The organism is Pseudomonas sp. Larv2_ips (assembly GCF_963879675.1).
Classification (GTDB): domain Bacteria; phylum Pseudomonadota; class Gammaproteobacteria; order Pseudomonadales; family Pseudomonadaceae; genus Aquipseudomonas.
In genome coordinates, this window is record NZ_CAWOAW010000006.1 from 1 (window position 1) to 111,778 (window position 111,778).

At 61.5% G+C, this 111,778-nt stretch carries 101 protein-coding genes and 3 pseudogenes; 51 read left to right on the forward strand and 53 right to left on the reverse strand.

Translation table 11 applies throughout. The annotated features are described in order from the left end of the window. The 11 genes from AACV02_RS01340 to tssA all read right to left on the reverse strand — a co-directional run. A partial coding sequence (locus AACV02_RS01340; protein ID WP_119737716.1) for a DUF6531 domain-containing protein occupies positions 1–3,740 on the reverse strand: 3,740 nt, incomplete at its 3' end. Positions 3,741–3,752: 12 nt separating this feature from the next. Beyond that, on the reverse strand, positions 3,753–4,187 hold the full coding sequence (locus AACV02_RS01345) for a DcrB-related protein (RefSeq protein WP_106575889.1): 435 nt from the start codon (positions 4,185–4,187) through the stop codon (positions 3,753–3,755). Between the two features lie 15 nt (positions 4,188–4,202). Next, positions 4,203–6,143 (reverse strand): type VI secretion system Vgr family protein, encoded by a 1,941-nt coding sequence (locus AACV02_RS01350; RefSeq protein ID WP_119737181.1) that lies wholly within the window; start codon positions 6,141–6,143, stop codon positions 4,203–4,205. 157 nt (positions 6,144–6,300) lie between these two features. After that, positions 6,301–8,964, reverse strand: a complete 2,664-nt coding sequence (tssH, locus tag AACV02_RS01355; RefSeq protein ID WP_119737183.1) for a type VI secretion system ATPase TssH — start codon at positions 8,962–8,964, stop codon at positions 6,301–6,303. Beyond that, positions 8,957–10,000: a type VI secretion system baseplate subunit TssG gene (tssG, locus tag AACV02_RS01360; RefSeq protein ID WP_119737185.1), complete on the reverse strand. Its 1,044-nt coding sequence runs from the start codon at positions 9,998–10,000 to the stop codon at positions 8,957–8,959. Before tssG ends, tssH begins: the two co-directional genes overlap by 8 nt. Beyond that, a complete protein-coding gene (gene tssF, locus AACV02_RS01365; protein WP_119737187.1) occupies positions 9,964–11,823 on the reverse strand; it encodes a type VI secretion system baseplate subunit TssF in 1,860 nt (619 codons plus the stop codon). The genes tssG and tssF overlap by 37 nt, the downstream gene beginning before the upstream one ends. Continuing rightward, entirely contained in the window at positions 11,820–12,335 is a 516-nt protein-coding gene (gene tssE / locus AACV02_RS01370) for a type VI secretion system baseplate subunit TssE (RefSeq protein ID WP_005792513.1), read from the reverse strand. Before tssE ends, tssF begins: the two co-directional genes overlap by 4 nt. Positions 12,336–12,428: 93 nt before the next feature. Continuing rightward, positions 12,429–12,917, reverse strand: a complete 489-nt coding sequence (locus AACV02_RS01375) for an Hcp family type VI secretion system effector (protein ID WP_005792512.1) — start codon at positions 12,915–12,917, stop codon at positions 12,429–12,431. Between the two features lie 169 nt (positions 12,918–13,086). After that, positions 13,087–14,583, reverse strand: a complete 1,497-nt coding sequence (tssC, locus tag AACV02_RS01380) for a type VI secretion system contractile sheath large subunit (RefSeq protein ID WP_119737190.1) — start codon at positions 14,581–14,583, stop codon at positions 13,087–13,089. A 2-nt stretch (positions 14,584–14,585) separates the two neighbouring features. Next, positions 14,586–15,092 (reverse strand): type VI secretion system contractile sheath small subunit, encoded by a 507-nt coding sequence (gene tssB, locus AACV02_RS01385; RefSeq protein ID WP_017135823.1) that lies wholly within the window; start codon positions 15,090–15,092, stop codon positions 14,586–14,588. Positions 15,093–15,146: 54 nt separating this feature from the next. After that, positions 15,147–16,166 carry a type VI secretion system protein TssA gene (gene tssA / locus AACV02_RS01390; protein ID WP_106575883.1) on the reverse strand — a complete coding sequence of 340 codons (1,020 nt, stop codon included), beginning with the start codon at positions 16,164–16,166 and terminating at the stop codon, positions 15,147–15,149. Positions 16,167–16,570: 404 nt separating this feature from the next. On the opposite strand from tssA, the gene tagH reads away from it, so the two are divergent. From tagH to AACV02_RS01455, 13 genes are all read left to right on the forward strand, one after another. Beyond that, complete coding sequence (gene tagH / locus AACV02_RS01395; protein WP_119737192.1) at positions 16,571–17,935, forward strand: type VI secretion system-associated FHA domain protein TagH; 1,365 nt, start codon at positions 16,571–16,573, stop codon at positions 17,933–17,935. Positions 17,936–17,991: 56 nt separating this feature from the next. Further along, positions 17,992–18,501, forward strand: a complete 510-nt coding sequence (tssJ, locus tag AACV02_RS01400) for a type VI secretion system lipoprotein TssJ (RefSeq protein WP_106575881.1) — start codon at positions 17,992–17,994, stop codon at positions 18,499–18,501. Positions 18,502–18,519: 18 nt separating this feature from the next. After that, positions 18,520–19,854, forward strand: a complete 1,335-nt coding sequence (tssK, locus tag AACV02_RS01405; protein ID WP_106575880.1) for a type VI secretion system baseplate subunit TssK — start codon at positions 18,520–18,522, stop codon at positions 19,852–19,854. A gap of 6 nt (positions 19,855–19,860) precedes the next feature. Beyond that, the gene (locus AACV02_RS01410; RefSeq protein ID WP_119737194.1) at positions 19,861–21,150 is read left to right on the forward strand and encodes a DotU family type VI secretion system protein; all 1,290 of its coding nucleotides are present in this window, start codon (positions 19,861–19,863) and stop codon (positions 21,148–21,150) included. Next, positions 21,147–24,647, forward strand: a complete 3,501-nt coding sequence (gene tssM / locus AACV02_RS01415; RefSeq protein ID WP_119737196.1) for a type VI secretion system membrane subunit TssM — start codon at positions 21,147–21,149, stop codon at positions 24,645–24,647. Before AACV02_RS01410 ends, tssM begins: the two co-directional genes overlap by 4 nt. After that, positions 24,644–25,297 carry a type VI secretion system-associated protein TagF gene (gene tagF / locus AACV02_RS01420; RefSeq protein WP_106575877.1) on the forward strand — a complete coding sequence of 218 codons (654 nt, stop codon included), beginning with the start codon at positions 24,644–24,646 and terminating at the stop codon, positions 25,295–25,297. The genes tssM and tagF overlap by 4 nt, the downstream gene beginning before the upstream one ends. Beyond that, positions 25,298–26,017, forward strand: coding sequence for a PP2C family protein-serine/threonine phosphatase (locus tag AACV02_RS01425; RefSeq protein ID WP_106575876.1), 720 nt, complete (start codon positions 25,298–25,300; stop codon positions 26,015–26,017). Continuing rightward, entirely contained in the window at positions 26,014–29,001 is a 2,988-nt protein-coding gene (locus tag AACV02_RS01430; protein WP_119737198.1) for a serine/threonine-protein kinase, read from the forward strand. Before AACV02_RS01425 ends, AACV02_RS01430 begins: the two co-directional genes overlap by 4 nt. Continuing rightward, the gene (locus AACV02_RS01435; RefSeq protein WP_119737200.1) at positions 29,001–29,705 is read left to right on the forward strand and encodes an ABC transporter ATP-binding protein; all 705 of its coding nucleotides are present in this window, start codon (positions 29,001–29,003) and stop codon (positions 29,703–29,705) included. The genes AACV02_RS01430 and AACV02_RS01435 overlap by 1 nt, the downstream gene beginning before the upstream one ends. After that, a complete protein-coding gene (locus tag AACV02_RS01440) occupies positions 29,705–30,889 on the forward strand; it encodes an ABC transporter permease (protein WP_119737202.1) in 1,185 nt (394 codons plus the stop codon). Before AACV02_RS01435 ends, AACV02_RS01440 begins: the two co-directional genes overlap by 1 nt. After that, on the forward strand, positions 30,882–32,594 hold the full coding sequence (locus AACV02_RS01445; RefSeq protein WP_119737204.1) for a formylglycine-generating enzyme family protein: 1,713 nt from the start codon (positions 30,882–30,884) through the stop codon (positions 32,592–32,594). Before AACV02_RS01440 ends, AACV02_RS01445 begins: the two co-directional genes overlap by 8 nt. An 84-nt stretch (positions 32,595–32,678) precedes the next feature. Then, complete coding sequence (gene tagQ, locus AACV02_RS01450; RefSeq protein ID WP_106575871.1) at positions 32,679–33,602, forward strand: type VI secretion system-associated lipoprotein TagQ; 924 nt, start codon at positions 32,679–32,681, stop codon at positions 33,600–33,602. A 124-nt stretch (positions 33,603–33,726) separates the two neighbouring features. Then, positions 33,727–34,107, forward strand: coding sequence for a helicase (locus tag AACV02_RS01455; RefSeq protein ID WP_119737206.1), 381 nt, complete (start codon positions 33,727–33,729; stop codon positions 34,105–34,107). Between the two features lie 135 nt (positions 34,108–34,242). On the opposite strand, the gene AACV02_RS01460 is transcribed toward AACV02_RS01455, so the two are convergent. From AACV02_RS01460 to exbB, 6 genes are all read right to left on the reverse strand, one after another. Further along, positions 34,243–35,643, reverse strand: a complete 1,401-nt coding sequence (locus AACV02_RS01460; RefSeq protein ID WP_119737208.1) for an aminoacyl-tRNA deacylase and HDOD domain-containing protein — start codon at positions 35,641–35,643, stop codon at positions 34,243–34,245. Between the two features lie 77 nt (positions 35,644–35,720). Further along, on the reverse strand, positions 35,721–37,796 hold the full coding sequence (gene recG, locus AACV02_RS01465) for an ATP-dependent DNA helicase RecG (protein ID WP_119737210.1): 2,076 nt from the start codon (positions 37,794–37,796) through the stop codon (positions 35,721–35,723). Between the two features lie 8 nt (positions 37,797–37,804). Further along, on the reverse strand, positions 37,805–38,725 hold the full coding sequence (locus AACV02_RS01470) for a hydrogen peroxide-inducible genes activator (protein WP_015886540.1): 921 nt from the start codon (positions 38,723–38,725) through the stop codon (positions 37,805–37,807). 246 nt (positions 38,726–38,971) lie between these two features. Then, positions 38,972–39,721, reverse strand: coding sequence for an energy transducer TonB family protein (locus AACV02_RS01475; protein WP_119737212.1), 750 nt, complete (start codon positions 39,719–39,721; stop codon positions 38,972–38,974). Then, on the reverse strand, positions 39,718–40,143 hold the full coding sequence (exbD, locus tag AACV02_RS01480) for a TonB system transport protein ExbD (RefSeq protein WP_003195519.1): 426 nt from the start codon (positions 40,141–40,143) through the stop codon (positions 39,718–39,720). The genes AACV02_RS01475 and exbD overlap by 4 nt, the downstream gene beginning before the upstream one ends. A gap of 6 nt (positions 40,144–40,149) precedes the next feature. Continuing rightward, positions 40,150–41,130, reverse strand: a complete 981-nt coding sequence (gene exbB / locus AACV02_RS01485; RefSeq protein WP_119737214.1) for a tonB-system energizer ExbB — start codon at positions 41,128–41,130, stop codon at positions 40,150–40,152. A 189-nt stretch (positions 41,131–41,319) separates the two neighbouring features. Here exbB and AACV02_RS01490 point away from each other — a divergent pair, with 189 nt between their 5' ends. Further along, positions 41,320–42,177: an SDR family oxidoreductase gene (locus tag AACV02_RS01490; protein ID WP_119737216.1), complete on the forward strand. Its 858-nt coding sequence runs from the start codon at positions 41,320–41,322 to the stop codon at positions 42,175–42,177. A 33-nt stretch (positions 42,178–42,210) separates the two neighbouring features. Here AACV02_RS01490 and AACV02_RS01495 read toward each other — a convergent pair whose 3' ends face one another. The 7 genes from AACV02_RS01495 to AACV02_RS01525 all read right to left on the reverse strand — a co-directional run bounded on the left by AACV02_RS01495 (position 42,211) and on the right by AACV02_RS01525 (position 48,322). After that, complete coding sequence (locus AACV02_RS01495; RefSeq protein WP_119737218.1) at positions 42,211–42,948, reverse strand: hypothetical protein; 738 nt, start codon at positions 42,946–42,948, stop codon at positions 42,211–42,213. Between the two features lie 77 nt (positions 42,949–43,025). After that, a complete protein-coding gene (locus AACV02_RS01500; protein WP_119737220.1) occupies positions 43,026–43,769 on the reverse strand; it encodes a hypothetical protein in 744 nt (247 codons plus the stop codon). Positions 43,770–43,825: 56 nt separating this feature from the next. Beyond that, entirely contained in the window at positions 43,826–44,206 is a 381-nt protein-coding gene (locus AACV02_RS01505; protein WP_003176922.1) for a RidA family protein, read from the reverse strand. A gap of 24 nt (positions 44,207–44,230) precedes the next feature. Continuing rightward, entirely contained in the window at positions 44,231–46,336 is a 2,106-nt protein-coding gene (gene spoT / locus AACV02_RS01510; protein ID WP_083356111.1) for a bifunctional GTP diphosphokinase/guanosine-3',5'-bis pyrophosphate 3'-pyrophosphohydrolase, read from the reverse strand. 60 nt (positions 46,337–46,396) lie between these two features. Then, on the reverse strand, positions 46,397–46,660 hold the full coding sequence (rpoZ, locus tag AACV02_RS01515) for a DNA-directed RNA polymerase subunit omega (RefSeq protein WP_003176920.1): 264 nt from the start codon (positions 46,658–46,660) through the stop codon (positions 46,397–46,399). Positions 46,661–46,827: 167 nt separating this feature from the next. After that, the gene (gene gmk / locus AACV02_RS01520) at positions 46,828–47,448 is read right to left on the reverse strand and encodes a guanylate kinase (protein ID WP_106575862.1); all 621 of its coding nucleotides are present in this window, start codon (positions 47,446–47,448) and stop codon (positions 46,828–46,830) included. A 10-nt stretch (positions 47,449–47,458) separates the two neighbouring features. Then, positions 47,459–48,322 carry a YicC/YloC family endoribonuclease gene (locus AACV02_RS01525; protein ID WP_119737222.1) on the reverse strand — a complete coding sequence of 288 codons (864 nt, stop codon included), beginning with the start codon at positions 48,320–48,322 and terminating at the stop codon, positions 47,459–47,461. A gap of 217 nt (positions 48,323–48,539) precedes the next feature. Between AACV02_RS01525 and rph the strand changes: the two genes are divergently transcribed. Both rph and AACV02_RS01535 read left to right on the forward strand, forming a co-directional pair. Beyond that, the gene (gene rph, locus AACV02_RS01530; protein WP_106575860.1) at positions 48,540–49,262 is read left to right on the forward strand and encodes a ribonuclease PH; all 723 of its coding nucleotides are present in this window, start codon (positions 48,540–48,542) and stop codon (positions 49,260–49,262) included. A gap of 22 nt (positions 49,263–49,284) precedes the next feature. Further along, positions 49,285–49,653: a DUF4870 domain-containing protein gene (locus AACV02_RS01535; RefSeq protein WP_119737224.1), complete on the forward strand. Its 369-nt coding sequence runs from the start codon at positions 49,285–49,287 to the stop codon at positions 49,651–49,653. 58 nt (positions 49,654–49,711) lie between these two features. Here the strand turns inward: AACV02_RS01535 and AACV02_RS01540 are convergent, their stop codons facing one another. Further along, a complete protein-coding gene (locus tag AACV02_RS01540; RefSeq protein ID WP_003195493.1) occupies positions 49,712–50,491 on the reverse strand; it encodes an exodeoxyribonuclease III in 780 nt (259 codons plus the stop codon). A gap of 82 nt (positions 50,492–50,573) precedes the next feature. Here AACV02_RS01540 and pyrE point away from each other — a divergent pair, with 82 nt between their 5' ends. Continuing rightward, on the forward strand, positions 50,574–51,218 hold the full coding sequence (pyrE, locus tag AACV02_RS01545; RefSeq protein ID WP_106575858.1) for an orotate phosphoribosyltransferase: 645 nt from the start codon (positions 50,574–50,576) through the stop codon (positions 51,216–51,218). Between the two features lie 198 nt (positions 51,219–51,416). Here pyrE and argB read toward each other — a convergent pair whose 3' ends face one another. The 5 genes and pseudogenes from argB to coaBC form a co-directional block, all read right to left on the reverse strand. Beyond that, a complete protein-coding gene (argB, locus tag AACV02_RS01550; protein WP_015886532.1) occupies positions 51,417–52,322 on the reverse strand; it encodes an acetylglutamate kinase in 906 nt (301 codons plus the stop codon). A gap of 19 nt (positions 52,323–52,341) precedes the next feature. Then, positions 52,342–53,763: pseudogene (locus AACV02_RS01555) on the reverse strand (phosphomannomutase/phosphoglucomutase); the annotation flags it as partial. Then, the gene (locus tag AACV02_RS01560) at positions 53,736–53,936 is read right to left on the reverse strand and encodes a hypothetical protein (protein WP_119737228.1); all 201 of its coding nucleotides are present in this window, start codon (positions 53,934–53,936) and stop codon (positions 53,736–53,738) included. The gene AACV02_RS01560 and the pseudogene AACV02_RS01555, both read right to left, overlap by 28 nt. A gap of 67 nt (positions 53,937–54,003) precedes the next feature. Continuing rightward, complete coding sequence (gene dut, locus AACV02_RS01565) at positions 54,004–54,459, reverse strand: dUTP diphosphatase (protein WP_106575855.1); 456 nt, start codon at positions 54,457–54,459, stop codon at positions 54,004–54,006. A gap of 5 nt (positions 54,460–54,464) precedes the next feature. Further along, a complete protein-coding gene (gene coaBC, locus AACV02_RS01570; RefSeq protein ID WP_010207499.1) occupies positions 54,465–55,673 on the reverse strand; it encodes a bifunctional phosphopantothenoylcysteine decarboxylase/phosphopantothenate--cysteine ligase CoaBC in 1,209 nt (402 codons plus the stop codon). A gap of 143 nt (positions 55,674–55,816) precedes the next feature. Between coaBC and radC the strand changes: the two genes are divergently transcribed. Further along, entirely contained in the window at positions 55,817–56,491 is a 675-nt protein-coding gene (gene radC / locus AACV02_RS01575) for a RadC family protein (RefSeq protein ID WP_119737230.1), read from the forward strand. Positions 56,492–56,518: 27 nt separating this feature from the next. Here the strand turns inward: radC and AACV02_RS01580 are convergent, their stop codons facing one another. Then, positions 56,519–58,111, reverse strand: coding sequence for an ABC transporter substrate-binding protein (locus tag AACV02_RS01580; protein WP_119737232.1), 1,593 nt, complete (start codon positions 58,109–58,111; stop codon positions 56,519–56,521). A gap of 458 nt (positions 58,112–58,569) precedes the next feature. On the opposite strand from AACV02_RS01580, the gene rpmB reads away from it, so the two are divergent. Continuing rightward, a complete protein-coding gene (gene rpmB / locus AACV02_RS01585) occupies positions 58,570–58,803 on the forward strand; it encodes a 50S ribosomal protein L28 (protein WP_003176907.1) in 234 nt (77 codons plus the stop codon). Positions 58,804–58,814: 11 nt separating this feature from the next. Next, positions 58,815–58,970, forward strand: coding sequence for a 50S ribosomal protein L33 (gene rpmG, locus AACV02_RS01590; RefSeq protein ID WP_003176906.1), 156 nt, complete (start codon positions 58,815–58,817; stop codon positions 58,968–58,970). 71 nt (positions 58,971–59,041) lie between these two features. Here the strand turns inward: rpmG and AACV02_RS01595 are convergent, their stop codons facing one another. Next, positions 59,042–59,404 carry a cupin domain-containing protein gene (locus tag AACV02_RS01595; protein ID WP_119737234.1) on the reverse strand — a complete coding sequence of 121 codons (363 nt, stop codon included), beginning with the start codon at positions 59,402–59,404 and terminating at the stop codon, positions 59,042–59,044. 230 nt (positions 59,405–59,634) lie between these two features. Here AACV02_RS01595 and AACV02_RS01600 point away from each other — a divergent pair, with 230 nt between their 5' ends. Then, on the forward strand, positions 59,635–61,128 hold the full coding sequence (locus AACV02_RS01600; RefSeq protein ID WP_106575851.1) for an aldehyde dehydrogenase: 1,494 nt from the start codon (positions 59,635–59,637) through the stop codon (positions 61,126–61,128). Between the two features lie 188 nt (positions 61,129–61,316). Beyond that, positions 61,317–62,459, forward strand: coding sequence for an MFS transporter (locus AACV02_RS01605; RefSeq protein WP_106575850.1), 1,143 nt, complete (start codon positions 61,317–61,319; stop codon positions 62,457–62,459). Positions 62,460–62,571: 112 nt separating this feature from the next. Here the strand turns inward: AACV02_RS01605 and AACV02_RS01610 are convergent, their stop codons facing one another. Together AACV02_RS01610 and AACV02_RS01615 are read right to left on the reverse strand one after the other, a co-directional pair. Beyond that, entirely contained in the window at positions 62,572–64,140 is a 1,569-nt protein-coding gene (locus tag AACV02_RS01610; RefSeq protein ID WP_119737236.1) for a phospholipase D family protein, read from the reverse strand. 62 nt (positions 64,141–64,202) lie between these two features. After that, on the reverse strand, positions 64,203–65,627 hold the full coding sequence (locus AACV02_RS01615) for an aminotransferase-like domain-containing protein (RefSeq protein ID WP_119737238.1): 1,425 nt from the start codon (positions 65,625–65,627) through the stop codon (positions 64,203–64,205). A gap of 165 nt (positions 65,628–65,792) precedes the next feature. Between AACV02_RS01615 and AACV02_RS01620 the strand changes: the two genes are divergently transcribed. Next, positions 65,793–66,017 carry a DUF1127 domain-containing protein gene (locus tag AACV02_RS01620; protein ID WP_106575848.1) on the forward strand — a complete coding sequence of 75 codons (225 nt, stop codon included), beginning with the start codon at positions 65,793–65,795 and terminating at the stop codon, positions 66,015–66,017. On the opposite strand, the gene AACV02_RS01625 is transcribed toward AACV02_RS01620, so the two are convergent. Continuing rightward, positions 66,018–67,310: an NAD(P)/FAD-dependent oxidoreductase gene (locus AACV02_RS01625; protein WP_106575847.1), complete on the reverse strand. Its 1,293-nt coding sequence runs from the start codon at positions 67,308–67,310 to the stop codon at positions 66,018–66,020. 115 nt (positions 67,311–67,425) lie between these two features. Here AACV02_RS01625 and AACV02_RS01630 point away from each other — a divergent pair, with 115 nt between their 5' ends. Next, positions 67,426–67,779, forward strand: coding sequence for a YkgJ family cysteine cluster protein (locus AACV02_RS01630; protein ID WP_003176897.1), 354 nt, complete (start codon positions 67,426–67,428; stop codon positions 67,777–67,779). Between the two features lie 126 nt (positions 67,780–67,905). Here AACV02_RS01630 and AACV02_RS01635 read toward each other — a convergent pair whose 3' ends face one another. Beyond that, on the reverse strand, positions 67,906–68,394 hold the full coding sequence (locus tag AACV02_RS01635) for an Lrp/AsnC ligand binding domain-containing protein (protein WP_003176896.1): 489 nt from the start codon (positions 68,392–68,394) through the stop codon (positions 67,906–67,908). A gap of 156 nt (positions 68,395–68,550) precedes the next feature. Between AACV02_RS01635 and dadA the strand changes: the two genes are divergently transcribed. The 6 genes from dadA (at position 68,551) to AACV02_RS01665 (ending at position 74,651) form a co-directional block, all read left to right on the forward strand. Further along, entirely contained in the window at positions 68,551–69,852 is a 1,302-nt protein-coding gene (gene dadA, locus AACV02_RS01640) for a D-amino acid dehydrogenase (RefSeq protein ID WP_106575845.1), read from the forward strand. Further along, the gene (locus AACV02_RS01645) at positions 69,824–70,177 is read left to right on the forward strand and encodes a RidA family protein (protein WP_016970573.1); all 354 of its coding nucleotides are present in this window, start codon (positions 69,824–69,826) and stop codon (positions 70,175–70,177) included. The genes dadA and AACV02_RS01645 overlap by 29 nt, the downstream gene beginning before the upstream one ends. 80 nt (positions 70,178–70,257) lie before the next feature. Further along, positions 70,258–71,331 carry an alanine racemase gene (gene alr, locus AACV02_RS01650; RefSeq protein WP_119737240.1) on the forward strand — a complete coding sequence of 358 codons (1,074 nt, stop codon included), beginning with the start codon at positions 70,258–70,260 and terminating at the stop codon, positions 71,329–71,331. A gap of 116 nt (positions 71,332–71,447) precedes the next feature. Further along, complete coding sequence (locus AACV02_RS01655) at positions 71,448–71,996, forward strand: cupin domain-containing protein (protein ID WP_106575843.1); 549 nt, start codon at positions 71,448–71,450, stop codon at positions 71,994–71,996. Positions 71,997–72,178: 182 nt separating this feature from the next. Then, positions 72,179–72,595: a c-type cytochrome gene (locus AACV02_RS01660; protein WP_099488297.1), complete on the forward strand. Its 417-nt coding sequence runs from the start codon at positions 72,179–72,181 to the stop codon at positions 72,593–72,595. 133 nt (positions 72,596–72,728) lie between these two features. Then, complete coding sequence (locus tag AACV02_RS01665) at positions 72,729–74,651, forward strand: acetyl-CoA hydrolase/transferase C-terminal domain-containing protein (RefSeq protein WP_119737242.1); 1,923 nt, start codon at positions 72,729–72,731, stop codon at positions 74,649–74,651. 150 nt (positions 74,652–74,801) lie between these two features. Here the strand turns inward: AACV02_RS01665 and AACV02_RS01670 are convergent, their stop codons facing one another. Both AACV02_RS01670 and rep read right to left on the reverse strand, forming a co-directional pair. After that, positions 74,802–75,374 carry a xanthine phosphoribosyltransferase gene (locus tag AACV02_RS01670; RefSeq protein WP_094948722.1) on the reverse strand — a complete coding sequence of 191 codons (573 nt, stop codon included), beginning with the start codon at positions 75,372–75,374 and terminating at the stop codon, positions 74,802–74,804. A 58-nt stretch (positions 75,375–75,432) separates the two neighbouring features. Next, positions 75,433–77,442: a DNA helicase Rep gene (rep, locus tag AACV02_RS01675; protein ID WP_053258644.1), complete on the reverse strand. Its 2,010-nt coding sequence runs from the start codon at positions 77,440–77,442 to the stop codon at positions 75,433–75,435. 269 nt (positions 77,443–77,711) lie between these two features. On the opposite strand from rep, the gene AACV02_RS01680 reads away from it, so the two are divergent. Further along, positions 77,712–79,376, forward strand: coding sequence for a putative bifunctional diguanylate cyclase/phosphodiesterase (locus tag AACV02_RS01680; protein WP_106575841.1), 1,665 nt, complete (start codon positions 77,712–77,714; stop codon positions 79,374–79,376). A 138-nt stretch (positions 79,377–79,514) separates the two neighbouring features. Here the strand turns inward: AACV02_RS01680 and AACV02_RS01685 are convergent, their stop codons facing one another. Next, complete coding sequence (locus AACV02_RS01685) at positions 79,515–80,918, reverse strand: NorM family multidrug efflux MATE transporter (protein ID WP_119737244.1); 1,404 nt, start codon at positions 80,916–80,918, stop codon at positions 79,515–79,517. Between the two features lie 136 nt (positions 80,919–81,054). Here AACV02_RS01685 and AACV02_RS01690 point away from each other — a divergent pair, with 136 nt between their 5' ends. Both AACV02_RS01690 and AACV02_RS01695 read left to right on the forward strand, forming a co-directional pair. Continuing rightward, positions 81,055–81,975 (forward strand): LysR substrate-binding domain-containing protein, encoded by a 921-nt coding sequence (locus AACV02_RS01690; protein ID WP_119737247.1) that lies wholly within the window; start codon positions 81,055–81,057, stop codon positions 81,973–81,975. 177 nt (positions 81,976–82,152) lie between these two features. Beyond that, positions 82,153–84,129, forward strand: coding sequence for a methyl-accepting chemotaxis protein (locus AACV02_RS01695; RefSeq protein ID WP_119737249.1), 1,977 nt, complete (start codon positions 82,153–82,155; stop codon positions 84,127–84,129). Between the two features lie 3 nt (positions 84,130–84,132). Here AACV02_RS01695 and AACV02_RS01700 read toward each other — a convergent pair whose 3' ends face one another. After that, positions 84,133–85,047 (reverse strand): ABC transporter six-transmembrane domain-containing protein, encoded by a 915-nt coding sequence (locus AACV02_RS01700; protein ID WP_177410054.1) that lies wholly within the window; start codon positions 85,045–85,047, stop codon positions 84,133–84,135. A 113-nt stretch (positions 85,048–85,160) separates the two neighbouring features. Between AACV02_RS01700 and AACV02_RS01705 the strand changes: the two genes are divergently transcribed. Further along, positions 85,161–85,739: a TetR/AcrR family transcriptional regulator gene (locus AACV02_RS01705; RefSeq protein ID WP_119737251.1), complete on the forward strand. Its 579-nt coding sequence runs from the start codon at positions 85,161–85,163 to the stop codon at positions 85,737–85,739. A 208-nt stretch (positions 85,740–85,947) separates the two neighbouring features. Here the strand turns inward: AACV02_RS01705 and AACV02_RS01710 are convergent, their stop codons facing one another. After that, positions 85,948–87,444, reverse strand: coding sequence for a YifB family Mg chelatase-like AAA ATPase (locus tag AACV02_RS01710; protein ID WP_106575835.1), 1,497 nt, complete (start codon positions 87,442–87,444; stop codon positions 85,948–85,950). Between the two features lie 213 nt (positions 87,445–87,657). Further along, a complete protein-coding gene (locus AACV02_RS01715) occupies positions 87,658–87,921 on the reverse strand; it encodes an accessory factor UbiK family protein (RefSeq protein WP_058421153.1) in 264 nt (87 codons plus the stop codon). 423 nt (positions 87,922–88,344) lie between these two features. On the opposite strand from AACV02_RS01715, the gene glnK reads away from it, so the two are divergent. From glnK to sutA, 4 genes are all read left to right on the forward strand, one after another. Beyond that, positions 88,345–88,683: a P-II family nitrogen regulator gene (gene glnK, locus AACV02_RS01720; RefSeq protein ID WP_002555808.1), complete on the forward strand. Its 339-nt coding sequence runs from the start codon at positions 88,345–88,347 to the stop codon at positions 88,681–88,683. Positions 88,684–88,718: 35 nt separating this feature from the next. Next, on the forward strand, positions 88,719–90,059 hold the full coding sequence (locus AACV02_RS01725; protein WP_017135897.1) for an ammonium transporter: 1,341 nt from the start codon (positions 88,719–88,721) through the stop codon (positions 90,057–90,059). A 208-nt stretch (positions 90,060–90,267) separates the two neighbouring features. Next, entirely contained in the window at positions 90,268–90,693 is a 426-nt protein-coding gene (locus tag AACV02_RS01730) for a secondary thiamine-phosphate synthase enzyme YjbQ (RefSeq protein ID WP_071485166.1), read from the forward strand. Between the two features lie 102 nt (positions 90,694–90,795). Continuing rightward, positions 90,796–91,122, forward strand: coding sequence for a transcriptional regulator SutA (gene sutA / locus AACV02_RS01735; protein WP_106575834.1), 327 nt, complete (start codon positions 90,796–90,798; stop codon positions 91,120–91,122). Between the two features lie 207 nt (positions 91,123–91,329). On the opposite strand, the gene AACV02_RS01740 is transcribed toward sutA, so the two are convergent. Genes AACV02_RS01740 through lptM form a run of 6 tightly spaced genes read right to left on the reverse strand, consistent with a single transcriptional unit; the run spans position 91,330 to position 95,915 of the window. Continuing rightward, on the reverse strand, positions 91,330–92,025 hold the full coding sequence (locus AACV02_RS01740) for an HAD family hydrolase (protein WP_119737255.1): 696 nt from the start codon (positions 92,023–92,025) through the stop codon (positions 91,330–91,332). Next, entirely contained in the window at positions 92,022–92,921 is a 900-nt protein-coding gene (gene xerC / locus AACV02_RS01745; RefSeq protein WP_119737257.1) for a tyrosine recombinase XerC, read from the reverse strand. Before xerC ends, AACV02_RS01740 begins: the two co-directional genes overlap by 4 nt. A 2-nt stretch (positions 92,922–92,923) precedes the next feature. Further along, the gene (locus tag AACV02_RS01750; RefSeq protein ID WP_106575831.1) at positions 92,924–93,640 is read right to left on the reverse strand and encodes a DUF484 family protein; all 717 of its coding nucleotides are present in this window, start codon (positions 93,638–93,640) and stop codon (positions 92,924–92,926) included. Between the two features lie 13 nt (positions 93,641–93,653). Then, on the reverse strand, positions 93,654–94,484 hold the full coding sequence (gene dapF / locus AACV02_RS01755) for a diaminopimelate epimerase (protein ID WP_119737259.1): 831 nt from the start codon (positions 94,482–94,484) through the stop codon (positions 93,654–93,656). Between the two features lie 3 nt (positions 94,485–94,487). Next, positions 94,488–95,735, reverse strand: coding sequence for a diaminopimelate decarboxylase (gene lysA / locus AACV02_RS01760; RefSeq protein ID WP_119737261.1), 1,248 nt, complete (start codon positions 95,733–95,735; stop codon positions 94,488–94,490). Between the two features lie 9 nt (positions 95,736–95,744). Continuing rightward, positions 95,745–95,915, reverse strand: a complete 171-nt coding sequence (gene lptM / locus AACV02_RS01765; RefSeq protein ID WP_106575828.1) for an LPS translocon maturation chaperone LptM — start codon at positions 95,913–95,915, stop codon at positions 95,745–95,747. Positions 95,916–96,153: 238 nt separating this feature from the next. Here lptM and cyaY point away from each other — a divergent pair, with 238 nt between their 5' ends. From cyaY to rnk, 3 genes are all read left to right on the forward strand, one after another. Next, positions 96,154–96,486, forward strand: a complete 333-nt coding sequence (cyaY, locus tag AACV02_RS01770) for an iron donor protein CyaY (RefSeq protein ID WP_094948747.1) — start codon at positions 96,154–96,156, stop codon at positions 96,484–96,486. Between the two features lie 2 nt (positions 96,487–96,488). Beyond that, on the forward strand, positions 96,489–96,707 hold the full coding sequence (locus AACV02_RS01775) for a DUF1289 domain-containing protein (protein WP_106575827.1): 219 nt from the start codon (positions 96,489–96,491) through the stop codon (positions 96,705–96,707). A gap of 131 nt (positions 96,708–96,838) precedes the next feature. Further along, entirely contained in the window at positions 96,839–97,249 is a 411-nt protein-coding gene (rnk, locus tag AACV02_RS01780; RefSeq protein ID WP_106575826.1) for a nucleoside diphosphate kinase regulator, read from the forward strand. An 11-nt stretch (positions 97,250–97,260) separates the two neighbouring features. Here the strand turns inward: rnk and AACV02_RS01785 are convergent, their stop codons facing one another. The 3 genes from AACV02_RS01785 to AACV02_RS01795 form a co-directional block, all read right to left on the reverse strand. Then, complete coding sequence (locus AACV02_RS01785; RefSeq protein ID WP_119737263.1) at positions 97,261–100,101, reverse strand: class I adenylate cyclase; 2,841 nt, start codon at positions 100,099–100,101, stop codon at positions 97,261–97,263. A 168-nt stretch (positions 100,102–100,269) separates the two neighbouring features. Further along, positions 100,270–100,524, reverse strand: a complete 255-nt coding sequence (locus AACV02_RS01790; RefSeq protein WP_106575824.1) for a TIGR02647 family protein — start codon at positions 100,522–100,524, stop codon at positions 100,270–100,272. Between the two features lie 151 nt (positions 100,525–100,675). Further along, positions 100,676–100,960, reverse strand: coding sequence for a hypothetical protein (locus AACV02_RS01795; RefSeq protein WP_106575823.1), 285 nt, complete (start codon positions 100,958–100,960; stop codon positions 100,676–100,678). Positions 100,961–101,087: 127 nt separating this feature from the next. Here AACV02_RS01795 and AACV02_RS01800 point away from each other — a divergent pair, with 127 nt between their 5' ends. Then, positions 101,088–101,747: a glutathione S-transferase family protein gene (locus tag AACV02_RS01800; protein ID WP_119737265.1), complete on the forward strand. Its 660-nt coding sequence runs from the start codon at positions 101,088–101,090 to the stop codon at positions 101,745–101,747. Between the two features lie 160 nt (positions 101,748–101,907). On the opposite strand, the gene argH is transcribed toward AACV02_RS01800, so the two are convergent. Continuing rightward, positions 101,908–103,302, reverse strand: a complete 1,395-nt coding sequence (gene argH / locus AACV02_RS01805) for an argininosuccinate lyase (protein WP_119737267.1) — start codon at positions 103,300–103,302, stop codon at positions 101,908–101,910. 388 nt (positions 103,303–103,690) lie between these two features. Here argH and AACV02_RS30820 point away from each other — a divergent pair. From AACV02_RS30820 to rsd, 8 genes and pseudogenes are all read left to right on the forward strand, one after another. Next, positions 103,691–103,807, forward strand: a pseudogene (locus tag AACV02_RS30820) (sensor histidine kinase); the annotation flags it as partial. Then, positions 103,804–104,550, forward strand: a complete 747-nt coding sequence (locus tag AACV02_RS01810) for a LytR/AlgR family response regulator transcription factor (RefSeq protein WP_119737269.1) — start codon at positions 103,804–103,806, stop codon at positions 104,548–104,550. The pseudogene AACV02_RS30820 and the gene AACV02_RS01810, both read left to right, overlap by 4 nt. A gap of 137 nt (positions 104,551–104,687) precedes the next feature. Then, the gene (gene hemC, locus AACV02_RS01815) at positions 104,688–105,629 is read left to right on the forward strand and encodes a hydroxymethylbilane synthase (protein WP_119737271.1); all 942 of its coding nucleotides are present in this window, start codon (positions 104,688–104,690) and stop codon (positions 105,627–105,629) included. Continuing rightward, positions 105,626–106,375, forward strand: a complete 750-nt coding sequence (locus AACV02_RS01820; RefSeq protein WP_119737273.1) for a uroporphyrinogen-III synthase — start codon at positions 105,626–105,628, stop codon at positions 106,373–106,375. Before hemC ends, AACV02_RS01820 begins: the two co-directional genes overlap by 4 nt. Before the next feature lie 41 nt (positions 106,376–106,416). Continuing rightward, complete coding sequence (locus AACV02_RS01825; protein ID WP_106575817.1) at positions 106,417–107,532, forward strand: uroporphyrinogen-III C-methyltransferase; 1,116 nt, start codon at positions 106,417–106,419, stop codon at positions 107,530–107,532. 5 nt (positions 107,533–107,537) lie between these two features. Beyond that, on the forward strand, positions 107,538–108,779 hold the full coding sequence (locus AACV02_RS01830) for a heme biosynthesis protein HemY (RefSeq protein WP_106575816.1): 1,242 nt from the start codon (positions 107,538–107,540) through the stop codon (positions 108,777–108,779). 236 nt (positions 108,780–109,015) lie between these two features. Then, positions 109,016–109,537, forward strand: a complete 522-nt coding sequence (locus AACV02_RS01835) for a disulfide bond formation protein B (RefSeq protein WP_106575815.1) — start codon at positions 109,016–109,018, stop codon at positions 109,535–109,537. Between the two features lie 209 nt (positions 109,538–109,746). After that, positions 109,747–110,205 carry a sigma D regulator gene (gene rsd / locus AACV02_RS01840; RefSeq protein ID WP_106575814.1) on the forward strand — a complete coding sequence of 153 codons (459 nt, stop codon included), beginning with the start codon at positions 109,747–109,749 and terminating at the stop codon, positions 110,203–110,205. 53 nt (positions 110,206–110,258) lie between these two features. Here the strand turns inward: rsd and AACV02_RS01845 are convergent, their stop codons facing one another. Continuing rightward, positions 110,259–110,936, reverse strand: coding sequence for an FKBP-type peptidyl-prolyl cis-trans isomerase (locus AACV02_RS01845; RefSeq protein ID WP_119737275.1), 678 nt, complete (start codon positions 110,934–110,936; stop codon positions 110,259–110,261). Between the two features lie 192 nt (positions 110,937–111,128). Between AACV02_RS01845 and AACV02_RS01850 the strand changes: the two are divergent. Continuing rightward, a pseudogene (locus tag AACV02_RS01850) lies at positions 111,129–111,778 on the forward strand (AlgP family protein); the annotation flags it as partial.

A 111,778-nucleotide genomic window follows, 5' to 3' on the forward strand; every position in this document is an offset into this window, starting at 1 on the left:
TCGGTCAGTTGCTCCGGCAACCCGTTCAGGTCGTTGTGGTAGTAACGAATCTTCTGCAACGGCCCGGCACCGTCGACGCGAGCCAAAGGTTGGTAGCCTTCGTCTTCATAGACATAAAGGCTCGTCTGACTGTGTTTGTGCTCCTGCAACAACCGCAGCCCATCCCACATGAACCGGGTTTCCCCCAACGGATACCCATCGCTGCCATGCTCGGTTTTTTCAACCCGCCGCCCCAGCGGGTCGTAGACCATTCTGACCACGCTGCCGCTTTCATTATGCACTTCAACCAACCGGCTTTCTGCGTCATACGCAAACCGCTGCACGCCGCGCTTGGCGCTGCGTTTTTCGATCATCCGTCCAAACGCATCGTAGCGATAACGCTTGTCCTGATAGGTCAGCAGCTTGTTATGCACCACTAACCCGGCGCCCGTCTGCGGGCCGTCGAGCAGGTTGGCGGCGGCGTCGTAGGCGAAGGTTTCGCGCTGGCCGTGCAGGCTGTCCTGGCTGGCGATGATGCGGCCGGTGGCGTCGTAGTGCAGCAGTTGGCGGTGTTGCGCGGCGGGTTGCTGGTCGAGTTTGCCGATCAGGTTGTCGGCGGGGTCGTATTCGAACTGCTTTTGCGTCGCCGCAGGCATCAGCGATGGCTGGCTGTTAAGGCGGCGTTGGCGTGAGCGCAGGCGGCCGCTGCGGTCGTATTCGCTGCGGGTGCTGAGCTGGCCTTGGGTGCGCAGCACTTCGCGGTGCAGGCGGTCGCGTTCGAAGTCGCTGATGACCTGGCCGTCGAGGTTTATCTGGTGCAGGTGGCCGCTGCCGTAGTACAGGCGATTGAGCCAGCGCCCGTCCGGCAGTTGGGTCTGGATCAGGTTGCCGAGTTCGTCGTAGTGATGTTGCAGCTTGCCGCCGGCACTTTGTTCGGCAAGCAACTGGCCGACAGCATCGTAGGCGAAACCCAACGCCTGGGCATTGCCTTGCAGATCAGTGAAGGTGACCGCCGTGAGCTGATCCACCGCATCGTAGCTGTACTCAGTGCGGCCATCGTCGGTGGTCTTGGCGACCAGTCGGCCGACCGCATCACGCTCCAGCCGATGAACGATGGGCGCTGGCGGCGTTTCGGGGACCACCGCCAAGCCATTGCCATATGGCGCCGGAACGGCAGTCACCGCTGTGATGTTGTCCAGCCGGTCGTAGTCGTAGCGCTTGGCGCTGCCGTCGAGGTCTTGCTGTTCAGCCAGCCGATCGCCGGCATCCCACGCAAACCGATAGCTTTCACCGTTCTCATTGACCAACGCTTGCAGCCGCCCGTAGCTGTCGTAGCCGAACTGCACCTGGCGACCATGGGCGTCGGTGCGCTGGCGCACCTGGCCACGCCGGTTATGTTGATAGAGCGTGGTGTGCCCGGCGGGATCGGTATAGCCCACCAACTGCCCGCTGGCATCGCGCTGGAAATGTTCGGTGCGGCCGTCCGGCAGTTGGCTGCTGAGCAATCGGCCCTGGGCGTCGTAGCTGAATTGGGTACGTTCACCGAGGGCATCGGTGATGAGCTGCAAATAACCGCGCTCGTCGTAGCTGAAGCGCGTTGGGTAGCCCGAGCAATCAATATGCTCGACCAGTTGCCCGAACGGGTTCCAGCGCAGTTGTTTGCTTTTGCCGGTGGCGTCGATGATTTCCACGACCTGGCCGTGGGCGTCATAACGATAGCGGGTGATGTAACCCAGCGGATCGGTCTCGGCGATGCAGTTGCCGCGCGGGTCATAGCGATACTGCCAACTGTTGTCGGCGGCGTCGGTCTCCACCAGCGGTAACGCCCAGTGCTCCAGCCATAAGGTGGAGTCGCTGCGCCCGAGCGGATCGGTTTCGCCGATCAGGTTGCCGCTCTCATCGTAGCTGTACTCATAGCGGCCGCCTTGCGGGTCGGTGGCGCCGAGCAACTGGCGTTCGTCGTTCCATTCGAACAGCCAGGTCTGGCCGAGATTGTCGCTGTATTGAATGATCTGGTACTGAGTGTTCCAGTGCCGAGTGCTGACGCGTTGCAAACCGTCGGTGATGCGGGTCAGGCCCGCCTGCAAGTCGTAGTCGAACTGGTAGGCGTCGCCCTCATCGGTCCAGTGCCGGACCACACGCCATTCCAGGCCTTCAATCAACGCCCACTCATAGAAGCAGCGCAACCCGGTGGGCAATTGATGCTCAACCATGCGCCGCCCGGCATCGTAGGCGAAGCGTCGCTGCACCTGGCCGGTTGCGTCGCGCACCTGCGCCAGATTGCCCTCGGCGTCATAGCCATAACTGACCAGCAATTCACGATGTTGATCCGGATAGAGGCGTTCGATGTGGGTCACATGGCCCTGATCACGGATCAGCTCAACCTGCACCAGATCGAACGTATCGCGCAGATGCACCAGGCGCCCGGCGTCGTCATAGTCGAGATAAATGCGGTTGTCGTTACGGTCACCCAACTGGCTCAGGCGCAGTCGCGACGGGTTTGCCGGTGTCGGCTCGAACAAGCGGTACACGCCGTCGTCACTTTCGATCAGCAACTGCCCATTCAGGTGTCGCCGTACCGCGAGCCCTTCACCGGCACTGAATACTGCGCCGCCCAACGGAATCGAGCCCATGTCGATGGGCCGGCCCTGCTCGTCGGTATACACGAGCGTTTCGCCGCCCTCGGGATGCGGCTGGATGTCGACGCACACCTCGAAGGCCACACTCCAACCGGCACCGAACAGGCTGCCTTGGCGTTCGTCGCGGCTGTTGTAAAAGCGCTGCCAGCCGATCGGCAAGATGCCAGGCAGCACGAAATCCAGTTCCTCGACATCGCCGAGTATCTTCGCGCCCGTCGCAGCATGCACCGGGTTCGACGAGCCCATCGCGGCGTTGGCCGCAGCCCCCATCGCACTGCTGATTGCCATCGAGGTCGCGCCGCTGACCAACATGCACGGCAACTTGCTGAAGAACTTGCCCTTGCTGCCCTTGAGCATCAACAACGCCGTGACCGCCAGGCCGACACCCGGGGTCTTGCCGCTGCGAATTTCACGCACCACCACCGAGCCGCCGCCGATGGCCACGTTGGATGAGATCAAGCCGGACGACACCACCGTCGCATCGCAGGTACTGCGATCACCGCTGCGCACGGCAGGTTGACCATTGACCGTAACCTTTTCCGAACCTTCGGCAAGAAACTGCGGCGGCATTGGCGGGTGCTTCATGCACACGACCAGGTCCAGCGACTTCGGCACGGCGCCCGGCGCGGGCGTCGCGACGGTGGGGCGCCACATCTGCGAGAAGAAACCTTCGGCCATGTCCAGGTAGCTGGGTTCTGGTTCAGGCTTGGACGCTTCCAGCTCGGTGCCGGCCGGTGTGACATGGGAGCTGATCGCCCCGGCCGCGCGGGCGGCAGGCATGTTATTGGTGAGGGTATCGGTGGAACCAGTGAGAATGTTCGCCTGCACCGAGGGAGGAAACAGGGCGTTGCTAAAGGCATCGCATATCTTGGTCAGGCCTTTGTCCGCGCCACTCTTGCTCATGGCGAGGCCGACAATCGTGCCCACTACCGCGCCCAGCAGGAAGCAGCCGAGGCCGCCGGTGGCCACAGTAATGCCGGTGGCTGCCACCACGGCAGCGGTCGCCACCGCAGTGATCGCGATATTGGCCGCCACTTCCAGCACACCGCCGAGGATGTCCGCCATCATCGAGGTGTGGGACAGCGCATCGCCCATTCGGGCCGCCCATAATGCGTCAGACATGCAGGCTGCTCATCAAGAAATAGCGTCGAACGACAGCGAATTTTTTATCAATGCCCAATGCGCCGCTTCCGCATCACCAAGCGTGTCAGCCTTCACATAACTCAAGGCGAGCATCTTGCGCGTACCCGGCAGCACCAGCGCCAACTGGTACTGGAACACCTTGTCATTGCCCTTGTTGAACTGGCTGCGCAGCTCAATACCTTCCACCTCTTGGGTGGCGCCCAAACGCACGGTCACGCTCGGTTGGCAGCGCAAGTCCTGCACCTGTTTTTCCAGGCGCTTGAGCTGGTCGTCGAAATTGCTGTGCAGGGTTTCGCCGTCGGTGAGGAAGCTGCGGCTGATGATCAAGGACGTGCCCAGCTCAGGGAACTTGAGGATGTTGATCGACGCGTCTTGCAGCTCGCCGGCAGGCAGTTGGAACTGAAATTCGTTGATTCGGTACGTCATGGCAAACGGGTCTCGTCAGGAGCTTTTAGGCGCGGGGAAGACGGCTTCAATATTGGCGTCGATGCTTTTTTTGATGCCCTGGCCATCGGGCGTGGCGCCGGGGCCGTGGTCGTTGTTCAGATGCAGTACGCCGCCGGTGTTGAACTCGGCATCGCCGCTGGCATAAAAGCTGATATTCACGCCGGTGAGGTTGATCTGCCCACTGGCGTTCAGCTCCAGGATGCTTTTGCCGCAGACCAGGCGCAGGTTTTCACCCACTTCGATGATGTAGCTCTGGCTGATGCTGTCGGTCTTCCTCTGACCGACCAAGAGGACGTCCTGCTGCTTGACGATGCGCGTACGGTTATTCCCGATGGTCACCGTCTCGTTATGCCCGATGCTCTTGTTGCGGTCATGCCCCACCGAGTGGCTTTCATCCACCTCCACCACGATGTCCTGATTGCGCTCGGCATGGATATACAACTGCTCCAGACCCTTCTTGTCCTCCATGCGGATTTCATTGAAGTTGGCCGGCGTGCCGCCCTTGCTCGAACGGCTTTTCATGCCGCTCTGTGTGGCGTTTTCCGGCAGGTCGTAAGGCACCGTCTGCTCGGCGTTGTACACCCGGCCGGTGATGATCGGCCGGTCCGGGTCTCCTTCCAGAAAGCTCACGATCACTTCCTGGCCGATCCGCGGGATCTGCATCGAGCCCCAGTTTTTACCGGCCCAGGATTGCGATACACGAATCCAGCACGAGCTGTTTTCGTTGGATTGGTCGTGGCGGTCCCAGTAGAAGTGCACCTTTACGCGGCCGTATTGGTCGGTCCAGATTTCTTCGCCTTTGGGGCCAACCACCAAGGCGGTTTGCGGGCCTTTGACGATGGGTCTGTGGGTGTTTGCCAGCGGGCGGAAGCTTTGCTGGGCGTCGATGCACGTCAGGCTGCTTTCGAATTGCGCCGAACCCGAGCCGCCGCCGCTTTCCAGGCTTTCCTGAACGATGTAATAGCGACAGCCGACGATCAGGTATTCGCGGTTCTGGTCCTGGCGGCTGAAGCCGGTCAGGCTGAACAGGTGGCCTGAGCCGAGGCCACGCGCGTTGCCGCTGAACTCGATCTGTTCATGCAGGGTTTGCAAGGCTTCGATGCGAGTGCGCGCATAGTGCTCGCCGTCTTCGCTTTGCACATAGGTGCCGGGGTAGTCGTACAGCGGATAGTCGCCGGCAGTGTGCGGGCGCGGCATCGCCGAGCGCACGTCGATGCTGGCGCTGGGGCGCTGGAAGTCATAGTCGTTAAGCTCCAGTGAGCCCGGTTGCACTTCGTGCGCCAGGTGCCAGTTGTGCATGTGGTCGCGTTCGCGCTGCTGCTCGTCCTTGGGGTAATACGGAATCGACGCGTAGCCCGGCACCGTGGTGTGGGCGCCATAGGCGTCGGCCAGCACCAGCACATGGCGGTCCGGTTCATGGCGGAAGAAGTAGTAGATGCCTTCCTGTTCCATCAAGCGGCTGACGAAATCGAAGCTGGTCTCGCGGTACTGCACGCAGTACTCCCACTCGCGGTACGGCCGGCTCAGGGCGTCTTCGAAGTCGGAAAAACCCAGGTCGCGAAACACCTGCTTGATGATCTGCGGGATGCTCTGGTTCTGGAAAATCCGGCAATCCGAGGTGCGGCTCAGCAGCCAGAACCACGGGCGCAGCGTCACCTGATAACTGGCGAACTGGCCTTGGTCGATGTTCTGACTGCACCGTGCGACGATGCCGTGGAAGTGCCGCTCGCCACCGTCTGCCAGTTGCAGGCCGACGCTCATCGGCTTGCCCAGCAACTGGTTGAGGTCGATATTGGCGTCCAGCGAGGTCAGTTGCAGCTCATAGTTGAACAGCCGCCCCAGCTCTTCGCCGCCGCCCATTTCATTGAGCAGCAGCACATCCGGCCCGAGAGGGCTGGTGACTTTGGCCAGGCGTGAGGCTTGGTTGAATAACATCGGTTAACCCGTAAATTGCCTAGTAACTGAAGAAATCAGCTCTAAATGTGGGAGGGGGCTTGCCCCCGATAGCAGTGTGTCAGTTGATGCATGCAGTGACTGATTCACCGCCATCGGGGGCAAGCCCCCTCCCACATTTGGACTGCCTCTCGTCAGATCAATCGGCGTCGCTGAAGTCGTAGTGCAATTCATTATCCCGGGTGCTGATACGCACACCCGCCAGTGCCTTGCCTTCGAGCATGCGCGTGAGGAATTCTCGGCTCATGTCCGGCAGCAGGCTGTTGGTCAGGAGGGTGTCGATCATGCGCCCGCCGCTTTCGGTTTCGGTGCAGCGCGAGACGATCAAATCGACCACCGCGTCGTCGTAGTCGAAGGCGACTTTGTGCGTCGTCTCCACACGCTTTTTGATGCGGTTGAGTTGCAGGCGGGTAATAGCCTTGAGCATCTCGTCGCTCAGCGGGTAGTAAGGAATCGTCACCAAACGGCCGAGCAGCGCCGGCGGGAAAATTTCCAGCAATGGCTGGCGCAACGCCTTGGCGATTTCTTCCGGCTCGGGAATATTCGCCGGGTCTTTGCACACCTGAGAAATCAACTCGGTGCCGGCGTTGGTCGTCAGCAGGATCAGGGTGTTCTTGAAGTCGATAACGCGGCCTTCGCCATCTTCCATCACGCCCTTGTCGAACACCTGGAAGAAGATCTCGTGCACGTCCGGGTGGGCTTTTTCCACCTCGTCCAGCAGCACCACGCTGTAGGGTTTTCGCCGCACCGCTTCGGTCAGCACACCGCCTTCGCCGTAGCCGATATAGCCCGGTGGCGCGCCCTTGAGGGTCGACACGGTGTGGGCTTCCTGGAACTCGCTCATGTTGATGGTGATGACGTTCTGCTCACCGCCGTACATGGCTTCAGCCAGCGCCAGCGCGGTCTCGGTCTTGCCCACACCCGAGGTGCCGGCGAGCATGAACACGCCAATCGGCTTGCTTGGGTTGTCGAGACCGGTGCGAGAGGTCTGGATGCGCTTGGCGATCATCTGCAGAGCGTGGTCCTGGCCAATGATGCGTTTTTTCAGGTGCTGGTCGAGGTTAAGCACCGTCTCCAGTTCGTTGCGCGCCATGCGGCCCACCGGGATGCCGGTCCAGTCGGCGACCACCGAGGCCACGGCCTGGTAATCCACGGTCGGCAGGATCAGCGGGGTTTCGCCTTGCAGGGCGGTGAGGCGTTGTTGCAGGTCCACCAGCTGTGCGCGCAACTCATCGTTGCCGCTGTCCACAACACCGGCTTTCTCACGCAAGGTTGCACGGGTGGCGAGCAGCTCATCGACCAGGGTTTTCTCTTCGGCCCAGCGGCTTTCCAACGTCGCGAGGCGTTCACGTTCAGCGCTCAGCAAGGCTTCGCTGTTGCTCTGGCGTGCGCCGATGGCGATGCCGATGGCATGCTCGCGGGCGATGATTTGCAGCTCGGTTTCCAGCGCTTCGATGCGACGGCGGCTGTCGTCGACTTCGGCCGGCACGGCATGCAGGCTGATGGCGACGCGAGCGCAGGCGGTGTCCAGCAGGCTCACGGATTTATCCGGCAGCTGGCGCGCCGGAATGTAGCGGTGCGACAGCTTCACCGAGGCTTCCAGGGCTTCATCGAGGATCTGCACCTGGTGGTGTTTTTCCATGGTCGAGGCCACGCCGCGCATCATCAGCAGCGCCTTGTCTTCCGACGGCTCAGCCACCTGTACCACTTGGAAACGGCGAGTCAGGGCCGGGTCTTTTTCGATGTGTTTTTTGTACTCGGCCCACGTCGTCGCGGCCACGGTACGCAAGGTGCCGCGGGCGAGGGCGGGCTTGAGCAGGTTGGCGGCGTCACCGGTCCCGGCAGCGCCACCGGCACCGACCAGCGTGTGGGCTTCGTCGATGAACAGGATGATCGGCTTGGGCGAGGCCTGGACGTCTTCGATGACCTGGCGCAGGCGCTGTTCGAACTCGCCTTTCATGCTGGCGCCGGCTTGCAGCAGGCCCACGTCGAGGCTGCGCAGCTCCACGTCTTTGAGCGCGGGCGGCACGTCACCGGCGACGATGCGCAGGGCGAAGCCTTCGACCACGGCGGTCTTGCCTACACCGGCCTCGCCAGTGAGGATCGGGTTGTTCTGGCGCCGACGCATGAGGATATCCACCAGTTGGCGGATCTCTTCATCACGCCCGACGATAGGGTCGAGCTTGCCGCTGCGGGCTTGTTCGGTCAGGTCCACGGTAAAGCGCTTGAGCGCCTCCTGCTTGCCCATCGCGCTCGGTGCCATGGCGCCGCTGGCTTCGCCCGGTACAGCGCCGGCATTGAAGCCGTCGCTGGCACTCAATGCATTTTCGGGCGAGTCGCCGACGTATTCGTCGAAGCGTTCGCTCAGTGCTTCAGCTTTGATTTTGTCGAACTCGGACGACAAGCCCAGCAGTGCATGGCGCAGGCTTGGGGTTTTCAAAATGCCGAGCACCAGGTAACCGGTGCGCACCTGGCTTTCGCCGAACATCAGGCTGCCGTAGACCCAACCGCGTTCCACCGCTTCTTCCACATGGGACGACAGGTCGGTGATCGACGTCGAGCCGCGTGGCAGGCGGTCCAGTGCTTCGGTCAGGTCACGGGCCAGGCGGGCGGGCTCGACGTTGAACTGGCGAATGATACGGTGCAGCTCCGAGTCCTGCAGTTGCAGCAACTGGTGAAACCAGTGGGCCAGTTCCACGTACGGGTTGCCCCGCAGTTTGCAGAACACAGTGGCGGCTTCGATGGCCTTGTAGGCCACGCTGTTGAGTTTGCCGAACAGTGCGGCGCGACTGATTTCACCCATGCTCTGGATTCCTTGAGGTGGTGGCGTGGTCGGCGTAATGCCGAGCCAGGATTAGGTCGTTGGCGTCATGCTCGGGTCGGCCGAGCCAGGTGTTGAAGCCCAGGCGGAACTGGCCATTGAGCTGCAGCGCCGGTACTTCGGGTTGTTGCAAAACCAGGTTCAGGTCCCAGTCCAGTTCATGGCCCAGGTACTCGGCCACCCACGCCACCAGCTCGTTGAACGGCTGGCTGCCGGGCAGCATGCCCATGTAGTCATCCAGCGTGAGCGGGCCGAGGCGGATGCGGAATTTATGCTGGCGGTCCCACACGTGGCTGCCCAGGCAAAAATCCACGCCCAACTGGTTGGCGCTGACGCTGACGCGGCTGCGCTCGGGCAATTCCAGCCATTGGCCGACGTATTCTTCAATCTCAACCGGCAAGCCGAAGTATTCGCTGAGGATCGCCTTCAAACCGTCCGGGTAGCGGGTTTGCGCTGACAGGTGGCCGCTGTAATGCAGCTTCGCCGTGTCGGGAATCAGCCCCTGATTCAGCAGGCTCGGCATTCCTCGGCCGCTCAGCGCCGCCAGGCGTGCCGACCAGTAATCGTCATCCGGGCGGTCGTGGCTGACCGTTGGCCGCGCTTCAGCCCAGGCCCGGTAAAACAGGCTGAGCAGGCGATGGTGGAACACGTCCAAAAACTGTTTGCTGGTGCTGTCGGCGTTGTTGCGCTGGCGCTCGCGCACGTACTCGGTGATGTGCAGCGGCAACGGGCCGTTGGGGCCGCCGAGGCCGAAGAAGAACTGCTCAAGCCGCGCTGGTTTGCCGTCGCCACCGGGATCGACCGAGGCCAAAGTGGCCGGGGCGAAGGTGCAATCGGCCTGTTGCCCTAGGCGCAACGGGTCATCCGCCAGGCGCAGGGAGTGGCCCAGGCGCGGCAGCTGCGGCGATTCGCACTCGATACGCCGCAGCGCCTGGAAGAAATCGTATTCCCAGGGCTCCTGATGCATCGCATCCAGTGTGTTCACAGGGTCGGACGCCGCCCGGGCTTGGCTTTCCATCGCATGATCTCGCCGCGTTCGGTGGTACGGATCACCGTCTCGGTAAAACTGTTGATCGACACGTAGCGTGCCAGGAAGCGCTCCAGCACCGCACCGAGCAGAAACACGCCGGTGCCGCGAAACGCGTTTTCATCGAATTCCAGGGTGATTTCCAACCCACGGCCAAACACGATCGGGCCAGGCATCGGCAGGCGCCGGGTCACGGCTTTGCTGCTGACTTCGCGCAGGCCTTCGATTTGCAATTGCAGCGCCGCGTCGTTGCTGTCGCCATACAGGCGCAGCAGTTCACGCAAAGCGCCGGCGCCCTGGCCCTGTTCGCTCAGCGACAGGTAGTTGAGCGACAACTGGCTGATCAGGCGCCAGGCCTTGGCGTCATGCGCGTGGCTGGCGCGTGGGCGGCTCGGGCCGGCGACGCAGCGCACCGACAACACGGGTGCGCTGTCGGCCAAAGTAAAGTCGGTCTTGCCGTTGCCCACGCTCATGAACAACGGCAGATCGCGGTTGGTGCACAGCGCGGTCACGCCGAGTTGGCGCAGGTCGTGGCGGTAGGGCGCTTGCTGGCTGTCGACCAGGCTGACAAAGGTTTCGCTGCCCACGTAGGTAGAGCGCGGGCCGTTGCGGCGCTGGTCGCTGGACAACACGCGCGGCTCGCGGCGCAGCGTGTAGTAAGCCTGATCGCGCCCATAGCGTGATGGGTCGCGCACCGCGTAGAACGGCAGGAACGGCTGCTCCGGCCCGGTGCCGTGGCCGGTGATGCCGCTCAGCGAGTGAATCTCGAAATCCATTGGCCGCGTGCGGTCGGCAATCACGTGGTGTTCGTTAACGCGGTCAGACAAATGAATACGGTCCACGCGTTTGGGGAACAGGTTGATCGCCGGCGTGCAGAACGGCATGAACTGCGCCGCGCCGACACTGCCTTCCAGGCTCGGCTCGTGGCGGTCGAACAGCACGATCAGTTCCAGCTCCTGGCCGTCGCAGCGTTTGACCGCGCGGCTCAGTTCAGCAAATTCGACGAACAGGAAGCGGTGGGGCAGGGCGAAGTATTCCTGCAACAGGCGATAGCCCTGGAATGCGCGGGCCACTACCGGCATGGCCGCATCAGCGTCGTCAAAGCCGCGCGAACGCAACGCGTCGTGCGGCAGGCGTTCGACCCAATCACCGCCGGGTTTGCGCGCAAACACCGCGCAGGCGTTGCCCAGCAATTGTTCGTAGAGGCGAAACGGCTGCTCGTCGGCGCCGCTGAGGTACAGCGGCAGGTTGTCGAGGCCGAGGCTGTTGAACGGCAATTCGGCGCCGGTGCGCAGGGTCAGGCGCAAACCGGCCTTGGCCTTCGGCTCGCTGGCGGCCAGGCGGCCGAGCACGGCGGCAGGGTTGCCGAAGTACTCGGCGCCGCTGACCTGCAACGGCCACAGCGTCACCGGGTGCGCGGTGCGGTACTCGCAGCAGGTCTGGGTTTCGCGGCCCAGCGCGGCACGCAGCACGGTGTCGCGCGGCAACGGGAAACCGCTGGCCAGCGAGCCTTCGTCCGGGTCGGTCTGCAATTGCACCACGGTCATCGACGGCGTCGGCGCCAGGTAGTGCGGGTAGGCGATTTCAAGCAGGTTGTGGGTGAAAGTCGGGTACTCGGCGTCGAGCTTGAGTTGCACGCGGGCGGTGAGGTAGGCAAAACCTTCGAGCAGGCGTTCGACGTACGGGTCGGCGCAGTCCATACCGGACAGGGTCAGCCGACTGGCGATCTTCGGGTATTCCTTGGCGAACTCGGCGGCGCTTTCGCGCACGTGGTGCAGTTCCTGGTTGTACAGCTCCAGCAGGCGCGGGTTCATGGGCGCCTCCGCTGGTCGGCATTCACCACGCGCACATGGCCGGACTCCAGGTCGAGGTCGGTTTGCAGCAGCAAGCGCAAGGGCACCGGCTGCGCCCACAGGTCGCCTTCGATCTCGAAGCTCAGCGCGTTGTGGTTCATTTCGCCGTGGCCGACACGGGCTTTGACGCGCAGGGTGTGGCGCAAAATACGCGGTTCAAAGGTGGCGATGGCCTGGTAGATCAGGGCTTCCAGGGCTTTGATATCGACACTGGAAACGCTGTTGCCCGCCAGTGCCGGCAGGCCGTAATTGACCACCGACGTACCGGCCGGGGTGTGCAGCGTGGCATCGGCGTCCAGCAACGACGTGGTGTTGAGCAGCCACGCCAGGTCGCGCAGCACCGAGGCTTTCAATTGGGTCAGGGAGAGCACGCGTTTGTCGGCGCTTTCCTTGGGATTGGTTGGGTCGTCGTCGGTCAACCGGTCCAGCAGGGACGGTTGCAGACGGTCGCGGGAAGCGATTTCAGTTACCACCAAAGCAGCTCCACGGACGGGTTGTGAGAGGGACGGTTTCTGCGAGGGGCCGATGCCTGGGGCCGTGGCGGCGAGCCACGGCCACCGGGTTTATCAGCGCTTGGTGTTGGAACGGATGTTCCAGCCAAACTTGATCGCGCCGCCGTCTTTGGTGCCGTCGGCTTTCTGCGGCTGGTAGTCGACCATCACTTGGGCGAAGTTCAGGGTGACGTTTTCGGTCAGGCGATCATCGGTGCCCGAGCCGCCGGTGCTCAGGGACGTGACCAGCACTTCTTCCAGGTTGATCACCATGTACTCGACCTGGCTTTCGCCACCGGCCTTGCGCACGGTCAGCTTGACCTTGTCGATGTGCTTGCCGCTGGCGCAGTGCATCATCAGGTTTGGCGAAGCCTTGTCGACGTACTTGGTCAGCGACAGGTCCTGGATATTCACCTTGCCCGCACCGCCGCCACCGCCAACGTGCATATTGCCGGACTGAGCCATGCCCCAGCTCCAGTTCAGCACGTCGATTTCGTCCTTGTGGGCCTTGTCCATGGACTCGCCCTTGATGTCGCCGATCTTGATGAAAATATCAACAGCCATGTTTTCTCCCTGTGTGGACTCAGCCACGATATTTGTTTAAGCCCAATGGGCAGTGCTTTCTGGGGGAGCTGGCTTGCCTGCGATTGCATCAACGCGGTCTGACTGGCAGACCGTGTCGCCTGCATCGCGGGCAAGCCCGGCTCCCACAGAAGAGCCGGTTCATTCGTGGTTACGCGCTTTTCGCCGAAGGCAGCTTCGATACCAGACGCAACGACACGGTCAGCCCTTCAAGCTGATAGTGCGGGCGCAGGTAGAATTTGGAGTTGTAGTAACCCGGGTTGCCTTCGACGTCCTCCACGATCACTTCGGCGGCAGCCAATGGGTGCTGGGCCTTGGTGGTTTCGGTGGAGTGTGCCGGGTCGCCGTCGACGTAGTTGAGGATCCAGTCCTGCAACCAGCGCTGCATCTCGTCCTTCTCTTTGAAGGAACCGATCTTGTCGCGCACGATGCACTTCAAGTAGTGCGCGAACCGGCAGGTGGCGAACAGGTACGGCAGGCGCGCGGCCAGGTTGGCGTTGGCGGTGGCGTCTGGGTCGTCGTATTCAGCCGGTTTCTGCAACGACTGGGCACCGATGAAGGCGGCAAAGTCGGTGTTTTTCTTGTGCAGCAGCGGCATGAAACCGTTCTTCGCCAGTTCCGCTTCACGGCGGTCGCTGATGGCGATTTCGGTCGGGCACTTCATGTCCACGCCACCGTCATCGGTCGGAAACGTGTGGGCTGGCAGGTTTTCCACTTCACCGCCGGACTCTACGCCACGGATGCGCGAGCACCAGCCGTAGTGTTTGAACGAGCGGTTGATGTTCACCGCCATCGCGTAGGCGGCGTTGGCCCAGGTGTACTTGGAGCTGTCGGCGCCGTCGGTGTTTTCTTCGAAGGCGAAGGCTTCCACTGGATCGGTCTTGGCGCCATACGGCAGGCGCGCCAGGAAGCGCGGCATGGTCAGGCCGATGTAGCGCGAATCTTCCGATTCACGCAGCGAGCGCCAGCCGGCGTATTCCGGCGTGGTGAAGATTTTGGTCAGGTCGCGCGGGTTCGACAGTTCCTGCCACGAGCCCATGCCCATCACGGTCGGCGACGCCGCAGCGATGAACGGGGAGTGCATGGCGGCGCAGACTTTCGACAGCTCGCCCAGCAGCTCCACGTCGGGTGGCGACTGGTCGAAGTAGTAGTCGCCGACCAGGCAGCCGTACGGTTCGCCGCCAAACTGGCCGTATTCTTCTTCGTACATCTTCTTGAAGATCGGGCTCTGGTCCCACGCGGTGCCCTTGAATTTCTTCAGGGTCTTGTGCAGGTCCGGCTTGGAGATGTTGAGCACGCGAATCTTCAGTTGCTCGTCGCTCTCGGTGTTGTTGACCAGGTAGTGCAGGCCACGCCAGGCGCTTTCCAGTTGTTGGAAATCCGGGTGATGGATGATCTGGTTGACCTGAGCGGTGAGCTTGGCGTCGATGGCGGCGATGATCGACTCAATCGACTTGATCGCGTCATTGGACACCAGGTCCGTCTGTGCCAAGGCCTGTTCGGCCAGGGTGCGCACAGCGGTTTCCACGGCTTCGCGGGCACGCTCGGTCTTGGGTTTGAATTCTTGCAGCAGCAGGTTGGCGAACTCGCTGGCTTCTTCGGTGGCACCCAGGATCTGGGAGCCTTCGCGGGCGGTATTGTCAGTCATGATTACTGGTCCCCTGCAGGCTTAGGCGCGCTGGCAAGTGCCTGAAGCAGTGCCGGGTCCTTGATCGCCTTCATGATGATTTCTTCAGCGCCAGTCTTGCCGTCCATGTAGGTCAGCAGGTTGGCCAGCTGGGTGCGGGCTTCGAGCAGTTGCTTGAGCGAATCGACCTTGCGGGCCACGGCGGCCGGGCTGAAGTCGTCCATGCTTTCGAAAGTGATGTCCAGGCTCAGGTTGCCTTCGCCGGTCAGCTCGTTCGGTACGTGGAACGCTACGCGTGGCTGCATGGCCTTGAGGCGCGAGTCGAAGTTGTCGACGTCCACTTCAAGGAACTTGCGGTCGGCCACGGGTGCGAGCGGTTCGGCAGGCTTGCCGGCGAGGTCGGCCATCACACCCATCACGAAGGGCAGCTGGACCTTTTTCTCGGCGCCGTAAAGCTCGACGTCGTACTCGATCTGCACTCGAGGCGCACGGTTGCGCGCGATGAATTTCTGAGAACTTTGCTTCGCCACGTTGCTGCTCCTGGTCGCTTGAGCGACGGTGTTGTTACTGCACAGCCGGGCGGCTTACTCGCCGTCCGGGCCGCGCAGGTTTTCAAATTGGGACATGCCGTCGGGAATCAGATTGCGCACGATGGCCGCGAAGTCGGCGTGCACCAGATTCTTCGCCCGGTTCAACAGCACCGGCAGCGGGCTCGAAGGCTCGTGACGGGTGTAGTACGCAAGGATCTTGTCGAGGCTGCGCAGCACGTCATCGCGGCTGGCGATGTCGCCAGTGGGGCGCGGTGCGGCGGGGGCAGCGGCGAAATCGACCGAGGGGGCATTGTCGTCACTGACGGCCTCGGGTTCGCTGCTGGTATCGCTGTTCGGTACGAATTGGTTGAGGACTTGCAGCGCCTGCTTGAGCGGTTGCTTCAACAGGCTGAGGTCCACGCCCTGGGCCGAACCGACCTGGTCGCTGACCTGTTGTTCGATGGCTTCGCAGGCGGCGCGCGCGGCGCTCAAGGCATCGCGCGTGGCTTGCAGTTGTTCGGGATCGCTGTCCAGAAATGCCGCGTTGAGTTGCTGGGCGCCGAGCTGTTCATCGGGGAAGCTCATCAGGCCGCTGGCGTTCAACGCGGCACGCAGGCTCACCGGCCCGAACGTGCGCGAGCGCGTGAGGATGCTTTCGCGCAGCAGACGAATGGTTGCGTCGCTGGTCAGGCCGGATAAGGCATTGATGCGTACGGTGGGGTCGTTATCGTCGTCGGCATCCAGGCGCGGGTGCAGGTCGGCCCAGTACTCGCGCAGCAGCGCGTTGATCAGCGTGAGGACTTCGGCCAGCCCGGCCACACCCTGAAGGGCGAGGGAGCTTTGCAACAGAAAGTGGGTGATGCGCAGGTCTTTGCTGCGCTGCAACAAGTCGAGGCTTTGCTGCTGGATGCTGCGCCATTCCGGTGGCTCCGCGGGCAGGATAGAGTCGCCCATGCTGCGCTCGGGTTGGCCCTTGGCGTCACGCTCCAGTTGGAGAAATTGCGCGTCATATTCCATGTCTTCGCCACATGGCGAAGTCGCGGAAACGGCGGCGAGCAGCAACGGCACATCCACTTGATTCGATCTCCCTATCAGCCCGTTAGATGCCGGGCAATGCATGCATTAGTTGCGCGATGAACTTTGCATGTTTTCTTGGTCATACAGTCAGAGTGCCACTACTGTGCCATCACTGATGTTCAAGAAGTTGTGCATTTTTGGTGTAGTAGTTACGCCTTGTCAAGGTAAGCTATTCGCCCTCTGTGACAGATGTGCGGTGCTTAACACCCTGCGCGACTGGCGGGTCGAACGGCGCACCGGGACAGGATTTTTGTCATAGAGGCCAGTTAAGATCAGCGATCATGCTGGTAAAAGCATATTTTTACGGTCGTTAACGCGACTGGCGGTATCTCTCGGGAAGTCTGGCTCCTTCAGGTAGACCCTTGGATAGACCGCGCGCGATGTATCAGCAAGGAGGCAAGATGTCGCTGTGTTTGACTATCACTAGTTATCACAAGATCACCCCTGGGCAATGCCCTGAAAAGTCCATGAATCAGGGCGTGATGGCTATTGGCCGCAGTTCTGATAATGACTGGGTATTGCCTGATCCAGAGCGCCTTGTCTCCTCGCAACACTGCGTTATTCAATACAAAGATGGCCGTTACTATTTAACCGATAACAGCACCAACGGCGTTGAATTGGTTAACGCCGGTATTCGTATGCGCCGAGGGAGCAGCGAACCGTTGCAAGACGGTGAACTGATCCGCATCGGCGACTACGAAATCCAGGCGCGTATCGACTTCAACGTGCAAACCATCGATAGCCAGCCGTTTGCCGGCGATTCGCCAAACAGCTTCGAGGCGTTGATGGGCGCGGTGGTGAACGCGCCCGCGCCGACGCCGGTGATCGCGCCGCAGTTTCATGGCGCCTCGTCGATGGACACGCTACCGGACCTGTTCGATTTCCTCACGCCCACCGCCGTGCCACCACCGACCGTGGCTGACCACGTGCCGTCCGAGCAACACGACTTTCGCCCGCCGACCCCCGTTGCCGTGCCGGTGGTGGAGAAGCTGGCGGTGTCAGGTTCGGTGATTCCCGAAGACTGGGACGTGTTTGGCGACACACCCGCGCCTGTGGCCAGTACCCCGACGCCCGTTGCACCGCCACCCGCGCCGCCGGTCATCCAGTCGCCACCGGCGCCGCCGGTCATCCAGTCGCCGCCCGTGGTCGAGCCCGCGCTCCCCGTGGCGGACAGCCAACAGCCCGACCTGTTGCAAGCCTTCCTGCGCGGCGCCGGCCTCGACCAGCTGCGCCTGGACAAGGCTGACGCCTGCGCGCAGATGGAGAGCATCGGGCGCAGCTACCGGTTGATGGTCGAAGGCCTGATCGACGTATTGCGCGCCCGCGCCAGCCTCAAGGGCGAGTTCCGTATGCAGCAGACGATGATCCGGCCCGCCGAAAACAATCCGTTGAAGTTCGCGCCCAATGCCGACGAAGCCTTACTGCTGCTGCTTCGGCATGGAAACCAAGCGTTTATGGCGCCGGATATCGCTGTGCGCGACAGTTTCGACGACCTGCGCGCCCATCAACTGGCGGTGATGGCCGGTGTAGAAGCAGCCATCAAGCACTTGCTCGCGCGCTTTGAACCGGCGCAACTCGAAGAGCGCATGGGTAAGCCCGGCGGGCTGTCGAGCATTTTCAACGGCTCGCGCCAGGCCCAGTACTGGCAGCAGTTCACCGAGCTTTACAGCAATATTTCGCGCGAAGCCCAGGAAGATTTCCAGGACCTGTTCGGTCGCGAATTCAGCCGAGCCTACGAAGAACACAGCGCACGACAGCGTCGCTAAACCGCAACGCAGTAATGGATAAAACGGATAGCTAAGTACGTCATTGAGGACGCAGGATGATTCCCAGGTTTTTACTCGCAGCCGCCACGGCGCTGCTGCTGACGGCGTGTGCCAAGGATGCCGCCAAGCCCGAGGCGGCCACTGAAGCCGAAGCGGACACCGCCGCCATCGAACTGCATTTTCACGCCATTGCCGGGCTCAACCCCGGCGCCAACGGCCAGGCCGCGCCGGTTCGCGTACGCATTTTTGAACTGAAAAACGCCGCCACCTTCAGCCGCTCCGATTACTTCGCGCTGGCTGATCGCGCGCAATCCACGCTCGGCCTCGATCTGCTGGACCAGGACGAAGTGATGGTGCAACCCGGCCAGCAACTGAGTATCCAGCGCAACCTCGACCCGTCCACGCGCCAGATCGGCCTGCTGGTGGGCTATCGCGAGTTGGACCGCGCGCAATGGCGCACGGTGCTTACCGTCCCGGCACGCCAATACACCGAATACCAGATCAGCCTCGATGTGCGTGCCGTACGCGCCGACGTCGTGGTTCCCCCATCCAGCCCTGCCCAATAAGAAGCAAACGGAGCTCCCATGTCCTGGAACAATCGCGTGGTCTGGTCGGAAGGCATGTTCATCGGAACGCAGCACTTCCAGCAGCATGACCGTTACCTGGAAAACCTGATTGACGCCCGCAGCCGCCCGTTGTCCGCCGGTGCCTGGGGTTTCTCCGAATTGCTCATCGACCAGGGCCTGCTGGCCCAGGGCAAGCTGGCGATTGTGTCGGCACGTGGCCTGTTGCCGGATGGCACGCCGTTCAATATTCCCCAAGATGACCTGGCGCCGAGCCCTTTGAATATCGACGACAACCTGCGCGATGGCCTGGTGTACCTGGCCTTGCCGCTCAAGCGTGCAGGCGCGCGTGACACCGTCGATGACGGCGAAGACCTCGGCGCTGCGCGTTACGTCAGCCAGGTGCGCGAAGTGCGAGATGACAACGCCCCGTTCGAAAACCGCGCGCCCGTGGCCGTGGGTTCCCGTGCGTTGCGCCTGCTGACTGCGCAGGATGGCATCAGTGACTACGCCGCCATCGGCCTGGTGCGCATCAAGGAAAAACGCGCCGACCGCGCGCTGGTGCTGGATGACACCTACATCCCGCCCGTGCTGGACGTGGCCGCAAGCAAACCGCTGACGGCCTTTCGCAGCGAATTGCTGGGCCTGCTGCACCAGCGCGGCGAAGCCCTGGCCGGCCGCGTGGTCGCCTCGGGCGCTGGTGGTGCGTCAGAGATTGCCGACTTCATGCTGCTGCAACTGGTCAACCGCGCGCAGCCGCTGCTCCAGCATTTCAGCCAGTTGAGCCCGCTGCACCCGGAGCGTTTTTTCAGCGAACTGGTGAGCCTGGCCGGTGAGTTTTCCACCTTCTCGACGTCGGGCCGTCGCCCCCAGGAATACCCGCAATACCAGCACGACGACCTGGCCCTGAGCTTCACTCCGGTGATGGCAGCGTTGCGTGAGGCGCTGTCGATGCTGATCGACAGCAAAGCCACACCGATCCCGATTGTGGAAAAAGCCTACGGCATCCACGTGGCGATGCTCGCCGACAAAACCCTGCTCGACAGCGCCAGTTTCATCCTCGTGGTGCGCGCCGATGTGCCCGGCGAAACCTTGCGCGCGCGTTTCGGCCAGCAGAGCAAAGTCGGCTCGGTGGAGCACATCCGCGACATGGTCAACCTGCAACTGCCGGGCATCGGCCTGCTGCCGTTGCCGGTGGCGCCACGCCAGATTCCATACCACGCAGGCAGTACCTATTACGAGCTGGACCGTGGCAGCGAGCACTGGCAACAACTGAATAACTCCGGCGGCTTTGCCTTCCACATCGCCGGGCAATTCCCGGGTTTGAACCTGGCCTTCTGGGCGATCCGAGGATAATCCGCGATGCATCCCAATGATGATGACCGCACCCAGTTCATGCCGCGCCCGGGTGGCCGTGCGCCGGAACCTGCGCGTGCAGAGCCGGCGCCGCTGTCGGTGCCGGCCGCGCCGATCCTGACCGGCAAAAGCCAGGGCCTCAACCCGCTGGAAAGCGCCGCCGGCCCACTGTTGGCGCTGTTGACGCGCCTGCGCAACACCATCGCGCACCCGGCACCGGCCAGCCTGCGTGCGCAGTTGCTGGCTTACCTGCGCCAGTTCGAAGAGCGCGCCGAAGCCGCTGGCGTGGCGCGCAACGAAGTGCTGCTGGCACGTTACGCGCTGTGCACCGCACTCGATGAGGCGGTGCTCAGTACGCCGTGGGGCAGCACCAGCGACTGGGGCAAGCAGAGCCTGTTGATCACGGTGCACAACGAAGCCTGGGGCGGCGAAAAAGTCTTCCAGTTGCTCGACCACTGCCTGCAAAGCCCGCGCGAGCGCCTGTACCTGCTGGAGCTGTTGTACCTGTGCATGTGCCTGGGTTTCGAGGGCCGTTACCGCGTAATGAACGACGGTCGCAGCCAGCTCGAAGCCTTGCGTGAACGCACCGCCGCCGCCATTCGCAGTGCGCGTGGCGAGCACGAGCGCGAGCTGTCGCCGCACTGGCGCGGCGTGACCGTGGCGCTTGATCGCCTGGCGCAATTCATGCCGCCGTGGATCGCCGTGGCGATCGGCCTGGCGCTGCTGCTGGCGTTGCTGTTCGGCTTGCGCATGAAACTGGCGTCGGATGCCGAGCCGGTGTTCAAGAATATTCATGCCCTGGGCGAGATCCCGGTGCAGGCCATCGACCGTCCGGTGGCGCAGCCCAAAGTCATCGAGCGGCTACGCCTGGCCGGTTTCCTGGCGGAAGACATCAAGGCTGGCCGCGTGGCGGTGGAAGACAAGGTCGACCGCTCCGTGGTGACGATCCGGGGCGATGAGTTGTTCGCCTCGGCCAGCTCCAGCATCGTCGATGACTATCAGCCGCTGATGCTGCGCATTGCCGACGCCATCCGCAAGGTCAAGGGGCAGGTGCGCGTCACCGGGCACAGCGATAACCGCCCGATTGCCACGCTGCGCTTCCCGTCCAACTGGGCGCTGTCCGAAGCCCGCGCCAAGTCGGTGCTGGAGATCCTGGCAGCCAAGACCGGCCAGGCGGATCGCTTCAGCGCCGAAGGCAGAAGTGACACCGAGCCTGTGGCGACCAACGCCACCGCAGAAGGCCGTGCCCGCAATCGTCGGGTTGAAATCACCGTATTGGCGGAGGGCGTCGAGTGAAGGCGTTTTTCAGTTTCATGATTCGCTGGGTGATTCCCGTGCTGGGCCTGATCGCCCTGAGCCTGATCATCTGGTTTGTGGGGCCGCTGCTCGATGTGCTGGTGCCGGAAGGGCGGCGCTGGGCGCTGATCGTTCTGGTGTTTGCGGTGTGGATTGCGTATCGCGTGTTCCGCATTATCCAGGCCCGCCGCCAGGCCGCCGAAGTGATGCGCAGCCTGGCCGCGGAAACCCCGGTCGACCCCAACAGTGTCGCCACCGCCGAAGAACTCACTACGCTGCGCCAGCGCATGGACGAGGCCCTGGCGCTGCTGAAAAAGGCCAAGCTCGGTGGCGATGAACGCCGCAACCTCTACGAGCTGCCGTGGTACGTGATCATCGGCCCACCGGGGTCGGGCAAGACCACGGCGCTGGTCAATTCCGGTCTGCATTTTCCACTGGCTGCGCAATTGGGTGCGGGTGCGGTGCGGGGCGTCGGTGGCACGCGCAATTGCGATTGGTGGTTTACCGACCAAGCCGTTTTGCTCGACACCGCGGGCCGCTACACCACCCAGGACAGCAACTCGACGGTGGACAAGGCGGCGTGGCTGGGCTTTCTCGACCTGCTGAAAAAGCAGCGCTCGCGCCGCCCGATTGATGGTGCGTTTATCGCCATCAGCCTCTCGGATTTGCTGCTTGGCACAGACGCCGAACGGGCCGCCCATGCGGCGGCGATTCGCTTGCGTATTCAGGAGCTGTACACCCAGTTGGGCGTGCGTTTCCCGATTTACCTGATGCTGACCAAGCTCGACCTGGTGCCGGGCTTCATGGAGTTCTTCGACAACCTGAGCAAGGAAGAGCGCGCTCAGGTGTGGGGCATGACCTTTGCGCTCGATGACGGCAAGCACAGCGACAGCCCGTTGGCGACGCTGCAAAGCGAGTTCGCCGGCCTTGAGCAGCGCCTCAACGAACGGTTGGTGGAGCGCCTGCAACAGGAGCGCGACCCGGCGCGGCGCGACCTGATCTACGGCTTCCCGCAGCAGTTCGGCGCGTTGAAAGATTGCCTGCAAAGCTTTCTCGAAGGCGTGTTCAAACCCAATGCCTTTGAAGAGCGCGTGCTGCTGCGCGGCGTGTACTTCACCAGCGGCACCCAGGAAGGCAGCCCGATTGATCGCCTGATCGGTGCCATGGCCCAAAGCATGAACCTGGACCGCCAGCACCTGGCGCGCCAGAGCGGCACCGGGCGCAGTTACTTCATCGAAAAACTCTTCACCGCCGTGGCCTTCGCCGAGCGCGGCCTGGTGGGCGTGAACCCCAAGGTCGAGCGTCGGCGCAAGTGGATCGCACGCGGCGTGCTGGCAGCCACCGTCGCTTTGGTGGTGGTGGTCAGTGGTTTGTGGTGGGTGAGTTATCGCGCCAACCAGGCGTATATCGCCCAGGTGGATCAGAAGGTCGCGCCGTTGGGCCAGGCCGTACAGAACCTCAGCCCGGCGCAACGCGAAGTGCTCGCCGTGCTGCCGTTGCTCAACGCGGTGAAGAGCCTCGCGGGTGATTCGCCAAGCTGGTCCGAAGGGCTGGGCCTGTATCAGGGCGACATGCTTGAAGCCGAATCCGCCAGCGTTTACCGCAAGCTGTTGATCGCCGTGTTTGCGCCTCGCCTGGTGACGCGCATCGAAGAGCAACTGCACGGTGGCGGCAATTCCGATTTCCTGTACGAAGGCCTCAAGGCCTACCTGATGCTCGCCGACGCCGAGCACTACGACCCGGACTTCATCAAGGCCTGGATCGCTCTCGATTGGGACCGCAACCTGCCGCGCGACCTGCCGGCCGATCAGCGTCAGGCGCTGACCGGGCACTTACAGGCGTTGTTCGAGCGCCACCCGCCAAACGCGCGCCTGGACCCACGGCTGATCGACGACCTGCGTCGTCAGCTGCAACAACTGCCGGTGGCCCAGCGCGTCTATGACCGGGTCAAGCGCCAGAAGCTGCCCGACGGCATCCCGGACTTTCGCATCAACGAAGCCGCTGGCCGCGATGCTGCGCTGGTGTTCAGCCGCAAAAGTGGCAAGCCGCTGGGTGAGCCGCTGAGTGGGTTCTTCACCGCCAAGGGGTATCGCCAGGCGTTCTTGCTGAGCAGCCTGAACCAGACCGGCACCCTCGCCGAAGAGCAATGGGTGCTGGGCCGTGAACAGGCCGACCAGCAGAACGTGGTCAGCCTCGCTGCGGACGTGCGCCGCTTGTACTTCCAGGACTACCAGCGCCAATGGGACGCCTTGCTCGCCGACATCGACTTCGTGCCGATCACCAGCGTGGCCCAGGCGGCCGATGTACTGCGGGTGATTTCCGGCCCGACCTCGCCGCTGAAAAAACTGCTGGTGGCCGTGTCCAAGGAAACCGATCTGCAAGCCGAAGAGCGCCAATTGGCCGCTAAAGGCGTGCCGGTGGAAGGCGGCGTCGACAAGCTCAAGGAGCGCCTCGGCAACCTGCTCGGCCAGGAACAACCGACCGCCAACGCGCCGGCTGCTGCGGATGACCCGGTCACCGCGCACTTCGCCGAACTCAACAGCATCGTCAGCAAGAATGAAGGCGAACCGGCTGCCATCGATGGCCTGCTCGCGGACATGAACGCGCTGTACGTGCAGGTCAGTGCCATGGTCGGCGCCAGTGGCGACGCCTTGCTTGGCGAGGCCAAGAACCAGGCGGCGGCTGCGGCCACGCGGGTCAGCCTGAATGCCGAACGCCAGCCGCCGCTGGTACAGGGCATGGTCAAGTCGGTGGTCAATTCCACCACCAACAGCATGATGGGCGGCGTGCGTAACCAACTGAACGCGGCGTGGGTCAGCGAAGTGGTCAACGTCTACCGCCAGTCGCTGGCCGGGCGTTATCCGATGTCGCCGGGCAGCGCTCGCGACGCCACGCTGGATGACTTCGGTCAGTTCTTCGGCGTGGGCGGGGTGATGGACAACTATTTCCGCAAGTACCTGCAGCCTTACGTGGACACGTCCGCGCAGACCTGGCGCTGGCAACCGGGCGCCGCGCAGAAGCTCGGGATTGCGCCAGGCGTGTTGCAGACGTTCCAGCGTGCGGCAGCGATCCGTGATGCGTTTTTCCGCGCCGGTGGTACGCAGCCCATTGTGCGTTTCGAACTCAAACCGGTGTCGATGGACCCGACCATCACCCAGTTCCTGCTTGATCTGGACGGCCAGCAATTGAGCTACGACCACGGCCCAAGCCGCCCGGTCGCCATGCAATGGCCGAACCCCGGCAGCATCGGCGTGGTGCGTATTTCGATCATGCCGCCATCGGCCAGCGGCCGTTCGGGCGTCACCCTGGACGGCCCGTGGGCCTGGTTCCGCTTGCTGGAACAGTCGGACCTCACCGCCGGCAATTCGCCGGACCGTTTCAACCTGCGCCTGCGGGTCGACGGCGCGAGCATCGCCTACGAGTTGCGCGCCAACAGCGCCTTCAACCCGTTCAAGAGCCGCGTACTCAGTGGCTTCAGCCTGCCGGAGCGGTTATGACGACGCTGGGTTTCTACGGCAAGTTGGCCAGCCGCGGTGACTTTGTCAGCCGCGCCTTGCCCCAGAGTTTTATCGGCCCCTGGGACAGCTGGCTGGCGGCAGGACTGCTCGCCAGCCAGAACAGCCTGGGCGGCGACTGGCTCAATGTGTACCTGGTCAGCCCGTTGTGGCGCTTTGTGCTGGCGCCGGGTGTGTGCGGGCCGGACGCGGCGGCGGGTGTGGTCATGCCCAGCATTGACCGTGTCGGCCGGTATTTTCCGTTGGCGGTGGTGGCGTTGCTCGATCACGACACCAACCCCGCATCGCTGGTGGGCGGGCCGGACACCTGGTTTGAGCAGGCCGAAGAGCTGCTGCTCAGCACACTGGATGCCGGCGCGACCTTTGAAGGCTTCAACGATGGCGTCGACAAACTCGGCATCCCGGCCAGTGAGCAACGCGCCGTGGACAGCCGCTTTGCCGGGCTGCAACGCGTTGCCGCCACCGTGCCCCACAGCCGCATGACCGCGCTCGCCGAACAGGCCTGCGAGGGCGCGAGCCTGTGGTGGGGGCGTGGCTCGCAAGTGATTTCCCCAGGTTTATTGCGGTGTCAGGGTTTGCCTGCCGCCGGCGATTTTGCGCAGTTTTTGCTCGGACAAGAAGGTGTGGTGTAGATGGGGGCGACGTTCAAATCCGCGAGCAAAAGCCATGTGGGCATGGTCCGTCAGGTCAATGAAGACGCCTGCCTGGACCTGCCGGAAAACCGTCTGTGGGTGGTGGCCGACGGGATGGGCGGGCATGCGGCGGGCGACTACGTCAGCAGCCTGATCGTCGACAGCCTGCGCGCTGTGCCGGTGGGGCGTTCCCTCGACGAATATTCGGCGGCCCTGCGCAATGACCTGATCCGTATCAACGCAACCGTGCGCGAAGAAACCGCCAACCGTGGCGTAACCATGATGGGCAGCACCGTGGTGGTCCTGGCCGCACGCGGCTTGCGTGGTGTGTGTTTGTGGGCCGGCGACAGCCGCCTGTACCGCCTGCGCGACGGCGTGTTGGAAGGTATTTCCCGCGACCACAGCTACGTGCAGGACCTGCAAGACAGCGGCCTGCTCAGCGAAGCCGATGCCCGTGTGCACCCTCGCGCCAATATCGTCACCCGCGCGATTGGCGTGGAGGCACAGTTGGAGGTGGCGGTGGTCGACCTGCTGATCGCTCCCGGTGACAGCTACCTGCTGTGCAGCGACGGCCTGAACAAGACCGTTGAGGATCATGAAATCCGCGAAGTGCTGGGCCATGACGCGCCGGATGAAATCGTGCGCAGCCTGGTGCACCTGGGCCTCAACCGGGGCGCGCCGGACAACATCACCGCCATTGTCGTGAAGGTTTCGCCATGAACATCGTGATTCCGGGTTATGACATCGAAGGCGAGATCGGCGAAGGCGCCATGGCCAGCGTGTACCTGGCGACCCAGCGTTCGCTGGAGCGCAAGGTGGCGTTAAAAGTGATGGCGGCGGCGCTGGCGGCGGACCCGAGTTTTTGCGAGCGGTTCCTGCGCGAGGGCAAGACCCTGGCGCGCCTGTCGCACCCGCACACGGTGACCATCCATGACATCGGCAACGTCGGTGAGCTGTATTACATGGCCATGGAATACCTGCCCAACGGCACGCTCAAAGAGCGCATTGCCGCCGGCCTGACACCGGAGCAGGGCGTGACGTTGATCCGCCAGATCGCCTCGGCGCTGGGCTACGCGCATGCCCAGGGCCTGGTCCACCGTGACGTCAAGCCGGCGAACATTCTGTTCCGCGCTGACGGCACCGCCGTGCTGTCGGACTTCGGCATCGCCAAGTCTCTGGATGACCGTACCCAGTTCACTCAAGCCGGGTTTGCCGTGGGCACGCCGAGCTACATGAGCCCGGAGCAGGCGCGGGGCCAGGAGATTGATGGCCGCGCTGACCTCTACGCACTCGGCGTGGTGCTCTATGAAATCCTCGTCGGCGAGTTGCCTTACACCGGCACCGATGCACTGTCCACGGCGCTGGCGCACCTGACCGAACCGCTGCCGGAACTGCCGGTGCACCACGGCCGTTATCAGGAGGTGCTGCGCAAGCTGTTGGCCAAGGACCCGGCGGAGCGTTTCCCGGACGCGGCGGCGTTGCTGCGCGCGCTGGACCAACTGCCGCCCGACTCGCCAGAAGCCACGCTGGTGCGGCCGCTGCCGATTCCGCTGAGCTTCGACCTGGCGGGCATGACGCCGGTGTCTATCGACATTCCGACCGACAAACCCCAGCCGCAGCCGGTGCGCCAACCGGTGGTGACGCCGACCCAACACAGCAATGTGTCCGAGCAGCGTCGCGGGCCGGTATTGGCCTTGGCTGCAGTCGCCGTGGCTGTCGCCCTTGCCATCGGTGGCGCGAGCTACTGGTGGTTGAGCCGCGGCGATACACCCGCGACGCCGCCCGCTGCGGTGGTGCCGAAAACGCCCGCGCCTCCTGAAGCAAAAACGGTTGTGGCCGATGCGGACGGCGGCCAGCGTCCCTTGCTGATGGCGGGCAAGAAGACCCTGTTCCAGCGTGTGCTGAGCAAGCCGGGCGCCAAACTGTCCCACGATGCCGGCGGCGCCTCCGACGAGGGGCTGCCGGCGTTTTCCGTGCTCTACGTTTACCAGCGCAAAGACGTCGATGGCAGCCCGTGGCTGCGTGTCGGTGCCGCCACCGATGGGCGCAGCGACGGCTGGTTGCCGGCCGCCCAGGTCAGCGACTGGAAACAAAGCCTGGTGCTCAAATTCACCGAGCGCTCGGGCCGGGCGCCAGTGATGTTTCTGCGCCAATCCAGCGAAGTGGAAAAACTGCTGGCCGATCCTGCGGCCGCCAAAGGCGTTCTGGCCAAGGCGCAGAAGAACAGCGAAGACAATCAACAGGTGTTGGCGCTGGAGCCGACGGCCAGTGCGGTGCCGCAGGACCAGTTCTACCTGCTGCCGATTTTCGACTCCAAAGAGAGCTTCGACGAAAACGGCCAGCCGGTGCAGTTGCTCAATGTGGCCTCTATCGACCCCGGCAGCAGCGCGGCTGCCAAGCCGGCCGCCCGAGCGATCAACACCAACGCCGACGCCTTCCGCACCGCCGTGGTGCTGGTGGTGGACACCACGGTGTCGATGCAGCCTTACATCGACCAGGTCCGCGACGTGGTGCACGAGCTGCAAACCCGCATCGCCGAGCGTGGTGAGCTGGACAGCGTGAGCTTCGGCCTGGTGGGTTTTCGCAACAGCATCAAGAAAACCCCAGGGCTTGAGTACGTCGCCAAGACGCTGATCAGCCTCGACCAGGGCCGCGACCCAGAGCGCTTCCTCGACATGGCGCGGCAGGTCAAAGCCTCCACCGTGTCCAGCCACTCGTTCAACGAAGACGCGTTTGCCGGGGTGATGCAGGCCGTGGATGGCATGGACTGGTCCGGCTACGGTGGGCGCATCATCCTGCTGGTCACCGACGCCGGCGCACTGCGCAAGAACGACCCGTTTGCCGCCACCCAGATGAACGAAGCCGAGGTGCGCCAGGCCGCGCTGGGCAAGCAGATCAAGATCTACGCCCTGCACCTGCGCACCGACGCCGGCAAGAAAACCCATGCCGGTGCCGAAACCCAATATCGCGTGCTCACCGCTGACGCCAACCCGCAGATCGGCGACCTCTACACGCCGGTGCCAGGGGGGGATGTGCGCAAGCTGGGTGAGCGTGTCGATGAGATCGGCAGTGTGTTCGCCAACCTCGTGCACCAGGTGCGCAGCAACACGCCGCAGCCGGTGCCGCTGCTGAGTGCCGCGCCGACCTTGGCCGACAAGTCCGCGGCCGTCGGCTACGCCATGCACATGGATTTCCTCGGCCGCAAAACCGCGAGCCAGGCGCCGCAACTGGTCAGCGCCTGGACCGCCGACCGCGACCTGACCAACCCGGCGCTGCCGGCGTTCCAGGTGTGCGTGATGCTGACCAAATTGCAGCTCAACGACCTGCAGCAGTCGCTGAAACTGATCGTTGATGCGGCGCGCAAGACCCAGACCTCGCCCAAGGATTTTTTCCAGGAAATCGCCAGCGCCTCGGCCTACATGAGCCGCGACCCACAGGCCCTGCGCAAGGGCGGCAACCTGGCCGAAGGCGGCATCCTCGGCGAATACCTGGAAGGCCTGCCGTACCGCAGCAAGTCGCTGAACATGACCCAGGACTTGTGGTTGTCGTTGAGCGTGGCCGAGCAGGAAGACTTTATCGACGAGCTGGATTCGAAAATCCGCCTCTACGAAACCTTTCACAATGATGTGGCCAACTGGGTCCGTTTCGGCGATGCCGAGCCGGGCGATGCGTTGTACCGCGTGCCCTTGTCGACGCTGCCGTGATGCTGAACTTGAGCGCAGTGCACAAAAGCCGCGGCGTTGGCAGCCAGCGCTACAGCCTGGTGATTCCGGCGCTGGCGCTGCGCGCGGGTGAGCAGTTGGCAATCGTCGGGCCGAGCGGCTGTGGCAAAAGCACCTTGCTCGATGTGCTGGCGCTGGTGTTGGCGCCGGATCAGGTTGGCCGGTTTGAATTTGATCAGGTCGATGTCGGCGCTCTGTGGCGTGCCGATCAGCAGTCGACGTTGGCCGCGTTGCGCTGCACGCACTTGGGCTACGTGCTGCAAACCGGCGGCCTGCTGGGTTTTCTCGATGTGCGCAGCAATATCGCCTTGTCCCGCCAACTGCTGGGGCTCAAGGACGACGGCAGCGTCGCGCGTCTGGCCGAACAGTTGGAGATCAGCGATCAGTTGGGCAAAAAACCGACTGCGCTGTCGGTGGGCCAACGCCAACGCGTGAGCTGCGCCCGTGCACTGGCCCACGCGCCGCAACTGGTGCTGGCGGATGAGCCGACGGCGTCGCTTGACCCGCTGAACGCCGAACGGGTGATGCAGGCGCTGCTGGCCCAGGCCCGCGAACATCGCGCAGCCTGCGTGATCGCCACCCATGACGAGCCGCTGGCCCGCGCCAGTGGTTTGCAGGTGCGGCGCATCAGTTGCCGCCGTGACACCGACGGCGGCGTCACGGCCATCCTCGGGGAGGCGTGCTGATGCGCATCGGTCTGGTGGCGTCCCTGGCTTGGCAGGATTACCGCAACGACGCCTGGCTGTCGGCCTGTTCGGTGCTGGCATTGGTGGCCGTGATCGCGCCGTTGCTGGTGTTATTCGGCCTGAAATTTGGACTGGTTAGCAGTTTGACCGAACGCCTGGAGACCGACCCCGCAACCCGTGAAATTATTCCGTTGGGCGGCGGTCGATTCAACGCAGCGTTTATCGAGCAACTTGCCCAGCGTGGTGATGTGGCCTTTGCCGTGCCGCGTACCCGCCAGATTGCGGCGACCGCGCAGGTGGGCACGCTGACCCTGGAAATGCTGCCGACTGCAGCGGGTGATCCGCTGCTCGTGGGGTTGCCGATGCCTCGGGGCCTGGACCAGATCGTGCTGAGCCACACCGCCGCGGAAAAACTCGCGGCGCGGCCTGGCGATTGGCTGGAGACCAGCTTTGCGCGGCAGGTAGCAGGGCGCGTCGAAGCCCAACGTACGCGGTTGCAGGTGCTGGCGGTGCTGCCGCTGGAAGCGTTTGCGCGGGACGGTTTGTTTGCCGATTTGCGCCTGCTGGAAGCAGCGGAAGATTACCGCGACGGCCGCGCGGTGCCGGCGTTGAGTTGGGACGGTGACGCGGTCGGCGCGACTGAGCAGCGGGTTTATCCGGCGTTTCGTCTGTATGCCCGCCACCTCGCCGATGTGGAGCGGTTGCGGGTGTTTTTCGCCGGGCAGAACCTGTTGGTGTCGACCCAGGCGAACGCCATTGCCCAGGTGCAGTCGTTGAGTCGCAACCTGTCGATCGTGTTCTGGATCATTGCCGGGTTGGCCTTGGCGGGCGCATTTGCGGCGATCTTCGCCGGCGTGTTGGCCGCCGTGGCGCGCAAGCGTCGGGAATTGTCGGTGTTGCGCCTGCTGGGGTTTTCCACTGCCGGGCTGTTGCTGTTTGTGGTGGTGCAGGCGCTGTACAGCGCAGGGTTTGCCGCAGTGCTCAGTGCCGGGTTGTATGGCCTGGCCGAGGCGGGTTTGAATAAATTATTCGTGCAGGTGCCGGGCGAATACGCCAGTCACCTGTTGGCGCCTCATTACGGCCTGGCCCTGGCTGCAGTCCTCGGCGTCAGCGCCGTGGCGGCGGCCTGTGGCGGTTGGCGAGTGGCGCGTATCCAGGCTTCTGAAGGAATCAGAGATGTATAAGTTACTGGGCGCCGCCATGGCGCTGAGCTTGGCTTCAATGGCGTGGGCGGATGAGGCGAGCGACAAACTCGACAACCCCAAACCGTTGCCCGATGACGTGAGCCTGCCGCTGCCATGCGAAGGCAACATGGTGTTCCGCTACGCCTATGTGCTGGCCCAAGGCACCCTGGATGACCGCGAGATCAGCCTCGGTTACCCCTTTGCCGAGGGTGAGGCGGGTTATCAGCAGTCGTTTATTTCCGGCTACCGGCGCGACTTTATCAACGGCCAGTTCACGCTCAAGGATTTGCCCAAGGACTGGAACGCGGTCATTGCGCCCTTGATGCCGAAGACCGACGCCAAAACCCCGCTCAAGCCGATGCTGTACTTCATCGGCAAGTACGAAGTCACCGCACGCCAGTATGCCCAAGTGATGTCCCAGGCACAGTCGCTGGCCAGTGGTGAGCCGGCGCCAGCGTGCGATGCGCCTACCGGCATGGCTGCCCGCTTGCCCAAGGTGAAACTCTCGCGCTTTGAAGCCGAGCGCTTCTCGGCGGTGTACAGCGCCTGGTTGATGAAGTACCACCGCGACGTGCTGCCGGTCAGTGGTCGTGGGTCTTCGGCCGAAGACGGTGGCCTCGGTTTTGTGCGCTTGCCCACCGAAGTGGAATGGGAATTCGCCGCGCGTGGTGGCCAGGCAGTGAGCCGGCAGGACCTCGAAGGGCGGCTGTTTCCGCGGCGTGTCGAAGGCAGTGAAAGCGACGGGCCGCTGGGTGATTACGCGGTGTTCAACCAAGTCGCCGGCGGTACAGGCCAGGCGGCACGCCTGATGCCCATCGGCACCAAATTGCCCAACCCGATCGGCATGTTCGATGTGATTGGCAATGCGGCGGAAATGGTCCAGGAGTCGTTCCAACTGGTGCACGCCGGGCGCCGCCAGGGCACCTACGGCGGCTTTGTGGTCAAGGGCGGCAACTATCTGGAAGGCGAGGGCACGCTGTTCACGGGCATGCGCCGCGAGTACCCGCTGTTTGCCGCCGACGGCACCGAGCAGAGCAACGAGACCACCGGTTTTCGCGTGGCGATAGGTGCGTTGTCTGCGCCGCGTTCGCGCTACAAGGAGCTGTTCGCGCAGTGGCAGAAAGAAGGCCGCCTGGCCTCGCTGACCGACGCCATCGACGACGCCCAGGACCCGACCAAGCGCCTGGACAGCATCATCGCCGCCAGCGTCGATCCCAAGCTGCAAGCCGAACTGGGCCTGGTCAACGAAGAACTCAAGCGCAACGTTTCGCTGATCGCCCAGCAACGCGAAGAGGCGGCGGGCAACCTGATTCAATCGGCCGCGCTGGTGGCCGAGACCATCAGCAACTACAACATCCGCCTGATGAACTTGCAGAAGAGTCGCCAGCAGGCTCTGGACAACAAGGACGCGGCGAGTGCGCAGCTGTTTGCCACGGCCATCGACAATGGCCGCAGCGCGCTCGACGGCGCGGTGGCGATCTACATCGATAACCTGGCCACCGGCACGCGCTACACCGACGCGGTGATCCAGGCGCAGTTTCAACGAATCAAGGAAGAGTTGGATCGCAAGCCAGTGCTCGGCAAGAGCCTGGTGACGCGCGCGACACTGTTCGTTCGCCATGTCGGCAACTACCGCAAACAACAGCGGGCCGACCCGGCAACGATTTTGAAGGAATTGCTCGCAGCGAGCGGTCAGCGGTCTTGATCGCTGGTTGTATGGCGAGCTTGGAAGGGACTCAGGCGGCGGTGGGCCGTGCTGGGCAAGTCAAACTTAACAGAGAACACACCTATGCTTTTTTCCCGTAAGGCGGTTTCCAAGCGTCACTTGCTGCTGATCGCGGCTGGTTTCAGCACCGTGTTGACTGGCTGCGCCACGTCGCCGGCGTCCAAGGTCGCGTCGAGCACCAAGGTCGAGTACTACCCGAACTGCTACGAGCCGGTGCAGCACTTGCGCGCGACCGACTCGGACATGACCAAGTCGGTTGTCACCGGTGCGGCCATCGGCGCTGCCGGCGGTGCTCTGCTGGGCGCGCTGACCGGCGACTCCGACAAGCGCGGCCGTAACGCTGCCATCGGCGCCGCGGGCGGCGCCCTGGCGGGTGGCGCGGCGGGTTACTACACCGAGCGTCAGAAGCAGATCAGCGATGACAACCAGCGCATTGCGTCCTACGCGGCTGACGTCAACAAAAGCGCTTCCGACATCGACCGCAGCACCGCATACGCCAAGGCGTCCCAGCAGTGCTACCAGAGCGCATTCACCAAGCTGGTGGCTGACCGTAAAGCCAAGACCGTCAACGACACCGAAGGCCGCAAGCGCCTGGCGGAAATCGTTTCCGGCCTCAAGGAGTCCAATGACCTGATCGTCGCGGTCAACGGCAAAGCCAGCGAAGACCTGAACAACTACACCCAGGCGTACGAGCAAGACCTGCAACAAGTGGGTGTGCAGCGTGCCGACGTCGTGACCGTGGCCACCGCTGATACCACGCCGGTGGTGACGCCGGCCAAAGGCAAAAAAGCCGTCAAGCCGGCGAAAAAAGCAGCGCTGCCGACCGTGCCGAAAGAAGCGGTCGCCACCGAAAAAACCATCCAGACCGCGCAGACCAAGCAAGCTGAAAGCAAGCAGGTCGCCAGCGCTGGCAAGGCGCAGATCGAAGGCACTTGCCGCGATCCAAACCTGGCCGACTGGGCGCCGGTGCCTTGCCCTAACGTTTAAGTAACATGTTGCTATAAGCGTTAAACGCCAGCCGATCTCCCGCTAAAGCGCGAGATCGGTGGCGTTCTTCCAACAAATCGTTACACTGCTGCGGCCACTTAATAATGATACCGAGGCCGTGTGCATGAAATTTCGTCTTCTGCTGTGGGTGCTTGGCCTGATGATGGGCAAAGCCAGTCGCACCAATCCTGCTTTCCAGCAACAGCTGGGTGACAAAGACCTGGCGTTCCAGTTGCAGACCCTCGACGGCAAGGTTGCCCGTCACTTCATCGTCAAAGACCAGCGCATCACCAGCCGCTCAGGGGTTCACCCGCAACCTGCGTTTGCTATCGCCTTCAAAGATGCCGCCTACGGCTTCGCCACGATGCAGGCGAAGAACAAGCAACTGGCGTTCATGACAGGGATTCAGGACAAGTCGATCCAGATCAAGGGCAACCCGGCGCTGGTGATCTGGTTCCAGGGGCTGACCAAGTATTTGAAGCCGAAGAAAAAGAAGAAGGCCTGAAGGGTTTCTTCAGGGGTACCGAGTTGAATTCATCGCAGGCAAGCCAGCTCCCACAGTTGACTGCATTCCAGGGTTGGAACTCGGTCAACTGTGGGAGCTGGCTTGCCTGCGATAGCGGTTTATCAGGCGACAGCGTCAGCCCTGGCTGAACTGGGATGCCAGTTCACGCAACAGCACCTCGGCATCCAGTACTTTGCCGACCACTTCCTCGGCCTTGTCACGGCTCAAGCCCAAACGCTCAAGCAGTGCATCCGGAATCGCCTCATCCGGCCCGGAGCCAATGCCACGGCTGCGCAACAAGCGCACCGCCAGGCACACCAGGTTCGGGTATTCGGCATATTGCCCATCGTAGGTCGGGTCGTGCTGGAAGCGCAGGGCGGTGGACAGTTCGTCCGGCATGTCCCAGTAGCGCATCAGCCAGGCACCGATCTGCTCGCGGCTGATGCCCAGCAAGTGTTGCTCGACATAGCTGTGGCACAGGTGCGGGTTGACCTCCAAGTGACGGCAGATCAGCGAGAAGTGCGGCGGAAACACGTGGGCCAGCAGCAGATAACCGAAGTTATGCAGCAGGCCGGCGAGGTAGGTCAGGCCGGCTTCCGGGCGCTGGGCGCGTGGCATGGCGCGGGTCAGGCCTTCGATCACGGCGGCGGTGTAGATCGACTGGTGCCAGTACGGCGTGGACTGATGCGGGTGGTCTTTGGGCAGGCTCAAGGTTTTACCCAAGGCCAGGCCCAACGCCAGGTTGATCACCAGATCAAAGCCCAGTACGCGCACGATGGCGTCTTCAACTGAACGAATTTTGCCTGGCGAGGCGTAGTACGGCGACGCGGCCCAGCTCACCACTTGGGCGGCCAGGGCGGGGTCGGTTTCCACTACGCCAGTGATGTCATCGATGGTGGCGTTGGGGTCGACGCGTAGCTTGATGATCTTTTGCGCGGTATCGGCCAGCGGTGGAATTTCGATGGTCGCTTCCAGGCGTTGCTGGATACGGCGGGCGGTGAACGCCTGCATCGCCTGGGTGATTTCCTCGCGGTCATCATTGGGGCGGTCGAGGTTCGGGCGAATGTTGCTCAACGGCTCGCCGAACTGCCCGGCGCTGGCTTTGGTGAGCATGGTCTTGAAGTCGCTGCTGGCAATTTCCAGCAGCAGCCCGGCTTCGCCTGAATGCACCAGCAGGCTCGGTTCGCTCAGCAGGCTGCCTTCGTACAGGCAGGGCGAACTGGTCAGGGCCGGCAGGCCTGGCAGCAGGCTCAACTCGTGCTTGGCTAACATACGCTCGATGCGATCCGGCGATACTGCGGTAAGGCGGCGGCCGGTGAGTTCGGCGAGTCGGTTGAGGTCAAGCAATTGGCTCTGCGGGAACAGCACCATGAGGGCGCCAACGGCATCTTCCAGCAAGACCGCCTGGACCTTTTGCGCGGGATTCAGGCCAGCCTGTTCGGCGACTTCCGTATAAGGAATGGCGAGCTTTGCGAGCAGAGCCCGAATGACCGGCGGGGCGGTCAGTGGGGCTGTGGCGAGGGCTACTTCTGACATGGCCTGATCCAATTTCTTACAGTCACCGAAGTATAACCAGCTTGATACAACTGTTGGTTGGATAAGTGAGTCAGGCGTCACACTTGGCCGTATTGCTGCCCATGCCGTAGCCAGCGATCGAGCAACGGGCTGACGTGATCCGGCCAGCGCTCGAGCAGCGCTTGCGCCGCATCACGCACGGCCGGCAGCAGGTCAGCGTCGCGCATCAGGTCGGCGACCTTGAATTGCAGCAGGCCAGTCTGGCGGGTGCCGAGCATTTCACCGGGGCCGCGCAGCTCGAGGTCTTTTTCGGCGATGACAAAGCCGTCGTTGGTTTCGCGCATGATGCCCAGGCGCTGACGACCGATCTGCGACAACGGTGGATGGTAGAGCAGCACGCAATGGCTGGCGGCGCTGCCCCGGCCGACGCGACCACGTAATTGGTGCAATTGGGCCAGGCCCAGGCGCTCGGGGTTTTCGATGATCATCAAGCTGGCATTGGGCACGTCCACACCCACTTCGATCACCGTGGTGGCCACCAGCAATTGGAGGTTGCCCGCTTTGAACTCGGCCATCACCGCAGCTTTTTCCGCAGGCTTCATGCGGCCGTGGATCAGCCCGACCTTGAGTTCGCCCAAGGCACTGGTGAGGTCTTCATAGGTGGTTTCGGCGGCCTGGCACGTCAGCTCCTCGGACTCTTCGATCAGCGTGCACACCCAGTACGCCTGACGGCCTTCGGCGCAGGCACCGCGCACGCGCTCGATCACTTCCACGCGGCGGGTGTCGGTGACCAGCACGGTGTTGACCGGGGTACGGCCGGGCGGCAGTTCGTCGAGGATCGAGGTGTCGAGGTCGGCGTAGGCGCTCATGGCCAGGGTGCGTGGGATCGGTGTTGCGGTCATGATCAACTGGTGCGGGCTCATGCGCCCGCCCACGCCTTTCTGGCGCAGGGCCAGGCGCTGCTGCACGCCGAAGCGGTGCTGTTCGTCGATGATCACCAGCGCGAGGTTCTTGAATTTCACTTCGTCCTGGAACAGCGCATGGGTACCCACCACCATCGGTGCGCCATTGGCGATCTGTTCCAGCGCCGCCGCGCGCACCTTGCCCTTGAGTTTGCCGGCCAGCCACGCCACTTCCAGGCCCAGTGGTTCGAGCCAGCGCTTGAAGGTGATGAAGTGCTGCTCGGCGAGAATCTCGGTGGGCGCCATCAGCGCCACTTGGTAACCGGCTTCCAGTGCCTGCAAGGCGGCGAGGGCGGCGACCACGGTCTTGCCAGCGCCCACGTCACCCTGAATCAGGCGCAGCATTGGTTCCTTCTGGCTGAGGTCGTAGGCGATTTCATTGCCAACCCGTTGCTGGGCCCCGGTTGGCGCGAAGCCCAGGTTCGCCAGGTATTGCGCAGGCAGGCGCGTGGCCTTGGGCATTGCGGGCGCGCGCAGGGAGCGCATGCTTTCGCGCAGGCGCTGCTGGGACAACTGGTGGGTCAGCAGCTCTTCAAAGGCCAGGCGATGTTGCGCCCAGTGATGACCCAGGGCCAGTTCGTCGACATCGGCATCGGCGGGCGGGTGGTGCAGATAGCGGATGGCATCGTCCAGCGGCGCCAGTTGGTAGTCACGGGCCAGTTCCACCGGCAGCCAGTCGGGCAGGCTTTTGGGGCCGAGCATCGTCAGGGTCTGCATGCACAGTTGGCGCAGGCGCTGTTGGGTCAGGCCTTCGGTCAGCGGGTAGATCGGCGTGAGGGTGGTATCCACCGGCGGCGGCTCGTCGCCGGTAATGGCGCGGTATTCGGGGTGGTAGATTTCCAGGCCCGACGCGCCAGGCCGTGCCTCGCCGTAGCAGCGCACGCGGGTGCCGCGCTTGAGGCCTTCCTTCTGGGCGTTGCTGAAATGGTAGAAGCGCAGGCTGAGGCCACCGGTGCCGTCCTGCAGGCGTACGACCAGACTGCGGCGCTTGCCCATCACCACATCCGCGCCACTGACGGTGCCTTCGACGACCGCGTCCTGCCCTGGGCGCAAATGGCCGATGGGCACGACGCGCGTGCGGTCCTGATAGCGCAGGGGCAAGTGGAACAGCACGTCCTGGAGGTTCTCCAGGCCGACCTTGGCCAACTTCTCGGCCATGGCTTCACCGACACCCTTGAGTGCGGTGACCGACACGTGCGACAGCTCAGTCATACCCTTGCTTAGCTCGCAGCAGGCGGCTTGGCCACCGAGCACAAACGGATCGAGTCGGCGAGGATCTCAATGGCTTTCGGGCGTGGGAAGCTGGCGCGCCAGGCGATCGCCACGGTCCGGAATGGCACCGGCGGCGTGAGTGGGCGCACTTCGATTACGCCGGGGGCGTAGTGATGACTATCCACTGCCGACAGCGGCAAGATCGAAATACCCAGGCCGGATGCGACCATATGGCGGATGGTTTCCAGCGAGCTGGATTCCACCGTGGTGTGCTTGGCGCCGTCGTTGCCCTTGGTCAGGGTCGGGCAGGCTTCGAGTACCTGGTCGCGGAAGCAGTGGCCTTCGCCGAGCAGCAACAGGCTCTTGTCGTTGAGCAGGCCGGCGTCGATGGTGTCTTTTTGCGTCCACGGGTGGGAGGCCGGCATCAACACGTAGAACGGCTCGTCGTAGAGCGGCAAGGTCAACACGTCCGCTTCGTTGAACGGCAGGGCGATGATGATCGCGTCCAGCTCACCGTTGCGCAGTTTGTCGCGCAGCACGTGGGTGAAGTTTTCTTCGATATACAGCGGCATTTGCGGCGCGACGCGGTGCAGTTGCGGAATCAAATGCGGGAACAGGTACGGGCCAACGGTGTAGATGGCGCCGACTTTGAGCGGTGCAGTCAGCTGGTTCTTGCCGGCCTGGGCCAGCTCGCGAATGCTTTGGGCTTGTTCCAGCACCTTTTGGGCCTGGGCGACAATGCCTTCGCCCACTGGCGTGAGGCGCACGGCGCTCTTGCTGCGCTCGAAAATCAGCACACCGAGTTCGTCTTCAAGCTTTTTCACGCCCACCGACAGCGTCGGCTGGCTGACATGGCAACGCTCGGCCGCGTGGCCGAAGTGCTGCTCTTGGGCGAGGGTCACGATGTAGCGTAATTCTGTAAGAGTCATAGCGGGCGTCCATGAGGTTGCGAGCCAAGCATACCGGCTGCAATCGATAGACGCACGTTATCAGAACTTTGCTGGGGATTGAGCGGGGAGTGGCTCGGATTTAACTGAAAAATGGATTTTTAGCTTCAACAAACAAAATGTGGGAGCGCACTGGCTCGCGAATGCGCGGTGTCAGTGAAGAATGTATCGACTGACACTGCGCTTTCGCGAGCAAGCTCGCTCCCGCATTGGCCTGCTTGGCAATCCTTAGCGGCGACGCTTCTCGATGTTGTAAACAAACGGCGCGACGATCTCGACGCTGCCGCCTTTCAACATGTCGGCCGGCGGCTTGGGCAATGGCTGGGCACGACGAATCATGTCCAGGGTCGCGCGGTCCAGGTCGGCGTTGCCGGAGCGGCCCACCAACTCGTAGGACAGCACATTGCCTTCGGCATCGACCACGAAGCGCAGGCGGTTAAGCCCCTCTTTGCCACGCTGTTGAGCGCCTGGCGGGTACTTCTTGTACTTCTGCAAGTGCGCCAGCAGGGTGCCTTCCCAGGACGCTTTCGCTGCTACCTGGGCTGGCGACGGGCCGGGCACGGGTTGAGCGGATTTTTCCGCCGGCGTATTCGTCGGTGGGGTTTCGCTCGGCGGCTCTTCGGAAGGTTTCTCCTTGGGCGGCTCGGGCTTTTTCTCCACTGGCTTGGGCGGCTGGGGTTTGGGCTTGGGCTTGACCGGCTTGGGCACCTGGATCGTTGGCTTGGGCGCCTCGGCCAGTTTCGGCAAAGGCAGCTCTTCCACCGGCGCCGGCGGCTGTGGCGGCGTGACCACCTTGGGCGGCGCGGGAGGCGGTGGTGCCGGCATCGGCGCCAGGTCGATGACCATGGCGGCCGGTGGCAGCGTCACCGGATGCGGCGCGGACCATTGAAGCGCGATGATGATCGCGACGGCATGCACGCCCAGCACGACGGCGAGGCTGGTGCCATAACGCGTCAGTTTGTGGCGCGTCGTGATCATTTCTTGGCTGCCGTCTCAAGTCCGACCAGGCCTACCTTGAGGTAGCCGGCTGCCCGCAGGGCATCCATCACGCTCATCAGGTCGCCGTAGTCCACGCCTTTGTCGGCCTGGAAGAAGATCGTCGTGTCTTTCTTGCCTTGGGTCTTGGCGTCGAGCACCGGGCCCAGGGTTTCAGCTTTGACTTCTTCTTCGCCCAGGAACAGGCGTTGGTCCGCCTTGACGCTGAGGAAGATCGGCTTCTCTGGACGCGGCGCAGGCTTGGCGCTGGAGGCCGGCAGATCGACCTTGATGTCCACGGTGGCCAACGGTGCCGCCACCATGAAGATGATCAGCAGCACCAGCATCACGTCAATAAACGGGGTGACGTTGATTTCGTGGTTCTCGACGAGTTCATCGTCGCCTTGATTCAAATGCAGGCCCATGGCCGATTACCCCACTTTCACCATGTGCGGTTGCGAGCTGCGCTCGGTAGGGGCGTGATCGAGGTCGCGGCTGACCAGCAGCAGGACTTCTGCCGATGCGTCCGATACCTGAGCCTTGTAGCCGGCAATGGAACGGGCGAAGACGTTGTAGATCACCACCGCAGGAATCGCGGCAACCAGGCCCAGTGCGGTTGCCAGAAGGGCTTCGGCGATGCCTGGGGCAACGACGGCGAGGTTGGTGGTTTGGGTTTTGGCGATGCCGATGAAGCTGTTCATGATGCCCCACACGGTACCGAACAGACCCACGAACGGCGCGGTGGAACCGATAGTGGCGAGCACGCCGGTGCCGCTGCTCATGTTACGACCGCAGGCCGCCACCAGGCGCTCGAGGCGGAAGCTGACGCGTTCCTTGATGCCTTCTTTTTCGCGGGTGTTGACCGACAAGCGCATTTCTTCGAGCGCGTCGTGGACCAGCAGGTTGGCCAGGGTGCCCTTCTTGGTAGCGGTGTCGCTGGCTTCCTTGAGGGTGGTGGCTTTTTTCAGGTGGACGATTTCAGTGCGCAGGCGACGCTTGGCGCCCAGCAGCTCGAAGCCCTTGGCGATCCAGATGGTCCAGGTAATGATCGAGGCGATGGCCAGGCCGATCATGACGGCTTTTACCACGACGTCAGCGTTCTGGTACATGCCCCACGGGGACAGGTCATGGGCCATGCCCAGGCTGTTGTCTTCTTCCAGGACAACACCGGAGTCGTCGGCAGGCGCAGGGGCTGCAGCCTGGGCCGGGTCGGTGGCCACAGGTGCTGCGGCAGGGGCTGGCGGCGTGGCTGCGTTCTGTTGGGCCGCGGCCGGAGTGGCTGGGGCGGTCGCGTCAGCGAAAGCGGCGGTCGGTGCCAGCAGAACGCTGAACAGCAGCGCAGCAATCGCACGCCAGGCGCGAGATGGGCTGAGAGGCTTGGTTGGCGAAGCGGGGTTTGTATTACGTGTCATGCTGGCCGGACCTAAGAGAAAAAAATGAGTGATCGTCCTGCCAGACCCTGATGGGTCGAGGACAAATGGGCGGTTATTATTGCAAGTAATTCTTGTTAACAAAAGTAATACAGTTACTTAATTTGTCGTTTTGCTGGCCGCTGGTCATCTTCGGCGGCTAATCTGCGCCTTTAAGAATGGAGTTTTGTGATGTCTGCGCCTTCTGTTGTGATTGCCGGTTGCGGCGATGTGGGTAGTCGGCTGGCTAGCCAATTGCTGGCCTCGGAATGGGAGGTTCATGGCCTGCGACGTGATATTTCACGCCTGCCAGAGGGTGTCATCGGCATCGCAGGTGACCTGTTCAAAAAGGATTGCCCTGACACTTGGCCGATCGGCGCAGTGGATTATCTGGTGTATTGCGCCGCGGCGACCGACCACGATGAGGCCGGCTATCGTGCGGCGTACGTGCAAGGGCTGCAGCATGTGTTGGAGTGGCTGAACGACTACGGCCAGGAGCCCAAGCATTTGCTGTTTGTGTCGAGCAGCAGTGTGTACGGCCAGCAGAAAGGTGAGTGGGTCGACGAAACGTCCGACACTCAAGCGAAAGGGTATTCCGGCCAGGTAATGCTGGAAGCTGAGCAAGTGGCGCTCAATAGCGGTATTCCGGCGAGCATCGTGCGGTTGACCGGTATCTATGGGCCCGGCCGTGAATGGCTGCTGACCCAAGTGCGCCAAGGCTATCGCGTGGCGGTTGATCCCCCTTTATATGGCAACCGGATTCACGCGGATGACGCTGCCGGATTGCTGGCCTTCCTGCTGCGGCATGTGGAGCAGGGCGGTTCGCTGGACAGCATTTACATCGGCGTTGACGATGCGCCCGCGCCCTTGGCAGAAGTGGTGGGTTGGTTGCGCGACTACCTGGGCGTGACCGAATGGGCTGACGACGCCAGTGTGCGCCGCGCTGGCAGCAAGCAATGCAGCAATGCCCGAGCCAAGGCGTTGGGCTGGGTGCCGACCTACCCGACTTATCGCGAAGGGTACGCGGCGATCCTTGAAGGTAAGTGCTAGATGTGAAGAAGGAGCCGTGAGGCTCCTTTTTTGTTACTGCTTTTCCAGCAGCCATTGGCGTGGCCCGGGGCTGAGCTGGGGGATTTCATCTGGCTGGGAAAGGTTGATCGCCTGCAGAATTTCCAACTGTTTGCCGTAGCGTACGAAAATCCAGCCGTCGCCGACCGCTCCTTTGCCCAGATAGACGACGTCATTGCCGGCACCTTGAGTGGCGCAATCGCCTCCCAGGCACAGTTCATAACGGTCATTGTTGCCCAGGCCGGACAGGCTGCCATCGGCGCTGAACCTCACAAGGTTGCCTGTGCCTTGGCCTTCAATAATTTTCCACTGACCGCCCATGTAGGCTGAGTTCAGGGCTTGCCTGAACGCCGTGCCCCACTTGGCACCTGCGGCAGCGGGTTGGGTGGGGCGGCTGAACGTCTGCCCTGCGTAAATCCTGCCGGTCTGTTGGACCAGTTGCTCGCCGTTCAATTGCAATTCGTCGCTGCCATGGCCGTTGTAATCCACCGACCAAATGCCAGGCGCCTCCTGCAGCAGTTGGCCTTCGCCCTCCTCGAACGCAGTGCTGAATTGCGCTTTGCCGGTACGGGTGTCGATGTTCCATTCCAGGTTCATGCCGTTGGCGTCCAGGGCTTTAAGCAGCGGCCGCCCCTGGGCGGCGGTATCGATAGCGGCCTGGTTGATCCATAGCCCGCTGATGTCCGCGGTTTGCTGCTGCAGGTGTGTGCAGCCGCCCAGCAGGATCAAGCTGATGAGGAGTAGCGTGTGCATGGAGTGGTCCGTCTGCTGGTGAAAAAACCATGGCGCAGACTAAAGAAAAAGGAGCCGGTAGGCTCCTTTGTTCTGTATCACTGTTTTTCCAACAACCACTGCCGTGGCCCCGGCGTAAACGAAGGCACTTCATCCGCCTGCGCAGTGTTCACGGCCTGGAAGATTTCCAGCTGCTTGCCTTTGCGCGCGAAGATCCACGGGTTGCCCTGGCCGTTGAGTTGCAGCCAGATACTGTCGTAGCCGCCGCTCATTGAGGCGCAGTCACCCGCCAGGCACAGCGAGTACCGATCGACACCGGGCACACCGGCGACTTTGCCGTCGGCCTGGAACTGCACCGTGGCGCCGTCGCCGTTCCCGTCGGTGATCTTCCAGTCGCCACCCATATAGGCGGCATACAGGGCGCGCTCAAAGTTGGCGCCCAGTGGCGCGCCTTCGGGGGCTGGGTCGTTGGCACGGGCGAACAGCTGCTCAGGCTCGTTGTCGTTGGCCACTTGCAGCAGTTGTTTGCCTTTGCGCTTGAGTTCGGTGGCGGAGCTGCCGTAGAAATCGACGCTCCAGGCGCCGGGTTTCTCACTGAGCAGCTTACCTTCGGCGACTTCAAAACCGTTGTAGTAACGCGCCTGCGAAGCCTTGGTGTTGACCTCCCATTCGAGGTTCGGACCATAGGTTTGCAGCGCTTCACGCAAAGGGCCGCCCTTGGCTGCCGCGTTGATGGCGGCCTGGTTGATCCAGGTGCCGCTCACATCCAGGTCGGCGGGGTTGCTGGCGCAGCCGCCGAGCAACAAGGCGAGCAACGAAGAGGCTACAAGCGCTTTGCGCATCACGAAATCCTTCTGAAACGAAGTCGGCGCAGCCTGTGGAGGCTGCGCCGGGTGTTTTACTCGATGACCAGAATCGCGTCCATCTCGACCTGTGCGCCCTTTGGCAGGGCGGCAACGCCGATAGCGGCGCGGGCCGGGTACGGCTGTTCGAAGTACTTGCCCATGATCTCGTTGACCTTGGCGAAGTGGCTCAGGTCAGTGAGGAAGATGTTCAGCTTGACGATGTCTTTGAACGAACCGCCAGCGGCTTCGGCCACCGACTTGAGGTTTTCGAAGACCTGGACGGTTTGTGCTTCAAAGCCTTCAACCAGCTCCATGGTCTTTGGGTCCAGTGGAATCTGGCCGGACATGTAGACGGTGTTGCCCGCCTTGATCGCCTGGGAGTAAGTGCCGATGGCGGCAGGGGCTTTGTCGCTGGTGATAACAGTCTTGGTCATGAGTGACTCCTTGTAAGAGATCGGCTATGCGCGCATGCGGGTGATGCGAATCACCCCGGTCAGGGCGCGCAGTTTCTTGATCACGCGGGCCAGGTGCACGCGGTCGTGCACGCTGACCACCAGCTGGACCACGCTGATGCGGCCATCGCGCTCATCCATGCTGATTTTCTCGATATTGCCGTCGGCCGCGTTGACGCTGCTGGCCAGCAGGGCGATCAGGCCGCGCTGGTGCTCCAGCTCAACGCGCAACTCGACGTTGAATTCGCCGGTGACGTCCTTGGCCCACGAGAGCTGGATGCATTTCTCGGGGTTGTGACGGATTTCAGTGATGTTGCGGCAGTTGTCCAAGTGCACGACCATGCCTTTACCAGCCGACAAGTGGCCGACAATCGGGTCGCCCGGGATCGGCGTGCAACATTTGGCGTAGCTGAGCACCAGGCCTTCCGTGCCGCGAATCGCCAGCGGGCCTTCGGGGCTTGGCAGCTGTTCGCCTTCGCCGAGCAGGCGACGGGCGACCACATACGCCATGCGGTTGCCCAGGCCGATGTCTTCCAGCAGGTCTTCGATGGTTTCCTGACGATACTCGTGGAGCATCGCTTGCACGCGCTCGGCCGGGATCTTCTCCAGGGCGCTGTCGAAACCATTGAGCACCTTGTTCAGCAGGCGTTCGCCGAGGCTGATGGATTCGGAGCGGCGTTGCAATTTGAGCGCGTGGCGAATGTGTGTGCGCGCTTTACCGGTGACCACGAAGTTGAGCCAGGCCGGGTTCGGGCGCGCGCCGGGTGCGCTGACGATCTCGACCGTGGAGCCGCTTTGCAGCGGCTCGGACAGCGGCGCGAGGCGTCGATTGATCCGGCAGGCAATACAGCTGTTGCCCACGTCGGTGTGTACCGCGTAGGCAAAGTCGACCGCTGTGGAGCCTTTGGGCAGCTCCATGATCCGGCCTTTGGGCGTGAAGACGTAGACCTCGTCCGGGAACAGGTCGATCTTCACACTTTCGATAAATTCCAGGGAATTGCCGGCCCGTTGCTGCATTTCCAGCACGCCTTTGACCCACTGGCGGGCGCGGGCATGCGTGCCTTTAGGCTGTTCGTCGCCGCTGGACTTGTACAGCCAATGCGCGGCGATGCCGTTGTTGGCCATCTCTTCCATTTCACGGGTACGGATCTGGATCTCGATCGGCACCCCGTGCATACCAAACAACGTGGTGTGCAGCGACTGATAGCCGTTGGCCTTGGGAATCGCGATGTAATCCTTGAAGCGGCCTGGCAGGGGTTTGTACAAATTATGTACAGCACCGAGCACGCGGTAGCACGTATCGACCTTGTCGACGATGATCCGGAACGCGTACACGTCCATGATCTCGTTGAAGGCCCGACGCTTGCCGCGCATTTTTTTGTAGATGCCGTAGATGTGTTTCTGCCGGCCGCTGACTTCGCCTTCAATTTCGTCGATCGCCAGGCAATGGCTCAGCGACTCTTCGATCTTGTTGACGATTTCCTTGCGGTTGCCCCGGGCGCGCTTGACGGCCTGATAAATGCGCGCGGAACGCATCGGGTGCATGGCCTTGAAGCCGAGGTCTTCGAATTCGATACGAATGGCATGCATGCCCAGCCGGTTGGCGATGGGCGCATAGATTTCCAGGGTTTCCTTGGCGATGCGCCGGCGTTTTTCGCCGGACAGCACTTCCAGCGTGCGCATGTTATGCAGCCGGTCGGCGAGCTTCACCAGGATTACCCGAATGTCTCGGGCCATGGCCATGGCCATCTTCTGGAAGTTTTCCGCCTGGGCTTCGGCCTTGGTCTCGAAGTTCATCTGGGTCAGTTTGCTGACCCCATCGACCAGTTCGGCCACGGTCTCGCCAAATTGCGCACTGAGCGCTTCCTTGGCGATGCCGGTGTCTTCGATCACGTCATGCAGCATCGCAGCCATCAGGCTCTGATGGTCCATGTGCATGTCGGCAAGAATATTGGCCACGGCAAGAGGATGCGTGACATACGCCTCACCACTGCGGCGGCGTTGGCCGTCGTGGGCTTGTTCGGCGTAGAAATACGCTCGGCGGACCAGGTTGACCTGGTCTGGGCCGAGGTAGGTCGATAAGCGATCGGCGAGGGCGTCTATGCTCGGCAAAGTATTAACTCCTGCCGTTGGCTGTGACCCCGCGCCGTGCTACGTCGACCAGGCATAGGCTTAGACGGCCTCGTTGGACTCGTCCTCGAACGCTGCAAACAGCGGTTCGTCTTCAACGATTTCGGCGTTGGCGATGAACTCGTAGCTCATCAGGCCTTCAGCGATTTCACGCAGGGCTACAACGGTAGGCTTGTCGTTTTCCCACTGGACCAGGGGCTCTTTGCCGCCAGTGGCCAGTTGACGGGCACGCTTGGTAGAGAGCATGACCAGCTCAAAGCGGTTATCCACGTGTTCTAGGCAGTCTTCAACGGTTACGCGGGCCATGGTATTCCTCGGAGCGAATGCAAGATGCGCGCTGCCCGGTTGGGCGAGCGGACTGAACAGTTTAAAAAATCACCAGCGTTTAGGGAAGCGCTGATTTTTCCCGCGGCCTCGCAAAACGGCTACAAGTGCCAATGTAAAGCCCTTGCAGCGGTTTTGGGAAGAGCCAATCAGCCAAGCAGTTCGGCGAGTAATTTGCCGAAACGCTGCTGTTGGCGTTTCTGCTGGAGCTGATTGGCGCGGAAAATTGCCTTCAAATCGTCCAGGGCGCTGGCGAAATCGTCATTGATGATCAGGTAGTCGTAGTCGACGTAGTGGCTCATTTCGCTGACGGCCTCACGCATGCGGCCTTCGATGATCTCGTCACTGTCCTGGCCACGGTTGGTCAGGCGCTGGTGCAAGGCTTCGAGCGACGGCGGCAGGATAAAGATCGAACGCGCCTTCGGCATCAGTTGGCGCACTTGCTCGGCACCCTGCCAGTCGATTTCCAGGATCAGGTCGTGGCCTTCGTCCAGGGTCTGCTGCAGGTGGCTTTGCGAGGTGCCGTAGAGGTTGCCGAACACTTCGGCACGCTCCAGGAAGTCGCCGTGCTCGATCATCTTGACGAACTCGGTGCGCTCGACGAAGTGGTAGTGCACGCCGTTCACTTCACCCGGACGCATGGCGCGGGTGGTGTGCGAGACCGAGATGCGGATCTGCTCGTCAGCGTCGGTCAAGGCCTTGACCAGGCTGCTCTTGCCCGCGCCCGAAGGGGCGGAAATGATGTAAAGGGTGCCGGTGCTGTGGGTCATGGAAGTTGCCTTACTCAATATTCTGTACTTGTTCGCGCATCTGCTCGATCAACACTTTGAGGTTGACCGCAGCTTGGGTGCTGCGCGGATCAAACGCTTTGGAGCCCAGTGTATTGGCTTCGCGGTTGAGTTCCTGCATCAGGAAGTCCAGGCGCCGACCAGCGGCACCGGCAGACTTGAGCACGCGGCGCACCTCGAGGATGTGGGTGCTCAGGCGGTCGAGCTCTTCGGCCACGTCACTTTTCTGCGCCAGCAGCACCATTTCCTGTTCCAGGCGCGTCGGGTCGAGGTCGGCCTTCATGTCGGTGAAACGGTCCAGAACCTTCTGGCGCTGGGTGGCGAGCATCTGCGGCACCAACTCGCGCAGCGTGACCACGTCTTCCTCGATCGCGCTCAGGCGCTCGCTGATCAGGCGCGCCAGTTCGGCGCCCTCACGCTCGCGGCCGGCTTTGAGCTCCTTCAAACCCTGATTGAACAGGGCGAGGGCTTCGGCATTGAGGGCCTGCGGGTCGGTGGCGTCGGCCACCAGTACGCCGGGCCAGGCCAGCACTTTCAGCGGGTTCAGCGCGGCGGGTTGCTTGATCAGGCCGGCGATGGTTTCAGCGGCAGCGACCAGTTGCGCGGCGCGGTCGCGGTCGATCTGCAGCGGCTTGCCGGTAGTTACTTCGGTAAAACGCAGGGTGCATTCCAGCTTGCCGCGGGAAATACCCTGGCGCAGCGCTTCACGCACGGCGCCTTCGAGGTCGCGCAAGGATTCCGGCAGACGCAGGTGCGGCTCCAGGTAACGGCTGTTGACCGAGCGCAGTTCCCAGCTCAGGGTGCCTTGGGCGCCGGCTTTTTCGACGCGGGCGAAGGCGGTCATGCTGTGCACCATGGAGGTACCTCGCGATGCAGTCCCGCAAATACGGGCTGATGGGTAAATTGAAGCCGACAGGCTGCGAAGGCGCAGGATTGTAGCGCAGTGAGGCGAACGCGCCCAAACAATGGGCGCCAGGCCAGCCATTCGTAACCGAATTTTTTAGAAGTGCCCCGAATCGGCTGGCGGCTCTATAATGCTCGGCAGTTTTTCGTCCTCCGTACAGGTATCCCCTATGAAACGTCCAAGTGGTCGCGCTGCCGATCAGCTCCGCTCGATCCGCATCACCCGCAACTACACCAAACACGCCGAGGGATCTGTACTGGTCGAGTTTGGCGATACCAAGGTGATCTGCACCGTCAGCGTCGAAAACGGCGTGCCGCGCTTCCTCAAGGGCCAGGGCCAGGGTTGGTTGACCGCCGAGTACGGCATGCTGCCGCGCGCCACCGGCGAGCGTAACCAGCGTGAAGCCAGCCGTGGCAAGCAAGGCGGCCGCACCCTCGAAATCCAGCGCCTGATCGGCCGTTCGCTGCGCGCAGCCCTGGACATGTCCAAGCTGGGCGACGTGACCCTGTACGTCGATTGCGACGTGATCCAGGCCGACGGCGGCACCCGCACTGCCTCCATCACCGGCGCCATGGTGGCCTTGGTTGATGCGCTGAAAGTGATCAAGAAGCGTGGCGGCCTGAAAGCCGGCGACCCGCTCAAGCAGATGATCGCTGCCGTATCGGTGGGCATGTACCAGGGCGAGCCGGTGCTGGATCTCGACTATCTGGAAGACTCGGCTGCCGAGACTGACCTGAACGTGGTAATGACCAGCAGCGGTGGTTTCATCGAAGTGCAGGGCACCGCCGAAGGCGCGCCATTCCAGCCGGCCGACCTGAACGCCATGCTGGCCCTGGCCCAGAAAGGCATGACCGAAATCTTCGAACTGCAGAACGCCGCACTGGCTGACTGAAACGGCCGCAAGGAGCAACGCCATGAGCGACCACCAACTGCCTGTACCCACGCCTCCTTACGAAGTGCGTCAGGGAGCAATGTTGTGTCACCTCTCGGCGTTCCTGGGGTTTGTGTTTCCCTTCGGCAGTGTCGTCGGGCCGCTGATCCTGTGGCAGATGAAGAAGGAAGTGGACCCGTTCATTGATGATCAGGGCAAGGAGGCCTTGAACTTCCAGATCACCGTGGCCATTGCCTGGCTGGTTTGCATCGTGCTGGCGTTTGCGGTGATTGGTTTTTTCCTGATGTCTGCCCTGGCGATCGCCACGGTGGTGCTGACGATCATCGGCGCAATCAAAGCCAGCAAGGGGATTGCCTATCGCTATCCCTTTACCTGGCGATTGGTCAAATAATGAGCGCCCACAAAAAAACCGACAGCGATGTCGGTTTTTTTGTGCCTGGAAAAAGACTTTAGATGGTCAATGTCCAGTCGTAGTCCACGATCAGCGGCGCGTGCTGCGAGAAGCGTGGCTGACGCGGCAGGCGTGCGCTGCGAACAAAGCGGCGAAGCCCCGGGGTCAGCAGCTGGTAGTCGAAACGCCAGCCCAGGTTAAGCATCTCGGCCTGTTCGTTATCCGGCCACCAGCTGTACTGGTCGCCTTCGCGGCTGACTTCGCGCAGGGCGTCAACATAGCCCATGTTGCCGACAATCTCGTCCATCCAGGCACGTTCCGGCGCCAGGAAGCCCGGGGATTGTTGGCTGTCGCGCCAGTTCTTGATATCCAGCTTCTGTTGCGCCACGTACAGCGAGCCACAGTAAATGTACTCGCGACGTTTGCGTCGCTGTTTATCCAGATAACGGGCGAAATCGTCCATTAGCTTGAACTTCTGGTTCAAGTCTTCATCGCCGTTCTGCCCCGAAGGGAGCAGCAAGGTCGCGATGCTGACCTTGTCGAAATCGGCCTGCAGGTAGCGCCCGTAGCGGTCGGCTGTCTCGAAGCCGAGGCCGCTGATGACCGCCTTGGGTTGCAACCGCGAGTACAAAGCCACGCCACCTTGGGTGGGCACTTCGGCATCGCAGGCATAAAGGAAGTAGCCATCCAGTTGGAAGGCTGGGTCGTCCAGTTCAAAGGCGGAGGCGCGGGTGTCCTGCAGGCAGATGACGTCGGCATTCTGTGCTTGCAGCCAACTGAGCAAACCACGCTCGACTGCAGCCTGAATACCATTGACGTTCACACTGATGATCCGCATAAATGGCCCCAAAAATCGCGTGCGTGTATGATACACGCCGTCTACCTAATTAGCTAAATCCGTGGTATCTGAGGCTTTTTTCATGCAGGCGTATCAACGCGATTTCATTCGTTTTGCCATCGATCGCGGCGTTTTACGCTTCGGTGAGTTCACTTTGAAGTCCGGGCGCACCAGCCCGTACTTCTTCAATGCAGGCCTGTTCAACTCGGGTTCGGCCCTGGCTCAGCTGGGTCGTTTTTACGCGGCAGCCATCGTTGAAAGCGGCATTTCCTTCGACGTTTTGTTTGGCCCAGCCTACAAGGGCATCCCGCTGGCGGCCGCGACTGCCGTGGCGTTGGCTGAACATCACGGGCTGGATCTGCCGTGGTGCTTCAACCGCAAAGAGGCCAAGGCACATGGCGAAGGCGGTAGCCTGGTTGGGGCTCCGCTCAAGGGCGACGTGCTGATCATCGATGACGTGATCACCGCCGGTACCGCCATCCGTGAGGTGATGCAGATCATCGCATCCCAAGATGGCGCCAAGGCCGCCGGCGTGCTGATCGCGCTGAATCGTCAGGAGCGCGGCAACGGTGAGTTGTCGGCAATTCAGGAAGTGGAACGTGATTTCGGCATTCCGGTGGTGAGCATTGTGTCGCTGAACCAGGTGTTGCAGTTCCTGGAAGACGATCCGCAGCTCAAGCAGCACTTGCCGGCGGTGCGTGCGTACCGCGAGCAGTTCGGCGTCTGAGGCGATCTAAAGGCGTCGCAAACCCCTTGTGGGAGCGGGCTTGCTCGCGAATGCAGTCGGTCATTCAGCAGATGTATTGACTGACGCTCCGCATTCGCGAGCAAGCCCGCTCCCACATTGGATTGCATTCCACCTTGAAGACCTCATAAAAAAGGCCCCGCTCAATGTGATTGAGCGGGGCCTTTTGTTTTCTGAAGCTTAAGGACGCTTGCGATTACTGATCAGCGTGCCCACACCGGTATCGGTGAAGATTTCCAGCAGGATTGCATTAGGCACGCGGCCATCCAGAATCAGCGAGCTACCCACGCCGCCTTGTACGGCTTCCAGCGCGCAACGGATCTTCGGCAGCATGCCGCCGTAGATGGTGCCGTCGGCGATCAGCTCGTCCACCTGCTGGGTGGTCAAACCCGTCAGCACCTTGCCTTCCTTGTCCATCAGGCCGGCAATGTTGGTCAGCAGCATCAGCTTTTCAGCCTTCAGCGCTTCGGCCACTTTACCGGCTACCAGGTCGGCGTTGATGTTGTAGGACTCACCGTTGGCGCCCACGCCGATTGGCGCGATCACCGGGATGAAGTCACCCTTGACCAGCAGGTTCAGCAGGTCGGTGTTGATGCCGATCACTTCACCGACCTGGCCGATGTCGATGATTTCCGGCTGGGTCATCTCTGGCGTTTGACGAGTAACTGTCAGTTTTTTCGCGCGGATCAGCTCCGCGTCCTTGCCGGTCAGGCCAATGGCGCTGCCACCATGACGGTTGATCAGGTTGACGATGTCTTTGTTGACCTGGCCACCAAGGACCATCTCCACCACGTCCATGGTCTGCGCGTCTGTGACGCGCATGCCATCAATGAAGTGACTCTCGATCGACAAGCGCTTGAGCAGGTCGCCGATTTGCGGGCCGCCACCGTGCACCACCACCGGGTTGATCCCGACAGCTTTCATCAACACGATGTCGCGGGCAAAGCCGGTTTTCAGCTCGTCGCTTTCCATGGCATTGCCGCCGTACTTGATCACCAGCGTCTTGCCGACGTAGCGTCGAATGTAAGGCAACGCTTCGGACAGGACCTTGGCAGTATTGGCAGCGGCTTCGCGTTCGAGGGTCATTCAGGGCTCCGGTAAAAAATCAGAACGGTAATTGGAGATCAGGGGCAACACGTTTCAACTGGGCGTGGAACACGTCCTTGATGCGCTGCAACTCAGCCTCGGTATCCGCCTCGAAACGCAGGACCAGCACCGGTGTGGTGTTGGACGCACGAACCAGGCCCCAGCCTTTGGCGTAATCGACGCGCACACCATCGATGGTGGTCAGGTTGGCGCCTTCGCCCCATTGCGCATCGTGCAGTGCGTCAATGATGCTGAATTTGCTCTCCTCGGTCACATGGATATTGATCTCTGGCGTAGAAATATCATTCGGAAAGGTCTGAAACAGCTCCTGCGCCGTGGATTTTTCCTTGCTGAGGATCTCCAGCAGACGGGCGGCGCTGTAAATGCCGTCGTCGAACCCGAACCAGCGCTCTTTGAAGAACACGTGGCCGCTCATTTCGCCGGCCAACAGCGCGCCGGTTTCCTTCATTTTCTTTTTGATCAACGAGTGGCCGGTCTTCCACATTAGTGGGCGACCGCCGTATTCCTTGATCAGCGGGGTGAGTCGGCGGGTGCACTTCACGTCGAAGATGATTTCGGCGTTGGGGTTACGGGCCACCACGTCGCGGGCAAACAACATCAGCAGGCGGTCGGCGAACACGTTCTCGCCGGTGTTGGTCACCACGCCGACGCGGTCGCCGTCACCGTCGAACGCCAGGCCCACGTCGGCGCCGGTTTCCTTGACCTTGGCGATCAGGTCCACCAGGTTTTCAGGCTTGCCCGGGTCCGGGTGGTGGTTAGGGAAGTTGCCGTCGACGTCGCAGAACAACGGGATCACTTCGCAGTTCAGGGCTTCGAGCAGTTGCGGGGCAATCACGCCGGCCGCGCCGTTGCCGCAGTCCACCACCACTTTCAGGCGGCGGGCGAGTTTGACGTCGCCAGTGATCTGGTCAGAGTAGCGTTGAAGAATATCGACTTTGGTGATGCTGCCGGTGCCGGTGGTCAGATCGTTGGTCTTCAGGCGCTCGTGCAGCGCCTGAATCTGTTCGTTGGCGAGGGTGTCACCGGCGATGACGATCTTGAAGCCGTTGTAGTCCGAGGGATTATGGCTGCCGGTGAGCATAACGCCGGACTTGCCAGCCAGTACGTTGGCTGCGTAGTACAACGCAGGGGTCGGCACCAGGCCCACATCGCTGACGTGGCAGCCGCTGTCGGCCAGGCCCTGGATCAGTCGTTCCACCAGCTCCGGGCCGGACAAGCGGCCATCGCGGCCTACCGATACATTGGGTTCGCCCTGGGCCAGGCTTTGGGAGCCGATGGCACGGCCGATCCAATAGGCGGTTTCGGCGGTCAGGGTTTTGGGCACGACGCCACGGATGTCATAGGCGCGAAAGATGCTGTCGGGAAATGTCGGGACTACTCGGGCTGCGGTACTCATTGCGGGGGGAAACTCCATCTGAAGGGGGAAAAGCTGGCTTTAAAGTGGCTGACCGGCAGGCTCAAACTGAAGGGTATGACGGCGTTTTCGGCAGAGAGTTCGTGGTGCAAAAGTGCCATCGGAGCTGGCACTCCGTGCTTATGGCTGCGTAATGCATTGATTTCAATGATGAAATCTCGCTGATTAATTCCGCGCATTCTTCGTCCTGAAAAGCCTTGCGGTGGCATCGGGCCGGACAAAAGCGTCCGGCCTGATTCAGCTTAGTCAGTGGCTGCCGGAATGCCCAAAACCGCCTGCGCCGCGTTGAGTCTCATCAAACTCCTGAACCAGTTCGAAGTGCGCTTGCACCACCGGCACCAGCACCAGTTGCGCGATACGCTCGCCAACAGCAATGTTGAAGGCGGTCTGGCCGCGGTTCCAGCATGACACCATTAGCTCGCCCTGGTAGTCGGAGTCGATCAGGCCGACCAGGTTGCCCAGCACGATGCCGTGTTTGTGGCCCAGGCCGGAGCGCGGCAGGATCAGTGCCGCCAGGCCCGGATCGCCAACATAAATCGACAGGCCGGTAGGGATCAGGAGGGTCTGGCCCGGTTCAAGAACGGTGTCTTGCTTGAGCATGGCGCGCAGGTCCAACCCGGCGGAGCCTGGGGTGGCATAGGCTGGCAGTGGGAATTCGTTGCCGATGCGTGGGTCGAGAATCTTGGCTTGCAAAGCGTGCATGTCAATTAAACCTGGTTCAGCCGTTGGGCGATAAATGAGATCAGTTGGCGGGCAATCTTGCCTTTGCTGGTCTGGGCGAAAACGGTGGCGTGCAACTCGCGGTCGATCACGCTGATGGCATTTTCCTCGCTGTTGAAGCCGATGCTCGGGTTGGCGACATCATTGGCAACGATCAGATCGAGGTTTTTGTCTTTCAATTTGCGTGCCGCGTAGTCCAGCAGGTGCTCGGTTTCGGCGGCAAAGCCGACGCTGAAAGGGCGGTCCGCACGCGTGGCGATGGTCGCCAGGATGTCGGGGTTGCGCACCATTTGCAGGAGCAGGCCGTCGCCGCTTGTAGGGTCTTTCTTAAGCTTTTGCGGGGCTACGACTTCCGGGCGGTAGTCTGCAACCGCTGCCGAGGCGATAAACAGGTCGCAGGGAATGGCTGCCTCGCAAGCCGCCAGCATGTCCCGGGCGCTGACTACGTCGATTCGCGTGACCCGATCAGGCGTCGGCAAATGCACCGGGCCGGTGATCAAGGTGACACGTGCGCCTGCCTCAACCGCCGCTTCGGCCAATGCAAAGCCCATTTTTCCTGAGCTATGGTTGGTGATGTAGCGCACCGGGTCGATGTTTTCCTGAGTCGGGCCGGCGGTGATCAGCACGTGTTTGCCGGTAAGGGCCAGGTGCTGGAAACACTCGGCGGCGCACAGCGCCAGGTCGGTGGCTTCGAGCATGCGGCCCATGCCGACGTCGCCGCAGGCCTGGCTGCCGGACGCCGGGCCGAACACCTTGAGGCCTCGGCTTTGCAGGAGCTGGGTGTTGGCCTGGGTCGCCGGGTCGCGCCACATGGCCTGGTTCATGGCCGGGGCGATGGCGACGGTGGCGTCGGTGGCCAGCACCAGCGTGGTCAGCAGGTCATCGGCGATGCCTTGGGCCAGGCGGGCGATCAAGTCGGCGGTTGCCGGGGCGATCAGTACCAGATCGGCCCATTTGGCCAGCTCGATATGGCCCATCGCGGCTTCGGCCGCCGGGTCCAGTAGGTCCAGATGAACCGGGTGGCCGGACAAAGCTTGCATGGTGAGCGGGGTGATGAACTCGCTGCCGCCGCGGGTCATGACTACGCGCACTTCGGCGCCCTGGTCCAGGAGCCTGCGAACCAGCTCTGCGCTCTTGTAGGCGGCAATGCCGCCGCCGACGCCGAGAACGATGCGTTTCCGATACAGACGCTGCATTGGTTTGCCTTTCCAGTTCAGTGATGCCAGTTCAATGACGCCTGCGATGCCCCCTCCCCAGGAGAAATCGCACGCAAAAAAGAGGGCTTAAGATAACACAGCGTCCGCCGGGCAACAGCGGCGCACATGCACATGGAGGTGGGATGAGTATTCGCGATTGGCCTGTGGCGGAACGTCCGCGGGAGAAACTTTTGGAATGGGGCGCGGCAACGCTGTCGGATGCCGAACTGCTGGCAATCTTCCTGCGCACCGGGGTGTCGGGCAGAAGCGCGGTCGATCTGGCGCGCCATTTACTGGCGCAATTTGGCGGCCTTCGCCCGCTGTTGGAGGCCAACCAGACGCTGTTCAGCCAGCATTTGGGGTTAGGGCCGGCAAAGTTTGCCCAGTTGCAGGCTGTGCTGGAGATGTCCCGACGGCACATGGCCGAACGCCTGCGCGCGGACTCGGTGCTGGAAAGCCCGCTGGCAGTGCGTGACTACCTCAAGGCGCTGCTGCGTCATGAGCCTCACGAGATCTTTGGCTGCCTGTTTCTCGACTCCAAGCACCGCGTTCTGGGCTTTGAGGCGCTGTCCCAGGGCACCATCGACACTGCCATTGTTTACCCGCGGCAAGTGGTCAAGCGTGCGTTGGCGTACAACGCGGCAGCATTGATTCTGTGTCACAACCATCCTTCCGGGAGTGTCGAGCCGAGTGCGGCTGATCGAAAATTGACCAAGTTGCTGCAAAAGGCGTTGGAGGTGGTGGATGTGCGGGTGCTGGATCACATCATCGTCGGTGATGGTGATCCGTTGTCGATGGCGGAATACGGGTGGATGTAGCCCCGCCCGCAAGGGCGGGGCAGGTCATCAGGGCTTGACGCTGACTTTCGAGAAGTCCTGGCGCCCGAACGGGCTCACCTGATAGCCCTCGACATTCTTGCGTGTCAGGGCAAACGCGGTCGGATGCGCCAGCGGCAGCCACAACGCCTGCTGCTGGATCTGCGCCTGGGCCTGTTGATACAACTTGGTGCGTACGCCTTGCTCGCTGGTGGTCTTGCCAGCGCTGATCAGTTTGTCCAGCGCGGGGTCGCAGTAGCGGGCAAAGTTGGTGCCGGATTTCACCGCCGCGCAAGAGAACTGCGGGGTGAGGAAGTTATCCGGGTCGCCGTTATCGCCGGCCCAGCCCATGAACAGCAGGTCATGTTCACCGGCCTTGGCGCGGCGAATCAGTTCGCCCCATTCGATCACTCGGATCTCTGCCTGGATGCCGATCTTGGCCAGGTCTGCCTGCAACAGTTGTGCACCCAGGTTAGGGTTGGGGTTCAGCAAGCTGCCGGTTGGGCGTGTCCAAATGGTGGTCTTGAAACCGTCCTTGAGCCCCGCGCGGTCGAGCAGCGTCCTGGCCTTGGCGATGTCCTGTGGATAACCCGGCAGGTCTTTGGCATAGCTCCAGGTATTGGGTGGATAAATGCCATTGGCCGCCTCGGCGGTGCCTTCAAACACGGCCTTGAGGTAGCTGTTCTTGTCGAACGCCAGATTGATTGCCTGGCGCACTTCCGGCTTGTCCAGCGGCGGATGCTGGCTGTTGATGGCTACGAATGCAGTCATGAAGGCGGCGGTTTTCTCCACCTTCAATGCCGGGTCTTTTTCGGCCTCGCCCACATCCAGCGGCTTGGGCGAGAGGGCGATCTGGCATTCGTCGCGATGCAATTTCTGCAGGCGCACGTTGGCGTCCGGGGTAATGGCGAACAGCAAGTTATCCACAGCCGGTTTGCCGCCGAAATAGTCCGGGTTGGCTTTGTAGCGAACCACGGCATCTTTCTGGAACCGGACGAAAACAAACGGGCCGGTGCCGATAGGTTGGCTATTAAGCTTCTCCGGAGTGCCGGCCTTGAGCAGCTTGTCGGCGTATTCGGCCGGGTAGATTGAGGCAAAGCCCATGCTCAACGCGGCGAGGAAGGTCGAGTCGGCGTGATCGAGCGTGAAGCGCACGGTCAGCGGGTCGAGGGCGTCGATCTTCTTGACCAGCGTCGGCAACTGTAGCGACTGGGCATGCGGGAAGCCGCTTTGGGCGATCTTGTGCCATGGGTTGGCCGGGTCGAGCATGCGCTCGAAACTGAAGCGCACATCTTCGGCGGTGAGGGTGCGGCTTGGGGTGAAGTATTCGGTGCGGTGGAATTTCACATCCGGGTGCAGCTTGAAGGTGTACGTCAGGCCATCTGGCGAAACGTCCCAACTGTCTGCGAGGCTCGGCACCAGCTTGCCGCTGGCGGCGTCGTAGTCCACGAGGCGGTTCATCAGGACGTCGGCCGAGGCATTTGTAGTGGTGAGCGAGTTGTATTGCACCACATCGAACCCTTCAGGGCTGGCTTCGGTACACACGCTTAAACTGGTAGCAGCCAGGGCCGCCGGCGCAATAAATAGAGGGGCTAGCAATAGCGGTAGGGCAGCGAGGCGCATGTTCGGTTTCCTTTGCAGATCGAAGGCCCATCTGCGAGTGCAGTCTGGAAAAAGCCTACCGTAGTGGTCTGATTGATAAATGACTAGTCCATTTTTGCCTGTGCTTTTGGCGCAAATGCTGTTTTGATGGCGCCTCAGCGCGTTTCGCCTAGCACTTCATCGTGCGTGCGAGCGCTGTAAATCATTCTGTGCGACGAGCGGTCGGCTGTTACAGCGGCCACTCCTGGCAACGGTTCAGGCGTCTGTCGCCAAGATTTACGCCGGTAAAAACACACGGGCTGTTGTTGCACCTTGGTCTTTCTGGTATAAAGCAGCGCTCTTTTCTAGGGGCCCGGTTCCTTCACTGTAGGTGTAGCCGGTAAGACCCTTAAAGAAACGCGGCGCCTGGCGCCAAATGACTGAGAGATTAAGCGGCCAACCCATGCCGGGTTGGGCATGTGGTTTTAGAGGGCTGAGGCATGTCGAGAGTCTGTCAAGTTACCGGTAAGGGTCCGGTGACTGGGAATAACATTTCCCACGCAAATAACAAAACCCGTCGTCGTTTCCTGCCGAACCTGCAGCATCACCGCTTCTGGGTTGAAGAAGAGAAACGTTTTGTTCGCCTGCGTGTATCTGCCAAAGGCATGCGTATCATCGACAAGCGCGGCATCACTGTCGTGCTGGCCGAAATCCGCGCCGCTGGCAAGATCTAAGGAGCTTTATCATGCGTGAATTGATTCGAATGATCTCTAGCGCCGGTACTGGTCACTTCTACACTACCGACAAGAACAAGCGTACTACCCCGGACAAGCTCGAAAAGAAAATGTTCGACCCGCGCGTTCGCAAGCACGTGATCTACAAAGAAGGCAAAATCAAGTAATTGATTTTCTTCCTTGTGAAAAAAAGCCCGTCTCTCACGAGTCGGGCTTTTTTTTGCCTGTGATTTGCTTATCAGGCTTTCTGTTCAAACACCACGTAGATCTTGCGGCACGGTTCCAGCACTTCCCAGGTGCCGCTGAAACCCGCGGGGATCACGAAGCGGTCGCCCGCACGCAAGGTCTTGGCGTTACCGTCGGCATCGCGCAGCACCGAAACGCCCTGCACGATCTCGCAGTATTCATGCTCGGTGTAGTTGACCTTCCATTGCCCGACTTCACCTTCCCAGACCCCGGCGCTCATCTGGCCGCACGGGCTGTTGTAGTGGTTGTAGAGGGTTTGCTCGGGATCGCCCTTGAGGACCTTTTCGGCGGCCGGCCGGTAGCGTTCGGGGGCGGTATTGGCTTGGCTGAAGTCGACGATGTCCTGGATGCTCATGTGCGTGTCCCGTCTGGCCTGCGGTTGGAGAGTCCAAAGTCTATGTTTATTAAAATGAACATCGCAAGGGCGTTTACCGGCGTTGTGTCAAATATATTGAAACACCCCCAGCCGCTGGTTTAGGGTGGCAGCTGCCTTGAGCCGAACAGCAGGCTGGCCGGGCAAGAATTCTTTGAGGCTGCCGGGGGACATCACCTGGCCCTTGTATTCAATAAGAGGAGGACACTCGCATGACCACCCTGACCCGTGCCGACTGGGAACAACGCGCCAAGGATCTGAAGATCGAAGGCCGCGCCTACATCAATGGCGAATATACCGCCGCTGTTTCCGGTGACACGTTCGAATGCATCAGCCCGGTCGATGGCCGCCTGCTGGCAACCGTCGCCAGCTGCGACGTCGCCGACGCCCAGCGCGCTGTAGAAAACGCCCGCGCCACCTTTAATTCCGGCGTCTGGTCACGTCTGGCACCGGCCAAGCGCAAGTCCGCCATGATCCGTTTCGCCGCGCTGCTCAAGGCCAATGCCGAAGAGCTGGCCCTGCTCGAAACCCTGGACATGGGCAAGCCTATCAGCGACTCCCTGGGCATTGACGTGCCTGGCGCAGCCAACGCGCTGAGCTGGAGCGGCGAGGCCATCGACAAGATCTACGACGAAGTCGCCGCCACTCCGCACGATCAATTGGGCCTGGTGACCCGCGAGCCGGTCGGCGTTGTCGGCGCGATCGTACCGTGGAACTTCCCGCTGATGATGGCCTGCTGGAAACTCGGCCCGGCGCTGTCTACCGGTAACTCGGTGATCCTCAAGCCGTCCGAAAAATCCCCGCTGACCGCTATCCGTATCGCGGCCCTGGCCGTTGAAGCCGGTATTCCAAAAGGGGTGTTCAACGTGCTGCCGGGTTACGGCCACACCGTGGGCAATGCCTTGGCGCTGCACATGGACGTCGACACCCTGGTGTTCACCGGTTCCACCAAAATCGCCAAGCAGCTGTTGATTCGCTCCGGCGAGTCCAACATGAAGCGCGTGTGGCTGGAAGCGGGCGGCAAGAGCCCGAACATCGTGTTCGCCGATGCGCCGGACCTGCAAGCGGCGGCCGAATCCGCCGCTGGCGCCATCGCCTTCAACCAGGGCGAAGTCTGCACCGCCGGTTCGCGTCTGCTGGTGGAGCGCTCCATCAAGGATAAATTCCTGCCGCTGGTGATCGAGGCCCTCAAAGGCTGGAAGCCAGGCAACCCGCTGGACCCGGCGACCAACGTCGGTGCGCTGGTGGACACCCAGCAGATGAACACCGTGCTGTCGTACATCGAAGCTGGCCACGCCGACGGCGCCAAGCTGGTTGCGGGCGGCAAGCGCACCCTGGAAGAAACCGGTGGCACTTACGTTGAACCGACCATTTTCGACGGCGTGACCAACGCCATGAAGATTGCCCAGGAAGAAATCTTTGGCCCGGTTCTGTCGGTGATCACCTTCGACAGCGCCGAAGAAGCCATCGCCATCGCCAACGACACCCAATACGGCCTGGCCGCAGCGGTGTGGACGGCGGATATCTCCAAGGCGCACCTGACGGCCAAGGCCTTGCGCGCCGGTAGCGTGTGGGTCAACCAGTACGATGGCGGTGACATGACCGCACCGTTTGGTGGCTTCAAGCAGTCCGGTAACGGTCGCGACAAGTCGCTGCACGCGTTCGACAAGTACACCGAACTGAAGGCAACCTGGATCAAGCTGTAACCCTGTAGGAAACACCGCAGGCCAAATGTGGGAGCTGGCTTTTGTGGGAGCTGGCTTGCCTGCGATAGCATCACCGAGGTGTGACTGACACACCAAGGTGCTTGCATCGCAGGCAAGCCCCGGCTCCCACATAGGCTCGCTCCTGCAGTTCGTTTGAAACCCTGAAAATTATCCACAGGAGCGTGGACATGCGTTGGGCGACTTACTTCGCCGTCCTGGCCTCGGTACTCAGCGTCGGTCTGGCCCTCGGGGTCAGCATGCCGCTGGTGTCCCTGCGCCTGGAAGGCTGGGGCTATGGCAGTTTCGCGATTGGGGTGATGGCGGCCATGCCGGCCTTTGGCGTACTGCTGGGCGCCAAGGTCTCCAGCCGCATGGCTTCATGGCTGGGCACCGCCAACCTGATGCGCCTGTGTCTGTGGGCCGGTGCGGTGTCCATCGGCCTGCTGGCAATCCTGCCCAGCTATCCGGTCTGGCTGGTGCTGCGGCTGATGATCGGGGTGATCCTGACCATCGTGTTTATCCTTGGTGAAAGCTGGATCAACCAGTTGGTGGTGGAGCAGTGGCGGGGCCGCTTGGTGGCGCTGTATGGCTGCAGTTACGCCTTGAGCCAATTGTCGGGGCCGCTGCTGCTGGGTGTGATTGGCACCGACCATGATTACGGCTTCTGGGTGGGCGTAGGCCTGCTGATGGTCGCGCCACTGCTGCTGCTGGGGCGCTCCGGCGCGCCGACGGCTGAGTCCTTCAGTGTCACCTTTGGCGACTTATGGCGTTTTTGCCTGAGCCTGCCGGCGATTGCCTGGGCGGTGGCTTTATTCGCGGCGTTCGAAGCGATGATTCTGACGCTGCTGCCGGTATATTGCCTGCAACAGGGTTTTACGGCCGAGGTCGCCTTGGCCATGGTCAGCACGGTGGTGGTGGGCGATGCGCTGTTGCAATTGCCTATCGGCGCACTGGCTGACTACCTGCCGCGTCGCACGCTGTTCTTGAGCTGTGCGGTGCTGTTGCTGATCTCGAGCCTGGCGATTCCTCTGCTGATGCACACCCCGCTCATCTGGCCGGTGTGGGTGGTCTTCGGCGCCAGTGCCGGCGGGTTGTTCACCTTGTCGCTGATCCTGATCGGCGAGCGTTACCGCGACGATGCGCTGGTGCGCGCGAATGCTCACGTGGCGCAGTTGTGGGGCATCGGTTGCTTGATAGGGCCACTGGTGGCCGGGGCGGGCAGCCAGTGGATCAGCGGGCATGCGTTGCCGTTGCTGATGGCCGCCGGCGCGTTGGGGCTGGTGGTGCTGTTGTTGCGTCAGGGTGCATTTGGCGTCGCACAGCCCGCCTGATTTGAAACGGGGGCGGGCTTGCTCGCGAATACGGTGTGTCAGTTAACGGCAATATTGACTGATCCACCGCATTCGCGAGCAAGCCCGCTCCCACACTGGATCTTCATAGTTCCTACAGCATCCGCTCCAGACCGACTGAAGTGGCAAACCAGGCATTAAACCTGCGCCACCAATTGCCGGGTTCCTCGGTCAGCGTATGCAGTTGGCCGTTATCCTCAGTGACCCATACCACCTGGCCATCCTGCAATTTCGCCTGGTAGCTCAACGCCGGCGCCATACCTTGCAGCGCCAGGTTGCGCACGTGTTCCGCGAGCTCGGGGCTGTCCACCAGCACGCCGACTTCGGTGTTCCACAGCACCGAGCGCGGGTCAAAATTGAACGAGCCGATAAACGACTTTTCCCGATCAAAGATCATCGCCTTGCTGTGCAGGCTGGAATCCGAGCCGTGCAACGAGCCCCGGCGAAACAGGTGCGGGCCGCTGCCTGCACTGGGGTCGCCGGGCTGGCGGCGCAACTCGTAGAGTTTTACGCCGTGCTCCAGCAGTGCCTTGCGGTATGGCGCATAGCCGCCATGCACCGCCGGTACATCGGTGGCTTCGAGCGAATTGGTCAGCAGGCTCACCGACACTCCTGCGTCGGCTCGGCCGGTCAGGTACACGAGCCCAGGCTGGCCGGGGACGAAATACGCCGAAATCATGATCAGCTCATGGTTGACGCCTTCAAGCTCCGGCGCCAGTTGGGTGGTGAGCAGCAACTGCGGGTCCGGGTCGGCCTTGGCCAGCACCTTGCTCGGCGCATCCCACAGTGCCTGGTTCCAGGCCCAGATCAACTCGCGGCGCCAGATGTCCATGCGGGGTTGGGTCTGGTAGGTGCGCAAGCGGTTGTACAGCGCATGGTTTTGCTGGCGGGACTCGGCGAGCGAATCTTGCAGGCGCACGCGGGCGGCGGCCAGGTCACGTTTGGAGGGGCTGTTGGAGACGAAGTCATCAATCGGTTTGCTCAGTGCGCTGTTCCAGTACTGATCAAAACTGTGCCCGAGTTGCTCGGCCACCGGGCCCACGCTGAGCATATCGATATCGGTGAAATTCAAGTTGGGCTCGGCGTCGAAATACTCGTCGCCCAGGTTGCGCCCGCCGACGATGGCGACACTGTTGTCCGCCAGCCACAACTTGTTGTGCATGCGCCGATGTTGCAGCGACAAGTTGAACAGGCGCCCCATGGCCCGAGTGACGCCGGTGCTGCGGCCCAGGTGCAGCGGGTTGAACAGGCGAATTTCGATCTGCGGGTGGGCGGCGAGGGTGGCGATGACCTGGTCGAGACCGTCGCTGGTGGTGTCATCCAGCAGGATGCGCACGCGCACGCCGCGGTCGGCCGCCTTGAGCAATTCGTCCACAAGCATGCGCGTGCTGATGCCGTCGTGGACGATGTAGTACTGCAGGTCGAGGCTGCTCTGGGCGTTGCGGATCAGTTCGGCGCGGGCCATGAAGGCTTCGCTGCTGTTGGGCAGCAAACGAAAACCCGAGCGGCCTTGATGCGGCGCCGCTTGCGCCTGGATCGAACGGCCGAATGAGGATTGCGCGGCGGGCAGGGCGTCGCTGGGGATGCGCGGCGTGTCGACTGTTGCGCAGCCGCCCAGCGCCAGGGCGCCCAGCAGGAAAAACGGTAAAAGCCGTTGGATCATCAAGGGCGCTGCTTCCAGGTCAGGGCGATTGTGGGCATATGACGGCTAATTCCGGCGAAAGGTCAGTCTGGCGTCTCGGCGAGCATCTTGATCGCGGCGGCGCCGACTTTGCGTACTGCGTCTTCAATTTGCGGGGTCGGTTTGGCAGCGTAGTTCATGCGCAGGCAGTTCCGGTATTTGCCGGAAGCGGAAAAGATACTGCCTACCGCCACCTGTACGCCTTGCTCCACTAACACGCGGTTGAGCTTGAGCGTGTCGAAGCCCTCCGGCAGCTCGACCCACAACATGAAGCTGCCTTGAGGCCGGCTGGCCCGTGTGCCGGTCGGGAAATAGCGGCTGACCCAGTCGAGTATCAGGTCGCGATTGCGCTGGTATTGAGTGCGCATCCGCCGCAAATGCGGTTCGAAATGGCCATTTTTCAAGAACTCCGCAATCGCGATCTGTGGTTGGGTCGCGGTGGAACCGGTGCTGATGTATTTCATGTGCAGCACCCGCTCCAGGTAGCGACCGGGCGCTACCCAGCCAATGCGCAAACCGGGCGCCAGGGTTTTCGAGAACGAGCTGCACAGCAGCACGCGGCCGTCTTCATCGAAGGATTTGATCGTGCGCGGGCGAGGGTAGCTGTAGGCCAATTCGCCATACACATCGTCTTCAATGATCGCCACGTCAAAGCGCTGGGCCAGGGTCAGCAACGCACGTTTGCGTGCCTCCGGCATGATGTAGCCCAAGGGGTTGTTGCAGTTGGGCGTTAGCTGGATGACCTTGATCGGCCACTGTTCCAGCGCCAGTTCCAGCGCTTCAAGGCTGATGCCGGTGATGGGGTCCGTGGGGATTTCCAGAGCCTTCATGCCCAGGCCTTTCAGGGTCTGCATGGCACCGTGAAAGCTTGGCGAATCCACCGCGACGATATCGCCCGGCTCACAGATCGCGTGGATGCTGGCGGACAGCGCCTCGTGGCAACCGGTGGTGATCACAATGTCTTCGGCCGTCAGCTGGCAGCCGGAATCCAATGACAGGCGTGCAATTTGCTCACGCAATTCCATACAGCCGAGGATGTTGTCGTAATACAGCCCCGGCAGATCCTGGCGGCGACTCACGCGCGCCAGGCTGCGCAGCAAGGGTTTCAGGGTCGGCGACAATACATCCGGCATGCCCCGGCCCATCTGTATGACATCTTTGCGTGGCACCGCGCGAATCAGTTCCAGCACCTGGTCCCACTGTGAAATTTCCACCGGCCGCTGGGCCGGGCGGCCTACCTCGGGCAGCGCCGGCAGCTCGCGCCCAACCGGTACAAAGTAGCCGGACTTGGGTTTTGGCATCGCCAGGCCGTTGTCTTCCAGCAACCGGTAGGCCTGTTGCACGGTGCTCAGGCTAACCCCATGTTCAACGCTCAACGCGCGCACAGACGGCAAGCGATCGCCGGGACGATAGAAGCCCTGTTCGATGCGAGTGCCCAGTAATTCGGCAAGGTTGACGTAAAGGGTCATGGCGGTCGCTCCCGAGGACCAGTACAGATAGGCGGAAAATACAGGATTCAGGCGGTCATGGGCAGTATCTGTATGGATTTAATAAAGGTGCGTTGAATCTGTCATGGTATTGCCGTTGCGCTCAGGCTAGTCACTCATGGCAACAAGCAACTGAGGGGCAGCAAAATGAGCGGCATGAGCGATGTGCGTCTGATGTTACACAGTCAGGAATTGCAGGCGGGGCAAGAGCGCGCGACGGCGCCACGGGAGATCAACCGCTGGCGTTTGTTCTGGCACCGCCGCCACACTCGCAAAGCCTTGCTGCACCTGACTCGCGAGCAATTGCGCGACGTCGGGCTGACCGCCGAACAAGCGCGCCAGGAAGGCCTGAAGCCGTTCTGGCGTGATTGATCAAACCAGCTCTTTGAGGCGGTGCCAGAGCATCCCCAGCGCCAGCAACGGCGAGCGCAAGTGTTGGCCGCCGGGGAAGGTGATATGCGGTACTTGGGCGAACAGATCGAAACGACCCTGCTGCTGGCCACTGATCGCCTCGGCCAGCAGCTTACCCGCCAGGTGCGTGGCATTCAGGCCGTGCCCCGAGTAGGCCTGGGCGTAATACACGTTGGGTTGATCCGCCAACCGGCCGATTTGCGGCAACCGGTTGGCGCCAATGCCGATCATGCCGCCCCACTGGTAGTCGATCTTCACGTCGGCCAGTTGGGGGAACACTTTGAGCATTTTTGGGCGCATATAGGCGCCGATGTCTTGCGGATCACGTCCGGAATAGTGACAGGCACCGCCGAACAACAGGCGGCGGTCGGCGGACAGCCGGAAGTAATCCACCGTTACCCGTTGATCACAGACGGCCATGTTCTGGGGAAGCAGATGGGCGGCTTGGGCTTCGCTCAACGGCTCGGTGGCGATGATGTAGCTGCCGGCGGGCAGCACTTTGCCGCTCAGGTAGGGGTTGAGGCCATTGAGGTAGGCATTGCACGCCAACACCAGGGTCTTGGCGCGCACATTGCCAAGGGCGGTGTGCACGTTCACTTCAGGGCCGTAGTCGATGCGTGTCACTTCGGACTGCTCGAACAGCTTCACGCCCAGCTTCTGCGCGGCGGCGGCTTCGCCGAGGGCCAGATTCAGCGGGTGCAAATGCCCGGAGCCCATGTCGATCATGCCGCCCACGTAGCGGTCGGAACCGATCACGCTGCTCATCTCGTTGGCTTGCAGCAGGCGTACTTCATGGCGATAGCCGAGGCTGCGCAGTTCTTCGGCATCTTCGGCCAGGTCGTGCAGGTGCTGAGGTTTGTTCGCCAGGTCGCAGTAACCCCAGGTCAGGTCGCAGGGGATCTGATAGCGCTCGACGCGCTCGCGCACGATCTCCACGGCTTCCAGGCCCATCAACTTCATCTGGCGCACGCCGTCGGTGCCGATCACGTTGGCAAACTGGTCCAGGCCATGGCCGACGCCGCGAATCAGCTGGCCGCCGTTACGACCACTGGCGCCCCAGCCAATCCTGCGCGCCTCCAGCAGCACCACGCTGTAACCGCGTTCGGCCAGTTCCAGGGCGGTGTTGAGCCCGGAGTAACCGCCGCCAATTACGCACACATCGGCGCTGACTTCGCCCGTCAACGCCGGGTAATCGGGTTGTGGGACGCTGCTGGCGGCGTAGTAGGAAGCGGTGTGCCGGGCGCTGGCGGTCATGGGGAGCATCCCTGTTTGGAAAATTTGACGCAGGATACAGCGGTCGGACGAAGCTGTCTGCGCAGGGCGTTTTGCGTCAGAATCCACGCCTATTCGCCGTCCGGTATGTGTTTCGATGAGTTGCAACAGTCAGAAAATCAGCGCGCTGCGTAGGCAGATTCCTTCGTTCGAGTGTGTTCCGGGTTGCCACGACTGCTGTGGGCCGGTGACGACCTCGCCCGAGGAAATGTCGCGCCTGCCGCGCAAGACCGCAGCCGAGCAGGACGCCGCCATGGACGAGCTGAACTGCGTGCACCTTGGGCCCAATGGCTGCACGGTGTACGACGAACGCCCGCTGATCTGCCGGTTGTTTGGTACCACCAAGACCTTGCCGTGCCCCAATGGGCGGGGGCCGGTGGAGTTGATTCATCCGCGGGTTGAGAAGCAAATTCACGAATACATGGCCAGCACCCGGCAAGTCTTGGTCTAGCGAATGTGCTCACTCCAAATGTGGGAGCGTTTGCTCGCGAATGCAGCGGGTCAGTGAAAAATGCGCGGGCTGATACACCAAATTCGCGAGCAAGCCTGCTCCCACAATTGACCGCTTTGTGGCAGTTCAATCCGGGATCGGCAGGTTCAAGCTCTCCTTCACCTCTTCCATCACGATATAGCTCTTTGATTCGCGCACATGGGGCAACTTGAGCAAGATGTCGCCGAGCAATTTGCGGTACGAGGCCATCTCGGAAATCCGTGCCTTCACCAGGTAGTCGAAGTCTCCCGACACCAAATGGCATTCCAGCACATGGGGCAGTTTGAGCACGGCGCGGCGGAATTCTTCAAAGGTGTCGCCGGACTTGTAATCGAGGCTGATCTCGACAAATACCAGCAAACTGCCCTTCAAATGCTGCGGATTGAGCCGCGCGTTGTAGCCCATGATGATGCCTTCGCGTTCAAGTCGGCGTACGCGCTCGGTGCACGGCGTGGTCGACAGCCCGACTTTTTCCCCCAGTTCCGTAAACGAAATGCGCCCGTCGGTTTGCAGGATGCGCAGGATATTGCGGTCGATCTTGTCCAGCTCCCGCTTGGTCTGGGTGTTGGTACGCATAGGGGATACGCCTCTGTCAAAAGGGTTTTTGCCGAGAATTGTCGCCAAATATAGGCATTTATATAGTGAAATGCACTGGCAATAGCTTTTTATACTGCGCTCATCATTGCTCGAATAACACACGTCAGCGGCCAAGCCCGCGATGAGGATATAAAAATGCGCGTTCTGGTCTTGGGTAGCGGCGTCATTGGTGTGACCAGTGCGTACTATTTGGCGCGGGCCGGCTTTGAAGTCGTCGTGGTCGACCGTCAGCCAGCCGCTGCCATGGAAACCAGTTTCGCCAACGCCGGCCAGGTCTCGCCTGGTTACGCCTCGCCCTGGGCCGCCCCAGGCGTTCCGCTCAAAGCGATCAAGTGGCTGCTGCAGCGCCACGCGCCGCTGGCGATCAAGGCCACCGCCGATATCGATCAATACCTGTGGATGGCGCAGATGCTGCGCAACTGCACCGCCAGCCGCTATGCAGTGAACAAAGAGCGCATGGTGCGCCTGTCCGAGTACAGCCGCGACTGCCTCGACGAACTGCGTGCTGAAACCGGCATTGCCTACGAAGGCCGCAGCCTCGGCACGACGCAATTGTTCCGCACCCAGGCGCAACTGGACGGCGCGGCCAAAGACATCGCCGTGCTCAAAGAGTCTGGCGTACCGTTCGAGCTGCTCGACCGCGCCGGTATCGCCCGCGTCGAGCCGGCCCTGGCCAGCGTCACGGATATTCTTGCTGGCGCGCTGCGCCTGCCGAACGATCAGACGGGCGACTGCCAGATGTTCACTACGCGCCTGGTCGACATGTGCAAGCAACTGGGCGTTGAGTTCCGCTTCGACCAGGACATCCAGCGCCTCGACTCCGCAGGCGACCGCATCAACGGCGTGTGGATCGACGGCAAGCTGGAAACCGCGGACCGTTATGTACTGGCCCTCGGCAGCTATTCGCCGAAACTGCTCAAACCGCTGGGGATCAAGGCACCGGTGTACCCGCTCAAGGGTTACTCGCTGACCGTGCCGATCACCAACCCGGCGATGGCGCCGACTTCGACCATTCTGGACGAGACTTACAAGGTTGCGATCACCCGTTTCGACAATCGCATCCGCGTCGGCGGTATGGCTGAAATCGCCGGTTTTGACCTGTCGCTGAACCCGCGCCGGCGTGAAACCCTGGAGATGATCGTCAACGACCTTTATCCTCAGGGCGGCGATTTGACCGAAGCCACGTTCTGGACCGGCCTGCGCCCGACCACGCCCGACGGCACGCCGATTGTCGGCGCCACGCCTTTCAAGAATCTGTTCCTCAATACCGGGCACGGCACACTTGGCTGGACCATGGCCTGTGGCTCTGGTCGTTTGCTGGCCGACCTGATGGCGAAGAAAACCCCGCAGATCAGCGCCGAAGGCCTCGATATTTCCCGTTACGGCAACCACCAGGAGTCCGCAAAACATGTCAATCCAGCGCCAGCTCACCAATGAGCGCATGAGCCAGATCGTTGTTCACAGCGGTACCGTGTATCTGGCAGGGCAAGTCGGCGACGACATGAGTGCCGGGATTGAAAAGCAGACCCGTGAGACCCTGGCAAATATCGAGCGTTTGCTGGACTTGGCCGGCACCGACAAATCCAAGCTGCTGTCGGTGACGATCTACTTGAAAGACATCGACGCCGATTTCGCCGGCATGAATGCGGTGTGGGACAAGTGGCTGCCTAAAGGCGTTGCCCCGGCCCGTGCCACGGTTGAAGCCAAGCTGTGCGAACCGGAAATCCTGGTAGAGCTGTCCGTCGTGGCCGCGCTGCCCTAAACAACGATCCCTCTCCCGGTGCCGACGCTGTTGGTCGGTGCCGGTTTTTTCTTCACTCTGCCGCCTAGAAGCCTGCCGCCATGCGTCCTGCCCGTGCCCTGATCGACCTCCAAGCCCTGCGCCACAATTACCAACTGGCCCGTGAAGTCACGGGGGCCAAGGCCCTCGCCGTGGTCAAGGCCGATGCCTACGGCCATGGCGCCGTGCGCGTGGCCCAGGCGCTGGAAGCCGAGGCCGACGGGTTTGCCGTGGCCTGCATCGAAGAGGCACTGGAGCTGCGGGCCGCCGGGATTCGCGCGCCGGTATTGCTGCTGGAAGGCTTTTTTGAAGCTGACGAGCTGCCGCTGATTATCGAGCACGATATGTGGTGCGTGGTGCATTCGCTGTGGCAGTTGGACGCGATTGAGCAGGCCCGGTTGAGCAAGCCGCTGACCATCTGGCTCAAATTGGATTCGGGCATGCATCGTGTCGGCCTGCATCCCAAGGATTACCACGAGGCTTATCAGCGCCTGCTGGCCAGCGGTAAAGTGGCGAAAATCGTATTGATGAGCCACTTCGCCCGTGCCGACGAGCTCGACTGTGTACGCAGCAATGAACAAGTGGCGGTGTTTGAGGCGGCGCGCCAAGGTTTGTCGGCCGAAGTCAGCCTGCGCAACTCGCCTTCCGTGATGGGCTGGCCGAACGTGTCCAGCGACTGGGTGCGCCCAGGCATCATGCTCTATGGCGCCACGCCGTTTGGTGAAGATCAGGCCATCGCCGCGCGCTTGCAGCCGGTGATGACGCTGGAATCCAAGGTCATCTGCGTGCGCGAACTGCCGGCCGGCGAGCCGGTGGGCTACGGCGCCAAGTTCATCACACCCAAACCGATGCGGATCGGCGTGGTCGCCATGGGCTACGCCGATGGCTATCCACGTCACGCGCCAACCGGCACACCGGTGTTGGTGGCGGGCCAGCGCAGCCAGTTGCTGGGCCGCGTATCCATGGACATGCTGTGTGTCGACCTCACCGACGTGCCGCAGGCCGGGCTCGGTTCCACCGTGGAGCTGTGGGGCAAAACTATTCTCGCCAGCGACGTTGCGACTGCTGCCGAGACCATTCCCTATCAGATCTTCTGCAACCTGCGCCGCGTGCCAAGGCTCTATTGCGGGGCCTAAGCGCTGCCTACGAGTGAAGCCGGCCGGGATTTAGGCCCAAGTGTTGTAAATACTGAACGCTGTCGCCATGATAACGCTCAATTACAACAAAGCCTGAATCCTAGGAGGCTCCTGCATTGGACGTCGGCGAACGACTGCAATCCATCCGTAAACTGAAGGGTCTTTCCCAGCGCGAGCTCGCCAAGCGCGCGGGTGTCACCAACAGCACCATTTCGATGATCGAAAAAAACAGTGTCAGCCCCTCGATCAGCTCCTTGCGCAAGGTGCTGGGCGGCATTCCCATGTCGATGGTCGAATTCTTTTCCGAGGAGATCCTCCAGGAAAAACCGACCCAGGTCGTCTATAAAGCCAATGAGCTGATCGACATATCGGACGGCGCCGTCACCATGAAACTCGTGGGCCGCGCACACCCGAGCCGGGCGATTGCGTTTCTTAACGAGATTTACCCGCCGGGCGCCGACACTGGCGAAGAAATGCTCACCCACGAAGGCGAGGAAACCGGGATTCTGGTGGAAGGTCGCCTGGAATTGGTGGTCGGTCTTGAAACTTTTGTGCTCGAAGCCGGCGATAGCTACTACTTTGAAAGCACCAAGCCCCATCGTTTTCGCAACCCGTTCGATGTGCCGGCGCGACTAATCAGCGCAGCCACACCCGCGAACTTTTGACACAAGAGGCGTGCTGCCAGCGTTGCAGACACACCCGTAGCTGTATTCCGCAGGGCTGAATCTCCCTTTATTTAATAGGGTTGTTTCGGCCGGACGGGCTAACCGTTATACTTTCGCCGCCTGCGAAACCGTGGCCGCAGGCGTGAATAGCCACCATTGAGGGTGAACGCGTGAACCTAATTATGAAAATGCTGGCTGCACCAGCAACCGTACTGGCCCTATGGGCTGTCAGCGCTCAAGCTGCGACCAATGATGAAATTGCCAAGCGCCTGGAGCCTGTCGGCCAAGTCTGTGTTCAGGGCCAGGAATGCAAAGGTATGGAAGTGGCGGTGGCAGCCGGTGGCGGCGGCGGTGCAAAAACACCGGATGACGTGATCGCCAAGCACTGCAACGCCTGCCACGGCACCGGCCTGTTGGGCGCACCGAAAATTGGTGACACCGCGGCGTGGAAAGACCGTGCCGACCACCAAGGCGGCCTCGATGGCCTGCTGGCCAAGGCGATTACCGGCTTGAACGCCATGCCGCCCAAAGGCACATGTGCCGATTGCTCGGATGCCGAGCTTAAAGGTGCGATCGAGAAGATGTCGGGTTTGAAGTAGACCGATCTTCGCCAAAAAAGCCGCTGCCCAGCGGCTTTTTTGTGCCTGGGATTTGTACTTCGAGACTGTTCATTGCAGCAAAGACCCGGCAAGCTCGGTCCAACCCCTAATCATGGAATGTCAGGAGGGTCGGATGGTGCAGTTGTGTTCAATCGAGCAAGCAGTTGACGACGTATTGGCGCGCTTGCCCGCGCATATCCACATGGGCATGCCGCTGGGCCTGGGCAAGCCCAACCTGTTCGTCAATGCGCTGTACCGGCGTATCGCCAAGTTGCCGGAGCGCGCGCTGACAATCTACACCGCGCTGGCCCTGGGTCGTCCGACCTTGGGCGATGGTTTGCAGAAGCGCTTTCTCGAGCCCTTCATCGAACGCGTCTTTGGCGACTACCCCGAGCTGGATTTTCTTGCCGACCTGCAAAAGGACAGTCTGCCCGCGAACATCCGCGTGCAGCAGTTCTTCATGCAGCCCGGCAGCCTGCTCCACAGCGCATCGGCGCAACAGGATTACGTCAGCAGCAATTACAGTCACGCGGCGCGCGACATCAACGCCGCCGGCCTGAATCTGGTGGCGCAACTGGTGGCCAGCAGCACTGAGCATCCGGATCGCCTGAGCTTGAGCTGCAACCCCGACATCACACTCGACCTGCTGCCGATGATCGAGAAGCGTCGCGATGCTGGCGAAACCGTCCTGATCGTTGGCCAAGTGCATTCCGATCTGCCCTACATGCCGGGCGATGCTGAACTGGGCATGGACGCGTTCGATTACCTGATTGACGCAAAGGACAGCACCACACTGTTCTCCACGCCGAACATGCCGGTGGGTTTTCAGGACCACTTTATCGGCCTGCATGCCAGCACCCTGGTGCGCGATGGCGGCACGTTGCAGATCGGTATCGGCTCCATGGGCGACGCGCTGACCGCCGCCTTACTGGCGCGCCAGGCGGATAACGAGGCCTATCGACTGCTGCTCACCGACCTTGATGTGTATCAGTGGGCGCCCCTGATCAGCCGCGAAGGCGGTGTGTCGCCCTTTGCCCGTGGCCTGTATGGCTGCAGCGAAATGTTCGTCAACGGCCTGCTGGTACTGGCTGACGCCGGCATTATCCGGCGCAAGGTTTACCCGGATGTGGCGACCCAGGCGCAAGCCAATGCCGGCATGCTGGATGACGCGGCGCAACCTGACGGCGTGTCGATCCATGGCGGTTTCTTCCTCGGGCCGCGCAGTTTTTACCAGCGCTTGCAGGAAATGACTCACGCCAAGCGTCTCGAATTCAACATGACTCGCATCAGCTACATCAACGAGCTGTATGGCCAGGAAGAGCTCAAGCGCCTGCAACGCCTGGACGCGCGGTTTATCAACAGCGCAATCATGGTGACCTTGCTCGGCGCAGGTGTGGCCGATCAGCTGGAAGATGGCCGCGTGCTCAGCGGCGTCGGCGGGCAGTACAACTTTGTTGCCCAGGGCCATGCACTAGAAGGCGCGCGTTCGATCCTGATCCTGCGCAGCTGGCGCGAGTCGGCCGGGGAGGTCAGTTCCAATATCGTCTGGGAGTACGGCCACTGCACCATTCCTCGGCACCTGCGCGATATCGTCATCACCGAGTACGGGATTGCCGATTTGCGTGGGCAGACAGATGCCAAGGTGATCGAGGCGCTGCTGAATATCACCGACTCGCGCTTTCAAAACGACTTGATCGAACAGGCGCAAAAGGCCGGCAAGCTGCCCAAGGACTTCGAGCTGGACCCGCGCTTTGCCGACAATACGCCGGAGCGGCTCAAGGGTATTCAGGCGCGGCATCACCGGCTGTTTCCGGAGTATCCGCTGGGCACTGACTTCACGGATGAGGAGAAGGATCTGCTGCGCGCGCTGAATTGGCTCAAGAGCAAATTCAAGCTGACCGAGATTCTGGAGTTGGGCAAGGCGGCGCTGGATGCACCGGAGCCGGAGGCGTTTCCCAAGCATCTGGAGCGGATGCGGTTGGATCAGCCGGAGGGGTTGAAAGAGGATCTGTACCAGCGTTTGCTGCTCGCCGGTCTACAGGCCACCGCACACTAAAAAACACCTCGAAACCAACTGTGGGAGGGGGCTTGCCCCCGATTGCGGTGTATCAGTCACCCAATGTGTCGGCTGACCCACTGCTATCGGGGGCAAGCCCCCTTCCACATTTTGAGTTGCGCCCACCCCAAATATTTGGGGTGTTATCGATTATTCGATGAAAGTAACCACACCACCGGCCAACGACTTCACCCGCGCCAGCGACTCAACCCGATAACCCTGCGCATCCAGCTCCGCACGGCCACCCTGGAACGACTTCTCGATCACAATCCCCAGGCCTGCGACGGTCGCGCCGGCTTGTTTGATGATCGAGATCAGCGCCTGGGACGCCTTGCCGTTGGCCAGGAAGTCATCGATCACCAGCACGCGGTCGCTGCTGGTCAGGTGGCGCGGCGAGATCGCCACAGTGCTTTCGACCTTCTTGGTGAACGAGTACACCGTTGCCGACAGCAGGTTCTCGGTCAGCGTCAGGGACTGCTGCTTACGCGCGAAAATCACCGGTACGCCCAGGTTCAGGCCGGTCATGATCGCCGGCGCAATGCCCGAGGCCTCGATGGTGACGATCTTGGTGATGCCCGAGTCCTTGAAGCGCTCGGCGAATTCGTCGCCGATCAGTTTCATCAGCGCCGGGTCGATCTGGTGGTTCAGAAAGGCGTCGACCTTGAGTACCTGATCGGAAAGCACGATGCCTTCTTCGCGAATTTTCTTGTGCAGTGCTTCCACGGAAAGCTTCCTCTAATGGCGCGGTGTGCGCCGAAAGTAGATTAAAAAGTAGTCGATTCTAGCGCTTTAACATCGCGCGTATATCCGCCAAGGCGGTATTGCCGCGAACGGCCTTCACCTCGGTCGGGGTGTCGTCATTGCCTTCCCAGGCCAGATCGTCCGGCGGTAGCTCGTCGAGGAACCGGCTGGGGGCACAGTCGATGATTTCGCCGTATTGCTTACGCTTGGCGGCGAAGGTGAAGGCCAGCGTCTGACGCGCGCGGGTAATGCCCACGTAGGCCAGGCGCCGTTCTTCTTCGATCGTGTCGGCTTCGATGCTGGAGCGGTGCGGGAGGATTTCCTCTTCCATGCCCATGATGAACACGTAGGGGAATTCCAGGCCCTTGGAGGCATGCAAGGTCATCATCTGCACGCCTTCGGCGCCGTCTTCCTCTTCCTGCTGGCGCTCGAGCATGTCGCGCAGCACCAGCTTGCCGATGGCGTCTTCGACGGTCATTTCGCCGTCTTCGTCTTTTTCCAGGGTGTTTTTCAGCGCTTCGATCAAGAACCAGACGTTGCCCATGCGGTAATCCGCGGCTTTGTCGCTGGAACTGTTGGTGCGCAGCCAGTTTTCATAGTCGATGTCCATGACCATGCTGCGCAGCGCGCTGATCGGGTCTTCGCCGGCGCACTGCTCGCGCACCTTGTCCATGAAGCGCTTGAAGCGCGACAGGCGGTCAGTGAAGCGTGTGTCCAGGTGCTCGCCCAGGCCGATTTCGTCGGTGGCGGCGTACATCGAGATTTTGCGTTCCGTGGCGTAGTTGCCGAGCTTTTCCAGCGTAGTCGAACCGATTTCCCGGCGTGGGACGTTGATCACGCGCAGGAAGGCGTTATCGTCGTCCGGGTTCACGATCAGGCGGAAGTAAGCCATCAGGTCTTTGACTTCCTGGCGTCCGAAAAAGCTGTTGCCGCCCGACAGGCGATACGGCACCTGGTGATGCTGCAATTTCAGTTCGATCAGCTTGGCCTGGTAGTTGCCGCGGTACAGGATCGCAAAGTCGCTGTAGGGGCGGTCGGTGCGCAAGTGCAGGCTGAGGATTTCCACGGCCACGCGCTCGGCTTCGGCGTCTTCATTGCGGCAGCGGATCACGCGGATTTCGTCGCCGTGGCCCATCTCGCTCCACAGTTGTTTTTCAAACTCGTGGGGGTTGTTGGAGATGAGCACGTTGGCGCAACGCAGGATACGGCTGGTGGAGCGGTAGTTCTGCTCCAGCATCACCACTTTCAGGGACGGGTAGTCGTCCTTGAGCAGCATCAGGTTTTCCGGGCGCGCACCGCGCCAGGCATAGATCGACTGGTCGTCGTCGCCCACCACGGTGAACTGGTTGCGCGTGCCGATCAGCATTTTTACCAGCAAGTACTGGCTGGCGTTGGTGTCCTGGTACTCGTCCACCAGCAGGTAGCGGACCTTGTTCTGCCATTTTTCGAGGATGTCGGCGTGTTCCTCGAACAGCTTTACCGGCAGCAGGATCAGGTCGTCAAAGTCCACCGCGTTGAACGCCTTGAGCGTGCGCTGGTAGTGGGTGTAGACGATGGCGGCGGTCTGTTCCTTGGGGTTGCGCGCGTTTTCCAGGGCCTGGGGCGGCAGGATCAGGTCGTTTTTCCAGGCGCCGATCATGTTCTTGATCTCATCCACGCCGTCGTCGCCTGCGTATTCCTTTTGCATGATGTCGGTCATCAGCGACTTCACATCGGTTTCGTCGAAAATCGAGAAACCGGGCTTGTAGCCCAGCCGCGCATGCTCCTTGCGGATGATGTTCAGGCCCAGGTTGTGGAAGGTACACACGGTGAGACCACGGCCTTCGCCGCCTTTGAGCAGCGTGCCGACACGCTCTTTCATTTCGCGCGCCGCCTTGTTGGTAAAGGTCATGGCGACGATGTACTGGGCGCGGATGCCACAGTTCTGGATCAGGTGCGCGATCTTGCGGGTAATCACGCTGGTCTTGCCGGAGCCTGCGCCGGCGAGCACCAATAGAGGGCCGCCGACGTAGTTCACGGCTTCTTGCTGCCGGGGATTGAGTCGGGACATACAGAATTCAGGGAGTCGTTGTTCAAAAGGGCGGGCATTTTAACAGGCTCGCAGGATTCTGCTCTCACAGAACGACAGTGTGACGTACCACTCGATCTAAATTTGCCGGTTTTGATACTTTGCCGCAGGATGTGGGGGCCTTCTGTCCTTGAAGATCGGGACGAATGCTTACAGCCAGCGTATTTGATAACCCTTATCATTGGTGATTATCAGGCCGCGCGTCATAATGCCCGCCGCCAACGAAATTTTGCAGAGTCTAGGGAGCTAGCTTGTCTACGCCTGTCGAACCCTTGCGTTTGCTGCTACTGGCCGATGAGCCAGCGTGGGCAGCGTTGTTGCGCGAGTGCCTGGCGCCGATGGGCGATGGGGCTGTGCTGATCAGTGCGCCCAACTGGGACTCGGTGAGTCGTCTGTTCGATGACGACCACACGGCCGTGTTATTAACCACGCCCAGCCTGCAACCCGGCCCTGGCCGCTGCAACCTGCCGTGCGTATTGCTGCTGGAGCAGGAACCGCTGGTTTCCCCGCTGGGTGTCAGCGATTGGTTGATCCGTGAGGTGTTGGATGCCGATACATTGCGCCGCTGCCTGCGCCATGTCCGCGAGCGCGGCGTGCTGGAGACCACCTTGCAGCGCCTGGCCGAACAGGACCCGCTCACCGGGATCGCCAATCGCCAGGGTTTCCAGACCCTGCTGGCGGCGCGGCTGGTTGAAAACGAAGGCCGCGGCCTGGCGCTCGGCCACCTTGACCTCGATAACTTTCGCCATGCCAACGACGCTCTAGGCCACCAGGCCGGCGACCGGTTGATCCTGCAAGTGGTTTCGCGCCTCAAGAGCCAGCTCGAAGCCGGGGACCAGTTGGCGCGCCTGGGCAGCGATGAGTTCGCCCTGCTGATCGATACGCGCCGCGCGCCCCAGCGTGCCGAATGGATGGCCGAACGCATCACCGAAGCCATGGCCGAACCCTATTGGGTGGATGGCGAAAGCCTGTTGATCGGCTGCAGCCTGGGCGTGGCGCATGCCCGCGCGCGTGCTGGCGCCGACCCACTGATGTGGCACGCGCACATCGCCATGCAGCAAGCCAAAAGTACGCAAGGCTGCACCTTTCATATCTTCAACGAACGCATCAACCGCAACGCGCGCAGCCTGGCCGACCTGGAAAGTGAACTGCGCCGCGCATTGCGCCGCGACGAGCTGGAACTGCACTACCAGCCGCGCCTGGACCTGGACGACGGGCATATTGTCGGCCTGGAAGCCTTGGTGCGCTGGCGCCATGGCGAACGCGGCCTGTTGCCACCCAGCGAGTTCGTGCCACTGGCCGAACAGAGCGGCCTGATTGTGCCGCTGGGCTACTGGGTGATCTCCCGTGCCCTGCGCGACATGCAAGACCTGCGCGAACGCGGCCTGCCGCCGTTGCACATGGCGGTCAACCTGTCGTTTCGCCAGTTCCAGGACAGCCAACTGCTCTCGACCCTCAGCCGGCTGATTGCCGAGCGTGGCGTGGAAGCGCAGTGGCTGGAGTTCGAATTGACCGAAACCGCCGTCATGCGCCGCAGTGACTTGGTCAAACAAACCATGGACGCCCTCGGCCGCCTGGGCGTGCGGTTTTCCCTGGATGACTTTGGCACTGGATTCTCGTCGTTCGTGCACCTCAACAGCCTGCCGATTGCCCTGTTGAAGATCGACAAGAGCTTTGTCGGCGGCATGGAAGAGCGCGAAGAGAACCGCAAGCTGGTGCACGCCATGATCAACCTGGCGCACAACCTCAACCTGGAAGTGGTGGCTGAAGGCGTGGAAACGCCCGAGCAGTTGGCGCTGTTGCGCTTGTTCGGTTGCGACCAGGCGCAGGGTTATTTGATCAGCAAGCCGTTGCCGTTGCCGGAATTGGTGGAGTATTTGACGTTTGGCAAGAGCCAGCAGGCTTTGCTGGGTTGAAGTGCGAACCCAATCAACTGTAGGAGCTGGCTTGTGTGGGAGCTGGCTTGCCTGCGATGCAGACACCTCGGTGTGTCAGGCATAACCAGGTGATGCCATCGCAGGCAAGCCAGCTCCCACATTGAACGAGTACAGTCTCTAGTCGGGTTGCATGGCTTGAAACTCAGCACGAATTTCCGGCTCCCGCCTAATCATCCGCTTCATCTTCGCCTCAAACGCCCAGGTCAAACTGACGGCCGCGCAGGCCAGGCCCAACGCCAGACCCCACCACACACCGGTCGGCCCCCAGCCGAGGGTGAACGCCATCAACCACGCCGCCGGCGCGCCGATCAGCCAGTAGCAACCCAAGCCCACCAGAAAGGTCGTCTTGGCGTCCTTCAACCCACGAATGCAGCCCATGGCGATGGTCTGCACACCGTCGAACAATTCGAACCAGGCCGCCACGGCCAGCAGGCTGACGGCCAGGACGATTACGTCATGGAAGGCCGGATCGTTATGGTCGAGGAACAGCCCGATAAGCGCATCGGAAAACAGCCACAGCACTGTGGCAAATCCCAACATCACTGCCGCACCGAATCCGATGCCGACACGCCCGGCCATGCGCGCCTGCAGCAACTGTCCGGCGCCGTAATGCTGGCCGATGCGCATGGTGATCGCGTATGACATTCCTGCTGGCACCATGAACGCTACCGAGACGATTTGCAGGGCAATCTGATGCGCCGCCAGTTGCGTACTGCCCATGGTGCCCATGCACAGCGCCGCGAAGGCAAACAAGCCGACCTCCACCGCATAGGTGCCGCCAATCGGCAAGCCCAGGCGCCACAGCTCGCGCAGATACAGGGTGTTGAGGCGCAGCAGGCCTGAACTCAGCGGGTAGGCGGCGTAAGCCCGGTTACTGCGGATGTACCACATCAGCGCCAAAGCCATGCTGTTGGCGACAATCGCGGTGACCAGGCCAATTCCCATCAATCCCAGTTTCGGCAGGCCGAACATGCCTTCTATCAAGGCGTGGTTGAGGCAGTAGTTGAGCACCGTGCCGCCCAGGCTGATCACCATCACCGGCGTGGCTTTGCCGATAGCGCTGGTAAAGCCGCGCAAGGCCATGAAGCTCAGGTAGCCGGGCAGGGCGAACGGCAGGATGGTCAGAAATTGCCCCGCCGCGTGCACGTTGGTTTCGGTCTGGCCAAACATCAGCAATACGGGCTTGAGGTTCCACAGCAGCAAGCCGGCCACCAATGCCATCAGCCAGGCAAGCCACAGCCCGGCCTGGGTCAGGCGGGTGGCGCCTTCGATGTCGCCCGCGCCTTGGCGGATGGCCACAAGCGTGCCGACTGCAGCAATCACGCCGATGCAGAAAATCGCCACAAACGAATAGCTCGCCGCGCCCAGGCCGCCACCGGCGAGGGCTTCGGGGCTCAGGCGGGCCATCATCAGGGTGTCGGTCAGCACCATCAACATGTGCGCCAACTGTGAGGCAATCAACGGCCCCGACAGCCGCAGAATGGCCCAGAGTTCAGTACGCACCGGATGCTGCATGGTCATCACGCTCAAAAAGTCAGAGGGTTGGGGAGGGGTTGATTCTCGGCGCTCCCAACGCATTACACAAAAGGATAAAAGCGATCGTTCGCATGATTAAAACTCATGGTAGGGTTTGGTCTTGCTCTGTCGGAGGTTCCCTATGCCACGTCGTCTTCCTCCGTTGTACGCCTTGCGCGCGTTTGAGGCCGCTTCACGGCACAACTCCTTTACCCGCGCGGCAGAGGAGCTGTCGATCACGCAAAGTGCCGTCAGCCGGCATATCCGCACACTCGAAGAGCATTTTGCCTGCCGCCTGTTCCAGCGCAGCGGCCGCAACCTGCAGCTCACCGAAGCGGCGCGCTTGCTGCTGCCCGGCGTGCGCGAGGGTTTTGCTGCGCTGGAGCGGGCCTGCCACACCCTGAATGCCGAAGACGACATCCTGCGCATGAAAGCGCCGTCGACCCTGACCATGCGCTGGTTGCTGGCGCGGCTCAGCCGCTTCCGGGCGTTGCAGCCGGGCAACGAGGTGCAACTGACCAGTGCGTGGATGAGCGTGGACGAAGTGGACTTCAACCAGGAGCCGTTCGACTGCGCGGTGTTGCTGAGTTATGGGCATTTTCCGGCGGACTGGGAAGCCAGTTACCTGTTCCCCGAACTGCTGATCCCCGTGGGCGCCCCCAACCTGCTGACAGACGGGCCGTGGGACGTAACGCGTCTGGCGTGCGCTGAGCTGCTGCACCCCACGCCCGACCGCCGCGACTGGCGCAATTGGCTGCAGCGCATGGGGCTTGCATCTCAGGTCTCGCTCAAGGGCGGGCAGGTGTTCGACACGCTTGAGCTGGGCATGATCGCCGCAGCACGGGGTTACGGGGTGTCGATGGGCGATTTGCTGATGGTCGCCGAAGACGTGGCCCAGGGAAGATTGAGCCTGCCGTGGCCGACCGCCGTGGCCAGTGGCGAAAATTACTACCTGGTGTGGCCGAAAACCCGCCCTGGTGGCGAGCGTTTAAGGCGCCTGGCGGAATTTCTTCAAGGTGAGGTCAAGGCCATGGAGTTGCCCCAGGTCGAGCGCCTTGACTGAAGCGTCACCGGCCTTTTGTGCAATCGTTTGCGCGATACCCCTGTGAATCGCTCAAGTATTCCCCGCGCCCGCCGAATAAGGTGTGTTGGAACTACCGTGCACCAACGTTTCCCACTAGATAATTTGCCGAGTAGCGCTATGAGATCAGGATGATCCTGGCCTCGGCCAGGAGCTGTCATGTCTCAACCTCGCGCTCGGATTGCCTCCCAGTTAGGCCTCGCATTAGCCGTGATACTGGCTGTCGTCATCAGCGGCAGTACGGTTTTCGCCTTGCGGTCGCTCGACTCCGCCAACCTCGACACCCGCGAGGAACACCTGGCCAGCGAAGCGCGTTTGCTCGCCGACCAACTCAATACCTTCCACAGCACCTTGCGCGAAAGTACCCAGCGTTTGAGCGGGCTGTTTGAAAAGCGCTTCGGTGCGGGGTTGAGTGTGCGCGGCGAGCAGCAGGTCGCAGTGGCGGGTGTGCAAACCCCGAGCCTGTTCCTGGGCAACGACCTGTTGAACAACGATTTCGATGAGGTCGATGAATTCAAGGACACCTCCGGCGGCGTGGCCACCGTGTTTGTGCGCAGCGGCGAAGACTTTGTCCGCATCAGCACCTCCCTGACCAAACAAGACGGCAGCCGCGCCATCGGTACGGCGCTGGACCACCAGCATCCGGCGTATCAACGCCTGCTTGCCGGGCAAAGTTACGTCGGCCGCGCCGTGCTGTTCGACCGCTCCTACATGACCCAATACACACCGGTGCGCGATGCCGGCGGCAAAGTGATTGCGGTGCTGTTTGTCGGTTTCGACTACACCGATGCCCAGAACGCCCAGTTTGAAAACCTCAAGCGCTTCCGTATCGGCCAGACGGGTTCCCTTGCGCTGCTGGACGAACAGAAGCACTGGCTGGTGCCACCGGCCGGCGTGCAGGCACTGGACCAGGCGGTACCGGTGATGCTCGACCTGGCCAAAAAACCGGGCGAGGGGCGTTTCTGGAGCGACAAAAACGAAGATTTCTACAGCGTCTCGGTGCCGTTTGAAGGCGGCCCGTGGTCGGTGGTGGCGAGCATGCCGAAATCCGAAATTCGCGAGGTGACCTGGGCCGTTGGTATTCGCCTGGTGATTGGCAGCGTGTTGGCAATGTTGTTCGCGGTGGGCGCGGCGGTGTGGCTGTTGCGCAGCAAGTTGCAGCCCTTGAGTGACCTCGTGCGTCAAGCCGAAGCCCTCGGCGCGGGTGACTTGAGTGCGCGCCTCAATGTGTCCAGTAATGACGAAATCGGCCAATTGGCGCGCAGCTTCAACCAGATGGGTGAAGCGCTGTCGACCATGGTCTCGCATATCCGCAAGGCCGCCGAAGAGGTCAACAGCCGTGCCCAGGCATTGTCCGGTTTGTCGGGTGGCGCCTATGAAGGCATGGAGCAGCAGTCCGGCGAAATCACCAGCATGGCCGGCGCGGTAGAAGAGTTCAGCGCAACGTCGCTGAACATCGCCGACAACATGGGCAACACCGAGCGGTTGGCCCAGGAAAACGCCCAGCAAACGCGCATCGGCCGCACCTCGATGCAGGAGGCCTCGTCGTCGCTGGAACATATCGCCACCGCGCTGAACAGCACGGCCACGGTGATCAATACCTTGGGCCAGCGCTCACAGGAAATCGGCGGGATCGTGGGTGTGATCACCTCGATTGCCGAACAGACCAACCTGCTGGCGCTCAACGCGGCCATCGAAGCCGCCCGCGCCGGTGAGCAAGGCCGTGGTTTTGCCGTGGTCGCCGACGAGGTGCGCAACCTGGCCTCGCGCACCCGCCAGGCTACTGATGAAATCTCCGGGATGATCCAGAGCATTCAGCAGGAAACCGGTAATGCCATCAGCACCATGGAACACGGCAATACGTTGATGCAGGAAGGCCTGTCGCGCAACGCCGACGTGGCTTCAGCCCTGGCGCGTATCGACGAGCAAAGCCGCTCGGCCGGTCAGCAATTTGCGGCAATTACCACGGCAACCCAAGAGCAGAGCAGCACCGCGACCTTGCTCAGCAGCAACCTGCAAAGCATTGCGCTGGCCAACAGCGAGCAGCGTGAAGTGGTGTCGAACCTGGCCGTTACCGCCAAGGAGCTGGAAACCCTGGCGGCGGGTTTGCGGCATGAGGTTGATCGGTTTCGTTGAGGCTTAGCGCTCGCCCAGGCCCGGGTCTACGCGTTTGCCGATGTCTTTGAGGCGCGCCAGTTGATCGACCATACCGGGCGCCTCGTCCAGGCTGCTGACGAAGGTCCACAGGTAGGTCATCACTGCGTACACGTGGCCGGCCTTCACCGCCGGCGACAACGCCAACTGGCTGATGGCGACCACAAACAGCAGGGCTGCCAGCGTGCCGATAAACAGGAACGCGGCGGCCTCGCGGTCTGACAGCCAGATGCGCAGGCGCGACAGCACTTGATAGTGGCGCTGCAAGGTGTGCGCACCGACCTTTTCCACCAGGCCGATTTCCTTCTCCAGGCGGTCATTCAGGCGTTCATGCAACTGCTGATTGCGCCGCGCAAACCGTGGCAGCAAGGTGGTGCACAACAGCAATGCACTCAGGCACGCCAGGCCGATCCACGGCTCGATCACCAGCAACATCACCGCCGCGCCGACGATCGAAACCAGCGCGGTGGCGATGATCGGCACGTGTTTTTCGAAGAAGTCCACAAAGTCCCGCGCCAATACCACCCGCGCCGCCGCGCGCGAGGTGCTGTGGTTTTGCAGGCGCTGGTTGAGAATCACCGGTACCGCGAGGTCGGCGTAGATTCGCGTGAAGGTGCGCGTGTCCAGCGCACGGCGTGCCGCCCCGACCACCCAGAATGCCAAAACCACCGCGGCGTAAAACAGCGCGCTGGCGGCATCGCCACGGATGATCGAATCCACCGCGAACCCGGCAAACAGCGGGTAGGCCAGCAGCAGCGCATTTTCCAACGCGACCAGCGACAGCGTGCAAAAGAGCTTGCCGGGATATGCGCGGGCGATTGCCTTGAGCGTCTGGCTGGCGGACTGTTGGCCGATTTTCTTGCTTTCTTCAATCAGGATTTGTGGGGTGACGGATGACATGGGTGCACCAAAGGAGTGATAGACGCTATTATTGAGCGACTGCTCAAGTATCCTTGAGCGACCGCTCAAAAAGCAAGCGCCACTCATCTTCCGACGCCTGAGGGAAATGCCGAATGTCGCGTATCGACCGTAAAGACCAGATCATCGCCGCCGCCCTGGAGCTGTTTCGCAACAAAGGGTTTGCCGATGTGTCCACCCGCGACCTGGCCGAACATGCCGGCCTGTCGCGCAGCCACGTTTACCACTACTTCAGCGATTGGAATGAACTGCGCCGGGAGGCCTTTGTGCGCTTTGCCAATGAACAGTTGGAGCAAGTGCGTGCGCCGCTGGTGGGCGTGGCACCGCTTGAGGCGCTGGCGGGTTTCTTGCGCGACTGCCTGCCGTGCACGGCCGACGCGGGCTGGGCGCTGTGGCTGGATGCCTGGGACGAAGCGATGCACGACCCGCAGATGGCCCAGGCGTACCTGGTGATCAACGCGCAGTGGCAGGGCATGCTTGCCGAGGTGATCGAGCGCGGCGTCGCTGCCAACGTTTTCCGCTGTGATGCGCCCCAACGCGCAGCCCGGCAGATCTTCGCCATGGCGATGGGGTATGCCGATGACCTGATGCTGAATCCTTCTACCGCGTCGGCAGAAGCGGTGCTGGATGAAGTCATGGAAGTGGCGAGGCTGTTGCTGGATTTCACCGCTTAGGCCTCCGCGCACTTTTGGCGGCCACCACATTCCTGCGTGGCGAGCGGGCGTGTCCCGCGTTGGAGTGCGAAGCGGTCCCAGTCCGGCTGCCATGTTTCAGCTGTTAGACCGCGTCGCCAATTTCTGGGGCTGCTGCGCAGCCCAACGCTGGGCAAGCCAGCTCGCTACAAGAAGCCCGTTCACTGCTAGGGCTGATGCTGGCCTCAGGCTAACCGACCGCCGCAGGCCGATATTGCAGTGCCTCGGCCAAGTGATGCCGAGCGATATTCTCAACCCGCTCAAGGTCTGCCAGCGTGCGCGCCACCTTGAGCAAGCGATGTGCCGCGCGCAGCGACAGCGTCAGCCGCTCGCAGGCGCTTTCCAGCCAGCCTTCATCGGCTTTCGCCAATTGGCAGTGTTTGCGTAACCCTGGCAAATCCAGAAAGGCATTGGCGCAACCCTGGCGCTTGAGTTGGCGCTCGCGGGCGTCGGCCACCTGTGCCGAGGCCTTCGCCGTGTTATCGCCAGGCGGCTGGGTCGGGTTTAGTGCTGTGGTTTCCCGGGCGACGGTAAGGTGCAAGTCGATCCGGTCCAGCAGGGGGCCGGAAAGTTTGTTGCGATAGCGCTGAATCTGCTCCGGCGTACACCGACAGCGCCCACTCGGTTCGCCCATATACCCGCAAGGGCAGGGGTTCATGGCCGCCACCAGTTGAAAGCGTGCCGGGAAACTCACTCGGTCGCGCGCACGGGAAATGACGATGTGTCCCGATTCAAGCGGTTCGCGCAGCACCTCCAGGACCTTGCGATCGAACTCCGGCAACTCATCCAGAAACAATACGCCGTGGTGGGCGAGGGTGATTTCCCCCGGTTGCGGTTTTGACCCGCCGCCCACCAGCGCCGGCCCCGAGGCCGAGTGGTGTGGCTGACGGAACGGCCGGTGCGGCCAATGGCTCAGTGGTGCGAGGCTGACCACCGACTGGATCGCCGCCACTTCCAGCGCTTCCTGCTCGCTCAACGGCGGCAGCAACCCCGGCAGCCGGCTGGCCAGCAAGGTCTTGCCGGTGCCGGGCGGCCCGCTGAACAGCAGGTTATGCGCGCCCGCTGCAGCGATCAGCAGCGCGCGCTTGGCCGCCAGTTGGCCTTGTACTTCGCTCAGGTCTGGATAGGGTTTGTTCAAGTACTGCAGGCCATCGGACTTATAGGGCTCGATCGGCACCTGCCCATTCAGGTGCGCCACCACTTGCAGCAAGTGATCCACCGCAATCACTTTCAACCCAGAGGCCAGGCACGCCTCCTCGGCATTCGCCCGCGGCACTATCACGGTGCGTCCGGCCTTGCGGGCTGCCAGCGCTGCCGGCAACACGCCTTTGACTGCGCGTACTTCGCCGGACAGTGCCAATTCGCCCAGGCATTCCACGTCATCCAGCATCAACGACGGCACCTGCAGGCTTGCAGCCAGGATGCCCAAGGCAATCGCCAAGTCAAAACGCCCGCCGTCCTTGGGCAGGTCGGCGGGCGCGAGGTTGAGGGTGATGCGCCGGGCTGGGTATTGCAGCGCGCAGTTCAGGATGGCGCTGCGCACGCGGTCCTTGCTTTCCTTGACGGCGGTTTCCGGCAGACCCACCAGTGTCAGGGATGGCAGACCATTGGCCATGTGCACTTCAACCGTGACGGCAGGGGCTTCGACGCCAATCTGGGCGCGGCTGTGGACGATGGCGAGGGACATGCTCGTTCCTTGAGTGGAGGGCCGCTTCCTGCGGGTTTTTCAAGGGTAGACGAGGTGGCGAAGAGCGAGGCGGGGGAGGTTTTACAGAACGTATCCAGAACGCAACGTAGAGCAAATGTGGGAGCTGGCTTGCCTGCGATGGCATCGACTCGGTGTAACTGATACACCGAGGCGCCCGCATCGCAGGCAAGCCAGCTCCCACACTGAGCGTGTTTATTCAGCAGCAGGTGGCGTCAGCCGCGCTTCCAACTCCGCGACTTTCGCCTCGAGGCTCTCCAGCCGTGCACGCGTGCGGGCCAGCACCACCATTTGGCTGTCAAATTCTTCACGGCTCACCAGGTCGAGCTTGCTGAAGCCGCTTTGCAGCAGCGCCTTGAACTGGCTTTCGATTTCGTTGCGAGGCAGCGGGGTTTCGCCGCTGAACAGGCGAGAGGCGTGGCCGCTCAGGGCGTCGAGGAGATCTTTGGGCGCGAGCATGGGAAACATTCCGGAAAAACGGTTGGCGGGCAGTGTATCACGCAGCGTCTATAGTCTTTTTCACCGCCTGGAGCGCACGCTTTTCGCGCAGTGCTCCGGGCGGTCGCGCACTGTTTTTGTGCGCATTGGCGTCGCCAAAACGCCCCGCAGGTGGGCATAAGTGGGCAAAGGACTGATTTCAGTGATTTTTACGGAGCTGGCAAGCTTTCTGCTTAGACGATCATGACCCATGCACTGATGCAGTCGCTGTGACGAATGCAGTGCGCCGACGGATCAGGGGTACAGGTTTCGTCACCAGTGGTTCGCTGGCGTCGCAACGGTAAATGCCGAGGCGACGACGCGTTACAAAGCCAGGCACTGCGCTTAGACTTGAGACGGGTTTGTTTTCCTGGGGCAAGTCCACCAATTCGGGAGAGAGTTTTCATGAAGCTAGTCACTGCCATCATCAAGCCGTTCAAGTTGGACGATGTACGCGAGTCGCTGTCCGAGATCGGCGTGCAGGGCATTACCGTTACTGAGGTCAAAGGCTTCGGTCGGCAGAAGGGTCACACCGAGCTGTATCGCGGCGCGGAATACGTGGTCGATTTCCTGCCAAAGGTGAAGATTGATGTCGCCATTGACGACAAGGATCTTGACCGGGTTATCGAGGCGATAACCAAGGCGGCCAACACCGGCAAGATCGGTGACGGCAAGATCTTCGTGGTCAATCTGGAACAGGCTATTCGCATCCGTACCGGCGAAACCGATACCGACGCAATCTAAGCCGCCAAACCCCCAACGCCCCAGGAGAAAACAATATGACTCTGCGTAAATTCGCAGGGCTAGGAGCCCTGTTGTCCCTCGTAATGCCGGCCCTGGCATTGGCGGCGGACCCAGCCCCCGCTCCAGTCCTCAATTCCGGCGACACGGCGTGGATGCTCACATCCACCGCGCTGGTGCTGTTCATGACCATTCCAGGCCTGGCGCTGTTCTATGGCGGCATGGTTCGCTCCAAAAACATTCTTTCCGTGATGATGCAGTGCTTCGCCATCACCGGCTTGATCACCATTTTGTGGTTCGTTTACGGCTACAGCATGGCGTTCGACACTACCGGTATGGAAGCAGGCGTCGTCAACCTCAACTCGTTCGTGGGCGGCCTGTCCAAACTGTTCCTGTCGGGTGTCACCCCGGCGAGCATCACCGGCCCTGCGGCGCTGTTCCCTGAGGCGGTGTTCGTCACTTTCCAGATGACGTTCGCCATCATTACGCCTGCGCTGATCGTCGGTGCCTTCGCCGAGCGTATGAAGTTCTCCGCGATGCTGATCTTCATGGGCGTCTGGTTCACCCTGGTCTACGCACCGATTGCGCATATGGTGTGGGGCGGTCCGGGTTCGTTGCTGGGCGATTGGGGCGTGCTGGACTTCGCCGGCGGCACCGTGGTGCACATCAACGCCGGTGTGGCTGGCCTGGTGGCGTGCCTGGTACTCGGCAAGCGTAAAGGCTTCCCAACCACGCCGATGGCGCCTCACAACCTGGGTTACACCCTGGTCGGTGCTGCCATGCTGTGGGTCGGTTGGTTTGGCTTCAACGCCGGTTCTGCGGCTGCGGCCAACGGCACTGCCGGTATGGCGATGCTGGTCACTCAGATTGCGACCGCTGCTGCCGCGCTGGGCTGGATGTTTGCCGAGTGGGTCACTCACGGTAAGCCAAGTGCACTGGGCATCGCTTCGGGTGTGGTGGCAGGTTTGGTTGCAATCACCCCGGCTGCGGGCACCGTGGGCCCAATGGGCGCCCTGGTGATTGGTCTGGCGGCGGGCGTGGTGTGCTTCTTCTGCGCCACTACCCTGAAACGCAAACTGGGCTACGACGACTCCCTGGACGCCTTCGGCGTGCACGGTATCGGCGGTATCCTCGGCGCGATCCTGACCGGCGTGTTCGCGGCTCCGTCTCTGGGCGGCTTCAACGCGGCGACCACTGACATCGCAGCGCAAGTCTGGATCCAGTGCAAAGGCGTCGGCTTCACCGTGATCTACACGGCTATCGTGACCTTCATCATCCTCAAGGTGCTGGACATGGTCATGGGCCTGCGGGTTACCGACGAAGAAGAGGCCGTGGGCCTCGATCTGGCACAACACAACGAGCGCGGCTACAACTTGTAAGTACGCGAAAAAAAGATGCCCGGCTTGCCGGGCATTTTTTTGTCTGGGGTTTGTCTGTGGCTAAAGGTGTACGGGTTTATGCCGACTTTGTGATGGGAACCACACGGCACTTTTAAGGGTGTGAATGTCTTACAGGCATGTAGGTGTATTCGGTACTTTGTTTTTTTCCAGAGCGCGCTAGAATGCGCGCCGATAGGCGGAGAACTGTATGTGGCAACAGACCCTGATAACCCTGCGGGCCAAGCCCCGGGGCTTTCACTTGGTGACGGATGAGTTGCTCGCCGGCCTGCCTGAATTGAAGGCGTGCCGTGTGGGCCTGTTGCATTTGTGGTTGCAGCACACCTCGGCTTCGTTGACGGTCAACGAAAATGCCGACCCGGCGGTTCGCCGTGACTTCGAGCGTTTTTTCAACTCGCTGGTGCCGCAAGGGCGTGCAGGGTTCGAACACAACGACGAAGGTCCGGATGATCTGCCGGCGCACTTCAAGGCCAGTCTCCTGGGCTGCCAGCTGAGTTTGCCGGTCAAGGCCGGCCGCTTGGCGATGGGGACCTGGCAAGGTGTTTATCTGGGCGAGCACCGTGATCATGGCGGTGCTCGTAAAGTCCTCGCCACCTTGCACGGTGATGGGGCATAAGCCACTGGTAATCCAGTGGATGTTGATTTTTTTCCGGCGACCTCGACAGAGGGTGAAGCTGGGCTATAACTAATCTGCTTTTCGCAAGTCATGAGGTAGAACATGAGCGACGATGATCTGGAAAACGACGAACTCGAAGTCGGTGACGACGACGAGGCCGAAGAAGGTCTTGAGGCGGCAGCTGAGGACGTTGCTGACGACGACGGTGGCGACGATGCACCTGTCCCGGCAGCCAAAGGCAAAGCCAAGGCCGCTGTTTCGGTAGATGAACTGCCAAGCGTTGAAGCCAAGAACAAAGAGCGCGATGCGCTGGCCCGTGCGATGGAAGAATTCCTCGCCAAAGGCGGCAAAGTGCAGGAAGTCGAGGCCAACGTGGTAGCAGATCCACCGAAGAAGCCGGATAACAAGTACGGTAGCCGTCCTATCTGAGGTCAGCCGCTCGCTTGCATGAAAAAGCCCGCCGTCGCTGCGGGCTTTTTCATGGATGTAATAAATCCTAAGGGTCACCACCCATCAAATGTAGGAGCGGGCGTGCTCGCGAAAGCGCTTTGTCAGTTGCTGATGTGCTGACTGATACACCGCCTTCGCGAGCAAGCCCGCTCCCACATTTTGGTTTTTAGTGTTGCCGCGATAGCGTTACTGCCAACTGCGAAGCAACGGCGGCAGTTCTTTCAAGCTGCGAATTTCCGCATCCGGGCGTTTATCCGCTTCCCATGCTTTGCCCGTCGGGTTGAACCACACCGCCCGCAGCCCCGCCTGCTGCGCCCCGGCGATGTCATCGCCGGGGTGATCGCCAATATGCACGGCCTGACTGGCGTCCACGCCGGCGCGTTGCAGCGCTTCCTGAAACAGTCGCGCATCCGGCTTGGCGATGCCGATATCTTCGGCGCGCAGCGCAAAGTGGAAATAATCTGCCAGGCCCACGCGCTGCACGTCGGCGTTGCCGTTGGTGATCACGCCCAGGAGGAAATGCTGGCGCAATGCTTGAAGCATCGGCTCGGCTTCGGGAAATGGCGTGAGCTGGTGCCGGGCATGAATGAACGCCTCATAGCACACGTCTGCCATTTGCGTGGCTTCGGGCTGTGGATAACCCGCCTCTTCAAACGCGTGCATCAGTACGCGGTGGCGCAGGAGGCTGATGCGGTACTTGAGCTCGGGATGGCGCTCCAGCACCTGTTGGCGAAGGCTGGCGAAATGCTCAAGAGGCAAATCGCCGACCTTGGAGGCATGGGTCGCCAGCCATTCGCGCATCGACGCTTCGGCGCCGATGATGACGGGTACGTTGTCCCAGAGTGTGTCGTCCAGGTCGAAGGTGATCAGCTTGATACTCATGAGTCGCCGCCCTTGATGCGTTTGGCCCGTGGATGGGCGCTGTCGTACACCGTAGCCAGGTGCTGGAAGTCGAGGTGGGTGTAGATCTGCGTGGTCTTGATGTCGGCGTGGCCGAGCAGCTCCTGCACCGCGCGCAGGTCCTGGGACGATTCCAGCAGATGGCTGGCAAAAGAATGTCGCAGCATGTGCGGGTGCAGGTTCTGCCCCAGCTCGCGTTCACCGGAGAGCTTGACCCGCACCTGGATCGCCCGTGGCCCCAGGCGTCGGCCTTGCTGGCTGACAAACACCGCGTCGTCCGCGGGGTTGGTCAACAGACGCAGCGGCAACCATAGCTGCAAGGCTTCCCGAGCCTTGCGGCCGACCGGCAGCACACGGGTCTTGCTGCCTTTGCCGAGCACTTGCACCAGGCCGTCCGCCAGGTCCAGTTGATCGAGGTTCAGGCCGGTCAGCTCTGACAAGCGCAGGCCCGAGGAATAGAACAGCTCAAGGATGGCCTGGTCGCGGTGGGCGAGGAAGTCGTCTTCGACGGCACCGTCCAGCAATTGCAGGGCACGATCAGTGTCGAGGGTCTTGGGCAGGCGCCGTTCGCCCTTGGGCGGGGCCAGGCCATTGGCCGGGTCGTGATCGCACAGGCCTTCACGGTTGAGGTAGTGATACAGGCCGCGCACCGCCGAAAGCAGGCGCGACAGGCTGCGTGAAGACTGGCCTTGCTGATGCAGACGCGCGATGAGGCTGCGCAGGCTCTGGATATCCAGGGCTTTCCAGCTGGCGATCTGTTGTTTTTCGCAGTACGCCAGAACCTTGTTCAAGTCCCGTCGATAGGCTTCCAGGGTATGGGGCGACACCTGGCGCTCGTTGCGCAGGTGAGCGCAATAAGCGTCCAGCTGCCGTTCCATGACTAGCGCACCGCGCGCAGGGCGGTGGTGAAGCGCGGCAGTACCCGGCCCAGCACTTCAGCGATGTAGGTCAAAAACAGCGTGCCTACAGAGCTTTTGTAATGCTGCGGGTCACGGCTGGCGATCGCCAGTACGCCGTGCAGGCCTTGATGGCTGAGGGCGACCACGGCGGTGGAGCCGATCTGTTTGCGCTGTTCGGCGCCAAACAGAAAATCCAGCTCATGCTCACGCAAGGTGCCGCTGATGGTCTTGCCTTCAGAGAGCAAGCCGCCAATCGCGGTTTGCGCTTCACCACCGCTGACCCAGCGACCCACCGGCATCGGGTTGTCGCTGAACAGGATCAGGCTCACAAATGGCACCTGGAAGTCCTGGCGCAGGCTGTCTTCCACGGCAATCACCGTTTCTTCCAGGCTGGTGGCGTCCATCAGGGTAAGAATCAGGCGACGGGTCTTGTCGAAAAGGCGGTCGTTGTCGCGGGCCACGTCCATCAACTGCGAGAGCCGATGGCGCATTTCGATATTGCGCTCGCGCAGGATCTTCATCTGCCGCTCTACCAGCGACACGGTATCGCCGCGCTGGTGGGGGATGCGCAGGGCGGGCAACAGCTCTTCGTGTTCGACGAAGAAGTCCGGATTAGCCTCAAGGTACGCCGCGACAGCGGCGGCCTCCAGACTTTCGCTCGGGGATGCTTGGGCGGGTACTTGAGGCGTGTCGGTCATTAGCTTTGCTCACTCATAGGCGGACCTGTCCTTCGTATACGCGCGAGGCCGGCCCGGTCATCATCACCGGGTGGCCAGGGCCTGCCCATTCGATGGACAAACGTCCGCCGGGCAGGTCGATCAACAGCGGCGAATCCATCCACCCCTGGCTGATCGCGGCCACGGCCGCAGCGCAAGCGCCGGTGCCGCAGGCCTGGGTTTCGCCGGCGCCGCGTTCCCACACACGCAATTGTGCGCGGGAACGGTCGATCACCTGCAGGAAGCCCACATTGACCCGTGCCGGAAAGCGCGGGTGATGTTCGATTTCCGGCCCCAATTCATGCACCGGGGCGTTATTGATGTCGTTGACCCGCAGCACGGCGTGCGGATTGCCCATCGACACTGCGGCGATATCCACGTGCTTGCCATCAACGTCGAGCGCATAGCTGGTCGCCTGCTCGGCGGCCTGAAACGGAATATCCGCCGGCACCAGGCGTGGCGCGCCCATGTTGACGCTGATCTGGCCGTCGCTGCGAACATCCAGTTCGATCACGCCGCTTTTAGTTTCGACGCGAATCTGGCGCTTGGCGGTCAAGCGCTTGTCCAGCACAAAACGCGCAAAGCAACGCGCACCGTTGCCGCACTGTTCCACTTCGGAACCGTCGGAGTTGAGGATCCGGTAACGGAAATCCACTTCCGGGTTGCTCGGCGCCTCGACGATCAGCAATTGATCAAAGCCAATGCCGGTGTGACGGTCGCCCCATTGTTTAGCGTGCTTGGGCAGGATGTGCGCGTGCTGGCTGACCAGGTCGAGGACCATGAAGTCGTTGCCCAGCCCGTGCATCTTGGTAAAACGCAGCAGCATGGCTTACTCCGGCAGCAGGCTTTCGCCAGCATACAACTCGGCTACCGTCTCGCGGCGACGCACTTCAAACGCTTGATCACCGTCCACCAGCACCTCGGCGGCACGGCCGCGCGTGTTGTAGTTGGAACTCATGACAAACCCATAGGCACCGGCCGAATGCACGGCCAGCAGATCGCCTTCTTCCAGGGCCAGTTGACGCTCCTTGGCCAGGAAGTCACCGGTCTCGCAGATCGGGCCGACGATATCGTAATTACGGCCTTCGCCAGCACGTGGCTTGACGGCTGTCACATTCATCCAGGCCTGGTACAGCGCCGGGCGGATCAGGTCGTTCATCGCCGCGTCGACGATGGCGAAATCCTTGTGCTCGGTGTGCTTGAGGTACTCGACTTGCGTCAGCAGCAGGCCGGCGTTGGCGACGATGTAGCGGCCCGGCTCGAACATCAGGGTCAGGCCGCGGCCTTCAGTGCGCTCGCGCACAGCCTGAATGTAGTCGGCGATCTGCGGCGGCTCTTCATCGCGATAACGCACACCCACGCCACCACCCAGATCGATGTGTTGCAGGTAAATGCCGCACTCGCCCAGGCGATCGATCAACGCCAGCAGGCGGTCGAGCGCATCCAGAAACGGAGGCAGGCTGGTCAATTGCGAGCCGATATGGCAGTCGACACCCAGCACTTCCAGGTTCGGCAACTGCGCGGCGCGGATGTACACGTCCTCGGCGTCGGCAATGGCGATGCCGAACTTGTTCTCTTTGAGACCGGTGGAAATGTAGGGGTGAGTGCCGGCGTCGACGTCCGGGTTGACGCGCAGCGAGATCGGCGCACGAACACCCATCTGGGCGGCGACGACTTGCAGGCGCTCCAGCTCGTCGGTGGACTCGACGTTGAAGCAATGCACGCCGACTTCCAGAGCGCGGCGCATGTCTTCGCGGCTTTTGCCGACGCCGGAGAAGACGATTTTGTCAGCCTTGCCGCCGGCCGCCAGCACACGTTCCAGCTCACCACGGGAGACGATGTCGAAACCGGCGCCCAGACGCGCCAGGACATTGAGTACACCCAGGTTGGAGTTGGCCTTGACCGCGTAGCACACCAGGTGTGGAACGCCGTTCAGTGGGTCGGTAAAGGAGCGGTATTGGGCTTCGATGTGCGCACGCGAGTACACATAGGTCGGGGTGCCAAAGCGCTCGGCAATCGCGGACAACGCCACGCCTTCCGCGAACAGCTCGCCGTCCCGGTAGTTAAAAGCGTCCATGGGTTTCCCTTATTGATAGGTGTCGTGCTTGTGCGCTTTTGACGGCTTTTGTGACGACTGCGCCTGGTCATTTGGGTCTTTGCTGTCATCGGGCAGGTAGAGCGGGCCTTTTTGACCACAGGCACTAACGAGGCAAGCGACCGCGACGAGCGCAGCAAGGGAAGAGATCAGGCGCTTCATGGCGAAATCCTTGAATATGCATTAATTGCGCCCGAGTATACCGACCACCCGCCAGCTTGCCTATGCGCCGAAATACCCGTCCGGCGGGGGTTTGCCGACTTGAGCGCGAAGCAGGCTACGCTGGCCGGGGATATTTGATACCTCCATCGGTAATGAACTCGGTATCCTTTGCAATCAGCGGGGCTCGCCCGTATCGTGCGGCGCTTGAGCAGAACCAGACACTTTTGAGGTTGCCACAATGAGTTTGACCGAAGCCCGTTTTCACGACCTGGTGGATGCGACCCAGCAGGCGCTGGAAGATATTTTCGACGACAGCGGCCTGGACGTGGACCTGGAAAACTCGGCCGGCGTGCTGACCGTCAAGTTTGAAAACGGCACCCAACTGATCTTCAGTCGCCAGGAGCCGTTGCGTCAGCTATGGCTGGCGGCCCGTACCGGTGGTTTTCACTTCGACTATGACGAGGAAGAAAACCGTTGGGCGCACGACACCACCGAGGAGCTGCTGAGCGAAATGCTTGCGCGCCTCACGAAGGAACAGTCCGGCGCCGACCTGGACTTCGACGAGATCTGATCGTGACCCAGCCTGCACCCGTACGTCCGCCCAAGCCGCTGTTCAGCAATGTCAGCCCGGCGGTGCCGTCACCTTGTATCAGTTTGTGTCGCCTGGACGAGCAGAAGGTCTGCCTCGGCTGCTTCCGCCATGTGGAAGACATTCGTGAATGGCGCTCCGCTGACGATAACCGGCGCCGGGTGATCTGCGCCGAGGCCGAGCAACGCAGGGAGCGTGCCTGAGGTCGTCTTGTTTATTTGTGTCGCTGTGGTAGTGTCCGGGTACACCTCAACTCATCGAGGTCCGTGAGAACCCCGCCTTTTTCTGGCGGGGTTTTGCTTTTTTGTGCAGAAAAAAGGAGTCTGCCTGAATCATGACCGCACCTTCCATCATACTTACCCGTCTCGACGTGCAGCGTCTTGAGCAATTGATCGACCGTGTAGGCGAGGACTCGCCGGGCGTCGAAGCCCTGCAACACGAACTCGACCGCGCTGAAGAAGTGGTTGGCCACGAGGAAGTGCCTGCAAGTGTCGTGACGATGAACTCCAGCGTGCATTGCCGTGAGCAAGGCAGCGGCAAGGACTATCACCTGACCTTGGTTTACCCAAAGGATGCCAACGCAGACGAGGGCAAGATCTCGATCCTCGCGCCGGTAGGCAGTGCATTACTCGGCCTGAAGGTGGGCCAGCATATCGACTGGCCGGCACCCGGCGGCAAAACCCTCAAGCTTGAGCTGCTCAGCGTTGACGGCCAGCCCAAAGACGGTGGCGCGTTCTCTCTGTAACAAGAGCCGCTTTAAACCTGCTTCAGTGCGTTGTTGAGCGACAGCTCCAGCTTGGCCTTGTAACGCAGGTACAGGTTGCTCGGGCTTTGCACATCACCGAGCAGGCCGGACAGGTCCAGGTCGGTGATGTAGCAGCGGTAACGTTCGGTTTCTCGACGTTGCCCGACGATTTCCTGGGCGACCACGGCAAACAGCTGGTCGCCAAACTCCAGTTCGCAAAACTCCCGCTGGTTGCAGTACAGGGTGATGCCCACTTGGCCGGGCGCCGCCTTGCCGATAATTGCCTGCACGTCATAAAACGGCTTATTGGCCGGGTTCTGCGGCGCGGGGCGCGGCTCCATGCCGCGTGCGCGATTGCTGCCTGATGGCAACAGTTGGTAATACAAGATTTGCACTTCGCCCAACGGCTGCAGCGTATCCAGCGGCGCCAGCGCTTCGCGGCGATAGATGATCGATTGCAGAAAACGCTGCAACGGCGCCAGCAGGCTCTGCTCATCATGAAACGGCAGGCGTTGCTGCCAGAGCGCGTTGAACTCATCCAGCACATACAACTCGGCAACGCCTTCATTGACCCGGTAGAACACCTGCACGCAATCGGCCAAGCCCATCGGCAACAGCAGCGCCAGGTCGTGGTCTTCCAGGGCCATGGCGTCCAGGTGCAACGGGCTGTAGCTGGCCAGTTCTTCGCTGAGGTAGGCAATCAGCGCGTCTTGGGTCGGCAGCGACACATGGGTGGCCTGGCCCGGCATCAGCTCCATCACGTGGTAGTGCTGCTGCACCTGCAACAGGTAGCGGTGATTGGACTGGCTAAGCAGCAGGTTTTGCGCGGTGTCGAAAATTTCTTCTACACGCTGGGCAATGAACTGCGCACGGTTGTGACAGAAGCAGCGCACTCGCAGGCGTGGCAGGTGATCCGACGGCAGTTGATTGAGGTAGTCACGCAGGCAGTCGAGCAGTGCGTGGGGGCCGTCGTAGCGGCTGACCATGACCTCGTTCCAGCTATTGAGCGTGACCTGATCCAGGGTCAGCACCAGGTTGTCGCGTACGCCGGCATAGCTCAGGGAGTCGGTGCGCTCGGTGGTCATCAGGATGTTCAAGTCGCGATGATGTTTGAGCGGGTCGACACCGACGTTGATCAACAACAGCACTTCTTCCGGTACCGCCGAGCGCAACAGGCGATCCTCATCGACGCTGGCCAGGGGCAGGGCGATGGTGTGTTGCAGGCTGCCCAGCAGGTTGAACAGCTCGAATTCGGTCATGTCACTGACGCCCGGGTGCAGCGCCAGGCGGGTGCTGCTGTCGATCACGCCGTTGCGATGGCACCAGGTGAGCATTTCCAAGAGGTCGCGGCTGCGCTTGATCGGCGCGAAGTGCTCCCATTCCAGCGCCGTGAGGTTACCGTTGTACAGGCCCCAGTGATGCTGGCCCGGCTCCTTGCGATTGGGGGACTGCACCAGCGTGAGCGTGTCTTCGGCCAAGTCGGGCGCGATGCCGGGGTTGATGAACTCGACCTTGCCGGCCTTGCGTTCGAACGCTGCATACAAGCGCCGGCCCAGCACGTTCAAATCACGCTTGTTGATCAGGCTGGCGGTTTGCTCGGTGCGGGCGAACTGGGTGAGGAAGCGGTAGCTGTAATTCAGTTCGTTGACCAGCGCGCGGCGCTCGGAGGCGACCTGGCGCACTTTCCACTGGCTGCGGCTGTCCAGCAGCGCCAGTTGGCGCTGGTCCCAACCCCATTCATTGGCCAGGCGCTCCAGCAGGCGTCGTTGCCAACCAGTGCTGCGTTGGCCGACGCTGAGCTTGCGATTGACCTTCAGGTACAGCGCGCGCCGCACCAGTTCAAGGCGCTCCGGCTCATTGCGCGCCTTGAGGTATTCCTCGATGCGGCGGTAAACCACGATGTACGGGTCCAGCTCGTCCAGGTCCATCTGATTGGCGAACACGGCGCGCTTGAAGCGCAGGCTCAGGCAGTGCACGTTCGGGTGCTCGCTGGCGTAGACCTCGGTCAGCAGCAGCTTGAGCACTGATTTGTAGGGCGACTCGATGCCCTTGAACAACTGCCACAGCCCGGCGCCGATGAATTCGCCCGGAGGGATGTGGGCCAGATGCCCAAGGTCCAGGGTTTCGTCGGCGCGGATGAAGCGCTTGGATATCAGCGTATGGGTGAACTCGGCATAGCGGCTTTCCTCGTACACCGGCACCAGCCACCAGATCGGCGTACGCCCGGCCAGCCAGATGGCGGTGCGGTAGAACTCATCCAGCAGCAGGTAATGCTGGGTGGTGCCGCAGTCGTCGGAGCTCAGTTGCGTGTCGCGCTCACCCAATACAAAGCGCGTCGGTTCGATCAGAAAAAAATGCGCCTCGGCGCCCATGGTCAGGGCCCAGGCTTCCAGCAACTGGCACTTTTTGCGCAGCTCGGCCAGTTCGGCTTCGCCAAGTTCGGGCGAGTGGCAGACCCACACGTCCATATCGCTCTGGTCCGCTTGAGCCAGGGTGCCAAGGCTGCCCATCAGGTACAGGCCAAGGATAGGCCGTGGCGGATTGCCATGGCGTGGCTTGTAGGAGAACGAACGGGTCAGGCGCTGAGCTTCAGTAAGCGCCTGGGCGTCCGGTTCGAAATTGGACAGCCCGGCCGGCGTGCTGCCCGAGACATAACCGGGCAGCAGGGGGTGGTTGACGTGGAAAAACAGCGGCAACAGCGTCAACACGCTTTGCTGGCGCGGGGTCAGACCTTCGACGGCCCGGGCGATGCGCCCTTCATTGAGGGCCATGAAACGCGCGCGCAATTGGGCCAGCACCTTGCGGTCGATGCCTTCGTCCAGGTCGGGGCGGATTTCGTGGGTGCGGGTCATGTCGAACTCGTTGGCTCGCAGGGCCCGACGTGGGCGGCCGTGTAGGAGTTTACAGACAGAAGCGTAGGAGGTTTAGAGGGAAATGGTTTCTGGCGTCAGAATTTTGTGCCATCCACAGCAGTGCCCTCGGAATCCGCAGAAAGCGGACTCCATGGGCGGTATCAGGGATCAGGCAGCTTCTTTGGTGGTAGCGGTCGTCAGGATGGTCAGCAGGGTTTGGGCCTGCTCTGCAGCGTCCCGGCCAAGGCTGGTCAGGTAGCCCCCGTCTGGCTGGTCGATAAGGCCTTTCGCATGGAGGCGCTTGGCCGCGGCGATGGCAGCGGGAGCAGCGGTCTGGTGGACTTTCAGACCTTCCTTGGTGCTGTCCAAGGGGAAGAGTACAAGGATTTCCAGTTCGGCAACCAACTCAGGGGTATACGACATAAGGACTCCAGACTTTCTAAAATTTATTAGAGGCTAGCAGGGCATAAGGTGAACGCACTTTGCCGGGCTGTCCAGTGTGAAAGTCATGGGTCTTGATATGGCGCAGGTTTGTGGCGAGGAAGCAGGCTTCCCGGCCACGAAAGTGCTCGATTCAGTCGTTTTCCGGGGGTAGTTCCGGCAATGCGCGCAGCGCGGTTTCATACCATTGGGTATCGAAGGCGCGGTCTTCTTCAAGCATCTTGTCGATTTCAACAGCCAGCACGTGGGCCATGAGATTCAGAATGTCTTCGCGCTCGTAGCCCACCAGGGTCAGCTTGTTGAAGGTGGCCTTGGCGGCAGGCGGGTTGTCGCTTTCGATCTGGTTTTCGATGGCCTGGGTCAGCGTGCTTTCGGTGAATTCTTCTTCGTCGTTGTCGATATCGGTCGGCTCGCTCATGGCGGGGCTCCTCAAGGAAAGGGCGCCAGTCTACCCCCATTCAGGCAGGTGATGCTGCTGGTCAGGTCGGGCCGCACGCTCTATAACTTCTGCAGCCAACCCCACACCCGGCCTGGAGGCATTCGCGATGCTCAAGCTTTACGGATTTTCGGTCAGCAACTACTACAACATGGTCAAAATGGCGCTGCTGGAGAAAGGCCTACCGTTTGAAGAAGTGCCATTTTATGCAGGCCAGACGCCTGAAGCGCTTGCGGTAAGCCCGCGAGGCAAAGTGCCGGTGCTGGGCGTCAAGCAAGGCTTTATCAATGAAACCAGCGTGATTCTGGAGTACATCGAACACACTCAGGAAGGCCCTTCGTTGCTGCCGGCCGAGCCTTTTCAGCGGGCTCAGGTGCTGGCGCTGTGCAGGGAAATCGAGCTGTACATCGAGTTGCCCGCCCGCGCGTGTTTCGCCGAGGCGTTCTTCGGTATGCCGGTGCCGGAGGCGATCAAGGAAAAATCCAGGGCTGAGTTGCTGTTGGGGATCAGTGCTTTAGGTCGACACGGCAAGTTTGCGCCGTACGTGGCGGGGGAGAGCTTCACGCTTGCCGATCTGTATTTCATGTACAGCGTGAACCTCGCCTGTGCCGTGGGCGAGAAGCTGTTTGGCCTGGATTTGCTGGCTGAGTTGCCGAAGGCGAAAGCGCTGCTGGAGCGACTGCACGCGATGCCCAATGCGCAGAAAGTGGCGGCGGACAGGGAAGCGGCGATGCCGGCGTTTATGGCGATGGTTGCGGCCAAGAAGTAATCAGCCGTGCACACATCAAATGTGGGAGCGGGCTTGCTCGCGAAAGCGGTGTGTCAGTCAACATATAGCGACTGGTCTACCGTATTCGCGAGCAAGCCCGCTCCCACACTTTGAGTGGTGAACCCATTCAAAGGTGGGAGCTGGCTTGCCTGCGATGCTTTTAGCGGCTGGCGAGCAGTTCCTGGCCGCGTACGACGGCGGCCTTGACCTGCGCCGGTGCAGTCCCGCCCACGTGATTACGCGCATTCACCGAGCCTTCCAGGGTCAGCACGGCAAACACGTCCTGCTCGATCTGGTCGCTGAATTGGCGCAACTCTTCCAGGCTCATTTCCGCCAGGTCCTTGCCGGTGTCCACGCCGTATTTCACGGCATGGCCGACGATTTCGTGGCAGTCACGGAACGGCAGGCCACGGCGCACCAGGTAGTCCGCCAGGTCGGTTGCCGTGGAGAACCCGCGCAAGGCCGCTTCACGCATGATCGCGTGCTTGGGCTTGATCGCCGGGATCATGTCGGCAAATGCACGCAGCGAATCGCGCAGCGTGTCGGCGGCGTCGAACAGCGGCTCTTTGTCTTCCTGGTTGTCTTTGTTGTAGGCCAATGGCTGGCCCTTCATCAAGGTCAGTAAGCCCATCAGCGCGCCGAATACACGGCCGCTTTTGCCACGCACCAGCTCAGGCACGTCGGGGTTTTTCTTTTGCGGCATGATCGAGCTGCCGGTGCAGAAGCGGTCCGGCAGGTCGATGAACTGGAATTGCGCACTGGTCCACAGCACCAGTTCTTCGGAGAAGCGCGACAAGTGCATCATCGCGATGCTGGCGGCAGCGCAGAATTCGATGGCGAAGTCACGGTCCGACACGCCGTCCAGGGAGTTGCCGCCAACCGCGTCAAAACCCAGCAGTTGTGCGGTGTATTCGCGGTCGATCGGGTAAGTGGTGCCGGCCAGTGCGGCGCTGCCCAACGGCATGCGGTTGGCGCGCTTGCGGCAATCCACCAGGCGCTCGTAGTCGCGGCTGAGCATTTCGAACCAGGCCAGCAAGTGGTGGCCGAAGGTCACCGGTTGCGCAGTTTGCAGGTGGGTGAAGCCGGGCATGATAGTGCCGGACTCACGCTCGGCCTGCTCGAGCAAACCTTTTTGCAGGCGGGTGATTTCGCCCAGGATCAGGTCGATTTCGTCACGCAGCCACAGGCGAATATCGGTAGCCACCTGGTCGTTACGGCTGCGACCGGTGTGCAGTTTCTTGCCGGTCACACCGATGCGATCGGTGAGACGGGCTTCGATGTTCATGTGCACGTCTTCCAGGTCGACGCGCCAGTCGAACGTGCCGGCCTCGATTTCACCGCGAATGGTGGTCAGGCCATCGATGATGCTGTCGCGCTCGGCGTCGGTCAGCACGCCGACCTTGGCCAGCATCGTGGCGTGGGCGATCGAGCCCATGATGTCGTGGCGGTACAGGCGCTGGTCGAAAGTGACGGAGGCGGTGAAGCGCGCGACGAAGGCGTCGACGGGTTCACTGAAGCGGCCGCCCCAGGACTGGTTGGTCTTGTCGGTGCTCATGGATTCGCTCGTGATCTGCTTAAAAGAGGCGTGGAGGTGTGCCGCCGATAATAACAGGGTTGCACTTGGAGGCGGTGCTGCGGGTGGTCGGCATTTTTATTTGTGCCAAGGATGGCTAAGTGCCTTGCCGCCGAACGCTTCCGGGAAGAGACTGGAGCAGGCCTTTATTGAAACGATATTTGACGATTGAGCAATATCGTCTCAGCGAGCGTCTACAGTTGCACTGATAGAGCGTGAATGCACCAAAGTCGGGTGATGCGGTCATAGCCTGACTATCCATTAAAAAAGGGGGGTATTCGGATTGTGTATCAGCAAACCCTACGACGATGCCCGAAGGCAGCAGGTCTTGGGCGCAATTGAACAGGTCCGGGTAAATATGGGTGCCGCTGCCGGGGCACTTTTTGCCGCTCGCGCTAGTCTTAGCGTGGATCGCTGTGACGCAAGTCACCGCACCTGTCTACGCTATCCTTGTGCGAGACTCACGCAGGAATCCAGCGCAATATGAATGTCCTGATCGTTGATGACGAACCCCAAGCCCGCGAGCGACTGAGCCGTTTGGTCAGTGAACTCGAGGGTTATACAGTCCTTGAACCGAGCGCCACCAACGGCGAAGAGGCGTTGACGCTGATCGACAGTCTCAAGCCGGATGTGGTGTTGCTCGATATTCGCCTGCCGGGCCTTGATGGCTTGCAAGTGGCCGCCCGCTTGAGTGAGCGAGAATCGCCGCCTGCCGTGGTGTTGTGTGCAGCTCAAGAAGAGTTTTCTGCGCAAACCCTGGAAGACAGCGGTGTCAGCTTTCTTGCCAAGCCGGTGACCGCTGAGGCGCTGCTCAAGGCCCTGAAAAAGGCCGAGCGTCCCAACCGCGTCCAGCTCGCGGCTTTGACCCAGCCAGCAGCTCAGAGTGGTAACGGGCCACGCAGCCATATCAGTGCACGGACCCGTAAAGGTATCGAGCTGATTCCGCTGAACCAGGTGGTCTACTTTATCGCCGACCACAAGTACGTGACCTTGCGTCACGAGACGGGTGAAGTGTTGCTCGATGAGCCGCTCAAGGCCCTTGAGGACGAATTCGGCGACCGCTTTGTGCGCATCCACCGCAACGCGCTGGTGGCCCGTGAGCGAATAGAACGCTTGCAGCGCACGCCGCTGGGGCACTTTCAGTTGTTCCTCAAAGGGCTTAACGGCGATGCCTTGATCGTCAGCCGACGCCACGTCGCCGGTGTGCGCAAGATGATGCAGCAGCTTTAGCCAGGGGCTTTGGCGAGGTCTGCATTCTGTATCCCGGTGCGACGCGGCCAGGGAGGCCCCGCACTTGCTGATTCAAATCAAAGCGTGTTTGCCTGAGCTGTTATTATCTGCCGTATCTATTCAGTACGGATTGATCCATGTCCTCTCGCGAAATCCGCATCGCCACCCGTAAAAGTGCCCTGGCCTTGTGGCAGGCCGAATACGTCAAAGCACGCCTTGAGCAAGCCCATCCAGGGCTGAAAGTGTCTCTGGTGCCCATGGTCAGTCGCGGCGACAAGCTGCTCGACTCGCCATTGTCGAAGATTGGCGGCAAGGGCTTGTTCGTCAAGGAACTGGAAACCGCACTGCTGGAAAACGAAGCCGACATCGCCGTGCATTCGATGAAAGACGTGCCGATGGACTTCCCTGAAGGTCTTGGCTTGTATTGCATCTGCGAGCGCGAAGACCCGCGTGACGCGTTTGTATCCAACACTTACGCGTCGCTGGATGAGCTGCCCTTGGGCAGTGTCGTCGGCACCTCAAGCCTGCGTCGCCAGGCGCAGTTGCTGACTCGCCGGCCGGACCTGCAAATTCGTTTTCTGCGCGGCAACGTCAATACCCGTCTGGCCAAGTTGGATGCGGGCGAATATGACGCGATTATTCTTGCAGCGGCTGGCCTGATTCGCCTGGGCTTCGAAGACCGCATCACCTCGGCCATCAGCGTAGAAGACAGCTTGCCCGCGGGCGGACAAGGCGCTGTGGGTATCGAATGCCGCACCGCGGACAGTGAAATTCACGCCCTGCTCAAACCCCTTGATCATCAAGACACCGAAGTGCGTGTCACGGCCGAGCGCGCGCTGAACAAACGCCTCAACGGCGGCTGCCAGGTACCGATCGCCTGTTACGCCGTGCTCGAGGGTGAAAACCTGTGGCTGCGTGGCCTGGTAGGCGACCCCGCAGGCGGCACGCTGCTCACCGCCGAGGTTCGCGGGCCGCAGCGTGATGCTACCGCGCTGGGAATTCAGGTGGCAGAAGAGCTGCTGGAAAAAGGCGCCGGTGTCATTCTGCAAAAAATCTATGGCGAGGCTGGTCCGCAGTGACCGACTGGCGTCTGTTGCTGACGCGGCCTGTCGAGGAAGCCATGGCCCTGGCCGCGACGTTGTCCGAGGCCGGCATTTTCAGCAGCAGTCTGCCATTGTTGGCGATCCAGGCCTTGCCGGTGACGGCTGAGCAACAAGCGGTCTTTTGTGATCTGGGCCGTTATAGCGCGGTCATCGTGGTCAGCAAGCCTGCCGCGCGCCTGGCCTTGCAACAGCTGGATCGGCATTGGCCGCAACTGCCCTGGTTCAGCGTCGGCGCGGCCACCGCGCAAGTACTGGCCGATCACGACCTCACTGTTCATTACCCGCAAACCGGCGATGACAGCGAGGCCTTGCTTGCACTGCCCGCCTTGCGCGAGGCTATCGCACGCCCCGATGCGCGGGTGTTGATCCTGCGTGGCGAAGGCGGGCGAGAGCTGCTGGCTGAGCGTTTACGCGAGCAAGGTGCTAGTGTCGATTATCTGGAGTTGTATCGTCGTTCCCTTCCGGCGTACGACGCCGGGGAGCTGATGCAACGCATACAGTTGGAACGCTTGAACGGCGTGGTGGTCAGCAGTGGGCAGGGTTTTTTGCACCTGCAAGCGTTGGCTGGCCCCGATTGGCCGCAGGTGGCACGGCTGCCATTGTTCGTGCCCAGCCCTCGCGTCTATGAAATGGCGCGGGCCGCTGGCGCAGAAAAAGTTGTGGATTGTCGCGGTGCGAGTGCCGCGGCTTTGTTAGTGGCGTTGCGCAGCGCTGCCTTGTGAGGCAAGCCGCGCCCACTCTCTGATACGCAAAGGACGGATACGTGAGCGAAACAGCCTTGCCTAAAGATGAAACCCAGCCCGCACTCGATGCGCCGGTTGAGTCACCGGTCGCCGCGCCACGCCGTGGCAATGGCCTGGCAATCGTGGCCTTGTTGCTCGGCGCCGCAGGTGTCGCCGCTGGCGGATGGGGCATTTGGCAGGTCCGCGCCCTGCAAGCCGGCAGTCAACAACAGTCGAGCCAGGTGCAAGCACTCGACGAGCAATCCCAATCCCTCAAGCAGAGCCAGCAACAGCTGACTACCCGACTGGCGCAATTGCCCGGTGCAGATGAACTGGAAGAGCGCCGCCGTCTGGTAGCCCAGTTGCAGGGCGATCAGCAGCGTTTGAGCCAGCGCCTGGAAACCGTGCTGGGTGCCAGTCGCCAGGACTGGCGCCTGGCTGAAGCCGAGCATTTGATCCGTCTGGCCAGCTTGCGTTTGTCTGCCCTGCAGGACATCAACAGCGCGCAGTCACTGGTCCAGGGGGCGGACGAAATTCTGCGTGAGCAAAGTGATCCGGGCTCCTACGCCGCACGCGAGCAACTGGCCAAGAGCCTTGCCGCGTTGCGCAGTACCGAGCAGCCGGACCGCACCGGGCTTTATCTGCAACTCGCCGCGCTGCGCGATCAGGTTGTACAACTGGCGGCTATTGCCCCGGAATATCAACTCAGCGAGCCGGGCTCTCAAGGTCGTCCGACCAGCGATACGCAAGGTCGCTTGAGCCAATGGTGGGAGGAGATTTCCCGCTACTTCCGCATCGACTTCAACCCGGACGACAACATTCGACCGTTGCTCGCCGGTCAAGGCCTGAATCAGGTACGCCTGGCGTTGAGCCTGGCTCTTGAGCAGGCGCAATGGGCTGCGCTCAATGGTGAAACGGCGGTGTACAGCCGTTCCCTGGGCGAGGCGCGCAGTGTCCTGCAAGATAACTTCAACCAGGACAACCCGCAGAGCAAAGCGATGCTTGCGCGTATCGCCGAGCTTGAGCCCAAGGCCGTTTCCGTGGTCACGCCTGACCTGGCGGCCAGCCTGGCCGCCGTGCAGGCCTACCTCGAACGTCGTCATCTGTCTGCCGATGAAGCCAAGGCGTCGGCGGGCACGCCAGCGACCCAGGAGTAGAGCCGATGAAGCGTTTCTATGTGATCCTGGTGCTGGCGATTGCAATCGCCCTGGCGCTGGGCGTGGGCATTTCCAAGCACACCGGCTACGTGCTGATTACCTATCCCCATCTGCTGCATTACGAGTCGAGCCTGTGGGCGACGCTGGTGGCCGTGTTTGCCGTCGGCCTGGCGATCTATCTGATCCGTGTGTTGCTGAGCCTGCTCAGCACCTCCGGTGGTGTGGTCAACCCATGGTCGCGACGTAACCGCAGTCGCCGGGTACAAATTGCGATTGAGCAGGGCCAGCTGGACCTCGCCGAAGGTCGCTGGGCCAGTGCCGAACGCCACCTGCACCGCGCCGCCGAAGCGGAGCGCCAGCCACTGCTGTACTACCTTGGCGCGGCACGTGCGGCCAATGAGCAGGGCCGTTATGAAGAATCCGACGGTTTGCTGGAGCGCGCGCTGGAGCGCCAGCCCCAGGCTGAGCTGGCGGTTGCCTTGAGCCATGCGCAATTGCAGATGGACCGTGGCGATACAGAAGGCGCCTTGGTGACCTTGCAGGCGATGCACGAGCGTCATCCGCACAATCCGCAGGTGTTGCGACAGTTGCAGCGTCTGCATCAGCAGCGGGGCGATTGGTCATCAGTGATTCGCTTGTTGCCGGAGCTGCGAAAAGACAAAGTCCTTCCCGCCAGCGAGCTGGCCGAGCTGGAGCGTCGCGCCTGGGGTGAAAACCTCGGGCTGGCGGCCCAGCGTGAAGAGCAGGGTGAAGCAGGCTTGCAGTCTCTTGATCGGGCGTGGGAGCAACTCACATCCGCCCAGCGCCAAGAGCCGCAGCTGGTTCTGGCATACGCCGAGCAACTGCGCCGGCTGGGGGCCGACGCCAAGGCTGAGGACGTGCTGCGCAGCGCCATCAAGCGCGGCTATGACAGCCACTTGATCCGGCTTTATGGTTTGCTGCGGGGCGCTGATTCGGCCCGGCAATTAAAGTTTGCCGAAGGCTGGCTCAAGGATCACCCGGGTGACGCCAGCTTGCTGCTGACCCTGGGTCGCTTGTGCCTGCAAAACAGCTTGTGGGGCAAGGCGCGGGATTACCTTGAAAGCAGCCTGCAGGTGCAACGCAACCCTGAGGCCTGCGCTGAGCTGGCACGACTGTTGGCCCAATTGGGTGACACCGAGCGCAGCAATCAGCTGTTCCAGGAGGGGCTGGGGCTGCTGGACAGTCGCTTGCTGGCATCACCGTTGCCCATGCCCGCGCGGGTTTGAAGTAGGAAAGTTGGCGAAGGTTGGCTCGGACGTTTCTGAGAGCCAACCCTTCGTTAGCCAGTAAATACTGGGTCTAAAGCGCTACGTAGTAAATTCCTACTGATAGCTGCTTAAAGTCATCCAGGGTCTGACGAGATATCCCTATGCTCTCGCGGAATTGTCTGCTCTAACGAGTATTGAAAGGGGTCAGGCCTTTCCTCTACCGTGACGGCCTATCTCTTGCGGTACGGATAACAATGTCTTTGGCCCCTTCACGCTCCTTGTTTTTCCTGGCGTTCATGGCTGGTGTGCTGACGTTGGGCGCGTCGTTTTATCTTGAGTACGGCGCGTTGCTACGCCCGTGTTTCCTTTGCCAGCTGCAACGTATCTTTCTGGCAGCCTTCACGCTGATCAATCTGGTCGCGGCAATTCATAATCCAAAGCGCTCTGCGGTTTACCTCTACGGGTTTGCCAGCATGGGCTGCGCATTGCTCGGCGCTATCACTGCCGTACGCCAGGTGCTGCTACAAAATGCCGCACCGGGGCAGACCACCGATTGCTGGCCAAGCCTGCACTACATGATTGAAAACCTGTCGCTGTGGCAAGCACTGCAGTTGACCGTCAAAGGCACTGTCGATTGCGTTGAGATCAACTGGACACTGTTCGATCTCAGCGTTCCCGAATGGAGCTTGCTGTTCTTCCTGGCCATGCTGATGCTGGGCATCCTGCAGTTTTCGCGGTTGTTTTTAAGTCGCCGATGGGGTCTCGCAAGGCCTTGAAAGTGTGTCGCGGGTCGTAGGACGGGATTAAACACTTGTATGAACTTTCTCTCCTGCGTACCTTGAAGCCATAGTCATGCGGGCATAATCTGGCCCGCACGCATTATCGAAACCGTTTGCCAAATGCGGCCTTGTCCGGCTGCTGCTTTTATCCTTGAGTGTTGCGCGGGCACAGGCGGCAGCGCCCCCTATAGGGAAGAGAGATCATCATGCTGGAAAGTTGTCAGAATGCTCAGGAACGCTGGGGTGGGGTGCACAAGCTGATCGACAGCTGGTTGAAGGCACGTCACGAACTGGTTCGGGCCTTTGATGCTCTTGGCGCCAAGCCCGAAGCATTGGGTGAGAATCGCGAGCCGCTGCAAGACTTTTGCGCTGTGTTGGTGGACTACGTGTCTGCCGGACATTTCGGCGTCTACGAACAACTGACCAAAGAGGCGGAAGCCTTTGATGATCAGCGTGGTCTGGACTTGGCCGAGACCATCTACCCGCGCATCGATGTCATCACGGAAAAACTGCTGGTGTTCACCGAATTGTGCGATGCCGGCAAATGTGTTGCCGAAAAATTCAAAGAGCTTGGCGGGTTACTGCACGAACGTTTCGAGCTGGAAGATTGCCTGATCGAAGTGTTGCACAACGCTCACAAAGAAGAGGCCGCCACCCAGGCCTGAGCCTTGGCGGCGAGACAAAAAACGGTGCGCATGGCGCACCGTTTTTTATTGGGTCAATGGCGAGTGCCGAGCAGTTCGATCTCGAACACCAGCGGCGTATAAGCAGGGATCAACTCGCCAGCACCGTCGGCGCCATAGGCTTGGGCGGAAGGGATCACCAGGCGCCATTTCGCGCCTACCGGCATCTGTTGCAGCGCGCTGCTCCAGCCGCTGATCACACTGTCCAGGCGAAACCATTGCGGTTGTGTGCTCTGATCGAAGACAGTCCCATCGGGCAACCGCCCTACGTATTTCACTTGCACCTCATCACTGGCCAACGGCTTGCTGCCGGTACCCGGCGTCAGCTCCGTCAGCAGGATGCCATTCGATAACTCACGCACGCCGGCTGTTGCTTTTTCCTTGGATAAAAATTGCTGTTCGGCAGCGAGTGCTTTTTCGCTTTGCGGTGCCTCAGCCTCGGCCGCGCTCTGTGCTTCGTGCTCGGCGAGGATCTGCTCGATCCGTGCATTGTCCAGCGCCAGTGGTTTGCCTTGATAGGCTTGTTTAAGGCCATCGATCAACGCCTGGATCTGCAGGTCGGGCACTTCCTGGCGCAGTCGTTCGCCGAGGCTGGCGCCCAGGCTGTAAGCAAGGTCGTGCGGGTCTTGGGCTGTAGTTTTTGACGGCGATTGTTCTGCCGCATGGGTCATGGAAACCACCAAGCCAAGCATTAAAAAAAGGTAACGCGACATGGTTATTCTCCCGCCGAAAGTGCGACGGATTATGCCAGTGTGAGTGCGTAAAAAGTGCCGTGGTTTTTCGTTATATCGATAAGAATTTTCCTATGGTGCAACGCAAGGCAAACGATACTGTCAACATGCCCTAGCGGCGGTAAGAGCAGAGGGCTAGTATGAGCCGCACCCACGTCAGCCAGGAGGTAAACCATGTCGGCCAAACAGAAGCCTGTAAATACCCCGTTGCATTTACTCCAACAACTTTCGGGCAGCTTGCTCGAACATCTGGAAAGCGCCTGTTCCCAAGCCTTGGCTGATGCAGAAAAACTGCTCGCCAAATTGGAAAAACAACGCGGTAAAGCGCAAGAAAAGCTGCACAAATCCCGTACCAAACTGCAAGACGCCGCCACCGCCGGCAAGGCCAAGGCACAAGCCAAAGCCAAAGACGCTGTCAAGGAACTTGAGGATCTGCTGGACGCCCTCAAGGATCGCCAAGCTGAAACCCGCACCTACATTTCCCAACTCAAACGCGATGCTCAGGAAAGCCTGAAGCTGGCCCAGGGCGTTGGTCGTGTGAAAGAAGCCGTGGCTAAAGCACTGGGTGCTCGCACGCCAGCAAAAGCCGTTGCGTCGAAGGCTTCGACTAAAGCAGCGTCCAAATCCGCGGGCAAAACTGCTGCTGCAAAACCAGCTGCTAAAACTGCTGCTGTAAAATCAGCCGCCAAGCCAGTCGCTAAAACTGCTGCTGCAAAACCAGCCGCCAAACCAGCCGCTAAAACTGCTGCTGCAAAACCAGCCGCCAAACCAGCTGCCAAAACTGCTGCTGCAAAACCAGCCGCCAAGCCAGCCGCTAAAACTGC

Coding starts and splice junctions, on each gene's coding strand:
- AACV02_RS01345 (WP_106575889.1), bottom strand. CDS start 4,187: ATGACGTACCGAATCAACGAATTTCAGTTCCAACTGCCTGCCGGCGAG.
- AACV02_RS01350 (WP_119737181.1), bottom strand. CDS start 6,143: ATGTTATTCAACCAAGCCTCACGCCTGGCCAAAGTCACCAGCCCTCTC.
- tssH (WP_119737183.1), bottom strand. CDS start 8,964: ATGGGTGAAATCAGTCGCGCCGCACTGTTCGGCAAACTCAACAGCGTG.
- tssG (WP_119737185.1), bottom strand. CDS start 10,000: ATGGAAAGCCAAGCCCGGGCGGCGTCCGACCCTGTGAACACACTGGAT.
- tssF (WP_119737187.1), bottom strand. CDS start 11,823: ATGAACCCGCGCCTGCTGGAGCTGTACAACCAGGAACTGCACCACGTG.
- AACV02_RS01375 (WP_005792512.1), bottom strand. CDS start 12,917: ATGGCTGTTGATATTTTCATCAAGATCGGCGACATCAAGGGCGAGTCC.
- tssC (WP_119737190.1), bottom strand. CDS start 14,583: ATGACTGACAATACCGCCCGCGAAGGCTCCCAGATCCTGGGTGCCACC.
- tagH (WP_119737192.1), top strand. CDS start 16,571: ATGTCGCTGTGTTTGACTATCACTAGTTATCACAAGATCACCCCTGGG.
- tssJ (WP_106575881.1), top strand. CDS start 17,992: ATGATTCCCAGGTTTTTACTCGCAGCCGCCACGGCGCTGCTGCTGACG.
- tssK (WP_106575880.1), top strand. CDS start 18,520: ATGTCCTGGAACAATCGCGTGGTCTGGTCGGAAGGCATGTTCATCGGA.
- AACV02_RS01410 (WP_119737194.1), top strand. CDS start 19,861: ATGCATCCCAATGATGATGACCGCACCCAGTTCATGCCGCGCCCGGGT.
- tagF (WP_106575877.1), top strand. CDS start 24,644: ATGACGACGCTGGGTTTCTACGGCAAGTTGGCCAGCCGCGGTGACTTT.
- AACV02_RS01425 (WP_106575876.1), top strand. CDS start 25,298: ATGGGGGCGACGTTCAAATCCGCGAGCAAAAGCCATGTGGGCATGGTC.
- AACV02_RS01430 (WP_119737198.1), top strand. CDS start 26,014: ATGAACATCGTGATTCCGGGTTATGACATCGAAGGCGAGATCGGCGAA.
- AACV02_RS01435 (WP_119737200.1), top strand. CDS start 29,001: ATGCTGAACTTGAGCGCAGTGCACAAAAGCCGCGGCGTTGGCAGCCAG.
- AACV02_RS01440 (WP_119737202.1), top strand. CDS start 29,705: ATGCGCATCGGTCTGGTGGCGTCCCTGGCTTGGCAGGATTACCGCAAC.
- AACV02_RS01445 (WP_119737204.1), top strand. CDS start 30,882: ATGTATAAGTTACTGGGCGCCGCCATGGCGCTGAGCTTGGCTTCAATG.
- tagQ (WP_106575871.1), top strand. CDS start 32,679: ATGCTTTTTTCCCGTAAGGCGGTTTCCAAGCGTCACTTGCTGCTGATC.
- AACV02_RS01455 (WP_119737206.1), top strand. CDS start 33,727: ATGAAATTTCGTCTTCTGCTGTGGGTGCTTGGCCTGATGATGGGCAAA.
- AACV02_RS01460 (WP_119737208.1), bottom strand. CDS start 35,643: ATGTCAGAAGTAGCCCTCGCCACAGCCCCACTGACCGCCCCGCCGGTC.
- recG (WP_119737210.1), bottom strand. CDS start 37,796: ATGACTGAGCTGTCGCACGTGTCGGTCACCGCACTCAAGGGTGTCGGT.
- AACV02_RS01470 (WP_015886540.1), bottom strand. CDS start 38,725: ATGACTCTTACAGAATTACGCTACATCGTGACCCTCGCCCAAGAGCAG.
- AACV02_RS01475 (WP_119737212.1), bottom strand. CDS start 39,721: ATGATCACGACGCGCCACAAACTGACGCGTTATGGCACCAGCCTCGCC.
- exbD (WP_003195519.1), bottom strand. CDS start 40,143: ATGGGCCTGCATTTGAATCAAGGCGACGATGAACTCGTCGAGAACCAC.
- exbB (WP_119737214.1), bottom strand. CDS start 41,130: ATGACACGTAATACAAACCCCGCTTCGCCAACCAAGCCTCTCAGCCCA.
- AACV02_RS01490 (WP_119737216.1), top strand. CDS start 41,320: ATGTCTGCGCCTTCTGTTGTGATTGCCGGTTGCGGCGATGTGGGTAGT.
- AACV02_RS01495 (WP_119737218.1), bottom strand. CDS start 42,948: ATGCACACGCTACTCCTCATCAGCTTGATCCTGCTGGGCGGCTGCACA.
- AACV02_RS01500 (WP_119737220.1), bottom strand. CDS start 43,769: ATGCGCAAAGCGCTTGTAGCCTCTTCGTTGCTCGCCTTGTTGCTCGGC.
- AACV02_RS01505 (WP_003176922.1), bottom strand. CDS start 44,206: ATGACCAAGACTGTTATCACCAGCGACAAAGCCCCTGCCGCCATCGGC.
- rpoZ (WP_003176920.1), bottom strand. CDS start 46,660: ATGGCCCGCGTAACCGTTGAAGACTGCCTAGAACACGTGGATAACCGC.
- gmk (WP_106575862.1), bottom strand. CDS start 47,448: ATGACCCACAGCACCGGCACCCTTTACATCATTTCCGCCCCTTCGGGC.
- AACV02_RS01525 (WP_119737222.1), bottom strand. CDS start 48,322: ATGGTGCACAGCATGACCGCCTTCGCCCGCGTCGAAAAAGCCGGCGCC.
- rph (WP_106575860.1), top strand. CDS start 48,540: ATGAAACGTCCAAGTGGTCGCGCTGCCGATCAGCTCCGCTCGATCCGC.
- AACV02_RS01535 (WP_119737224.1), top strand. CDS start 49,285: ATGAGCGACCACCAACTGCCTGTACCCACGCCTCCTTACGAAGTGCGT.
- AACV02_RS01540 (WP_003195493.1), bottom strand. CDS start 50,491: ATGCGGATCATCAGTGTGAACGTCAATGGTATTCAGGCTGCAGTCGAG.
- pyrE (WP_106575858.1), top strand. CDS start 50,574: ATGCAGGCGTATCAACGCGATTTCATTCGTTTTGCCATCGATCGCGGC.
- argB (WP_015886532.1), bottom strand. CDS start 52,322: ATGACCCTCGAACGCGAAGCCGCTGCCAATACTGCCAAGGTCCTGTCC.
- AACV02_RS01560 (WP_119737228.1), bottom strand. CDS start 53,936: ATGCGCGGAATTAATCAGCGAGATTTCATCATTGAAATCAATGCATTA.
- dut (WP_106575855.1), bottom strand. CDS start 54,459: ATGCACGCTTTGCAAGCCAAGATTCTCGACCCACGCATCGGCAACGAA.
- coaBC (WP_010207499.1), bottom strand. CDS start 55,673: ATGCAGCGTCTGTATCGGAAACGCATCGTTCTCGGCGTCGGCGGCGGC.
- radC (WP_119737230.1), top strand. CDS start 55,817: ATGAGTATTCGCGATTGGCCTGTGGCGGAACGTCCGCGGGAGAAACTT.
- AACV02_RS01580 (WP_119737232.1), bottom strand. CDS start 58,111: ATGCGCCTCGCTGCCCTACCGCTATTGCTAGCCCCTCTATTTATTGCG.
- rpmB (WP_003176907.1), top strand. CDS start 58,570: ATGTCGAGAGTCTGTCAAGTTACCGGTAAGGGTCCGGTGACTGGGAAT.
- rpmG (WP_003176906.1), top strand. CDS start 58,815: ATGCGTGAATTGATTCGAATGATCTCTAGCGCCGGTACTGGTCACTTC.
- AACV02_RS01595 (WP_119737234.1), bottom strand. CDS start 59,404: ATGAGCATCCAGGACATCGTCGACTTCAGCCAAGCCAATACCGCCCCC.
- AACV02_RS01600 (WP_106575851.1), top strand. CDS start 59,635: ATGACCACCCTGACCCGTGCCGACTGGGAACAACGCGCCAAGGATCTG.
- AACV02_RS01605 (WP_106575850.1), top strand. CDS start 61,317: ATGCGTTGGGCGACTTACTTCGCCGTCCTGGCCTCGGTACTCAGCGTC.
- AACV02_RS01610 (WP_119737236.1), bottom strand. CDS start 64,140: ATGATCCAACGGCTTTTACCGTTTTTCCTGCTGGGCGCCCTGGCGCTG.
- AACV02_RS01615 (WP_119737238.1), bottom strand. CDS start 65,627: ATGACCCTTTACGTCAACCTTGCCGAATTACTGGGCACTCGCATCGAA.
- AACV02_RS01620 (WP_106575848.1), top strand. CDS start 65,793: ATGAGCGGCATGAGCGATGTGCGTCTGATGTTACACAGTCAGGAATTG.
- AACV02_RS01625 (WP_106575847.1), bottom strand. CDS start 67,310: ATGACCGCCAGCGCCCGGCACACCGCTTCCTACTACGCCGCCAGCAGC.
- AACV02_RS01630 (WP_003176897.1), top strand. CDS start 67,426: ATGAGTTGCAACAGTCAGAAAATCAGCGCGCTGCGTAGGCAGATTCCT.
- AACV02_RS01635 (WP_003176896.1), bottom strand. CDS start 68,394: ATGCGTACCAACACCCAGACCAAGCGGGAGCTGGACAAGATCGACCGC.
- dadA (WP_106575845.1), top strand. CDS start 68,551: ATGCGCGTTCTGGTCTTGGGTAGCGGCGTCATTGGTGTGACCAGTGCG.
- AACV02_RS01645 (WP_016970573.1), top strand. CDS start 69,824: ATGTCAATCCAGCGCCAGCTCACCAATGAGCGCATGAGCCAGATCGTT.
- alr (WP_119737240.1), top strand. CDS start 70,258: ATGCGTCCTGCCCGTGCCCTGATCGACCTCCAAGCCCTGCGCCACAAT.
- AACV02_RS01660 (WP_099488297.1), top strand. CDS start 72,179: ATGAAAATGCTGGCTGCACCAGCAACCGTACTGGCCCTATGGGCTGTC.
- AACV02_RS01665 (WP_119737242.1), top strand. CDS start 72,729: ATGGTGCAGTTGTGTTCAATCGAGCAAGCAGTTGACGACGTATTGGCG.
- rep (WP_053258644.1), bottom strand. CDS start 77,442: ATGTCCCGACTCAATCCCCGGCAGCAAGAAGCCGTGAACTACGTCGGC.
- AACV02_RS01685 (WP_119737244.1), bottom strand. CDS start 80,918: ATGACCATGCAGCATCCGGTGCGTACTGAACTCTGGGCCATTCTGCGG.
- AACV02_RS01690 (WP_119737247.1), top strand. CDS start 81,055: ATGCCACGTCGTCTTCCTCCGTTGTACGCCTTGCGCGCGTTTGAGGCC.
- AACV02_RS01695 (WP_119737249.1), top strand. CDS start 82,153: ATGTCTCAACCTCGCGCTCGGATTGCCTCCCAGTTAGGCCTCGCATTA.
- AACV02_RS01700 (WP_177410054.1), bottom strand. CDS start 85,047: ATGTCATCCGTCACCCCACAAATCCTGATTGAAGAAAGCAAGAAAATC.
- AACV02_RS01705 (WP_119737251.1), top strand. CDS start 85,161: ATGTCGCGTATCGACCGTAAAGACCAGATCATCGCCGCCGCCCTGGAG.
- AACV02_RS01710 (WP_106575835.1), bottom strand. CDS start 87,444: ATGTCCCTCGCCATCGTCCACAGCCGCGCCCAGATTGGCGTCGAAGCC.
- AACV02_RS01715 (WP_058421153.1), bottom strand. CDS start 87,921: ATGCTCGCGCCCAAAGATCTCCTCGACGCCCTGAGCGGCCACGCCTCT.
- glnK (WP_002555808.1), top strand. CDS start 88,345: ATGAAGCTAGTCACTGCCATCATCAAGCCGTTCAAGTTGGACGATGTA.
- AACV02_RS01725 (WP_017135897.1), top strand. CDS start 88,719: ATGACTCTGCGTAAATTCGCAGGGCTAGGAGCCCTGTTGTCCCTCGTA.
- AACV02_RS01730 (WP_071485166.1), top strand. CDS start 90,268: ATGTGGCAACAGACCCTGATAACCCTGCGGGCCAAGCCCCGGGGCTTT.
- sutA (WP_106575834.1), top strand. CDS start 90,796: ATGAGCGACGATGATCTGGAAAACGACGAACTCGAAGTCGGTGACGAC.
- AACV02_RS01740 (WP_119737255.1), bottom strand. CDS start 92,025: ATGAGTATCAAGCTGATCACCTTCGACCTGGACGACACACTCTGGGAC.
- xerC (WP_119737257.1), bottom strand. CDS start 92,921: ATGGAACGGCAGCTGGACGCTTATTGCGCTCACCTGCGCAACGAGCGC.
- AACV02_RS01750 (WP_106575831.1), bottom strand. CDS start 93,640: ATGACCGACACGCCTCAAGTACCCGCCCAAGCATCCCCGAGCGAAAGT.
- dapF (WP_119737259.1), bottom strand. CDS start 94,484: ATGCTGCTGCGTTTTACCAAGATGCACGGGCTGGGCAACGACTTCATG.
- lysA (WP_119737261.1), bottom strand. CDS start 95,735: ATGGACGCTTTTAACTACCGGGACGGCGAGCTGTTCGCGGAAGGCGTG.
- lptM (WP_106575828.1), bottom strand. CDS start 95,915: ATGAAGCGCCTGATCTCTTCCCTTGCTGCGCTCGTCGCGGTCGCTTGC.
- cyaY (WP_094948747.1), top strand. CDS start 96,154: ATGAGTTTGACCGAAGCCCGTTTTCACGACCTGGTGGATGCGACCCAG.
- rnk (WP_106575826.1), top strand. CDS start 96,839: ATGACCGCACCTTCCATCATACTTACCCGTCTCGACGTGCAGCGTCTT.
- AACV02_RS01785 (WP_119737263.1), bottom strand. CDS start 100,101: ATGACCCGCACCCACGAAATCCGCCCCGACCTGGACGAAGGCATCGAC.
- AACV02_RS01790 (WP_106575824.1), bottom strand. CDS start 100,524: ATGTCGTATACCCCTGAGTTGGTTGCCGAACTGGAAATCCTTGTACTC.
- AACV02_RS01795 (WP_106575823.1), bottom strand. CDS start 100,960: ATGAGCGAGCCGACCGATATCGACAACGACGAAGAAGAATTCACCGAA.
- AACV02_RS01800 (WP_119737265.1), top strand. CDS start 101,088: ATGCTCAAGCTTTACGGATTTTCGGTCAGCAACTACTACAACATGGTC.
- argH (WP_119737267.1), bottom strand. CDS start 103,302: ATGAGCACCGACAAGACCAACCAGTCCTGGGGCGGCCGCTTCAGTGAA.
- AACV02_RS01810 (WP_119737269.1), top strand. CDS start 103,804: ATGAATGTCCTGATCGTTGATGACGAACCCCAAGCCCGCGAGCGACTG.
- hemC (WP_119737271.1), top strand. CDS start 104,688: ATGTCCTCTCGCGAAATCCGCATCGCCACCCGTAAAAGTGCCCTGGCC.
- AACV02_RS01830 (WP_106575816.1), top strand. CDS start 107,538: ATGAAGCGTTTCTATGTGATCCTGGTGCTGGCGATTGCAATCGCCCTG.
- AACV02_RS01835 (WP_106575815.1), top strand. CDS start 109,016: ATGTCTTTGGCCCCTTCACGCTCCTTGTTTTTCCTGGCGTTCATGGCT.
- rsd (WP_106575814.1), top strand. CDS start 109,747: ATGCTGGAAAGTTGTCAGAATGCTCAGGAACGCTGGGGTGGGGTGCAC.
- AACV02_RS01845 (WP_119737275.1), bottom strand. CDS start 110,936: ATGTCGCGTTACCTTTTTTTAATGCTTGGCTTGGTGGTTTCCATGACC.